The following is a 112,553-nucleotide window of genomic DNA, read 5'->3' as shown; positions in this document are numbered from 1 at the left end:
CGCAGAGCTGCAGCCGGTGGAATTTGTGGCCGCCGGCAGCATGGACGATGCCGATGGTCAGCAGCGCGGCCGGCGTGTCGGTTTCGCCGCCGTCGATCGCCTGCAGCTCGCGGAAGCCGAGCGACAGGCGCCGGCGCATGCCGGTGTCATGCACCAGGTTGCCGTGCAATTCGATAAGCAGGCTGGAATTCTCTTTCTCCAGCCATTTGAATTCCTGCAGCGTGTGTGACTCGGTCTCGCCGCTGCCGAGCACGAAGCCACATTCGGCGATCGTCCTATTGGCCGCATCGATGCTGGTGGGGTCGACGAGGATGTCGATGTCGGTGAACGGCCGGTCGGCAAGCTGGCGGTAGAGCCTGCGCGCGAACACCGGTCCCTTGACGATCCGGGCCGGAATGCCTTTCGCCGCCAGCGCCTTCATGATGCGGTCGCCGTGATATTGCAGCAGCATCGACTGCCCGGTTGCCGTCGTCATCTGGTCGCGCAGCTCGGTCAGCTTCTGCAGCAGCCTCGCGTCTTTCGGCAGATTGGCGTCGCCTCGTTCCCTGAACTTGCGCAGCATGATCGGCAGCACCCCGTGGAACTCGGCATTGGCCAGCAGCGCCAACAGGTCGCCTGCGGAAACATCCTTATCCCAATCGGCTGGCGCCTCGGGGTCCGCAAGGTTGATCAGCAGTTTTTCCTGGGCAGGCGAAAGCTCGGGCAGCATCGTTCAGGCGGCAGCAAGGTTTCGCGCATGCTTGCCAGAAAAGCACCGGGGAAGCCAGCGACGCCTACATCCCCCAGCGAAGCGCAGCCGTGTGCACCGGAGCATCCCATAGGGCCGTCATGTCGTCGTCGAGTATGGTCAGCGTGATCGAGCATCCGGCCATGTCGAGCGAGGTCACGTACGAACCGACGAGCGAGCGGATCACCGTCACGCCCTGTCTCTCGAATATCCTGCGGGCGCTGTTGTACATCAGATAGAGCTCCATCGACGGCGTGCCGCCGAAGCCGTTGACGAACAGCAGCGCCGGCCCCTTGCCGCGGTCGCCGAGATCGCCGGCGATCGCCGCGCAGACCTCCTCGGCGATGGCATCGGCGCTCTTCAGCGCATCGCGCCGCCGGCCGGGCTCGCCATGGATCCCGACGCCGAACTCCATCTCGCCGTCGCCGATCTCGAAGGTCGGCTTGCCGGCGGCGGGCACCGTGCCGCTGGTCAGCGCCACGCCCATCGAGCGCGTCGCGGCGTTGACGCGATCGCCCAGCGCCTTGAGCGCGGGCAGGGCCATGCCCTTCTCGGCCGCGGCGCCGACGATCTTTTCCACCACCAGGGTGCCGGCCACGCCGCGCCGCCCGGTCGTGTAGGACGAGTTCTCGACCGCGACGTCGTCATTGGTCACCACCTTGAGCACGCCGTCCGCCATCTCGGCCGCCATGTCGAAATTCATCACATCGCCTTCGTAATTCTTGACGATGAACAGGCAGCCGGCGCCGGTGTCGACGGCTGCAACGGCCGCGAGCATCTGGTCGGGCGTCGGCGAGGTGAAGATCTGGCCGGGGCAGGCGGCGTCCAGCATGCCGTGGCCGACCAGCCCGCCATGCAGCGGCTCATGGCCGGAGCCGCCGCCCGAGATCAGCGCCACCTTGCCGGGCTTCAGCTCCTTGCGGCGGATGAATTTGTGGTCGTCGCCAAGCACGAGGATATCGGCATGAGCCGCCGCAAAGCCGTCGAGGCTTTCGGTCAGCACCGTCTCCACCGAATTGATGAATTTCTTCATGGCAGTCCTCCCATGCTCCCCGCTCTAGCCGCTGCCCTTGCCGGCGATGCTGGTTATTTTCTGGATGAAGTCGTTGATCGCCCGGTCGAGCGCCGCGTTCTGCTTGTCGTCGCCGAAATCCGGCACGATCAGCGAGACATGGCGTGTCCTGCGCGGCCCGGACGCCGCGGTCGCCTTGCCGGGATGCGCCTGGTGATAGGCGGCCATGAACTGGTCGCGCTCGGCCTGGCTGAAATGGCAGACGGTAAAGATGGAGGGCAGATGCTTTGACGGGATCGGGATCGAATAGGCCGGGCTCGATATCTGCGTGACGAAGCTGCGGTGCTTGCCGAGCGCGTCGGCCAGCCGCTGGCGCATGCCGGACGGGCGCTGGTCGATGACATGCGACAGGATCGTCTTATAGGCGCGGATCGCCTCTTCCGATCCCGGCTCCGGTGTCTTGGCGAGCTCGGCCATGCGCCTATACCGCCGCGTCCGCGATGGCAGCCTTCGCCATCGCCAGTTGAGCAGGCGCGACCGAGAGGTCGCGCAAGCCGGCTTCAAGCAGCGCCGGGATGGTTGCAGGGTCGCCGCCGGCATCGCCGCAGAGGCTGACCGGAATTCCCTTCTCTCGTCCGAAGGCGGCAACCGCCGCGATCAGCCGCAGCACCGCCGGCTGGCGAACGGAATTGAGATGCGCCACGGCCGCGTTGTCGCGCGCGGCCGCCATCACATATTGCGTCAGGTCGTTTGAGCCGATCGAGAAGAAGGCGACATCGGCGAAACCCTCCGGCGCCAGCACCACGGAAGGCACCTCGACCATGATGCCAAGCGGCGGCAGCTTGTGCGCCACGCCCTGCGCGACAAGCGCGGCCCGTTCTTCCGCAAACAGCGCTGCGGCTTGGGCATATTCGTCAGGCGTGGCGATCATCGGGAACATCACCCTCAGATTGCCGTGGATGGCGGCGCGCAGCAATGCCCGGATCTGCACGCGGAAGATATCGAGCCGCGCTAGTGACAGCCTGATGCCGCGCAGGCCGAGAAACGGATTGGTCTCTTCGACGGTGAACCCCGGCACCGGCTTGTCGCCGCCGGCATCGACGGTGCGGATGGTCACCGGCTTGCCGCCAGCCCATTCCAGCACCTTGCGGTAGGCGTGGTATTGCGTCTCCTCGTCCGGCAGCGTCTTGCCGAACAGGAATTCCGTCCGCATCAGGCCGACGCCGTCGCAAGTTTCGATTTGGATGCCTTCGACATCGGAAGGATAGGCGATGTTGACTTGCACGCGCACCGCTGTGCCGGCCTTGGTCACGGCGGGCGCCGTCAGGAATGTCTTCGCCGCGCCCAGTCGGTCGGCGAAGGAGGAGGCCGATTGCCGGAAGGCTTCGGTCTCGGCCGGCGACGGTGAGAAAATGATCGCGCCATGTTCGGCATCGAGGAGCGCGTCGCCCGTGATCGGTGCGGCAGGAGCGTCGAGACCGACAACCATCGGCACGCCGCGCGAGCGCGCCAGCATGGCGACATGGCTGGCGGTGCTGCCAGACTTGAGGGCGATGCCGCCGCCTTCGCTCCAATCGGTCTCGAGGAAACGTGTCGGCGCGATATCCTCGCCATAGAGGATCGCGCCCGGTGGCGCCGTGATCTCGCCTTCCTCACTCAGCGCCCGCAGCACCTGGTCGCGGATGTCGCGCAGATCGGCGGCGCGGGCGCGGAAATAGTCCTGGTCCGACGCTTCGTAGCCGGCGATCTCGCCGTCCAGCGCCGCACACCATGCGGCGTCCGCCGGCTGCCCGGAGCCGATCGCCGCCAGGGCCGGACCGCTCAAGGCATCGTCCTCCAGCATGGCGATGTGGAATTCGAGGATGCCGGCGGCTTCGCCGTCGGCGGTTTCGACCAGCGCCGCCAGCCGGCCGACGGCCTTGCCGATTGCGCTCACCAGTGCGGCTTGTTCTTCCTCGGCGCTCGCCTTGGCCTTGTAGCTGGCCGTAGACTGGTCGAGGTCGAACAGCGGGCCTTCGGCATAACCGGGAGAGGCGGGGATACCCTCAACCCGCATGGCCCGCGTTCCTTGCCGGCCTGGTGACATTCAGATCGGTCTCAAGCGGACCGGGCATGATCCGCATCCTCGTCGAAGTCACGCTGCACCAGATCGACCAGCGCTTTCACCGCCTGGGTCGCGCCGTCACCCTTGGCGCGGATGTGCAGCATGGTCCCTTTCGGCGCCTTGGCCGCCATCACCTTGACGATGCTCTTGGCGTCGAACCAGGGGCCATTGGCGGCCACCGCGACCTCCACCTCGGCCGCGAACGTCTTGGCAAGCTTGGTGAACTTCACCGAAGGGCGCGCATGCAGACCCACCGCGTGGGTGATCAGGACCGTTGCTTCGGCGGATGCGGACATTCAGTCGGTTCCTGTTCGTTCACGACGGCGACAATTCATGCGCCGTCGCCACCACTTCCTTGAGCGAGGCGCCGCCGGAGGATTCGGTCGCGGCCATCACCGCGCCCTCGACGATCGGCGCGTTGCAGACGATGATCTTGTGCGAGCGCGGCTCGCCGATCATCTCGACCGCCATCTCCGAATTGGTCTCGGCGCCGCCGAGATCGACCAGGATGGCGACGCCCGCTTCAGACCAGGCCTTGTCGATCGCGCCCATGATCGCCTCGACGCTGGTGCCGAGCCCGCCATGGCCGTTTCCGCCGCACCATGCAAGCGGCACTTCGTCGCCCACCATCTGGCGCACCATGTCGGCCGTGCCCTCGGCAACCAAGGGCGAATGCGACACGATGACGATACCGACATTGCTCATCAATTGCCCTCTATCGCTTCCGCCACCGCGCGCACCAGAAGCGCGGTCGAGCGCGCTCCGGCGTCCATATGCCCGATCGAGCGCTCTCCCAGGAAGGAAGCGCGCCCGCGCAGGGCCTTCATCGGCACCGTGGCCTCGGCCGCCTTGTCCGCCGCCTTGGCTATTTCGCCGGCGGTCTTGCCTTGCGCCAGCGCCTCATACACCGGCTGCAGCACGTCGAGCATGGTTTTTTGGCCAACCTGCGATTTACCCCGCGCGGCCACCGCCTCGATCGCCTTGGCCAATGCCGCCGTCAGTCCATCTCGATCGGGTGCCGCCGGCAGGTCCTTGCCGAGCGCCATGAACAACGTGCCGAACAGCGGCCCGGAGGCGCCGCCCACGGTCATCACCAGCTTGGTGCCGACCGCTTTCAGCGCCTCGGGCAGCGGCTTCGCCGCGAAGGCGTCCGCTTCGGCCCGAACGGCCTCGAAGCCGCGCTTCATGTTCAGCCCGTGGTCGCCGTCGCCGATCGCCTGGTCGAGCGCGGTCAGTTCCTCGGCATGCGCCGCGATCGTATCGGCCGCCGCCGCGATCAGTCTGGAGAAATCGGCCGCGGCCATTGTCCGTCCTTCACGCCGGGGCGAACAGCGCCGCCACGGCAGCGAAAACTTCGGCGACCGCGAAGGCGCCGGGATCCGCGACGTCGAGCTGCCTGCCGATATAGGCGGAACGGCCGGCCTTTGCCTTCTGCATCGCGACGGTCGCCTCGGCGCCTTGCCGCGCCGCCCTGGCGGCCGCTTCCAGCCCGCTCGCGTCGAGGGCTTTCAGCGCCGGCTCCAGCGCATCGACCATGGTGCGGTCGCCGATCCTTGCGCCGCCATAGAAGGTCATCCGGTCGAGCCCGGCGAGCAGGGCCTTGCCGAGCGACGCGCCGCTGCCGAGCGACTGCGACGCGGCGGTGAAGAAGATCGACAAAAGCACGCCGCTGGAACCGCCCATCGAGGTGCCGAGCGTATCGCCGATCGCGGCGGCGGTTGCGGCCTTGTCGGCAAGCGGCAGCGTGTCGATGCGCTCGAGGATGCTGCGCGCCCCGGTCGCCACTGTCGAGCCGGTATCGCCGTCGCCGGCCTTGGCGTCGAGGGCGTTGAGCGGCTCTTCGAGCGCGATCAGCCTCTGGCAGACGGCTCTGATCAACCGCTCCGCGGCCGCATCGCGGCTGGCGGGCTTTGTGGCTGTGCCGATGGCGGGCTTTGACATCGCCACCACGACGGGCTGGCGAACCGGCTTTGCCGGCAGCCAGGCATGCGGCCCGACGGGTGCCAGCAGCGCTTTCTCGCGTTCCGCATCCAGCTTGATCAGCGACAGCGAGAAGCCGTTCATGTTGAGCGCTGTCATCAGGTGCCCGGGTCCGATCGTCAGCGTCACGGCCTTGGCGAGCGGCGATGACAAGACGGCATTCGCGATCAGCGCCATTTCGAGCGGTGGCACCGAGCCGAGATTGTTGATCAGCAGGGCGTAGCGGCTGTGCGGATCGAGCCGCGCCGCGAGGCGCTCCGCCATGATGGCGACCAGCTTGCTGGCGGCCTCCAGGGCGATGCGCTCGACGCCGGGCTCGCCATGAATGCCGAGTCCGAGCTCGCCATCGTCAGCGCCGAAGCGCTCCTCATGCGCTTGCCCCGGGATCGAGCAGGAGGAGAGCGAGATGCCGAGCGAAACGATATCCTTCGCCGCCGCGCGGGCCGCCGCGGCAACCGAGGCCAAGTCATGGCCGGATTCCGACAGGTGCCCTGCGATCTTGTGCACGAACAGCGTGCCGGCGACGCCGCGCGGCTGCGCGATGTCCGGCAGGGCAATGTCGTCGGCTACGATCACCATCTCGACCGCGAGCCCTTCGGCGCGCGCCTTCTCCGCCGCCAGTCCGAAATTGAGCCGGTCGCCGGTGTAGTTCTTGACGACCAGCAGGCAGCCGGCGGGGCCGGTCGTGGCGCGTATCGCCGCCAGCACCGCCTCGACGCTCGGCGAAGCAAAAATCTCGCCGGAGACGGCCGCGGTGAGCATGCCGGCGCCGACGAAGCCCGCATGCGAGGGTTCATGCCCGGCGCCGCCGCCCGAAACCACGGCCACCTTGGTCTTGTCCCAGTCGGCGCGCAGCACGACCTTGATTTCGGGATAGCCGTCGAGGCGCGCCAGCGTTCCCGAGCCTAACGTGGCCAAGAAGCCGTCGAGCGCTTCGGTGACGATCGTGTCCTTGCGGTTGAAAAAGTGCTTCATGGATTTCGTCCAGTCCGTATCTGCGGTCGTGCGAATATAAGCGTGAGGCGGCTACATCAGTCCCAGCTACATCAATCTCTGCCCGTCCGAGCCGAAATAGAGCGGCGCGATGTAGCGGATCGTCACCTTGTCCCCCTTTGCGAGCGGCGTGTCGGGATCGGTCAGCGTCACCAGCTTCTTCGCTCCCACCGTCACGTGCAGGTGGTTCTGGTCGCCGAGATGCTCGACCCAGTCGACGACGCCGTCGGCATGGCCGTTCGCCGTCTTCTCGATCGCCAGATGCTCGGTGCGGGCGCCGATCGTCGCCGTGCCTGTCGGCGCACCGCCATCGGGCAGCAATCCGGCCGGCAGGAGGTTGATCGCCGGCTGACCGAGGCGGGCCGCGACATGAAGGTTTGCCGGCTCGGAATAGATCGCGCGCGGCGTGCCGATCTGCACCAGCACGCCGTCGGCGAGGATGCCGATGCGGTCGGCCATGGTCATCGCCTCGATCTGGTCGTGCGTGACATAGAGCATGGTGGCGCCGAGCTCGGACTGGATGCGCTTCAGCTCGAGCCGAAGATCGGCGCGCAGCTTGGCGTCGAGCGAGGAGAGCGGCTCGTCCATCAGGTAGATCGCCGGCTTGCGCACCAGCGCGCGACCGATGGCGACGCGCTGCATCTCGCCGCCCGACAGTTTTGTCGAACGGTTGTCGAGCTTGTGATCGATGCGCACCATGCGCGCGACCTCCTCGACACGGCGGCGCACGGCCTCCTCCGGAAACCGCCGCGCCGGCGAGCGCAGCGGGAAGGCGAGATTGTCGAACACCGAAAGATGCGGATAGAGCGAATATTGCTGGAAGACGAAAGCGGTGTCGCGTTCGGCCGGCGACAGCGCCGTCGCGTCATGACCGCCGATATGGATCGTGCCGCTGTCCGGCCGCTCCAGCCCGGCGATCAGCCTGAGCGTCGTCGTCTTGCCGGCGCCGGTCGGCCCGAGCAGCACGACGAATTCGCCGTCCTTGATCGCGAGGTCGAGATCGTCGATGGCGACGGTGTCGCCAAAACTCTTGGTCACGCCCTGGATACGGACATCAGCCATGGCGCGCCTCCGCTGCCTGATCATGCATGGCGGTCCTGACCGCGCGTCCGGAACCCTTTTCGAACAGCGACAGCCGCGCGCTGCTCAGCGTCAGCCCGACCTGCTCGCCGGGGCTGAGATGGATGCCTGCCGGCACCCGCGCCTTGATGATGCCGTCGGCCGTCTCGACGGCGACGATCTGCGTGGTGCCGAGATATTCGGTGCCGTAGATCGCGCCGCGCAGCTTCGACTCGTCGTCGAAGCGGATATGCTCGGGCCGGATGCCCAGCGCCATGTCGGCGGGCGCGATGTCCTCGCGCACTTCCGGCACCGCAACCTTGGCGCCCTGAACGACGATCTCCTTCGCGCCCTTGGCGAGGCCGCCACCGAATTTCAGGAAATTCATCGGCGGCGAGCCGATGAAATCGGCGACAAACATGGTCGCCGGGCGGTCGTAGATCTCGCGCGGTGTGCCGAACTGCTCGATGACGCCGTGGTTCATCACCGCTATCTTGTCGGCCATCGACATCGCTTCCATCTGGTCATGCGTGACATAGACGGTCGTTGCGTGGATGCGGTTGTGCAGCTCGCGCAGTTCGTGGACCATGAGGTCGCGGAATTCGGTATCGAGCGTGCCGAGCGGCTCGTCCATCAGGAAGCATTTGGGCCGCCGCACGATGGCGCGGCCGAGCGCGACGCGCTGGCGGTCGCCACCGGCAAGGCCGGAGACGGATTTGTCGAGCAGATGGTCGATGCGCAAAAGCTTCGCCGTCTCCTCAACGCGGCTGCGGATCTCGGCTGAAGGCATGCCCTGCGCCAGCAGCGGGAAGCCGATATTCTTGCGCACATTCATATGCGGGTAGAGCGCGAAGAGCTGGAAGACAAAGGCGATGTCGCGCTCGCGCGCCCGGCGCATGGTGACGTCCTCGCCGCCGAGCAGGATCTTGCCGCCGGTCGGCAGTTCGAGGCCGGCGATCATGCGCAGCGTCGTCGTCTTGCCGCAGCCCGACGGCCCCAGCATGACGAAGAACTCGCCATCCTCGACGACGAAATTGGAATCCTGCACGGCGACGAAGGCGCCGAAGGCTTTCCTCAGGTTCTGAACACGGATCTCGGCCATCGTTATTCCGGGAATTTCGAGACGATGATGAACATGACCGTGCCGGCAAGCATGGTGATGAAGGAATAGGTGTAGAGCGACAGCGCGAAGGGCTGGAACAGCATCAGGAAGCCGATCGCGATGATCGTCGTCGCGATGTTCTCCAATAGCCCGCGCCTTGCCCAGACGGGCCAGCGCGATTTGCGTTTTGCGGTCTGGATCGTGCTCATTTGCGCACCGCGCCGAAGGTGATGCCGCGCAAGAGCTGCTTGCGGAGCAGGATGGTGAAGACGAGGATCGGCACCAGGAAGATGGTCGTGCCAGCCGCCACAGCCGGCCAGTCCTGACCGCCTTCGCCGATGATGGTCGGGATGAAGGGCGGCGCGGTCTGCGCAGTGCCGGAGGTCAGCAGAGCGGCGAACGCATATTCGTTCCAGGCAAAGATCAGGCAGAAGATCGCGGTCGCCGCGATGCCGGTCGTGGCCTGCGGCAGCACGGTGCGCCAGAAGGCCTGAAGCCGCGTGTAGCCGTCGATCATCGCCGCCTCTTCATATTCGCGCGGGATCTCGTCGATGAAGCCCTTGAGCAACCACACCGCCAGCGAGACGTTGACCGCTGTGTAGAGCAGGATCATGCCGAGCGCGGTGTCGGAAAGGCCGAGCTCGCGGTACATCAGGTAGATCGGGATCGCCACCGCGATCGGCGGCATGAAGCGCGTCGACAGGATGAAGAACAGAAGGTCGTCGGCCAGCGGCACCTTGAAGCGCGAGAAGCCATAGGCCGAGAGCGTGCCGAGAAACACGGCGCAGAAGGTCGAGCCGAAGGCGATGATCAGCGAGTTGACGAAGCGCGGCAGGAAATTCGACGGCCCGGCGATCACCATGTTGCGCTTGCGCACGGTCTCGTCGCAGAAGCCGGTCGCCGGTCCGAGCGAGTTGATGTATTCCGGCGTCTGCCGGGTGCGGGTGGTGAACAGGTTGCAATAGCCCTCGATGCTCGGCTGGAAGACGATCTTCGGCGGATAGGCGATCGAGTCCGGCGGCGTCTTGAAGCTGGTGGCGAAGATCCACAACAGCGGCACGATCGAGATCAGCGCATAGGCTATGATGATCGTGCCAGCGATCAGCTTCGCGTTCGACGAGGGTGCTACGACGGAATGGGCGGTGGTCAGGCTCATCTCTGCTTCACCTTGTTGAGCGCCTTGACGTAGATGTTGGCGAGACCGAACACCGCGACGAACAGGATGATGGCGAAGGCCGAGGAATAGCCGGTGCGCCAGCTTTCGAAGGCCTGCCGCTTCAGCGTGATCGAGGCGACCTCGGTGGTCGAGCCGGGTCCGCCGCCGGTGAGCAGGTTGACCATGTCGAACATCTTGAAGTTCTCGATGCCGCGGAACAGCACGGCGAGCATGATGAAGGGCAGCGCCATAGGCAGCGTGATCGACCAGAACTGCCGCCAGTTGGAGGCGCGGTCGACCTCGGCCGCTTCATAGATGTATTCGGGGATCGAGCGCAGGCCGGCGAGGCAGATCAGCATCACGTAAGGCGTCCACATCCACGTGTCGACGATGATGATCGCCCATGGTGCCAATTCGACATTGGACAGCATCTGCACATTCGTCGGCGGAATGCCGGTGACGAAGGAGATGACATAGGAAAACAGCCCGATCTGCGGCTCGTAGAGGAAACGCCAGAAATTGCCGACCACCGCCGGCGACAGCATCATCGGCACCAGGATGATGGTCGTCCAGAAGGCGTGGCCGCGGAACTTGCGGTCGATCAGCCAGGCCAGCGTGAAGCCGATGACCGTCTGCAGGAGGATCGTCCAGAACACGAAATGCGCTGTGGTCTGCATAGCGATCCAGACATCGTGGTCGCCGAGGATGCGCTGGTAGTTGGCAAGGCCCAGGTTCTTCACCACCTCGTTGGGGCGGTTGGCGCGGTAATTGGTGAACGACAGATAGATCGCCCAGAACAGCGGGAAGATATTGATGGCAAGCAACAGAAGGATCGTCGGCGAGATGAACAGCCAGGCGAGGCCCTTGTCGCTGATGCCCCGGATCTTCTTGGCCAACGGCTCCGGTGTGGCCCGGGCAACGTTGTCCGCAGTCCGATTGAGCATGGTTAGTCCTGCTTCGGTCACGTCAAGTCTCGACAATGGAATTTATCTGAACTGCGTCCCGTGCCAAGGGCGGCACGGGACGCTTCGATCAAGCTCGGGAGGAGCCTTACATCTTGCCCCGACTACATCTTGCCATCGTCCTGGAAGACCTGCGTCCAGTCCTTGACCAGACCGTCCAGCGCGTCCTTGGCCGAGCCCTGGCCGGCCACGACATAATCATGGAAGCGCTTCTGCGAGGCCTGCAGCAGCGGTGCGTAGCTGGGTTCGGCCCAGAAGTCCTTCACGATGGCCATCGAGTCGAGGAAGGCCTGCGCATAGGGCTGGCTGGACGGGAACTTCGGGTCCTTGACGACGGAGTTCAGGCAGGAATAGCCGCCGAGCGACCACCACTTGGCCTGCACGTCCTTGTTGGCGAACCATTTGATGTATTTCAGCGCCGATTCCTGCTTGTCGGAGTAGGACACCACCGAAATGCCCTGGCCGCCGAGCTGCGCGAACTGATCGCCGTCGGGTCCCTTCGGATTGACGAAGTAGCCGATCTTGTCGCCGCCGACATTCTCGTCCTTCTGCAGGCCGGGCCAGGTGAAGGCGAAGTTCATATGCATCGCCACCTGTCCGGATTTGAAGGCGTCGACACCTTCGCCCATGTAGGCATTGGAGGAACCAGGAGGCGTGCAGCAGTCATAGAGCGCCTTGTAGAATTCCAGCCCCTTCACCGATTTCTCGGAATTGACGAAGCCTTCCATCTCATAGGGCTTCTTCGGGTTCTCATACTGGAAGCCAAAGCTGTAGAGCACGTCCATGGCGCCCATGGTGATGCCTTCAGAGCCGCGCTCGGTGTAGATCGAGGCGCCATAGACGGTCTTGCCGTCGATCTGCCGCTTCTGGAAGAATTCGGCGATCTGCTTCAGCTGGTCGAAGGTGGTCGGCGCGGCGAGGTCCCAGCCATATTTCTCCTTGAACTCCTTCTGCAGCTCGGGCCGCGAGAACCAGTCCTTGCGATAGGTCCAGCCGACGACGTCGCCCATGGCCGGCAGCGCCCAGTAGTTCGGCGTGTTCTTCGGCCATTCCGAATAGCCGACCACGGTCGCCGGCACGAAGTCGTCCATGCTGATCTTCTCCTTGTCGAAGAAGTCGTTCAGCTTGACGTAATGGCCGTTCTCCGCGGCGCCGCCGATCCACTGGCTGTCGCCGATGATCAGGTCGCAGAGCTTGCCATGCGAGTTGAGCTCGTTGAGGAAGCGGTCGGCGTAGTTCGTCCACGGCACGAACTCGAACTTCATGCCGATGCCGGTTTCCTTGGTGAAGTCCTTCGAGAGTTCCACGAGCGCGTTGGCCGGATCCCAGGCCGCCCAGCACAGCGTCAGGTCTTCCGCATGCGCGACATTCGAGACGGCTGTCGACGCAAAGATCGCCGAGGCCAGTCCCAACGCCAGTTTCAAGGTCGATTTCATGCCTTACCTCCCATTTGCGAAACGCGTCCGGATGACGGTTTCAAGAGCCCTCAACCCTCGCTCCTCCGAGGGCCTAAACAAGGCGCGCGCTGTACGTCGCCATGGCGAGCGATGCGCTGCTGATGTTTAGTAATTTGTTTAGTGATGCGCTTTTTACTAAACAACGCAAGCGAATTCGTTGCTGCGTCGCAGCATGGCGAAACGCTTCATTGAAATCGTTGGGAAATGATCGCCGGACCTCTGTGTCCGCCGCAGTCAGCTGGCCCCGGCGGCGGTGCTTGGGCTTGCCGTCACCGGCCGGATCGCCGGCGCCGGCGGCAACAGCGCGCGTATGTCGGCGAAAGGGAAAATCGGCTCGAAGCGGAAAGCTTCGGCCAACGCGCCGGAGGCGCCGTTGCACTGGCCGGCGCGAAACTCGTTCTGCAGGCGCGCCCGGTGCACATAATGCTCCGGGCCTTGCGACTGGTGCGCCCGGATCGCTTCAGCCTTGATCTCCCAATGCTGCGAAATCTCGACATAATGCGTCGGCGAAAAACCGGTGCCGCCGAGCGTGTCGGCGTGCAGCACCGGCACAGCGAAGGACGCCGCGATGCGCATGCCGTCGGACAGCGCGCGGTGGTCGCCGTGATAGTCATAAGGCGCATGGGTGATCGCGAGGTCGGGCTTCACCTCGCCGATCAGCGCCTTCAGCGCCGAAATAATCGCGGCGTCGGCGACGAGCTCGCCGTCCGGAAAGTCGAGGAAGCGCGGCTCGACGCCGAGCAGCCCTGCCGCCTTGGCCGCTTCCTTGCGCCGCAAGCGGGCAAGCGCCTTGGGGTCGCCCGTGCCGCCTTTGGCACCATCGGTGGCTATGGCAAATGTCAGTTCTGCGCCTAGCGCGGCATAGGCGGCCAGCGTACCGAACATGAATATCTCGATGTCGTCGGGATGTGCCCCCAGCGCCAGTATCTTCACGTCTTCTCTCCCGGAAATGACATGTCGAACGGAATCCTGCTCGCCCTGATCGCCTATGCAAGCTATTCATTCAGCGACGCCGTCATCAAGAGCCTGGGCGGGCAGTTCACCGTCTTCGAGATCGGCTTCTTCTCGACCTTGTTTGCCGGCTGCTTCCTGTTCTTCACCAAGTCCGGGGACGAACGCTGGCGCGATTTCTGGCGCACCAAAAGGCCCTGGGCGGTGCAGGCGCGCGCCTTGGCCGGCATCGCTTCCGGCGTGCTCAGCGTCTTTGCCTTCACCACCATTCCGCTGGCGGAAGTCTATGCGCTGATCTTCCTGGCGCCGTTGCTGGTCACCATCCTGTCCACGGTCATCCTGAAGGAGAGGGTCGGTCCCTGGCGGTGGCTGGCCGTCGTCGCCGGCTTTGCCGGCGTCATGCTGGTGGTGCAGCCGGGCTTTCGCGAATTGCATCTCGGCCATCTCGCGGCCTTCGCCAACGCCTTCCTCGCCGCCATCAGCGTCATCCTGATGCGCTCGCTCGCCCAGCAGGAAAGGCGCACGACGATCCTGGGCGCGCTGGTTGGCTATGGCCTTGTCTTCAACGGCGTCGGCGCGGCCGCCACGTCGTTCGCGCTCCCCAATCTCGGGCAACTGGTCTGGCTTATGATGGCGGGCCTCTTCACCGCCGGCGGGCAGCTGCTGCAGTTGCTCGCGGTCAAATACGCGCCTGCAAACCGCATCGCGCCGACGCATTATTCGCAGATCGTCTGGGCGGTCATCCTCGGCGCGCTGTTCTTCCAGGAATATCCCGACTGGCTTTCACTGGTCGGCCTGGCGGTGGTCGGCGCATCCGGCCTGCTGACGATGGTGCGCGAAGAGGTCAGGCTCGGCACCGTGCGCTGGAACCCGTTTTCGCGCACCAGGCTTTGAGCGCATACGTTGCATGGCGACCGCGACCGCTGATATGCGGGCGACATGACGACGAAATCCTTGCCGGAGCTCCCGGTCACAGCCGTGCTGCCGGCACTCGGCGAAGCGCTCGCGCGGCGTAACGGCGCCGTGCTGGTGGCCCCGCCCGGTGCCGGCAAGACGACGCTGGTGCCGTTGGCGCTGCTCGACGCGCCATGGCTGGGGCAGGGCCGGATCGTGCTGCTCGAGCCGCGCCGGCTTGCCGCCCGCGCCGCCGCCCGCCGCATGGCTGAACTGCTCGGCGAAGAACCCGGCGGCACGGTGGGCTACGCCATGCGCATGGAGAACCGGACCTCGGCGCGCACCAGAATCCTGGTCGTCACCGAAGGCGTGCTCTCGCGCATGATCCTCGACGATCCGGAGCTGCCGGGCGTCTCGGCGGTGATCTTCGATGAATTCCACGAGCGCTCGCTTGACGGCGATTTCGGGCTGGCGCTGGCGCTCGACGTGCAGGGCGCGCTGCGTCCCGACCTGCGCCTGCTGGTGATGTCGGCGACGCTCGACGGCGCGCGCGTGGCGAAGCTTTTGGCGGAGGCGCCGGTCATCGAAAGCGAGGGCCGCGCTTTTCCGGTCGAGATTCGCTATGACGAACGGCCGGCCGGCACGGCGATCGAGGACGCCATGGCCAAAGCCGTGCGCACGGCCTTGGCCAGCGAGCAGGGCAGCGTGCTCGCCTTCCTGCCCGGACAGCGCGAGATCGAGCGCACCGCCGAGCGGCTCGTTGGCAATGTCGCGGCCGATACCGACATCGTTCCGCTCTACGGCCAACTCGACAACCGGGCGCAAGATCAGGCAATCAGGCCGGCGCCGGCGGGCCGCCGCAAGGTGGTGCTGGCGACGTCGATCGCCGAGACATCGATCACCATCGACGGCGTGCGCGTCGTCATCGATTCCGGCCTGTCGCGGCTGCCGCGCTACGAGCCGGCGAGCGGCCTGACCAGGCTCGAGACGGTGCGTGTCAGCAGGGCCTCGGCCGACCAGCGCGCCGGCCGCGCCGGGCGCACGCAAGCCGGCGTGGCGGTGCGCCTGTGGCGGGCCGAGCAGACCGCGTCGCTTCCCGCCTTCACGCCGCCGGAAATCCTCGAGGCCGATCTGTCCGGCCTGCTGCTCGACTGCGCCGCCTTTGGCGTCGCCGATCCGTCGAGCCTTTCCTTCCTCGATCCGCCGCCGGCGCCGGCGCTCAACGAGGCAAGGGTTCTGCTCAAGGCGCTGCACGCCATCGATGAGGCAGGGCGGCTGACCGAAGCGGGCGCCGCCATGCGCAAGCTGGCGCTGCCGGTGCGGCTCGCGCATATGGTGGCCGAGGCGGCGAAGACCGGCCACGCGCTCGAAGCGGCGACGCTTGCCGTGCTTTTGACCGAGCGTGGGTTGGGCGGCGACAGCGCCGACCTGGAGCGGCGCCTGCTCCGGTTTCGCGGTGAGAAATCCCCTCGCGCCAATGCCGCCAGGCAGCTCGCCGAGCGTTTGGCCAGGCAGGCGGGTGGCGCGCAGGGCGGCGAGGCGGCCTCTGCCGGCACGCTCCTCATCCATGCCTGGCCGGACCGGGTCGCCAGGGCGCGCGGCGAGCGCGGCCGCTTCGTGCTCGCCAACGGCTCGGGCGCCATGGTCGATTCCGCCGATCCGCTCGCCAATGAAACCTGGCTCGTCGTCGCTGACCTGCAGGGCAAGGCGCAGAACGCCCGCATCACCGCCGCCGCCCCGGTCGGCGAGGCGGATATCCGCGCCGCTCTTTCCGATCGCATCGAGACGAAGCGCGAGACAAGCTTCGACCGCGAGCGCCGCGCCGTGCGCGTGCGCGAGACCGCCAGACTCGGCGCCATCACCCTGTCCGAACGCATGCTGCCCGCGCCGTCCGGCGCCGATGCCGACCGCGCCATTCTCGACGCCCTGAGAGAGCACGGCCTGTCGCTGCTCGATTGGGGCAAGGAGGCCGAAACCCTACGGCAGCGACTTGGCTGGCTCCATCGCGGCCTTGGCGCGCCCTGGCCGGATGTTTCGGATGAAGCGCTTGTCGAGCGCCTCGACGACTGGCTCCTGCCGTTTCTCTCCGGCGCCGCCTCTTTCGCGGCCATCAAGCCGGCGACTTTGTCGTCGGCGCTCATGGCGCTGGTTCCGCATGACCTGCAGCGCAAAGTCGACGCGCTGGCGCCGACCCATTTCGAGGCGCCGTCCGGCAGCCATGTTCCGATCCGATATGACGGCGAATGGCCGGTGCTGGCGGTCCGGGTGCAGGAGCTGTTCGGCCTCGATCGGCATCCTTCCATCGCCAACGGCGCCGTGCCGCTGACGCTTGAGCTTCTGTCGCCGGCGCACCGGCCGATCCAGACGACGCGCGACCTTCCCGGCTTCTGGCGCGGCTCCTGGGCGGATGTGCGCACCGACATGCGCGGCCGCTACCCAAAGCATGTCTGGCCGGAAAACCCGCTGCTGGCCGCCGCCACCAGCCGTGCCAAGCCGCGGGGAACGTGACGATGCTCTATCGTTTCCTCTCCTGCGGCTGTAATCCTTGGCCATGATCAACATCCTGCGCGCGCCCGATTCCCAGCCTAGCCAGCGGTTGCGGCTCAACACGCTGGTCCGCCTGCGCTGGCTGGCCATCGTCGGCCAGAGCCTGACCGTGCTGGTCGTTGCCTATGGGCTGAAATTCCCGCTGCCGGTCTCGATGTGCTTCGCGCTCATAGCCTTGTCGGCCTGGATGAATCTGTGGCTTACCTTTCGCTATCCGGCCGCGCATCGGCTCACCCCGCTCTCGGCCTTCGTTATCCTCACCTTCGACGGCCTGCAGCTCAGCGGGCTGCTTTACATGACCGGAGGCCTGACCAACCCGTTCTCGGTGCTGCTTTCCGTGCCTGTTGTCATTTCGGCGGCGTCCTTGCCGTTGCGGATGACCGCCGTTCTCGGCGCGCTGGTCATGTTGGCGGCAACTCTTCTGGTGTTCTTTCACCTGCCGCTGCCCTGGTACGAAGACGCGCCGCTGCCGATGCCCTTCATCTATGTCGCCGGCATGTGGATGGCTGTGTTCGCCTCGATCGCCTTCACCGCCATCTATGCTTTCCGCGTAGCGGCGGAAGCGCGCCTGCTCGCCAACGCGCTGGCCGCCACCGAGCTGGTGCTGCAGCGCGAGCAGCATCTCTCGGCGCTGGACGGGCTGGCTGCCGCCGCCGCGCATGAGCTCGGCACGCCGCTGGCCACCATCACTGTCGTCGCCAAGGAGATGGAAAAGGCGCTCGGCAAGGACCCGAAATATGGCGAGGACGTCAAGCTCCTGCGCTCGCAAAGCGAGCGGTGCCGCGAGATCCTGAAGCGCCTGACCAGCCTTTCCTCGGAAGGCGAAGCGCATCTGTCGCGCATGCCGCTCACCTCGCTGATCGAGGAGGTGACCGCGCCGCATCGCGATTTCGGCATCTCGATCCGGCTGCGGCCCGGCGAGCGCATCGGCCCCGAGCCGGTCGGCCAGCGCAACCCAGGCGTCATCTACGGGCTCGGCAATCTGGTCGAGAATGCCGTCGATTTCGCCCGCAAATCGGTCACCGTCAGCTGGAGCTGGGACAACGAGACGGTCGCCTTCTCCATCATCGATGACGGGCCGGGGTTCCCGGCCGAGATCATCGACCGCATCGGCGAACCCTATATGTCGACGCGCCAAGGCACCGAGGCCGGCGGCGGCCTGGGGCTCGGGCTGTTCATCGCCAAGACCTTGCTGGAGCGTTCCGGCGCCACCATCGATTTCCGCAATTCGAGCGGGCTCGGCGAAGGCGCGGTGGTGCAGGTATCCTGGCCGCGTGGCGTCTTTCTCAACCAGGATCAGGCCTCGGCCACCATGTTCGACAATGCGTAACCTTGGTTGGATGGTGCGTAAACCTTGCAATTACCGCATGGCAGCTCTGTTGCCGGCTCTAAAAATTGGACATTGCTCTTGCGGGACTGTATCTGCGTAAAAGTGAAGCATGTCGCCCAAAATTAAGTCTGGAAAAGCGGCATGCCCGAAAAACATGGACTTCGAGCGCCTTCGCCGGAATTCGTTTCGACGGGTAGCGCTTTTGGTCAATAGGGTGCCGAGAAGATGAGCGGAGACGAAACGGCTGGCGCAATGGTCGAGGGCGAGGACACCTCGCTGCTCATCGTCGAGGACGATAAGCCCTTCCTCACCCGGCTTGCCCGGGCCATGGAGACAAGGGGCTTCGTGGTCGAGACGGCGGAAAGCGTGGAAGAGGCGGTCGCCAAGGCGCGCGCCCACCCGCCGGCCTATGCTGTGGTCGACATGCGTCTCGGCGACGGCAACGGCCTCGATGTCGTCGCAGCGATCCGCGAAAAGCGCGGCGACGCCCGCGCCATCATCCTCACCGGCTACGGCAACATCGCCACCGCGGTGACGGCGGTGAAGCTCGGCGCCATCGACTATCTCTCCAAGCCCGCCGATGCCGACGACGTCTTCGCCGCGCTCACCCGCACCTCCGGCGAACGCGCCGCGCCGCCGGAAAACCCGATGTCGGCCGACCGTGTGCGCTGGGAGCACATCCAGCGCGTCTACGAAATGTGCGACCGAAACGTGTCCGAAACGGCGCGCCGGCTGAACATGCATCGCCGGACCTTGCAGCGGATTCTCGCCAAGCGGGCGCCGCGCTGAGGGTCGCTGGACGTACTGCATAACGCGCTTCGGCCGACCTCGGGTTCGATTGGTGGTGAAGATGCCAACCACCAAAGCCGGCGCTGCCCCTCATCGCCCTGCCGGCACTTCTCCCCGTATAGTGACGGGGAGAAGGGGCTGGCCGCAATGCTGGCACCCTTACGCGCCGTCGGAGATTAGCGAAGTCCTGCCTGAGAGCGCTCTTCTCCCCGTTTTACGGGGAGAAGATGCCGGCAGGCAGATGAGGGGAGGCGCCGGCGCTCGGGAAAATGACAGATACGCCGCGACGATTGCCTTCGATGCTTGCCCCGGCAGTTGAAGTTTGAGCATCATCGCTTCGGCGGAATGCGAGGAGGACAAATGCAGGCTTTGGACCAGCGGCCGAAATCGATCCTGCGCGAATTCCTCGACGGCGAGGCCGCCGGCGGCGTCATCCTGATGGTAGCCGCGGCCCTGGCGCTGATCGTTGCCAACTCGCCTTTGGCAGAAACCTATTTCGCCGTTCTCCACGCCTATCTCGGGCCGCTCAGTGTCTCGCACTGGATCAATGACGGGCTGATGGCGGTGTTCTTCCTGTTGGTCGGGCTGGAGATCAAGCGCGAGATGCTGGACGGGCAGCTCTCGACCTGGCCGCGCCGGGTGCTGCCGGGCATCGCCGCCGCCGGCGGCATGGTGGTGCCGGCGCTGGTCTATGTCGCCATCAACCGCGACAATCAGGCGGCACTCTCCGGCTGGGCGATCCCCACCGCCACCGACATCGCCTTCGCGCTCGGCGTTCTCTCGCTGCTCGGCAGTCGCGTGCCGGCCTCGCTGAAAATCTTCCTCACCGCTTTGGCCATCATCGACGATCTGGGCGCCGTCATCATCATCGCGCTGTTCTACACCAGCGGCCTGTCGCTTACCTATCTGGCCGCCGCCTTCGCCGTCATCGCCCTGCTCGTCGTGCTCAACCGCCTGCGGGCCATGAAGCTCTGGCCGTATCTTCTGCTCGGCGCGCTGCTGTGGGTGCTGGTGCTGAAGTCGGGCGTGCATGCCACGCTGGCCGGCGTCGCGCTGGCGCTCACCATCCCGCTCGAGCGCTCTCCCGGCATCGGCCACGATACTGAACATTCGCCGCTGCACCGGCTGGAGCACGGCCTGCACAAGCTGGTGCCCTTCCTCGTCATCCCGATCTTCGGCTTCGCCAATGCCGGCGTCTCGCTCGGCGGCCTGAGCTTTGCAGCTCTTGTCGAGCCGCTGACGCTGGGCGTCGCCGCCGGCCTTGTTCTCGGCAAGCTGGTCGGCGTTTTCGGCTCCTCGGCGCTGGCCATCCGCTTCGGCCTTGCCGACCTGCCGGTCAATGCCGGCTGGCTGCATATGCTGGGCATCTCGCTGCTCTGCGGCATCGGCTTCACCATGAGCCTGTTCATCGGCCTGCTCGCTTTCGCCAGCGACCCGGCGCTGCAGGACGCCGTGAAGGTCGGCATCCTTGCGGGCTCGCTGGTTGCCGCGCTGCTGGGCGCCGCCGTGCTGCTGACGGCGCCGGCGGCCGGCGCGGCGGAAGAAGAAGTGGACTAAGCCCTCAAGGCAAGTGGTTCCTGCGGCAGGCCAAAGGCCTCAAACAGGCTGGGACCGAGCGGCGGGACATAGATCGTCAGCGAGGCGATCTTGCCGTCGGCGGCTTCGATGACATGCAGAGAATGCGGCCGCCACACGGAATCCTGGCGGCCGAGCGCGTAAACGCCCACTGCCGGCTGGGCGTTGGCGCCTATGGCCACCGCGCAATAGCCGGCAAAATTTCCCCAGACGCTTCCCAAAAAAGCGCCGATCGCCTGATGTCCATGGTACCATTCCCGCCAGGGCGGCATGTGGTAGACGGCGTCCTCGCGCAGCAGCTCGACGAGCCCATCCAGATTGTCGGCCTGCCAGGCCTGCATATAGCGTTCGAGCAGCACGCCTTCGTCTGCGCTGGGCCGCGACCGCTGCGGCGGGCGCACTTGGCGGTTGCCCAGCGTCGTGCGGGCCCGCTGCAGGGCGCTGTTGATCGAGGCCGTGCTTCCGCCGAGCAATTGCGCGGTCTCGATGGCGGACCATCCGAGCACATCGCAAAGGAGCAAGGCCGCGCGCTGCCGGGGCGGCAACAGCTGGATCGCCGCCACGAAGGCGAGCCGTACCGCCTCGCGAGCCTCGTAGCGCGCTTCCGGACCTGGCCTGTCGTCGGCAATGTCCGGCAGCTCCGCATCCGGATATGGATCCAGCCAGGCGAGCTCCGCGGTCGGTCCGCCGGTTGCCGCACCTACGGAGGCCGGCCGTTCGGGCTGCTCGAGAATGCGCCGCGCCGACGACCGAGCCTTGATCGCGTTGAGGCAGCTCTTGGTGGCGATCGCGTAGAGCCAGCCGCGCGCCGAGCCGCGCCCGTCGAATTGCGCCCGCGCGCGCCAGGCCTTGAGGAACGTCTCCTGGACGAGATCGTCCGCCTCGTTGAGCGAGCCCATCATCCGGTAGCAATGCAGCTTGAGCGCGCGGCGGTGGGCGACGCTCAACCGCTCGAAGGCAAGTCGGTCGAGGACCGGCTGGCCTGGCCGGCCCAAGGGCTCGATAGGGCCGGAGGCGTCAGTCATGGGAAGCCCGGGGCGCTGAATTGCGGCATCCTGCGCGTCTCATGCCGCCGCTGCAAGGCCGCTGCCGCTTACTGTGAAGGAACTGCCCTGCGGCTTGCCCGTCGCGAGCTGCACCACCGCGCGTCCGACATCGGCCGGCGTCTGCATGTCGCTCAAGCTGGCAAGGAAGTCGGCCGGTCGGATGCCCATATAGGCGGCGATGCTGTCGATGCCGCGATCGCCGACCCCGGTGCCCGGCATGATGCGGGCCGGCGATAGCGCCATGAAGCGCAGGCCGAGGCCGAGCCGGTCCGATTCCTTCTGGCAATGGCCGGCCAGAAATATCTGCATGCGCTTGGCGCCGGCATAGCCGCCTGAATTCGGCGGTCCGCCGGTGATGGCGGCGCCGCTGGCGATCAGCACCACCCGGCTGCCCGGCTTGAGCCGACCCTTGAGGGCTTCGCGGCAGAACAGGAACGACGCCTTGACGTCCATCTCCCAATTCGCCGAGAAGACTTCCCAGCTCTGATCCTGGATCGGCGCGGCAGCGGCGAGGGCCCCCGCGCAGACCACCAGCACGTCGGGCGCCAGCGCATCGAAAACCGCTTGCGGCGCCGTCTCCACCGTCGCGTCTGCGCTAAGCGTCTTCACGCCCGGCCGTTCCCAGGCAAGCTGCTTCAGGTCGGCGCCGCCGCGGGCGACGGCAAGCACGGTCGCTCCAGCGCCAAGCGCGGCTTCCACGATCGCGCGGCCGACGCCCCGGCTGCCTCCGACGACGACGACATTCTGATTTTGCAACGGTTTCATGTGATCACCTCTTGTCCTGGCCGCCGGCCATCCGGACGCGCCTGTAGGTGAAGACAATCGGGATCGGCGAAAATCATCGGTGCGAGACGCAGATTTTTGCCAGCCGCAGATGAGGGGCGGTTTGAGCCCCGGCTCGACACCGGACGTCAGCGGCAAGACGCCGGCGCTCAATCCTTGCGCGGAGGCTCTATTCGCTCTCGCCATCCAGCGCCGGCACCGCGACGCCGGCAAGCTCGGCTGCCAAGAGCCGCGCGGCGCCGGCGCGCGCGATCCGCAGCATCAGCGCCTTGCGCGTGGCAGCCGCCATGCGGTGCTCCGGCGCCTCGCGCAGGATCTCCGCGCCATAGCCGTCGGAAAGGATGAAGCCGCATTCCTCGGGAAAGATGTCCTGCGGAACGCCGGGATGGGTGGCGAAGAAGAAGCGGTCCGAATGCAGCCGGTAGTCCGGCCATTTGCGGTCGACGCGGAAATCCTCGATCGAGGATTTGATCTCGATGATCCAAATGTCGCCCTGCCTGGTCAGCGCGACGAGATCGGCGCGCCGGCCGGTGGCCAAAGACAGCTCCGGCAGCACATGCGCGTCCATTTCGCGGAGCAGCCGCTGCACGCCGCGCCGCACCAGCATGGCGCGCTCCGACTGGCGGCCGTCGAACAGCGGGTTGAGGGGAATCGGGGAAACGATGGGCATGGCAGGCACCATGCCAGATTTTGTTCACGGTTTGAACCCCTGTGAGGAGGGCGATTATGTATTTGACAGACCCGGAGGCTGAAACACGGCTCCCCTCCACAAGGTGAGTCTCTCGCGTTTCAAGCGGCTATGTTAGCGTTGCCGTTTCTTCGCTCGTCTCTCTTGGCTTGAAAGAATTTGCGCTGGGCACGTGCCATTCTAGCATTAAACATCCCCAAAATGTAACCACCGGGCAATACGCAAAGTATCCCTGTCACTACGTTTTGCGGGAGCAAGAGATATCCAGCCACCATACCTATACAAGTAATAAAAAAAATACCAATGACCGTGGCAAAACAATCTTGCCACATGCGATCTACAGGTAGGAATTGCTCCATCCATGGCATTACCAATGGGTTCTTATCCCAAAACTGGGAAATTCGAATGGAGTCGTCCTGTGGCATGGCTCTAGATGATCCCGGGCCCCGATTGACCTCAGGCCACCATGCGCACGATGATAACATAGGACCAAATCACAAGCGCGGCACTAGCGCGATCCAGCCCCAAACCAGCGGAATCCGCCACCCTGCGGTAACTTGCCAGCGCATTCTCGCGGAGCCTTCGGATTGACTAAAACGGTGATAATCGATCCCGCCTTCGCAGCGCCGAGGGGAAATAGCCATGGGCTCGTTTCGATGCGATAAACCTCTCCGTCAAACGAGTATTGCAGCAGATAAGTGTCTGACCCGTCACCCCCATCAATAAATTTCAAGACCTCTGCGGTTGTCGGAACCCAGTGCCTTGTGTGGTCCCGCAACCAGTTTTGATGAATGATTGCGACTGCAACTACTGCTGCCCCGCAAAGTATGAAGGCCAGAAGGAACGCCATTAAAGCCGCTCAGCTTGAGTCTTTGCCGCCCTTTTTGGTATCCGCCTTCGGCGGCGGCGACTTTGCCAACTTCCGATTGCTGCGTTCAACGGCTCTTCGGAATCGACGGTTTCGATCTCCCGCGCCAGTTCGCGGAACTTCTCGATTTGCGCCGTCTTTGGTTTTTGGCCTGTCTGGGCCTTTTTCCCGGTCAAGATCGATTCCCTTTACCGCTGTTGAATGAAAGCGCGGGGGCCATCATAGTGCCAACACTAAAAAGCGTGGAGTGCAAGCCAAGTCGGATGGTCGAACCATGATCCAATTGGCGTTAGTTGTTGCTAATTCCACCCCTCGGCCGCAATCTCGCCGTGATAGGATTTCCCATGACCCGTGATCAGATGCTCGCCCACCTCCGCTCCGCCGATGCTGTCGCGCGCGACGCGGCGGCACATGGGCATCATCCGTTTGGCTGTGTGCTGGTCGGGCCGGGCGATCAGGTGCTGATGCGGCAGGGCAATCTCGACACGGTGCGCCATGCCGAGACCGAGCTCGCCCGCCGCGCCGCGGCCGCCTATGAGGCGGAGTTCCTGTGGCAATGCACGCTGGTGACGACCGGCGAGCCCTGCGCGATGTGCGCCGGAACGATGTATTGGGCGAATATCGGCCGCCTGGTCTACGGCTTCGAGGAAACCGATCTCCTGGCGCTCACCGGCGATCACGAGGAGAATCCGACGATGAACCTCGCCTCGCGCACCGTATTCGCCTCCGGCCAGAAGAAGATCGAGGTCTTTGGTCCGTTCCCCGAAATCGCGGATGAGCTGCTTGCCCCGCACCGCGATTTCTGGAAGCGCTGACAGACCTTCGACCTCAGGCTGCGCCCGCCATGTCGTCCAGGATCGGGCAGTCCGGCCGGTCGTCGCCGTGGCAGGCGTGGATCAGCTTCTGCAGCGTCGAGCGCATCGACTGCAATTCGCGCACCTTCTCCTCGATCGCCCTGACATGGGCGGCGGCGATCTCGCGCACGTCGTGGCTGGCGCGGTCGCGGTCCTGATAGAGCGCCATCAGCTGCCTGCAATCGTCGATTGAGAAGCCGAGATTGCGCGCGCGGCGCAGAAAGGCGAGCCGGTGGACGTCGTCGCCCGAGTAATCGCGATAGCCGTTCCCGGCCCGCGCCGGACGGATCAGGCCGATCTCCTCGTAATAGCGAATGGTCTTGGCCGGCAGGCCGGAACGCTCGGCGGCATCACCGACATTCATGGCGTTCTCCCAGGTTACCGGCAGCCTTCGGGCTGCCCCATTGATTTTGCTTCACAATCCTGTGAGGCCTGTTGCGGAAATGCCGCAGTTCGGCATCTACCCGCACGTAAGGCCTTGCATATAGGCAGTGCACGCTTGGCAAGCAAAAGAAATGCCAGCATGAATGATGGCGAGAAAGCGGCCGACTCGTGCCGCTGATACAGAGACAGGGCGTCGGACCTTTTCATGCGCTTGAAGTCGTTTGCAATCCTCGCCGCTCTTGCGTTGTCGACCGCGGTCAGCGGCTGCAGCACCATCGGTGGGCAGTTGTTCACCAACAACTATGGCGCGATGACCGATGCCGGCTATCAGCTGCCGCGCGTCCCGATCGAGAAGGTTCCCGCGAGGTTCCACCGCCAGGAAGTGCGGTATGATTCCCCGGAGAAGCCAGGCACCATCATCGTCGATACCCAGAACAAGTTCCTGTACTTCATCGAGGGCGACGGCATGGCGATGCGTTACGGCATCGGCGTCGGCCGCGAGGGATTCGAGTGGCACGGCACCGCCCATATCGCGCTGAAGCGCGAGTGGCCGACCTGGACGCCGCCCTCGCAGATGATCAAGCGCCAGCCCGAGCTCGCCAAGTTCGCCGGCGGCATGGAGCCGGGCCTGAAGAACCCGCTCGGCGCGCGTGCCATGTACCTCTTCAACAAGGGCGGCGACATGGGCTACCGCCTGCATGGCAGCCCGGAATGGTTCTCGATCGGCAAGGCGATGTCGTCGGGCTGCATCCGGCTGATGAACCAGGACATTATCGACCTCTACGACCGCACATCGGTCGGCGCCAAAGTCATCGTGATGTAAGGACCATGATCCCGAAAAGTGGAAGCCGGTTTTCGGAAAAGATCATGGTCAACTAAAAAGTTTCGCAGGCGGACCGTCTAGGCAACAACAAGACGTCCAAGAACAGAAAACCGGGCTGTTGGGGCCCGGTTTTTTGTTTTTGGAATTGGGAAGAATTCGCTCCGCCGAGTGGCCGGCGGTGTGGAATTGTCAGGCGACCTGCTCGACCTGCTGGACCTCCGGAACGAAGTGCCGGAGCAGGTTCTGGATGCCGTGCTTCAAAGTAGCCGTCGACGACGGGCAGCCGGCGCAGGCGCCCTTCATGTGCAGGAACACGGTGCCGTTCTCAAAGCCGCGGAACGTGATGTCGCCGCCGTCCTGGGCAACGGCCGGGCGCACGCGCGTGTCGAGCAGTTCCTTGATGGTCAGCACCAGTTCTTCGTCGGCCTTGTCGTAGAACTCGCCGGTCTCGCCGGCTTCGCGCGCCGGGGCGGTCAAGGCCATGACCGGGGCGCCGGACATGAAGTGTTCCATGATGGCGCCGAGGATGGCGGGCTTCAGATGCTGCCAGTCCGGGCCGTCCTTGGTCACGGTGACGAAATCATAGCCGAAGAAGACGCCGGTGACGCCCGGGATCTCGAACAACCGGCCGGCCAGCGGCGAAGCCTCCGCGGCAGCTTCGGCGTTGCGGAAATCGGCGGTACCTTCGCGCAGCACTTCCTTACCGGGAAGAAACTTCAACGTCGCCGGGTTCGGCGTCGATTCGGTCTGGATGAACATGGGTATCTCCAGGCCCTTCTCGGGCCGATAGTTTGGAATAATTCTAAATAGGCTCTATCGGCTGGACATTCAAGCGACAACGCGTCGCTAGGAACGGCTGGCTGGCGGAATGTTTTTACAGCTTCTATCGCAGACGTCGAGGTGTATCGAGATTCCGGTCAGGCCGAGTCGGAGTCGAAGACGGGCGCGAAGCGACCAAACTGGCTGGATTCCGAGAACGTGAGCACCGGAAGCGCAGGAAGCCGTCATTTGCAGACCGGCCTCACCGGAATATCGATACACCTCAGGCTAGGCTGTCGATCTCCTCATCCGACAGGTTCTGCGGCACCACCGTGACAGGAATTGGGAAAGCCGCGGCCCGGCCGGCAACCGCGCTGACCAGCGGCCCCGGGCCTTCCTTGCCGGCGCCGGCTGCCAGCACCAGGATGGCGATGTCCTGGTCTTCCTCGATCAACTTGTGGATCTCGTCGGTTGGCTTGCCTTCGCGCACCACCAGCTCCGGTTCGATGCCGACGCTCTGGCGCACCTTGTTGGCATAGCCGTCGAGCGCCGCGCGTGCCGTCGCGTTTGCTTCCTCGCGCATGATCTTTTCCACGCCCAGCCAATGCTGGAAGTCGTCCGGCTCGATGACATAGAGCAGCACCAGCACGCCGCTGGTGTGCTGCGCCCGCTTCGAGGCGTAGGCGACGGCGCGCTCGCACTCGGGCGTGTCGTCAATGATCGCCAGGAACTTGCGGCGATGGCCGGCTTCGCGGCTGAGGCGTTTGGAGACCATGTCTATCTGCTCGGTATCAATTCGGCCGCAATCTGCCACCGCCACAGACCGGCGGCAAGCCGCCGGCCGGCGTGGCAATGGTCCTAGAGCAATCCCAGGAAAAGTGTGTAGCGGTTTTCCGTCCGGAATTGCGTAGAAACAACTACTTGTCGATCAGTCCTGCAGCAGGCCGATGATGTCGCGCACCGTCTTCATCGTGCCTTCGGCGATTGCGCGCGCCCGGTCGCCGCCGTCCTTGAGCACGGCGTCGACATAGGCGCGATCGCCCTCGATGCGGCGCATCTCGGCAGCGATCGGCGCCAGCTTCTCCACGGCAAGATCGGCCAGCGCCGGCTTGAACACGGAAAACTGCTGCCCGCCATATTCTCTCAGCACGTCTTCCTTCGAGATTTCGGCAAGGCCGGCATAGATGCCGACCAGATTCTCCGCCTCGGGCCGGCTTTCCAGCCCGTCGACTTCGCTCGGCAAGGCCTCCGGATCGGTCTTGGCCTTGCGGATCTTCTTCGAGATGGTGTCGGCATCGTCGGTCAGGTTGATGCGCGACAGGTCCGACGGGTCCGACTTCGACATCTTCTTGGAACCGTCGCGCAGGCTCATGATGCGCGCCGCCGGGCCGCCGATGACCGGTTCGGTGATCGGGAAATAGCCGTTCACCGTCTCCTCGCCGACCTGCATCTTCACGCCGACGCCGAGCGCGGCGATCTTCTCGGAGAAGTCGTTGTTGAATTTCTGCGCGATGTCTCTGGTGAGCTCCAGGTGCTGCTTCTGGTCCTCGCCCACCGGCACATGGGTGGCGCGGTAGAGCAGGATGTCGGCGGCCATCAGGCTCGGATAGGCGAGCAGGCCGAGCGAGGCATTCTCGCGGTCCTTGCCGGCTTTGTCCTTGAACTGCGTCATCTTGTTCATCCAGCCGATGCGCGCCACGCAGTTGAAGATCCAGGCAAGCTCGGCATGCTGCATGACCCGCGACTGGTTGAAGACGATGTGCTTCTTCGGGTCGATGCCGGAGGCCAGGAACGCCGCGGTGATCGAGCGCGTCTCGTCGCCGAGGTTCTTGTGAACCAGCTGCGCCGTCAGCGAATGCAGGTCGACGACGCAATAGATGCAGTCGGACTGCTCCTGGAGGGCGACGAATTTCTTAATGGCGCCGAGATAGTTGCCGAGATGTAGATTGCCGGTCGGCTGGACGCCCGAAAAGACGAGTGACTTGAAGGCGGACATGAGTTCCTCATGGCTTGTGGAGGGCCGTTTCGCGCGCGGCGAAAGTCTTTCGACGACGCGCTTATGGACGAACGGCGCGACGTGATCAAGACCGGTGTTGCTGCAAGCCTGCTTGGGTTATTCGTCCAGGCCGGTATTCGATTCCCGCGGCGCAGATTTCGCCGATCCCCGTTTCACATTCCTGCGGATCATGCCGAAATCGGCGCCGCCGGTGCCGAAGGCGGCGATGAAGTAGAGCGCCGCACCCCCGCCGACCAGCGCGAACAGCGTCGTCGCCTTCACCACCAGCGGCGAACCGGGACCAAGCCGCGCAGCGAAGTAGTGCTCGGCGAAATAAAGCGCGGTCGCCATGATCACCGCCGACAGCACCAGCCTTGGAATGCGCTTCAAGAGCGGGATGTCGCGGCCCCAATGTCCCCGCCGGATCAGCATGCCGAGCAGCATCAGCGCGTTGATCCAGCCGGCAACAGCCGAAGCCACCGCGATGCCCGGCGCGCCCATCGACGGGAACAGGCTGAGCGCCGTGGCGACGTTCACGCCGACCGAGATGGCGGCAAAGATCATCGGCGTGCGCGTGTCCTCGCGCGCGAAATAGCCGGGCGTGAAGGCCTTGATCAGCACGAAGGCCGGCAGGCCGAGGCCGAAGATCGCGAGGATCGAGGCGACGATCGGCGTCGAGTGGTTGGCGGCAAACGCCCCGCGCTCATAGACCAGCCGCACGATCGGCTCCGACATCACCCAGAGCGCGGCGGCAGCCGGCAGCGTCATGAACAGCGTGAACTCGACCGAGCGGTTCTGCAGGTTTGCGGCCTCGACCAGGTTGCCCGATTTCAGCGCCCGCGACAGTTCCGGCAGAAGCACGATCGCCACCGCCACGCCGACGACGCCGAGCGGCAACTGGTAGATGCGATCGGCATAGGCGAGCGACGACACGGCGCTGTTCTGCGCCGAGGCGATCGCCGTACCGATCAGCTGGTTGATCTGGGTGATGCCGCCGGTGATCGCCGCCGGCAGCGCCAGGATCAGCAGCCGCTTGACGTTCGGCGTCATTTTCGGACGGCGAAAGCCGATCGAGATACCGGCATGGCGCACCGCGATCCAGACGATCGCGAGCTGCACGATCCCCGCCGCCAGCACGCCCCAGGACAGGCCGAAGCCGACATCATGCGCATCGAGCCCGTGATACCAGGCATAGGCCAGCACGGCTATCAGGATGATGTTGAGGAAGGCGGGCGCGATCGCCGCAGCGAAATAGCGGCGCAGCGAGTTGAGCATGCCGGCCATCATGGCGCCGAGCGACATGCAGATCAGGTAGGGGAACATGATCGTCGCAAGCGTGACGGTCGTCTCGAACTTGCCCGGAATGTCGGCGAAGCCCGGCGCCACCAGGTAGCGCACGATCAGCGGCATCGCCAGCTCCATCGCGATAGTCAGCGCCAGCAGCGCCGAGAACAGCACGCCGAACACTTCCTCCGAGAAGCGCTTGGCGCCTTCATTGCCATGCTGCTCGATCTCCTTGGCGAAGAGCGGCACGAAAGCGGCGTTGAAGGCGCCTTCGGCGAACAGGCGGCGGAAGGTGTTGGGAAACTGGAAGGCGGCGTTGAAGGCGTCGGCGACCGGCCCGGTGCCGAGCGCGGCCGCCATCAGCATCTCGCGGCCGAAACCCAAGGCGCGGCTCATCAGCGTGCCGGAAGCGACGGTGGCGAATTTCTTGACGAGGCTCATGCCGGGGATGACTGCCAGGGAAATTGCGTCAAATGGATGGTCACTCGGCCGCCGCCTTGGCCTTGCCGTTGCGTTCGGACGAAGTGCCTTCCAGCGTATCGATCAGCCGCTTGTGAATGGTGGCGGTGCGCGTCGGGCTGTCGATCTTCTGTCCGGTCAGGTCGGTGACGTAGAACGTGTCGATGACCTTTTCGCCGAAGGTCGTGATATGCGCCGATGCGATGTCGAGCGACAGGTCGGAGAGCGTCCCCGTGATCTCGGACAGCAGGCCCGGCCGGTCCAGCCCCTCGACCTCGATCACCGAAAAACGGTTCGACAGCGTGTTGCGGATTTCGGCGCGCGGCGGAATCCTGAATACCTTCGCGCCGCGCTTCGGCTTGGTGCGCTTCTCGATCATCTCGGGCAGCCAGCTCTTGCCGGACAGCACGTCCTCGATCAGCCGGCCGACGCGCTCGGCGCGGCGGCGCTCATCCTCGTCGAGATCGAACTCCCGGGAGATCAGGATGGTGTCCAGCGCCCGTCCGTCCGAGGTGGTGAAGATCTGCGCATCGACGATGTTGCCGCCGGCCGCAGCACATGCCCCGGCGATGATCGAAAGCAGGCGCGGATGGTCCGGCGCCAGCACGGTGATCTCCGTCACCGCCTCGAATTCATGCGTCTTGACCATGGTCGCGAGCTTCTTGCCCGCCGCATCCGCCTCACGGATGAATCCGGCGTGGCGCAGCTGGTCTTTGAGGTCGACCGTCAGCAGATAGTTCTCATAGTGCTGCGCGACATAGCGCTTGCGCTCCTTGGCCGGCCAGGCCGAGAGCGCCTCGGCCAGCCGCTCGCGCGCGGCGGCGGTGCGTTGCGCACGCGACACTTCCGAAAAGCCGCCTGTCAGCAGCAGCTCGGTCTCGTAATAGAGCGTGCGCAGCAACTGGCCCTTCCAACCGTTCCACACACCCGGCCCGACGCCGCGTATGTCGCAGACAGTGAGGACCAAAAGCAGCTTCAGCCGCTCGACCGACTGCACGATCGACGCGAAATCCTCGATCGTCTTGCGGTCGTTGAGGTCGCGCGTCTGCGCCGTCATCGACATCACGAGATGGTTCTCGACCAGCCAGGCGACAGTTTCGGTATCGGCCGCCGACAGCCCCATATGCGGGCAGATGCGTCGGGCAATGCGGGCGCCGGCTTCCGAATGGTCATCCGGCCGGCCCTTGGCGATGTCGTGCAGAAGCACAGCGACGTAGAGCGCCTCGCGGCTTTTCTTGAGCCCCGGCATCAGCGAATGCGCCAGCGGATGAATCTTCTCGCCATCGCCGCGTTCGATCTCGGCCAGCACACCGATGCAGCGAATGAGATGCTCGTCCACCGTATAGTGGTGGTACATCGAGAACTGCATCATGGCGACGATCTTGCCGAAGTCGGGGATCAGCCTGCCGAGCAGCCCGGCCTCGTTCATGCGCCTGAGATTGAGCTCGGCGTTGCGGTCCGAGGTCAATATGTCGAGGAACAGCCGATTGGCCTCCTCGTCGCGCCGGAGCGACTTGTTGACCAGGCCGAGCGAGCGGGTGAGCAGCTTCAGCGCGTCGGGATGAAACTCCAGCCCATGCTTGTCGGCGAACCAGAACAGCCTCAGCAGGTTGACCGGGTCGCGTTCGAACACGCCGTCGTCGGCGATGTTGATGCGGTGGTTGTCGACAATGAAATCGGACGTGCCGGCAAGTTTGCGCTTGCGCCGCTGGAAGGTGAGGAAGATGCGGTTGAAGCCCGGCACATGCTTGGCCTGCTCTTCCTCGAGCGCCGCGCAGAAGATGCGGGTGAGGTCGCCGACATCCTTGGCGACGAGGAAATAGTGCTTCATGAAACGCTCGACCGCCGACAGGCCGGGATGCGTCGTGTAGCCCAGACGTTCGGCGATCTCGCGCTGGATGTCGAAATGCAGCCGCTCCTCCGCCTTGCCGGTGAGGAAATGCATGTGGCAGCGCACCGCCCACAGAAAATCCTCAGCCTTCTGGAACTCGCGGTATTCGGCCTCGGTGAAGACGCCCTTCTCGACCAGTTCCTCGCCGGTGCGCACGCGGTAGAAATATTTGCCGATCCAGAACAGCGTCTGCAGGTCGCGCAAGCCGCCCTTGCCGTCCTTGACATTGGGCTCGACCAGATAGCGGCTTTCGCCGGCCTTGGCGTGGCGCTCGTCGCGCTCGGCGAGCTTGGCCTGCACATATTCCGGCCCGGTCGTGCGCACCACCTCATGGTCGAAACGGGTGAGTAGTTCTTCGTAGAGCTTCTGTTCGCCCCACAGGAAACGCGCCTCGAGGATCGAGGTGCGGATGGTGATGTCGCTGCGCGACAGCCTGAGGCAGTCCTCGATGTTGCGGGTGGCGTGGCCGACCTTCAGTCCCATGTCCCAGAGCATGTAGAGCATGTACTCCACGATCTGCTCGCCCCATGGCGTCTGCTTGTAGGGCAGCAGGAACAGGAGATCGATGTCCGAGCCCGGCGCCAGCGTGCCGCGGCCGTAGCCGCCGACCGCCACGACCGCCATGCGTTCGGCCACGGACCTGTTCTTGACGCGGTAGACATGGGTGGCGGCGAAATCATAGAGCGCCCGGATAAGCTCATCCATCAGATACGAGAGTCGCTCGGCGCAGGCATTGCCGCCGCCATCCTGCTTGAGCATGGCCTCGGCGATCTTGCGCCCCTCCGCCAGCCTGGCTTTGAGCAATTGGAGGACAGCAGTGCGAACCGCCGGTCCCGAACCGTCGCCAGCGCTTGCCGACGTCAGCGCGGTCAAGTCGCGGCGCAAGGTGTCGCCATCGATGATTTCGTTGAGTTTCAAGGAGATCTTTGCCATTCGGCGGCGTCTATAGCGCGTTTTCGCGGCGCTGTGTATGGGGCCGGCGGATGCGCTTTCCGCCATGGGCGAACGGCACGATCATCCACCGCCGCAACCGGCATAAATCCGCAATTTGCAGCGATAGCCGTCGAATCTCGCGGCGGACCTTGTCGTACACGGATGCCTTTGGCTTTTGGCGGACCTCCCTAAGGGCATGCTGCTCCTGGCGATCCTGCTTGAGCAGGCTTGGGAATCTGACCCTTTCCCGCCCGAGGAATTGCTCCTGCGCGCAAAGCGCCGGCCATAGCTGGTATACCACCTTGCCGGACGACGTCTCGAGCTCAGGGTTGAACAGCACATGGTCGACGGGGAAGCGAATTTCCCGCGTCGCCTCCAGAAGGATGCCGGCGGCCTTCTTCGACACGATATAGCCGGCGCTGCCGATATGAACGTCGTACAGCTTTCTTGCCGAGAAGCCATGGCCGGCAGCAATCTTGTTCAGTCCGACGACAGTTCTGTGGAAGAACGTCTCGAGCTTGACGATATCGGCATCTGCCGGAATCCATCTCCGGTCCGCCAGCAGCGGACCGGTTTTCTCCGAAAGCACCACGTCGTCCTCGAAGATCGCGACATAAGCATCGTCGCCGGCCGCGATGGCGGACCAGCAGATCCTATGGCTTAGCAGGCACGCGATCTCGCCATCCGTCAGCTGTGTCCGCGAGACTGGCCTCTTGCCCACCGGCATCGAAGCCAAGTCCGGCCGGGCCAGCGCGTCCACCGCGGCGATACGCTCGAAAGTCATGCCGGCTCGCTCGAATTCGGCTGTCACATGCGCCAGCCTGTCGGTGGAGCGGTCGAGATTTATGACGAGGCATTTCATCGGGTGCGGTTCGCTGAGCTCAAAATGGCGGCGTGCATAGCATGGCGGCCGTGTTTGACGCGCGTAAATTCCGGGGAGGATGCTTCCAGTCTGCCGTGGCGCGGCGCAACAGGCAAAAAATCGCAGCGTCGCCCCTTGACCTTCCAGTTGCTGGAAGGACTACCTCCGCCGCAATTCGAGAATTCCGAGGCATTGCCGATGACCCATTCCGACCACAACCATCATCACCCGCATGGCGCATCCTGCTGCTCCGCGAAAACTGCGGCGACAGCCGCCGAAGCAGTGATTCGCGACCCTGTCTGCGGCATGACGGTCGATCCGGCGGCCGGCAAGCCGACAGCCGAGCATGGCGGACGAACCTTTCATTTCTGCAGCGAGCGTTGCCGCACGAAATTCGAGGCCGAGCCGGAGAGCTACCTGACGGCCACCGATCCCGTCTGCGGCATGAGCGTCGACCGCGCCAGCGCCAGGCACTTTGTGCGCCATGATGGCCAGGGCTTCTATTTCTGCTCCGCCGGCTGCCAGGGCAAGTTCGAGGCGGAGCCGGCAAAATACCTTGCTGGCCGGCCCGAGCCGCAGCCGATGCCGAAGGGAACGCAGTACACCTGCCCGATGCACCCCGAAATCATCCGCGACAAGCCTGGCTCCTGCCCGATCTGCGGCATGGCGCTGGAGCCGATGGGTGTGCCGACCGGCGACGAGGGCCCGAATCCCGAGCTGGTCGATTTCACGCGCCGGTTCTGGGTCAGCGCGGCGCTTTCCGTGCCCCTCCTGATCTTCGCGATGGCGCCGATGCTTGGCCTCAGCTTCGAAAGTCTCATCGACGGCCGGACCAAAACGTGGGTAGAGCTGGCGCTGGCGAGCCCGGTGGTGCTTTGGGCGGCGTTTCCGTTTTTCCATCGCGGCTGGGAGTCGGTTGTCAACCGCAGCCCCAATATGTGGACGCTGATCTCGCTGGGCGTCGGCGCGGCCTATCTCTACAGCGTGGTTGCCGCCCTGTTCCCGGACATCTTCCCGCATCAGTTCCGCGGTCATGACGGCGCCGTTCCGGTCTATTTCGAGGCTGCTGCCGTCATCGTCGCGCTCGTCTTCCTCGGCCAGGTGCTGGAACTCAGGGCCCGCGAGCGCACCGGCTCGGCCATTCGCGCGCTCCTCGACCTTGCCCCGAAGACCGCGCGTCTGATCGGCGCCGACGGTTCCGAGAAGGATGTGCCGCTCGACAGCGTCCAGACCGGCGACCGGCTGCGCATCCGTCCGGGCGATGCCGTTCCCGTCGACGGCATCGTGCTGGAAGGTCGCTCGGCGATCGACGAATCGATGATCACGGGCGAGCCGCTGCCGGTCGAGAAGACGGAAGGCTCCGCGCTTACCGGCGGCACGCTGAACAAGAACGGCTCGCTCGTCATGCGCGCCGAAAAGGTCGGCGCCGAGACCACGCTGTCGCGCATCGTCGAGATGGTCGCCAAGGCGCAGCGGTCGCGCGCGCCGATCCAGGGGCTGGCCGACCGCGTGTCCTTCTATTTCGTTCCGGCCGTGGTGCTGGTCGCCATCATCGCCTTCATCGCCTGGGCGCTCTTCGGTCCCCAGCCGAGCCTGATCTTCGCCATCGTCTCGGCTGTGTCGGTGCTGATCATTGCCTGTCCCTGCGCGCTTGGTCTGGCGACGCCGATGTCGATCATGACGGCGACCGGACGCGGCGCGCATGCCGGCGTGCTGATCAAGGAAGCGGCGGCGCTGGAGCGTTTCGCGTCGGTCGACACGCTGATCGTCGACAAGACCGGCACGCTGACCGAAGGCAAGCCGCGGCTCACCGATGTCGTCGCGGCCGAGGGCATCCTGGAGAACGAGCTGCTGGGCCTTGCCGCCGCGCTTGAAAAGGGCTCGGAACATCCCTTGGCCGAGGCGATCGTCGAGGGCGCCGTCGCGCGCGGCCTGAAGCTGGCCGATGCCGTCGATTTCGAAGCCCTCACCGGCAAGGGCGTTTCGGGAACGGTGTCGGGCAGGAAGGTCGCGCTCGGCAATGCGGCGATGATGGCGGACCTCGGCGTCGAAACGGCCAATGCCGAGGAGCTGCAAGCCGATGGCAAGACGGCGATGTTCGTGGCCGTCGACGGCGCATTCGCCGGCATCGTTGCCGTGGCCGATCCCGTCAAGGCAACGACGGCCGAGGCGATCAAGGCCCTGCACGAGAGGGGTCTCAGGATCATCATGGCAACCGGCGACAACGAGCGCACGGCCAAAGCGATCGCCGGGAAGCTTGGCATCGACGAAGTCCGCGCCGGCCTGCTGCCGGATGAGAAGGGCGCGCTGGTGGAGCAGCTGCGCGCGAGCGGCGCTGGCGTGGCCATGGCCGGCGACGGCGTCAACGATGCGCCGGCGCTGGCTGGCGCCGATGTCGGCATCGCCATGGGCACCGGCGCCGACGTCGCGGTCGAAAGCGCCGGCATCACGCTGGTCAAGGGCGACTTGAACGGCATTGTCAGGGCGCGCACGCTGGCCCAGGCAACGATCCGCAACATCCGCCAGAACCTGTTCTTTGCCTTCCTCTACAACGTGCTCGGCGTGCCGGTCGCGGCCGGCGTGCTCTATCCGCTCACCGGCACGCTTCTGTCGCCGATGATAGCGGCGGCGGCGATGAGCCTGTCGTCGGTGTCGGTCATTACCAATGCTTTGCGGCTGAGGACGTTGAAACTCTGAACGAAGCCCCCAGATACGAACCTCAACCACAAGGAGACCCTGAATGACCCTGGCCAAGAAGATCGTGCTGCTTTTGATGGCGGCGGGAATGCTGCTTGCCGTCTTCCTCGAAAGCGTTCCGGCCTCGTCGGAGGAGATGAAGCACGACATGTCCAAAATGGCGATGGGCGCCCAGAGCCCGGCCACGGCGGGCTATGAGGCGGCGATGAAGAAGATGCACAAGGACATGATGATCAAATACACCGGCAATGCCGATGTCGATTTCGTCCGCGGCATGATCCCGCATCATCAGGGCGCCATCGACATGGCCAAGGTGGTGATCGCCAACGGCAAGGATCCGGAAATCCGCAAGCTCGCCGAAGGCGTCGTCGCGGCGCAGGAAGCCGAGATCAAGCAGATGCAGGACTGGCTCGCCAAGCATCCGGCGAAGTAGCCGCTCCCGGGAAATCCAGGCGGCCAGGCGCCTTCGCTCTGGATTTCCGACTTTGGCTGTGCTGCGATCCGGGCCCACGCGGAGAAAGCCATGCCGTCACCAGTCAGAACCCTCAAGCTGCCGTCCGGCGAGGCCGTTGCGGTGCTGGGCCAGGGCACCTGGAAGATGGGCGAGGACCGGCGCCGCCGCACCGACGAGGTGGCGGCGCTGAAGCTCGGGCTCGATCTCGGCATCACGCTGATCGACACCGCCGAAATGTATGCCAGCGGCGGTGCCGAGGAGGTGGTGGCGGAGGCGATCGCCGGACGCCGCGACGAGACCTTCCTGGTCTCCAAGGTGCTGCCGTCGAACGCCTCGCGCGCCGGCGTGAAGCGCGCCTGCGAGGCCAGTCTGAAGCGGCTTTCCACCGACCGGATCGATCTCTATCTGCTGCATTGGCCGGGCAGCGTGCCGCTGTCCGAAACCGTCGAGGCCTTCGAGGCGTTGAAGGCCGAAGGCAAGATCCGCCACTGGGGCGTCAGCAATTTCGACACCGACGAAATGGCGGAGCTGGTCAGCTTGGCCGCTGGCGGCAACGTCCAGACCAATCAGGTGCTCTACAACCTGTCGCGGCGCGGCCCCGAATTCGATCTGGCCCCATGGTGCGCGGAGCGAGGCATCCCGCTGATGGCCTATTCGCCGGTGGAGCAGGGCGCGCTGGCGCGCAATGCGCGGCTGGAGGCCATTGCTGCCCGGCACAACGCCACCGCGGCGCAGATCGCGCTCGCCTGGGTGATGGCGCAGCCGGGCGTCATCGCCATTCCGAAGGCCACCCGGCAGGAGCATGTCCGCCAGAATGCGGCCGCGCTCGACATCAAGCTGACGCCTGAGGATTTCGCCGATCTCGACCGCGCCTTCCCGCCGCCGACGCGCAAGCGCGGGTTGGAGATGATCTAGCCGAAAACCCGATCCGGATTTGCGACTGAACTGAGAGCAGGCATTGGAACGAATTTCAGCCGGACGTCATCACACGACTTATAAAATCGGCGACTTGACCGTCACCTCGCTGCGCGACGGTTATGTCGACATGCCGGTCCGGCGGCTGCATAAGCCGGGAGGCGAGCCCTTCGGCGACGATCTCCCTCCGCAGGTGCCGCTCTTCGATGGCGCGCTCAGATTGTCGGTCAATGCCTTTGCCATCGACGACGGCCGTGAAATCACGCTGATCGATACGGGGTCCTCGAATGCCTGGCATCCGACAATGGGGTTCCTGCCGCAGGCGCTGAGCGAGGCGACGATCGCCATCGATCGGATACGCACGGTTGCGTTCACCCACACCCATCTCGACCACATCCACGGGCTCGTCCGTCCGGATGGGAAGGACGGCTTTCCGCAACTCTCTCGCCTGCTTGTCCCTCGAGCCGAGCTCGACATGTTCCGGTCGGTAGCGAGGTTGAGCCGCTTCCATGACCGAGCGCAGCCTTTGGATCCCGGGCAGCGTCTGAGCGCGAATATCGAGGCCGTCGCCGCTCCCGGCCACGAAGTCGGCCATACCGGCTTTCGTGTCACGAGCGGCGGCGAGACTTTGCTGGTCTGGGGCGACATCGTGCATGCGCCGTCGCTTCAGTTCGAGCGGCCGGAGGTTGCATGGGAGTTCGACGCCGACCAGGACCAGGCGCGGACAACCCGGTTGCGCATTTTGGCGCTTGCCGCCGACAATGCCTGGTGCGTTGCCGGAGCGCATCTCGATTCACCAGGCGTCGGCCGGGTTTCCCGAACCGGGATAGGCTTCCGCTTCGAGCCTCTGTAGGAACGTTACGTCTTGACCGGCAGCCCAAGCCGCACCCGCAGTCGCCGCAAGGCCCTTGAAAACACATCGAGGTCATTGGCGGCGCGCGCAAGCGTGAGGGCGCCCTGGATGGCAGCGACAGCCTCCTCGGCCAGCTCGTTGGCCTCGTCCGGTCGGTGTCCGGATCGCGCCAGCGCATCGGCGAGATGCGTGACCCAGCGGCCGAAATAGTCCCTTATCTGGCCGGCGAAGAGATCGCGCGATTCGTCCAGCGCGAAGGCGCCGATCAGGCAAACGCGCCGTCCTGATCGGAAATAACTGTCCGTCGCCTCGAGCATCTGCTCGATCCCGGCCAACGGATCGGCGCTGTCGCGCAACGGCGCAAAGACATTCTCCTCGAACCAGCCGTCGATATGGGCAACGACGGCTCTCGCCATCTCTTCCTTGCCGCCGGGAAAAAAGTGGTAGAGGCTTCCTTTGCCCAGCCCCGTAGCTTCGCCGATCAGGGCCAGGCTGGCGCCCTCGTAGCCATGCTCGCGAAAAACCTCGGCAACGATCGCCAGCAACTGGTCGCGATCTGGCGCGATGCGCCGCATCCAATCTCCCCTAGAGCCCGAGTTCGGAAAGGCCGGGATGGTCATCCGGCCGGCGGCCGAGCGGCCAGTGATATTTCCGCTCGCGCTCGGCGATCGGCAGGTCGTTGATGCTGGCAACGCGGCGGCGCATCAGCCCGGCTTCGTCGAACTCCCAGTTCTCGTTGCCGTAGGAGCGGAACCAGTGGCCGCTGTCGTCGCGCCATTCATAGGCGAAGCGCACCGCGATGCGGTTGTCGTTCCAGGTCCAGACCTCCTTGATCAGGCGGTAGTCCAGCTCGCGCGCCCATTTGCGCTTGAGGAAGCCGACGATCTCGCCGCGGCCAGAGATGAATTCGGCCCGGTTCCGCCAGACGCTGTCCTCGGTATAGGCGAGCGAAACCCGTTCCGGGTCGCGGCTGTTCCAGGCATCCTCCGCAAGGCGCGCCTTTTGCGCCGCCGTTTCGGCCGTGAAGGGCGGCAATGGCGGACGGCTCATGGGATCTCCTGTCGGTTCGATTGTCGATCACCCACATTGTACCGATCGGTACAATGTGTCAACACGGCTTTTGTTCTTTGCGACGCCTCGAGCGACTTGACTTATCGAATCTCGGTTTTCAGCCTTTCAAAGGCATCCTGGACATATCCTTCCAGCGGATGCCTGGCATGTTGCTGCTGCCATGTCTCCACGGCCAGACGCAACGCGACGACCGTCACCAGGGCGACCAGTCGCAGACTGTCGCGGGCCTGGTCCGGCTGCAACTCGCACAACCCGTCGAAAATGGCTTGCTCAAACTGCAGGTAGCCCGTGTGCCTGCGCGAGCGCAGCGTCTTGCTCTCCCGCATGATCTTGGCCGTCGCCATCATTGCTGCCCCTTGGAAGCTGCCGATGATTTTGAGCAACGCATCGCGGGCAATGTCGATCGCCGTTCCCGTGGGTGGCTCGGCAAGGATCGATGCTTTGACCGCGCTCGCGTGGTTGCCCAGCGATGCAAACAGCACCTCGTCCTTGGTCTTGAAATAGTGGAAGAACGTCCGGCGCGAGATGCCGGCGGCGGCGGCTATCTCGTCAAGCGTGGTCGCGTCATAGCCATTGGCCAGGAAAGCTTTCAGGCCGGCGTCGGCGATGCGGCGGGACCTTTCCCGCCGCTTCCGCTCGCGCAGGCCTTCGGGTTTTGGCGCGTCGTTCATGGAGCGCTCCTGCCATGACCGTTCCTCGGATGCGACAAGAATTTTGGCGCACATTCAAGCCCCGTCATTGCGCCTCGCCATAATGACGCCATCAATTTATTGCACTGAGTGCAATTATTGACACTCCCCAACACGCCCGCCGGGCACACCCATGCAGAGGCATCCATGGCAGCTTGCTTGCGTTCCCGTCGCGGGGCTCACATCGGTCGCGGCCTGGCCGATCGGCACGCTTGCCGCGCCGACCACCGTATAATATGGCCATTTGTGCTGGTCTTGAGCGTGCTCGCGGTCGGCTGCGCGTCCGCGCCGCTGGATCAGGTTGGCTCGCTGCAATCCTATGACGAGCTGAAACCGTCGGACGGTTGGCTGGCCCGCTCGCTGATGCGGGTGAGCAAGGACGACGTGCTCGCGGCAAAAACCGTCCGGATCATTCCGACGGGCTTTTCGCAGCCCGCCGCCGGAAAATCGACATTGACGCCGGCGCAGCGCAGCCTTGTCATCAACGCCGTCGACAGAACACTCTGCTCCGGCCTGAGCCAGCGCTTTCAAGTGGTCGCCCTGACCGAGCCGGCCGACCTGACGGTCCACGCGATGGTAACGCATGCGACGCCGACGAATGCGCTGGCGGTAGGCGTTTCGAAAGTCGCGTCCACGGCGGTTTCCGTCGCGCTGCCTGAAATGCATGTTCCGGTACCGCGCCTGCCGATCGGATTGGGCAGCCTTTCGCTTGAAGCCGAAGCGGTTGGCGACAACGGCAAGCAGGCGGCGGCCATGATCTGGGGGCGTGGCGCGAACGCCCTGCTGGATTCGGGCCGGGTCGCCCGCGAGGGCGATGCCTACGACCTGGCGGCGAAGTTCGGCCACGATTTCAGCAAGCTCCTGGTCACCGGCAAGACGCCCTTCGGCACGCTGCCGTCGCTCCCGACCAGGGACGAAATGCGCGCCATGGTCGGCAGGGAGCCGAAATACCCTGCCTGCAAGGCATTCGGCAAATCACCCGGACTGGTCGGCTTCGTCGGTGATCGGATGGGATTGCCGCCGGCCTGGACCGACAGGGGAGCCGCGGTGCGCACCGACTGAGGCGACGAGGCAAATGCAGAAGAAGTCCCCGATGCCGCTTTCCGCGACGGTTTTTCAACAGGGCAGAAGGATCCGTTTCCTTTGGCTGGCTGCTCCCGTCGTCCTGGCGCCGGCCCTGCTTGCCGAAAGTGCGTGGCCACAGGGCAGCCCGTTTCGCGAAATGCTTGAATTTGCGGGTACCGTGCTGATCCTCATCTGCATCGGCGGCCGCTGCTGGGCATCGCTCTATGTTGGCGGACGCAAGAACCGTGAGCTCGTCACGACCGGCCCCTATGCCTATACGCGCAACCCGCTCTATTTCTTCTCGGCGCTTGGACTGGCAGGCGTCGGGCTGACATTCGGGTCGCTGATCCTTTCGGCGGTTCTCTTTGTCTTCACCTGCCTGGTCTTTACCTATGTCGCGACGCGCGAAGCGACCGCGCTGGACGCGATCTTCGGCGAGGCCTATCGGCGCTATCGTCGCAGCGTGCCGGCCTTCTTTCCCCGTCTGCGGCGCGATGACGACGACGTCCTGGGCCCGTCTCCCGTCACGTTCGACGCAGTGGCGCTGAAGCGGACCGCCATTGACGGCTCCTACTTCCTTGCGGCGATACTCGCGGTCGAATTGCTCGGCTGGCTCCGGTCGGCAGGGCTGGTGACGCCGATGTTCCGATTGTTTTGATTACCGGCTCGCCAGCCCCTTCAGCCGGTAGAGCGCCTCCAGAGCCTCGCGCGGCGTCATCTCGTCGGGATTGATCGCGCCGAGCGCTTCGCCCAGCGCATCGCTTTTCGCCGGTTTCGGCGCTTCGCGTTTCACCGCCACTGAAAACAGCGGCAGGTCGTCGACCAGCCGGTTGGTCTTGCCCGAAACCTCGCCCTCTTCCAGCTGATGCAGCACCTCCTTGGCACGGGCGACGACCGCTTCCGGAAGGCCGGCCAGCCGCGCCACCTGCACGCCGTAGGAGCGGTCGGCCGCACCCTTGCCGACCTCGTGCAGGAAGACGACGTCGCCTTCCCACTCCTTGACCCGCATGGTGACGTTATGAAGCCGGGGCAGCTTGCCGGCGAGCGCCGTCATCTCGTGGAAATGCGTGGCGAAAATCGCCCGGCACCGGTTCTTTTCGTGCAGGTATTCGACCGCCGCCCAGGCGATCGACAACCCGTCGAACGTCGCCGTGCCGCGGCCGATCTCGTCGAGGATCACCAGCGCCCGCTCGCCGGCCTGGTTGAGGATCGCCGCCGTTTCGACCATCTCGACCATGAAGGTCGAGCGGCCGCGCGCCAGGTCGTCCGAGGCGCCGACGCGCGAGAACAGGCGATCGACGACGCCGATATGGGCGCTTTTCGCCGGCACGAAGGAGCCGGTCTGGGCAAGGATGGCAATCAGCGCGTTCTGCCTGAGGAATGTCGATTTACCGCCCATATTGGGGCCGGTGAGCAGCCAGATGGCGCCGGCCTTGGCGCCGCCCTCGGGCGAGAGGTCGCAATCATTGGCGACGAACGGGCCTTCGCCGGAACGCCTGAGCGCCTGTTCGACCACCGGGTGGCGTCCGCCAACAATCTCGAAGGCGAGGCCGGAATCCACCAGCGGCCGGCACCATCCCTCGCTTTCGGACAAGAGCGCCAACGCCGCCGACACGTCCAGAGCCGCAAGCGCTTCCGCCCCGGCGCGGATCCGCTCGGCCTCGGCCACCACTTCCGCCGTCAGCCGATCGAAGGCGGCGAGCTCGATGCTCAGCGCCCGGTCGGCGGCGTTGGCGATCTTCGATTCGAGCTCCGCCAGCTCCGTCGTGGTGAAGCGCATGGCGTTGGCCATGGTCTGGCGATGGATGAAGCGTGCCTTGGCGGCGTCGCTGCCGGTCATGACCGCGTGGTGGTTGGCGGTGACCTCGATGTAATAGCCGAGCACATTGTTGTGCCGGATCTTCAGCGAGCGGATGCCGGTTTCCTCGATCAGCGAGCGTTCCAGACCGGCGATCACTTTTCGCGATTCGTCGCGCAGCGCCCGCATCTCGTCGAGCTCGGCATTGTAGCTCGACCGCACGAACCCGCCGTCGCGCTTGATCAGTGGCAGCTCGTCGTCGAGCGCTTCGCTGAGATGGCGGGCGAGCGCCTCGGGCAAGGCCTTGATCGCGGCCAGCGCCGAAGCGAGCTCGGCGGGCAGGGAGGCCGCCGCGAACAATTCGGCGATCGCGCCCGCCGCTTCGAAGCCGGCGCGCAGCGCGCCCAGGTCGCGCGGTCCGCCGCGGTTGAGCGCCAGCCTGGACAGCGCCCTCGGCATATCGGCGACGCTTTTCAGGCTCGCCCGCAAGCCTTGGCAAAGCCGTGTCTCGGAGCGGAAGAACGACACCGAATCCAGCCGGGCGGCAATCGCTGCCGGGTCGGTCAGCGGCGCCATCAGCCGGTCGGCGAGCAAGCGCGCCCCGCCGCCGGTCACCGTACGGTCGATCGCCTTGAACAGCGAGCCGTCGCGGCTGCCGGACAGCGTGCGCAGCAGTTCCAGGTTAGCGCGCGTCGCCGGGTCGATGAACAGCGTCGAGCCCTGCTCCTCGCGCTCGGGCCACGACAGCGGCGGGCGTTCGGCTTTTTGCGTCTTTTCGACATAGGCGATGGCGCCCGAAATCGCCGACAATTCGGCGCGCGAGAAGGTGCCGAAACTGTCGGGCGTCGCGACCTCGAAGAAGCGCGCGATGCGGCTTGTGGCGGAAGCTGAATCGAACAGCGAAGGCGGCTGCGGGTTGGCGACCCGGCCGAGCACATCGAAGACCGGCCTGAGCTCCGGATCGTGGAACACCGGCTCGGCAACGATCAATTCGCGCGGGTCGACGCGAAAGATGTCGGCAAGCAGCCGCTCGCCGCTCGTCTCGGCAACGCGGAACGCGCCGGTCGAAATATCGATCCAGGCCAGGGCGAAGCTCGCCTGGCTGGCAGCGGCGCCGCCAGCCTTGACGCGGCCGAGCGCCATCAGGAAACTCGATTCCGAGGGCGCGAGCAGCTTGTCCTCGGTGATGGTGCCCGGCGTGACCAGCCGCACCACGTCGCGGCGCACCACCGATTTTGAACCGCGTTTCTTGGCTTCTGCCGGATCCTCGATCTGCTCGCAGACGGCGACGCGAAAACCCTGCGCGATCAGCTTTCGCAGATAGTCGTCCGCCGCATGCACCGGTACGCCGCACATCGGAATGTCGTGGCCCTGGTGCTTGCCGCGCTTGGTCAAAACGATGCCAAGGGCCTGGCTCGCCTTCTCCGCGTCGTCGAAGAACAGCTCGTAGAAATCGCCCATGCGGTAGAACAAAAGCGAGTCAGGGTTTGCCGCCTTGATCTCGATATATTGCTCCATCATCGGCGTGACGCCGCCGGTGGCGGGCGCAGGCGTCGTCGTCTCCTGGGCGTCGTTGTCTGTCGGCATGTGCATGTTCATGCCGGGACGCTAGCAGAAGTGGCAGCCCGGTTTAATGCCGGCGGCGCGAAAAGCAGGGGAAGACTGGGCGGTTGCGCCATCAGCAGGACAGGGTGCGCAAGGCATGTTGCCTCATGAGGTCGGCCGACATATGGATCGTCCGGGCCCATGAGAACATGGTGGGGCGATGAAGAAGGACGGGCACGAGACGTTCGAGGAAATGGTCGGTCCCGCCGGCTCGCCGTTCGGCCGTATTCGGCTTCTTGCCTCCAACCGGGCCAACCGAACCAGAACCAAGATCAAGGCGTGGACACGGATACGGCTGCCCTTCATCCTTCCGGCACGCGGGCCGATCTCGGGCCTCGATGGCAGCATCGACATGCCTCTCCACATCTTCAGCCGCGATCCGTTGATCCTCTATGTACCTGTCGGCGGCAGGCGCCCTCTCTACGCGCTCGCCGCCTTCTGCCGACGCCTTGCGCCACGGCGCGCTACCTTCCTTCTGATGCCGAACTGGACGCTGGAACGGCCGGCCGTCGTCGAGCAGATACGCAAGGATCTCGCCTGGTTCGCCAAGGTTTGCCCCAAGCACGAGCTGATCTTTCTCTGCAACACAGAGGAAGAGCGACGCCTGATTGCAGGCGTTGGCGGCAATGCGATCTTCTCCAATCACAATCTGATGATCTCGGAAGACGTCTTCCGGCCGCTGCCGGACGTGCCGATCGAGTACGATGCCGTCTGCAACGGCCGCATCTCGCACACCAAGCGGCACTATCTCGCCTTCGAGATCGAAAGACTGGTTCATGTGACGTCCTCGATCGGCGAATTGCCGCCGGCCGGCGACCGCGCCTTCCTTCGCCGCCTGCAGGCGCAATCGCCGCTTCACAGCATCGCCAATCCGCTCATTGATGGCCTGCCCGGCCGGCTGACCTCCGGCGAGGTCAACCGCGTCTACAACCAGGCCGCGGTCGGGCTCTGCCTGTCGGCGGTGGAAGGGGCAATGTATTCCAGCATGGAGTATCTGCTGGCCGGGCTGCCGATCGTCTCGACACCGAGCATCGGCGGCCGCGACGTCTATTTCGATCCGGACTACTGCATCATCGCGGAGCCGGAGCCGCCCGCGATCCGCCGCGCGGTCGAGCGGCTTCGCGACCGGGCCATACCGCGGGAGGAGATTCGCGGCCGCACGCTAGAAAGGGTAAAGGCGGAACGGTTGGAACTGATGGTCTATCTCTCGGCGCTCAAGCAACGCATGGGAAGCGATGATCCTCCCTTATCCGAGTGGCCGTTCGCCGGCACTTCTGGGCTGACGCGCTGGGCCCAGGTGCGCGAGCACCTGCGCGAGATCGAGGCGATACAATCGGGCAAGATTTGACTGTCGACGGCAGCGCGGAGGAACGCTGTCACTAGTTCGCTTGGCGGTTTACAGCGGCCGAGTATGGCCTTAAGCGGTAGTTCAAAAGAATGCGCTCGCCTAAAGAGCGCGAATTGGTGAGGAAAACGTCAGGTATCATGGCCAGGAAAACCGAAAGCAGCGGCCCCTCCGTCAGTCCCGAGGAGGCGCTGGAATTCCATGCCATGGGGCGGCCCGGCAAGCTGGAGATCGTCGCCACCAAGCCGATGGCGACGCAACGCGATCTGAGCCTCGCCTATTCGCCGGGCGTTGCCGTCCCCGTGCGCGCCATCGCCGAGGATCCGAGCCGCGCCTTCGATTACACGACGCGCGGCAACATGGTCGCCGTCATCTCCAACGGCACCGCCATCCTCGGCCTCGGCAACCTCGGCGCGCTGGCCTCCAAGCCGGTGATGGAAGGCAAGTCCGTGCTGTTCAAGCGCTTCGCCGATGTCGATTCGGTCGACCTTGAAGTCGATACCGAGGATGCCGACGAGTTCGTGAACTGCGTGCGCTTCCTCGGGCCTTCCTTCGGCGGCATCAATCTCGAGGACATCAAGGCGCCGGAGTGCTTCATCATCGAGCAGCGGCTGCGCGAATTGATGGACATCCCGGTTTTCCACGACGACCAGCACGGCACGGCAATCATCTCGGCCGCCGGGCTGATCAACGCGCTGGAGATCACCGGCCGCGACATGAAGACCACCAGGATGGTCTGCAACGGCGCGGGCGCGGCCGGCATCGCCTGTATCGAACTGATGAAGGCGATGGGCTTTGCGCCGGAAAACATCATCCTGTGCGACACCAAGGGCGTCGTCTATCAGGGCCGCACCGAGGGCATGAACCAGTGGAAGTCGGCGCATGCGGTCAAGACCGAGGCGCGCAGCCTTGCCGAGGCGCTGGACGGCGCCGACGTCTTCCTCGGCCTGTCCGCAAAAGGCACGTTGACCCCCGCCATGGTGCAGTCGATGGCGAAGAACCCGATCATCTTCGCCATGGCCAACCCCGATCCGGAAATCACGCCGGAGGAAGTCGGCGAGATCCGAACCGACGCCATCATGGCGACCGGCCGCTCGGACTACCCGAACCAAGTCAACAATGTGCTGGGCTTCCCCTATATCTTCCGGGGCGCGCTGGATGTGCGCGCCACCACCATCAATGACGCGATGAAGATCGCGGCGGCCAGGGCGCTGGCCGAGCTGGCGCGCCAGGACGTGCCGGACGATGTCGCCGCCGCCTATCAGGGCAACCGGCCGAAATTCGGCCCCAACTACATCATCCCCGTGCCGTTCGACCCACGCCTGATCTCGGCGATTCCGCTGGCCGTGGCCAAGGCGGCGATGGAATCCGGCGTCGCGCGCAAGCCGATCCTCGATCTCGACCGCTATGCGCAGGAACTGTCCGCCCGCCGCGACCCGATCGCTTCGACCTTGCAGCGCATCTACGACCGCGTGCGCCGCCAGCCCAAGCGCATCGTCTTCGCCGAGGGCGAGGAGGAGCAGGTGATGCGCGCCGCGGTCTCCTATGTGAACCAGAAACTCGGCACGGCGATCCTGCTCGGCCGCGACGACATCATCAAGGACAACGCCCGCAATGCCGGCATCGATCTCAACAAGCAGGGCATCGAGATCATCAACGCCAGGCTGTCGCGCCGCAACGGCATCTACACCGACTATCTCTACGAGCGCATGCAGCGGAAAGGCTTCCTGTTCCGCGACTGCCAGCGCCTGATCAACAACGACCGCAACCATTTCGCCGCCTGCATGGTGGCGCTGGGCGACGCCGACGGCATCGTCACCGGCGTCACCCGCAACTATTCCACCGCGCTGGACGACGTGCGCCGCATCATCGACGCCAAGCCCGGCCACCGCGTGATCGGCGTGTCGATCGTGCTCGCGCGCGGCAGGACCGTGCTCGTCGCCGACACCGCCGTGCACGACATGCCGAACGCCGAGCAGATCGCCGACATCGCCGAGGAGGCCGCGGGCTTTGCCCGCCGCATGGGCTACGAGCCGAGAATTGCCATGCTCGCCTATTCCACCTTCGGCCATCCGCAGGGCGAGCGTTCCGAGCGCGTGCAGGAGGCGGTGCGCATCCTCGACAAGCGCCGCGTCGATTTCGAGTATGACGGCGAGATGGCCGCCGACGTGGCGCTGAACCCGCGCTCAATGGCGCAATATCCGTTCATCAGGCTCACCGGCCCGGCCAATGTGCTGATCATGCCGGCATTCCATTCCGCCTCGATCTCGACCAAGATGCTGCAAGAACTCGGCGGCTCGACCGTCATCGGCCCGCTGCTGGTCGGCTTGAACAAGCCGGTCCAGATCGTCTCGCTCAATGCCAAGGATAGCGACATCGTCAACATGGCGGCGATCGCGGCCTATACGGCGGGGAATTGACCAGCAGCCGGCGCGTCAAAGGCCCTGCTTAGGATCAAACAAAAAGGCCCGCGGCATCTGCCGCGGGCCCTTTCCGTATGAGGTGGTGGGTTCGATCAGAACGAGCGCTGGAAGCGGACGATGCCGCCGACGCTGTTTTTCTTGTCGGCCTTGGTCCAGTTGAAATCGTCGGCGTCGCCGAACTTGCCGTCATGGACATAGTCAACTTCGGTAGTGATCGTGAAGCCGGGAACGATCGTATAGGCTATGTTTGCCGCGACGGCGGCGTTCTTGGCATCATCGGCCGAGACCTGGAGGTTGAACGAGGTCTTCTCGTTGAACTTGTAGGTGCCGCCGCCCCAGACAGCCCAGTTGCCGCCCCACGGCTTGTAGAAGCCGCGGCCTCGACCTGGGATCGCATAGGCCGGATCGTTGAGATTGTCGTCGGTACCATAGCCGCCCATGATGAACAGCGACAGCTCTTTGCTGACATTGACATCCAGGCGGACCTTGCCCGCTACTTCCTCGTAATTGCTGTCATAGGCGACGACGCCGGTGATCGCACCCCAGTCGCCCTTGTACTTCAAGCCGCCGACCACATGGGGAACATAGCTGTCGATCGTGCCGGAAATGCCCGTCGAGCCCGTAGTGTCCGAGCCTTCTTCGAGCGAAATCACGCCCGTGATGCCGCTGCCGGCGTCGAAATAGTAGCTGACAACGTTGGTATCTTTCTGGCCGTAATGGATCAGCGTGTCCTGAATGACGTTGCCGGCGTAGCCGATAAACGCGTCATACGGCGATTCATCCTTACCGACTCGCAGTCCGCCGAGCTGGATCCAGGCGAAGCTCAGCGAAACACTCGTGGCGCCGCCGTTCGGAAAATTGAATTTGGTCTCGGTGTAGGTCTTCAAAGTGCCAAGCTCGGTTTCCTGGCCGGTCCAGGTCTTCAGGTTGAAGCGGGCGTTCTTCTTCCATGTGTCCTGGGCATCGCCGTCCTCATGGTCGGTGGCCGTGCGGCCGTCGAACGAGCCGACATCGCCCACGCCGGCGTCGTAGCGGACATAGCCGCCGACGCGCAGGCAGGTCTCGGTGCCGGGGATGTAAAAGTAGCCGGCGCCATAGACGTCGCAGATCTTCACGTATTCGGCCGGTTCTGGCTCGGCGACGGTCACCGCGTCGGCGGCGCGGGCGCCCGAAACTGCGATCAGGGCCGCAGCGGAGCCGAGAAGAAGGCTCTTGATGTTCATTTTCTTGAATCTCCAGTCAAAGGTTCAAGACAGGCCTGACATGCCGTTCGGCTTCTGCCACCCCCGTCCCCATCGTTGAAAAAGTACGCGCACCGGCGCCGCTTCTTCGCTCTGGACATGACTTAATCGGTCGTCACGTACAACAGAGATTGTGTCGGAAAAGCGTCTTTTTGAATCTTATAAAGGTCTTGTTGCCCAAAATATCACGTCATATATTTGTAAAATTGGGACAGATTGCACAATTTATACAATCGAAACGCCAAGAAATTCCGAGAATGTGCCAAATGTGCCAATTATTACAGTTATATCACACTTAATTATCCGGCTAAACTCTGTCGCGCGGTTGCGCAGAAAAGGTATCGCCGGAACCGCTCAGGACACGGTGCGCGCGGCGCGGACCACGTCCGCGACCATGTCTTCCCTCAACATCTCGATAGGGACGCGGCCGCTAAGCTCGGGCGCGGGGCGGGTCAGCCAGAACCAGGCGAGCCTCGGATTGGCGATCGCCGACAGCACGTCGCTGATTCCCAGGACCGGCCTGCCGTCGACGAACTGGGCCAGTGGGAAGACATGTTTGCGGCCGCCCTTGCGCAACGCGACGACCTCGCCGCGCCTTTGCCAGCGATGCAGTGTCGAGCGCGGGATGCGCAGCTTCTCTTCCAGATAGGTCGAGCCGGCGACCTCGCCGGCCCAATCCTCAAGCAGCATCGATTGAAGATCGGCCGCGCGTTCCGCGATATTTTGAAGCCTTCCCGCCTCCGGCACGCGCCCGGAGGCCTGATCGGACACCGTCGGACCTCCGCTTGCTATTCTCTCCGGCATCATGCGGAAGAACTCGGAGATGAGCGCGGTCCAATCACCCTTGAAGGGTTCGATTGCATGGCGCTGCGCCGGCGGCAGAAAGGGGAGGGCGGCCGCCACGCTGCCAGCGAGCGCGCTGGCTGAGACCAGGGCCTGCGCATCCAGCAGGACACCTTGCTGCATCAATGCCTGCCGCACGGCTTCGGCCACTAGGCCTGCCAAGGTCTCTTGCGAAATCCCCTCGGGCGGGGTCTGAAGTCTGGTCATGCGTTCGTCTTGTGGCCCGCGCTCCTCCCCAGGCGCCGGCGGTTGCCGAAATTCTATCGCGGAAAGCACAGATTGCGGCGGCAACGGACGCCGCGGCCCGGCAGGTTGCTGGCTTGCATCTTCACACCCCTGGTTTGGCGTGCCGAAATGTCAGTCGCGGAACGCCTCAGCTTGCGTGTAGGGGCGCTCTGTGACAGGGGCGCGACAGAAAGGCCGAGTTGGAGCCTGCTCGCGATGACGCTGAACGCAACCTGGCTTCGCTGGACTGCTTAGAGCAATCCCGCTTGCTCGGCCTCTCGACGCAGGTTCTGGCGCGGGCGCGGGCCGATCTGCTGGATCACCAAACCGGCCGCCAGCGAGCCGAGGTCGCCGCACTCCTTGAGGCTGCGTCCGGTCGTGTAGCCGTAAAGGAAGCCGGCGGCATAGAGGTCGCCGGCGCCGGTCGTATCGACCAGCTCCTTGATCTTTGTCGCCTGGATGGCGACGGTCTCGTCGCCGCGCACGATGACCGAGCCTTTCTCGGAACGGGTGACGGCGGCTATTCTGCAATCCTTGCGGATGGCGGCGAGCGCCTCCTCGAAGGAAGCGGTCTGGTAGAGCGACTTGATCTCATGGCTGTTGGCAAAGACGATGTCGACGGTGCCGGAGCGCATCAGCTCGAGGAACTCGTCGCGGTAGCGGTCGACGCAGAAGGAATCCGACAGCGTCATCGACACCTCGCGGCCGGCCGCATGTGCCAGCCTTGCAGTCTGGCGGATAGCCTCCTTGGCGCGTGGCGGATCCCACAGATAACCCTCGAAATAGGTCACCCTGGCGCCGGACGCCTTGTCTGCCTCGACATCCTCCGGGCCAAGCTCGACGCAGGCGCCGAGATAGGTGTTCATCGAACGCTCGCCGTCTGGCGTGACGAAGATCATCGAGCGCGCCGTCGGCGGCTGGCCTGTAAGCGGCCTGGTGTCGAAGGCCACGCCCTGGGCCTGGATGTCGTGCGTATAGATCTCGCCCAACGAATCGTTGGAAACCTTGCCGAAGAAGGCGGCCCGTCCGCCGAGGCTGGCGACGCCGGCCGCCGTGTTGCCGGCGCTGCCGCCGGAAGCCTCGATCGCCGGCCCCATGCGGCTGTAGAGCAGTTCGGCGCGCCTGGCGTCGATAAGGTTCATCGCGCCCTTGATGATGCCGTTGGTCTCGAGAAAAGCCTCGTCGCATTGCGCGATGATGTCGACAATGGCATTGCCGATGCAAAGCACGTCATATTCCGGCATCAAAATCTCCGCCAAGAACCCACCCGGCTATCTGGCATGCCGGCCGGGCGCGGGTCTAGCGAGTCGCCGCTGCTTTGCCTACCCCGAAAATCGCCATCGGCTTCCGCGGTGCCGGCCTCGGCGCCGATTGTTCGCCGGCTGCGGCAGCGTTCGCGTCGAACTGGCCCACAACAGTCGCGATCCTGACGGCTAAGGTTTCATCTTGGTGGAAACATTTCCGCGGCAGCGCGGGCTAGAAGGCGACCGACGGCAACAGGCTGAAGGGTGCGAACCACGAATGTCCGAAAAGACCGAAATGTCCGCCGACCTTGCGCTGCTCGGCGTCCTGGCGGTGCTGTGGGGTGCTTCCTACACCTTCATCAAGATCGGCGTCGAGACGATCCCGCCTGTCACCTTCATCGCCGCCCGGGCCGTGATCGCCGGGGCCATTCTGTTCACCATCATTCGCTGGCGCGGCCTTGCCATGCCTGCCGACGCGGTAACGTGGCGCCGGTTCGCTTTCCAGGCCTGCCTTAACAGCGTCGTGCCCTTCACCCTGATCGCCGCCGCCGAGCGCTCGGTCGATGCCGGCCTTGCCACCATCCTCAACTCGACGTCGCCGATCTTCACCTTCCTGCTGACGGCGTTGATCACGCGCCATGAGCCCGTCACGGCGCGCAAGCTCGTCGGTGTCGGGGCCGGCATCGTCGGCATCTGCCTCATCATCGGCACGGAGGCGCTTGGCGGGCTTGGCCGTCAAATGTGGGCGCAGCTTGCGATCGTCATCGCGACGGTCTCCTATGCCGGCGCGGCGATCTTCGGCCGCGGCTTCAAGGGCCTCGATCCGATGATCCCCGCCGCGGGTTCGATGCTTTGCGGCGCGGCGATGCTCGTGCCGCTCAGCCTGATCGTCGACCGGCCATGGACGCTTGCGCCGTCGGCGGCATCGATCCTGGCCCTGCTTGGGCTGTCGGTCTTTTCGACGGCGCTGGCCTTCGTCATCTATTTTCGCTTGATCCACACGCTGGGCTCGGTCGGCACCACCTCGCAGGCCTATCTGCGCGTGCCGATCGGCGTCGGCATCGGCGCCGTCTTCCTGGGCGAAAGCCTTGGACCGACGGCCTGGGTCGGCATGGGTTTCGTCGTCGCCGGCGTTGCCGCGATGACGATCCCCGCCCGACGCGCCGGAGCGATCCCCGGAAAAGCGTGAACCGTCGGCGACGATCTCGCCTTGCAGTTGCGCCGCTCTCTCTCGCCGCCTATCTCGGGGGCGTCGTTTCTCGATGAGGGGTTCTATCCGCCGTGATCCTGGACGCTGCCCGCGCCGCCGCCAGCCGGCTGTTCTCGCCCGAATTCCGTTCCGTCTTCCTCAAGACGCTGGGGCTGACGCTACTCGCTTTGCTGGCGCTGTGGGTTGGCCTGGAAAGCCTGCTCGAATGGCTGGCCTGGCCGTGGCTGCAGACGTTGCTGCCGGGCCTGCCATCCTGGGCCGGATGGCTCAGCGCCATCATTGCCGGCATCGTGCTGGCGGTGGGGATGGCTTTGCTCATCGCCCCGGTCACGGCGATCGTCGCCGGTCTGTTCCTCGACGATGTCGCTGAAGTGGTCGAGCGTACCGACTATCCCAACGATCCGCCCGGCCGCGCCGTGCCGGCGCTGCATTCGCTTGTGCTGGCCATCAAGTTCTTCGGCGTGGTGGTCCTCGGCAACATCGTCGCGTTGCTCTTGCTTCTGGTGCCTGGCATCAACATTGCCGCCTTCTTCGTCGTTAACGGCTACCTGCTTGGCCGGGAATTCTTCGAATTCGCCGCCATGCGGTTTCGCCCCGAGGCCGAGGCCAAGGCGCTGCGCCGCAAACATGCCGGCACGGTGTTCCTGGCCGGATTGGTCATCGCGGTGTTCCTCGCCGTGCCGCTGCTCAACCTTCTGACGCCGCTTTTCGCGGCCGCCATGATGGTGCATCTGCACAAGGCTGTTTCGGCGCGAAAGCCGATCTAGTCCTGCTCGGCCGCGCCGCCGCGAAACAACGCCTGCAACTTGCCGAACGGCATCGCCGCGCTGGTGAAGCCGAACGTGCCGTCCTGCTGGATTTCGCGCGCCGCTGTTTCCAGCATGCCATAGGCGAAATTGGTCAGCCACGGGCCGAGCGAGATGCGCTTGACGCCGGCCATGGCGAGGTCGGCGATGGTGAAGCCCGGCCGGGCCATCACATTGACTGGACGGCTCACCGACGAGCAGATCGTGCGCACCATTTCGACGTCGCTGATGCCGGGCGCATAAAGCACGTCGGCGCCGGCCTTCTCGAAGGCCTGCAGCCGCTTGATGGTGTCGTCGAGGTCCGTCTTGCCCCACAGGAAATTCTCGGCCCGCGCAGTGAAGACGAAATCGTGCTTGAGCGCCCGGGCCGCCTCGACGGCGGCCGCGACGCGTTCGGTCGCCAGCGAGAAATCGTAGATCGGGTTGGCGCGGTCGCCCGTGTGGTCCTCGATCGAGCAGCCGGCAAGGCCTGCGGCCTCCGCCGCGAAGATGGTTTCGGCTGCCTGCTCGGGGCTGTCTCCCTTGCCGCGCTCCAGATCGGCCGAAACCGGCAGGTCGGTTGCCGCGGTCACGTCGCGGCAATGGTGGATCATGGCCTCGAAGGTCACGGCGCCGTCCGGCAGGCCGCGCGAGAAGGCGAAGCCGGCGCTGGTCGTGGCCAGCGCCTTGAAGCCGAATGAAGCGAGAAGCTTTGTCGTGCCGACGTCCCAGGGGTTGGGCATGACGAAGGTGGAGGCATGCAGATCGCGAAAAATCTTGCCCTTGTCCATGGCGGGTCCTCAATCATGAGCGGGGTCGTGCGAGGAATTTATCGCGTGGGCCGGGGCCGGGCAAATAAATGCGTTTCCTTCAGAAGCGTTTCTCGTTCTCTGCTGACAATTTCTCGAAGGCATCGGAATTCCGGACATAGCGCGACTTGGCCTTGTCCCAACGATAGGTGACGGAAATGTCGTGAGAGCTGGCCTTTGGCGATACCTCGTCGCAGCTTTCGCCGCTCGGCACCGTCGCGTCCGTCACCGTGGCCTTGATGGGCGCATAAGACTTGTGGCCACTGAGACTCCGGAAAGTCGGGTTCTGCGTGCGCCTATAGGCGCAGTAATTCTCGTCGAACGTATAGATCGCGTCGATCAGCGAGAAGCGGTCGTTGTGGACCATGATCAGCATGGTGCCGGCATAGCCCTGGTTCGAGTTGAAATGCGTGCTCGTGGTCACGATGGCATCGTCGCCGGCGGCGATCGAAACTTTGGCAGGTTCGCGAAAAGAGGTGAGCCTGTCGACTGCGACATTCACAGCATCGAGCAGCTTTGGCTTGCCCGCCAGGTCGTAGAGCGCCAGCACCGCGAAACCTTCGGCGCTGTCCTGCGACTGGCCGAGGTCGAGAAGCATCGCCAATCGGTCCTTGCCGCCGGCCTTGACGGCGAGCACCGCAGCGTTCGGCAGGTTGACGGTCTCGGGCGGCGAGCCGCCCTCTTCGCCGCCGAGGATGTCCCGCACATCGATTGGGGCGCTGCCGTCGTAGAAGCCGTTGGCGCCTGCCTTCAGGTCGGGGACGACCATCTTGGCAAGATCGAGATAGGTGACGTCCTGACGACCTCCGACAGCGCTGCTCAGTTCCGGAAAGCTGACGTCCTGGGCCAGCGCGGCCGCCCACAGGCACGGCAGCAGCAGGCAGGCGAGCATGAAACGGCATAGTATGGAAATCACGGACCGCACCCCCTCGGATGCGCTCACGCTAGCACGGCGTTTTGCGGTGCGCAGCCGGGTATGATCAGCGGATCGGCACCAGCTTGGCCAGGTCGCGCATGTCGTCGAACAAGATACCGCCGGCTGCTGCCAAGCCATCGCGGTCGGTGAGCGGATCGGCGTGGTAGGAGAACACACGCATGCCGGCGGCAATGCCCGCTTGCGTTCCCGCGACGCTGTCCTCGATGACGATGCAATCGGCGGGCGCGAAGCCCATGGTCTTGGCCGCATGCAGGAAGAGATCCGGGAACGGCTTGCCGCGCCCGACCATGGTGGAGGAGAACATGGCGTGCTCGAACAGCGGCAAAAGCCCGGTTTGGCCGAGCGTGATGTGCATCTTCGAAACCCGCGCCGAGGAAGCGACGCAATAGGCGATGCCGGCGGCGCGGACGGCCTCGACGAACTCGCGCACATAGGGAATTGCCTCGACGCCGTGCGAAAAGAGATCGGGCAGGCCAGCATTCCAGCGCTCGACGAAGTCGGCGCCGAGCCGGACCGCTGTCGTCTCCTCGATCTCTTTCTGCACCGAGGCCATGCTGCGGCCGGAAAAGTTCTTGCGACAATATTCGAAGTTCGTCGTAAACCCGGCGGCGCTCAGCCATTCAGCGAGGCGCCGATTGGCAAGGTTTTCCGTATCGACCAAAGCCCCGTCGCAGTCGAAGATGACCAGTTTTGGAACTTGCATTAGACGGTGCCGGTGGACCCGAAACCGCCTGCGCCGCGCGTCGTGCCGCCGGCCAGCGCGCGCTCCTCGACCTTAACCTGTGTCACGGCGGCAAAGACGATCTGGGCGATGCGCATGCCGCGCGTCACCGCGAAATCCTCGTCGCCGAGATTGACCAGCAGCACTTTCACCTCGCCGCGATAGTCGCTGTCGACGGTGCCGGGCGAGTTGAGGACGGTGAGGCCATGCTTGAAGGCAAGGCCCGAGCGCGGCCGCACCTGGCCTTCCATGCCTTCGGGGATTTCCAGGACCAGCCCAGTCGGCACCAGCGCGCGTTTCCCCGGCAGGATCAGCAGCGGCCGGTCTTCCGGCACGGCGGCCCGCAAATCCATGCCTGCCGCGCCGGCGCTCTCATAGGCCGGCAGAGGCAGGCCCTCGCCATGCGGGAGCCTGACGAAACCGACGGCGGGGCCGATGACGGAGGTAGGATAGAGAGCGGTGCGCATGAGCCCATTCCTATCGGCGCGAATGCCGATTCGGTCAACTCGGGATCGGGACCTATCAACGGCTTTCTTTCGCTTCGGGTTCCGCTGCCCGTCAGCGCAGTTCCACCGGCACCACGGTCGTCTCCTTGATCTCCTCCATGACGAAGGAGGCCGAAACATCCGACAGCGCCACCTTGGCGATCAGCCGCTGGTAGAGGCGGTCATAGGCCTTCACGTCGGCGACGCGAGCCCTCAGCACATAGTCGAGGTCGCCCGACATGCGGTAGACGCCGGTGATCTCGGCGAAGCCGGTGACTGCCGCGCGAAACTTCTGCAGCCAGTCCGGGTCGTGGTTGGAGGTGCGGATCAGGATGAAGACCGAGAGGCCGAGCCCCAGCTTGTCGGCATCGACGAGGGCGACGCGGCCGGTGATCACGCCATCCTCCTCCAGCCGCTTGACGCGCCGCCAGCAGGCATTGCGCGAAAGCGCTACCCGCTCCGAAAGCTGGTCGACCGAAAGCGTGCCGTCGCGCTGCAGCTCGGCCAGCAATCTTCGATCAATCTCATCGATATCAGCCGACATATTGGGATAAATGTCCCACCAAACAGCCAAAAGCAAGGACAAATTGGGACCGATGAACCAAAGCCGCGTGGCAAGATACTCACCATCGGGGCTCATCCCGGCAGGAGGGATCACCATGGCGACTCGGTTCACGGCACTGTTCACGGCTCACCCGGAAAAGGTCGGCGAGACCTATTTCGGCCATATGGCCTTTGCCGCCTGGTTCTGCTCGCGCCTGTCGATGGCGGCGGGCGCCGCGCTCGTTCACGCTTTCTTGCCGTTTCTGTTCGAAACTACGGCGAGCCGAATCGTTCGTGAGCTCTATGAGCGCACGCACAACCGAGGCTCGCACGCGGTCAAGGAGCCGGCGGCTCTGATGGATCGCGCCTGATAGATGGTGGAATGCGATGTGCCGGTGGGCGGCCTATCTCGGTGAAGCGGTCTTCCTCGAAGACATCATCACCGCGCCCTGCCATTCGCTGATTGCACAAAGCCACTGCGCCCAGGAAGCCAAGTCGCCGACCAATGGCGACGGCTTTGGTCTCGCCTGGTATGGCGAACGGCCCGAGCCCGGCCTCTATCGCGACATCCTGCCGGCCTGGTCCGATCCCAATCTGAAGAGCCTGTGCCGCCAGATCAAATCCGGCCTGTTCCTCGCTCATGTCCGCGCCTCGACGGGCGGCGCCACCAGCCGCATGAACTGCCATCCCTTCGTCTCCGGCCGCTGGTCGTTCATGCATAATGGCCAGATCGGCGGGTTCGAGAAGATCCGTCGCGCGCTGGAGAATTCGCTCTGCGACCACGTCTTCGACCAGCGCGAAGGCACCACCGATTCCGAACTCTTCTTTCTCCTGATGATCGACCAGGGGCTGGCGATGGACCCGCAAGGTGCGGTGTCGCGGGCAACCGGCCGCGTCGTCGAAGCCTCGCGCCGGGCCGGCATCGAGCCGGCCCTGAAACTGACCGCCGCCTTTTCCGATGGTGAGGCGCTCTACGCCGTGCGCTATGCCACCGACGACCATGCGCCGACGCTCTACACCGGCGCCTTCGCCAGGCGCGCCGGCCATTGCATCGTCTCCGAGCCCTTCGACCGCGACGGCGGCGAATGGCAGGCGATCCCGCCCTCGAGCTTCGTCACCATGACGAGGGGTGGCACCAGCATTCAGCCATTTGGGCCGGCCGTGGCCCCGCTGGCGCTGGTGGGCTGAACCAAGGATCAGCAAAACATAAGCGCAGCGTAAGGACGTTAAACCGTTGCCCTGTCATCTGTGGCGCCCGACGAGCGGCGAATGGAAATCATTCGCGCGCCTGAAAACGCACGAACAGAGGGATGACAGGACAATGTGCAGGTGGGCTGCCTATCTCGGCGACGCGATCTTCCTCGAAGACGTCATCGCCGCGCCTTCCCATTCGCTGATTGCGCAGAGCAGTCACGCGCGGGAGGCGAGAACTCCAACCAATGCCGACGGCTTCGGCGTGGCCTGGTATGGCGATCGGCCGGAGCCGGGCCTCTACCGCGACATCCTGCCGGCCTGGTCCGACCCCAATCTGAAAAGCCTTGGCCGGCAGATCAAGTCGGGGCTGTTCCTTGCCCACGTCCGCGCCTCGACCGGCGGCGCCACCAGCCGCATGAACTGCCACCCGTTCATCTCGGGCCAGTGGTCGTTCATGCACAACGGTCAGATCGGCGGTTTTGAAAAGATCCGCCGCCGGCTGGAGAACACGCTTTCCGATGCGCTGTTCGATCAGCTTGAAGGGACGACCGATTCCGAACTCCTCTTCCGCCTGATGCTCGGCGCTGGACTCTCGATCGATCCATATGGCGCCGTGTCACGTGTCACAAGTCATGTCATCGAGGCTTCGCGCCGTGCCGGCATCGAGCCGTCGCTAAAGCTCACGGCTGCCTTCAGCGATGGGAAGGCGCTTCACGCCGTTCGCTACGCCACTGACGATCACGCGCCGACCCTCTATACCGCGGCCTTCGCCAAACGCGCGGGACGCTGCATCGTCTCCGAACCTTTCGAGCGCGATGGCCGCGCATGGCATGAGATTCCGCAGTCGAGCTTCGTGACCATGACCCGGGACAGCACCAGCGTCCGGCCTTTTGCCCCAGCAACGGCCCGGTGGGCGCTCTACGGCTAACCGGAGAGCGCTACCTCTCTACAGACGTCGCCCGGCAACGAGTTCGACTACGCAAAACGCTCCAGTCCGTAAGGCTTGAGCAGCGGATCGCGCTCGCCTTCGAGGATTTCGCGCGCGGCAAACAAACCGACGGCCGGCGCCAGCGTGATGCCCGAATGCATGACTGCGATGTAGAGGCCGTCGACGCTCTGGGCGCGCCCGATGATCGGAAAACCATCGGTCGGATTAGGCCGGTAGCCGACCGTGTGGAATTCGAATTCCAGCCCGTCCGCGCCATGCAGTGCAGCCTTCATGACCGCGAACAAGTCGCGCGCCGTAGCTTCCGGATTTTCTCCCGGATCGCCGCCGGCGAAATCCGAGCCGGCGATGATGCGGCCCTCGGCCGTCTGGCGCATATGCAATCTCTCGGCATGCACCAAACCGTTGAGCAGCTTCTTGTAAGGGCGCGAATGCACGATCAAGCCGGGCGGCGTCTCGATTGGCAATCTGATGCCAGCCGTTGCGGCGACCGCCGGCGCGCCGGTGCCGGCCGCGATGACGATGTTGTCCGCGCTGATTGCTTCACCGGAAACCACCACGCCGGTGACCCGGCCTGCAGTCAATGCCAGCCTCTCTACGGTGCCGGCGATCACGCGCGCGCCAAGCCGTTCGGCGTCCGCCAGAAGCGCCCTGGCAGTTGCGGCCGGCTCGGCCACGCCTTCCTCCGCGACGTAGACGGCGAAGTCAGGTGGCTCGACGAGGTTGGGCTCGATTTGCCCCGCCCGCTTGGCGTCGACCCGCTCGATGCCATAACCCCATGACGAGTGTTCGGCCGCATAGGCTTCGAGCCTGTCCGGCGGCAGGTCGAAGCAAAGGCCGCCGCACCAGGCGAGCGGCAGCCCGGGCAACTCGCCCGCCAAACGCTTCCATTCGGCCATGGCGCGGGTGCGCAGCCGGAAATAGGTCTCGGGATTGCCCCAACTGGCATTGATCCAGGCGAAGGAATTGGGCGTCGCGACACCGCCGGCGCCGCTTTCGGAAACGACAGTCACGCGCGCTCCCGCCTTCGCCAGATGCCAGGCGATCGAAGCGCCGATGATACCGGCGCCGATGACGATGATTTGTTTTGCGCTGCTCATGCTGGACCTTGGGGGATTTCCCCCGTCATGCCACCACCCTGGCCGGACCTCAAGCGGCAGCATGACTTATGCGCCGGCAGCTGCCGTCATCTGAACACCGGAAAGCAGACCCTTGAGCGCCTCGTGCCGCCGCATGAGTCGGGGCGAATCCACTTTCTTCGCGACCGCCAGAACGGTGCCGAGCTCCAGCTCCGCGCCGGTTCGGTCGCCGAGTTGGATGAGAAGCGCCGCGAGCGAAAGCCTGGCCTCCGCGCAGTTGGTAGGCGAGCCGATCTCGGCCCAATGCGAGCATGCGATCTGCAGCTCCCGCACCGCTTCGGTGAGGCGATTTTCCCGCATAAACAGTTCCGCCTTGGCCTCGGCGGCCAGCGCTCGGATCGAGGCCATCGGCCAACGCTGCGGCTCGCTTTCCAGTTCGGCGATCACCTCGTTGGCGCGCTCCGGCCGGTCGGTCCGCGCCGCTACCTTGGCAAGCGTGGCGAGAACCATGCCCCGCCGCTGCAGGGTTGGCCAGCGGTTCCCAACCAGGGACCGCTCGAGCGCGCTGAAAGCGGCCTCTGCCTGCCCCTGCTCGAGCTGCAGCAGCGCAAGGCCGGGCTGCGGGTCCCAGCCCGCGGCGTGGGAGGCGCGATAGGCTGCTTCCGCCTGGGCGAAATCGCCGGCGGCAAGATGAATGTCACCCAGGACGCGCAGCGCATCGCCCGTTGCCCAAGGCGCGTCGAGCGCAAGCTGATCGAGCGCGGCGCGGACCAGCGCTTCCGCCTCTTTCAGCGTGCCATGAACGCCGAGCACTTCGGCCCGGTGCAGCCGGCACGAGCCCGTGAGTTCCTCCAGCCCGTGCCCTCTGCACCAGCCCTCGTAGCTGAGGGTCCATTGATTGGCCCTCGCCCAGTCGCCGAAATTCCGGCAGGCCCACAAAATATTGCAATAGAGGATGCCGCCGACGATCGGGTCGACGTCGCTGGAGAGACCGAGTGCCGCGGCAAAATCCTGGTCCTCCTGCCCGGATTTTGTTTCCCCAAGGCAGAGCTTGAAAAAGCCGCGATAGATGAGACCGAGCGATTCCACGACTGGATCTTCGAGATTTTTGCCGACCTCGAAGGCTTGCTCGGCAAGAGCAAGCGCATGCTCCGGCTCGGCCTCCGCACCCTTGATGCGCGCGCCCATCCAGCACCAGAGCCCATGTTCCCTGCTCTCCGTTGCTTTGTCGATCAGCTGCGCGGCACGCTTGTGCCATCCGTTGGCCGCGGCGAGCTCTCCTCTCTCGAGATGAATCATGGCGAGGGTGATTGCCGGGGAAGCCGCTCGCAGGCGTTCGCCGGCCACGCCGTATTCCGTTGCCGCGCGCGTCAGGAGCGGGATCGCTTCTGACGGCCGCCCCACGCATTCCAGCGCCAGTGCCCATTCTTCGAGGTCGGCCGTCAGCAACTCGTCGGCGGCATCCGCCTCGGCAAAAGCGGCCGCGGCCTCGTGCCATTTTCGCGCCGCGGCGGCGGCGCGCGCGGCCAGGATCGGCGAGCCTGGGCTTGACGGCTTGCTGCCCGCATCGGCCCGAGCTGCCGTTTCCGCCGCGGCCAGCTTGTCGAGGCAGATCCGGTAGCCGAAGCGGGGCAGGTTGCGCAGCGCCGTCTCCATGCCGCCCTGGCGAAGAATGCTGCGGGCAAGGCTCGCCACGCGCTGCAGTGAAGCCTCGGTTACCGTCACGTCGGGCCACAGCATTTCGAGCAGCTCGTCCTTGCTCATTGCTCGGTCCTGATGCCGCAGCAGAATGGCGAGGAAATCGAACACCAAGGGCTGCGTCTCGATCTCGCTTCCGGCGAGACGAAGGGCGCGTGTATCCTCGTTAAGCTCGAAGTCGCCGAAGCTATAAATTCCCATCGGCAGCAACCCCCATAACGACAATGGGCAAAGGATCAGAAGAAGATAAGGCCGGCGTAAGGACTGTCGGCCGCCTGTCCCGTAATTCTCCGTCTGCCTGGCGGGCCAAGCGAGAGTTTACCTCAGCCGCCCCAGGGATGCCACCGGCACCGATCTGATCGAGTGCCCGGCGGCATTTGAACCTCAGATCAAGGAGATTGCAAAATGCAGAAGTACATCATCGAGCGCGATATTCCCAAGGTCGGCACCTTCGAGCGCGCGCAGCTTCGCGACGCCTCCAAGGCCTCGAATGCCGTTCTGGCCGAACTCGGTCCGGACATTCAGTGGGTGGAATCCTTTGTGACGGACGACAAGACGTTCTGCGTCTACCTCGCCAAGGACGAGGCGATCATCCAGCGCCACGCCAAGATGAGCGGCTTCCCGGCGACCAAGGTCACCGAGGTGAAGCGCCTGTTCGATCCGACGACGGCTTACGCCGCCGCCTGACCGCGCGGACCGTGAAGCTTTGCGGCATCTGAGCTGCAAGCGCGACCGGTCCTGATCTCTTCAAGAAGCCTTCGGGAGGGCCATCGGTGCCCTCCCGAATTCATCGCTCAAACAAGGAGACACGACCATGACCATCTTTGGGCAGGAACTCGTCGCCGACCGGTCCGCGCTCAGCCGCTTCTTCGCGGCCGTCGTTGCGATATCTCGTGCCACGGGACATGCCCTCGCGCGCATCGTGCGTATTCGCAGGGACCGGGCCAGACTGGACGAATTGCCTGACTACCTGCTGCACGACATCGGCGTCGGGCGCTCTGAAATACGTTGGATCACCAAGTACGGCCGCAGGGAACATGGCGAGGCCTGACTATGAGCAGGCCCCGCCATGGCGGCGAACACGCCTCCCGGCGAGCCGATCTGCCTGAAACTGTCGACATGCTGGGTAAGCGCTGCTAGAAGCCCGCGCCACAGACAGGATTCCATCAAATTGGCAGAAGACATCGAACAGGCGGTATCGCGCCGCCGCACCTTCGCGATCATCGCGCACCCGGACGCCGGCAAGACCACGCTCACCGAAAAGCTGCTGCTGTTCGGCGGCGCCATCCAGCTTGCCGGCGAGGTCAAGGCCAAGAAGGACCGCATCCAGACGCGGTCGGATTGGATGAAGATCGAGCGCGAGCGCGGCATCTCGGTCGTCACCTCGGTGATGACCTTCGAATATGACGACAATGTCTTCAATCTGCTCGACACGCCCGGCCACGAGGATTTCGCCGACGATACCTACCGCACGCTGTCTGCGGTCGACTCCGCCGTCATGGTCATCGACGCCGCCAAGGGCATCGAGCCGCGCACGCTGAAACTGTTCGAGGTCTGCCGTCTCCGCGACATCCCGATCATCACCTTCGTCAACAAGATGGACCGCGAGAGCCGCGATCCGTTCGAGATCCTCGACGAGATCGAGCAGAAACTGGCGCTGGACACCGCTCCAGTCACCTGGCCGATCGGCCGCGGCAAGACGTTTTCGGGCACCTACCACCTGGCGCAGAACGCAGTGCGCCGCAGCGACGACGAGAAGGAGCGCACGCCGGTCAACGGCCCGGATTCCAACCGGGTTGCGGGCTTGCTGCCCGAAAACGAGCGCAACGACTTCATCGAGGAACTGGAACTCGCGCGGGAGGCCTGCCGTCCGCTCGACGTTGATGCCTTCCGCGAGGGCCATCTGACGCCCGTCTATTTCGGCTCGGCGCTGCGCAACTACGGTGTTCGCGACCTGATCGAGGCGCTCGGCGCCTATGGACCGCCGCCGCGCGCCCAGGAAGCCGACGAACGTCTGGTCGAGGCGACGGAGGAGAAGATGACCTCCTTCGTCTTCAAGATCCAGGCCAACATGGACCCCAACCATCGCGACCGCATCGCTTTCGTCCGCGTCTGCTCCGGCAAGCTGGAGCGCGGCATGAAGGCCAAGCTGGTGCGCACCGGCAAGCCGATGAGCCTGTCTGCGCCGCAATTCTTCTTCGCCCGCACCCGCGTCACCGCCGACGAGGCTTTTGCCGGCGACGTCGTCGGCATCCCCAACCACGGCACGCTGCGCATCGGCGACACGCTGACCGAGGGCGAGGAGATCCTGTTCCGCGGCGTGCCGAACTTCGCCCCCGAAATTCTGCGTCGCGTGCGCCTCGGCGATGCCATGAAGGCCAAGAAGCTGAAGGAAGCTCTGCACCAGATGGCCGAGGAGGGCGTGGTGCAGCTCTTCTCGCCGGAGGACGGTTCGCCGGCCATCGTCGGCGTCGTCGGCGCGCTGCAGCTCGACGTCCTGAAGGAACGGCTCAACATCGAATACACACTTCCGGTGGATTTCGAGATGTCGCGCTTCTCGGTCTGCCGCTGGATTTCTGCCGACGACAAGGCAGAGGTGCAGCGTTTCATCGAATCGCATCGCGGCGACATCGCCCGCGACCTCGACAACGATCCGGTGTTTCTGGCCCAGCACGCCTTCTCGCTGAACTACGAGGCCGAGCGCTGGAAAGCGATCCGCTTCACCGCGGTGAAAGACTATCAGGTCCGCGACAAGGCGGCGTGATTCTGGTGAATGGAGTAGTAAATAGTGAATAGTGAATAGTATTCAGGAAAGAGCGATTGCTAACGCTTTACCACTCACCACTCACTACTTCTCACCCCTTCGCCGCCGCTTCCAACTTGTCGATCTCGATCCTGCCCATCTTCATCATGGCGTCCATGACGCGTCCGGCCTTGCCCCGGTCGGGATCTTGAAGCAACCGCGGCAGCTGCTCTGGCACCACTTGCCAGGAAACGCCGAACTTGTCCTTCAGCCACCCGCAAGGCCCCGGCTCGCCGCCGCCTTCCGTAAGCCTGGCCCAGAAATGATCGACCTCAGCTTGCGTCTTGCAGTCGATCGACAGCGAGATCGCTTCGGTGAACTTGTACTGCGGCCCGCCGTTGAGTGCCAGGAACTGAACGCCGTCGAGTTCGAACGAGGCGACCAGCACCTGGCCTTGCTGCGGATGGCCTTCAGGCCAGCGCGTCACGCTCAGCACCTTCGAATTCTTGAAGATGGAGATGTAGTGGTTCATGGCGTCTTCGGCCTGAGTGTCGAACCACAGGAAGGTGGTGATCTTCTGCATGTCCTGCTCCTCGGTTGCTTCCTGCTGTTACATTGGAACGGCTGACCCCGAGAATGGTGCCATCTCTTGCCGTCTGCCCAAGGACGGCCCGCATGCGCCCGATCCGACAGCGGTTTCAAATTTTCCTGAAGACTCCTGGCGCAGTGCAAAATTGTGGCAAGGCCGGATCATGGCCGCTATAACCGCTGCCGACTAAAATTCGAGCCGCCCGCCGCGCATCGGCGCGGCCAGCCAGCAAGGACAATTCGATGCCCGCCTATCGTTCCCGCACCACTACCCATGGCCGCAACATGGCCGGCGCCCGCGGCCTGTGGCGCGCCACCGGCATGAAGGATAGTGATTTCGGCAAACCGATCATCGCCGTGGTCAATTCCTTCACCCAGTTCGTGCCCGGACATGTGCACCTCAAGGATCTCGGTCAGCTCGTCGCGCGCGAGATCGAGAAGGCCGGCGGCGTCGCCAAGGAGTTCAACACCATCGCCGTCGACGACGGCATCGCCATGGGCCACGACGGCATGCTCTATTCGCTGCCGTCGCGCGAGCTGATCGCCGACTCGGTCGAATACATGGTCAACGCGCATTGCGCCGACGCCATGGTCTGCATCTCCAATTGCGACAAGATCACCCCCGGCATGCTGATGGCCTCGCTTCGCCTCAACATCCCGACCGTCTTCGTCTCGGGCGGCCCGATGGAGGCCGGCAAGGTGGTGCTGGCCGGCAAGGCGCAGGCGCTCGATCTCGTCGATGCCATGGTCGCTGCCGCCGACGACAAGATCTCCGACGAGGACGTCAAGGTCATCGAGCGCTCGGCCTGCCCGACCTGCGGCTCGTGCTCCGGCATGTTCACCGCCAATTCGATGAACTGCCTCACCGAGGCGCTCGGCCTTTCGCTGCCCGGCAACGGCTCGACCCTGGCCACCCATGCCGACCGCAAGCGCCTGTTCGTCGAGGCCGGCCATCTCGTCGTCGATCTCGCCCAGCGCTACTACGAGCAGGACGACGAAAGCGCCTTGCCGCGCAGCATCGCTTCCAAGATGGCTTTCGAGAATGCCATGGCGCTCGACATCGCCATGGGCGGCTCGACCAACACGGTGCTGCACATCCTTGCCGCCGCCCATGAGGGCGAGGTCGACTTCACAATGGAGGATATCGACCGGCTGTCGCGCAAGGTGCCGGTGCTCTGCAAGGTGGCGCCGGCCAAGTCCGACGTCCACATGGAGGACGTCCACCGCGCCGGCGGCATCATGGCGATCCTCGGCCAGCTCGACCAGGCCGGCCTGATCAACCGCGACCTGCCGACGGTGCATACCGCCACTCTTGGCGAGGCGCTCGACCATTGGGACATCGCCCGCAGCTCGGCCGAGAATGTCCGCGACTTCTTCCGCGCCGCTCCCGGCGGGGTGCCGACCCAGGTTGCCTTCAGCCAGGACCGCCGCTGGGACGAGCTCGACACGAACCGCGAAACGGGCGTGATCCGCTCGGCCAAGACGCCGTTCTCGAAGGATGGCGGCCTTGCCGTGCTCAAGGGCAATCTGGCGCTCGACGGCTGTATCGTGAAGACCGCCGGCGTCGACGAGTCGATCCTGAAATTCACCGGCCCGGCCCGCGTCTTCGAAAGCCAGGACGCTTCCGTCAAGGCGATCCTCGGCAACGAGATCAAGGCCGGCGACATCGTCGTCATCCGCTATGAGGGGCCGCGCGGCGGCCCTGGCATGCAGGAGATGCTCTATCCGACCAGCTATCTGAAGTCGAAAGGGCTCGGCAAAGCCTGCGCGCTGATCACCGACGGCCGCTTCTCCGGCGGCACGTCCGGCCTGTCGATCGGCCATGTCTCGCCGGAAGCCGCCGAAGGGGGCGCGATCGGCCTGGTCCAGGAAGGCGACACGATCGAGATCGACATCCCCAACCGCACGATCCGGCTTGCCATCAGCGATGCCGAGCTCGACGCGCGCCGCGCGGCGATGAAGGCCAAGGGCGCCGACGCCTGGAAGCCGGCCGAGAAGCGCAAGCGGAAAGTGACGACGGCGCTGCGCGCCTACGCCGCCTTCGCCACCAGCGCCGACAAGGGCGCGGTGCGGAAAGTGCCGGAGTAGGGCAAGCTGCGACCCCTACCTCCCCCTTGTGGGAAGGTCGGACCGAAGGTCCGGGGGGGGCGGCGCCGCCTCCTCCCCGCTGCTTTGCAGCGACCCTCCCCACAAGGGGGAGGGTAAAGGCCTACGGCATCAGCTGATACTCATAAAGCTTCTGATAGAGCCCCCCCTGCTTGAGCAGGGCCTTGTGCGGGCCGCTCTCCTGCACCTTGCCCTTTTCCAAAACCACGATGGTGTCGGCCTGATGCACGGTCGACAGCCGGTGCGCGATCACGATCGTCGTGCGTCCGACCGTCAGTTGCTGCAGCGCGTCGCGGAACAGCGCTTCCGATTCGGCGTCGAGCGCGCTGGTCGCTTCGTCGAGCAGCAGGATCTCGGCATTGCGCAGCATGGCGCGCGCGATCGAGATGCGCTGGCGCTGGCCGCCGGATAAGAGCGAGCCGTTCTCGCCGACTTCCGTCTCGTAGCCCTTGGCCATGGCGCTGATGAAGTCATGCGCGTTGGCGGCCTTGGCGGCGGCGATCACCTCTTCATCGGTCGCGTCCTCACGGCCGAGGCGGATATTGTGCATGACCGTGCCGGCAAACAGGAATGTGTCCTGGCTGACATAGGCGATCTTCTTCCTGAGCGAATCGAGCGTCGCGAAGGAGATGTCCTGGCCGTCGAACATCACTCTGCCGGTCTGCGGGTCGTACATGCGCATGATCAGGTTGAGGATCGTCGACTTGCCGCTGCCGGACGGCCCGACCAGCGCCGTCATCTTGCCGGCCTCGAGCGTCAGGTCGAAGTCCTCGAACACCGGCGGGCTTTCCGGATAGGCGAAGCTGACATTGTCGAAGCGGATTTCGCCCGGCCCCGCTCGCAGCGGCCTCGCGCCAGGTTTTTCCGCGAGCGTCAGCGGCCGGTCGGCGAGCTGGAACATCATGCGCACGCCGACGATGCCGGTCTCGAGCGAGATGCGAACGCGTGCCAGGCGCTTAGCCGGCTCATAGGCGAGCAGCAGCGATGCGATGAAGGCCATGATGTTGCCCGGCATCTGCCCGCCCTGCAACACCAGGAACCCGCTGATAAAGACCGCGCCGGCGATTGCCAGGCCGGCAATGGTTTCCATCACCGGGCTGGTGGCCGCTTCGAGCGTGGCGATGTTGTTGGCGCGGTTCTCGACGTCGGAGACGGCCTGGTACATGCGTTTGCGCATCGCGCCTTCAAGGTTGAAGGATTTGACGACGCGTACGCCGATCGCCGTCTCCTGCATGACATGAACGATCTGCCCAAGCGAGCGGAACTCCATGGCGGCGATGTTGCGGACGCGCTTTAGGATGCGGTTGACGCCGTAGATCGCCACCGGCCCGACGACGAAGCAGATCAGCGACAGCGCCGGCTGTTGCCAGACCATGACCCCGACCAGGACGATCAGCGTCACCAGGTCGCGCACATAGGACGTCACGACAAGGTCGAGCACGCTGCGTGCCGCCTGCGCGTTGTTGGTCATGCGGGCGATCAGATCGGCCGACGAGGTCGAATGGTAGAACTCGATGCCTTGCGCCAGGATGCGATCGTAGATCTTGCGCTGCCGGTCGGCGATGATGGCATTGCCAACGCGGCTCATGAAATAGGCCTGGACGAAGGTGGCGAGGCCCTTGAGCAGGAAGATCGCCGCGACCCCGGCCGCGATCAGGTTGACGCGGTCTAGCCTCTTGAAGACGACGAATTCGTTGGTGATCTCGCGCAGGATCCAGGCGCTGGCGCCGGTCATGGCGGCCACCACCAGCATCGACACTATGGCGGCCGCATAGCCGAATTTATGCTCGTGGAAGGATTCCCTCACCAGCCTCGCGATGAGGCGCTGGTTCTCCGTCGAGCGAAAGAAGCGAAACAACGGCCGATCCTGTGTCTGACTTGCAAAGAATTTCGGATTCGCCACGAGGGCGCGAGGCGGCTTATAGAGCGAGTTGCGGCACGATGGAACCTTTCGGCTGCCGGGCAAAGAAAAGGCTGCGCGAGGCTGTCTCTTCGGCCACGATGATCGCCAGGTCTTGAGAGGGGTGACGACAGATGGATTTCGACCTCATCGTGCGCGGCGGCATGCTGCCGGACGGCAGGGTTGCCGATATCGGCATTGCCGGCGAAACCATCCGCGCGATCGAGCAGAAGCTGACAGGGTCGGCGCCGACAGAGATCGACGCGCGCGGCAACCTTGTTTCGCCGCCCTTCGTCGATCCGCATTTCCACATGGACGCCACCCTGTCCTACGGCATTCCGCGCATCAACGCGTCTGGCACGCTGCTCGAGGGCATCGCGCTTTGGGGCGAGCTGAAGCCGCTGCTGACGCATGAGGCCGTGCGCGAGCGCGCGCTCGCCTATTGCGACTGGGCCGTGTCGATGGGCCTGCTCGCCATCCGCAGCCATGTCGATGTCTGCGACGACCGACTGCTCGCGGTGGAAGCCCTGCTCGACGTCAAGAAAACCGTCGCGCCCTATATCGACCTGCAACTGGTGGCGTTTCCGCAAGACGGCCTCTATCGCTCGCCGACGGCGCTCAAGAACACCGTCCGGGCGCTCGATATGGGCGTCGACATCGTCGGCGGCATTCCGCATTTCGAGCGCACCATGGCCGACGGCACCCGCTCGGTGACGGAGCTTTGCGAGATCGCCGCCAAGCGCGGCCTGATGGTCGACATGCACTGCGACGAGACCGACGATCCGCTGTCGCGCCATATCGAGCAACTCGCTTATGAAACGCAGCGTCTCGGCCTGCAGGGCAGGGTGGCCGGCTCCCACCTCACCTCCATGCATTCGATGGACAATTACTACGTCTCGAAGCTGTTGCCGCTCATCGCCGAGGCCGGAGTCTCGGCCATCCCCAACCCGCTGATCAACATCATGCTGCAGGGGCGCCATGACACTTTCCCGAAGCGGCGCGGCCTGACCCGGGTGAAGGAGATGCTGGCGCTCGGCATCCGCGTCGGCTGGGGCCAGGATTGCGTGCTCGACCCCTGGTATTCGCTGGGCACGGCCGACATGCTCGACGTCGCCTTCATGGGCCTGCATGTCGCGCAGATGTCGAGCCCGGCCGATATGGCGCGCTGCTTCGACATGGTCACCAACGTCAACGCCGCCATCATGGGTCTCGATCATCTCGGCCTCGCCGTCGGCAAGCGCGCCAGCCTTGTCGTGCTCGACGCCGGCAATGCGATCGAGGCGGTGCGCCTTCGCCCCGAACGCCTCTGCGTCATCGCCAGGGGCAAGGTCGTCGCCGAGCGGACCAGGCAGGAGACGCGGCTGTCGATTGCGGGGCGACCGGCGCAGGTGAACCGGCGGCACCAGACGGCATAGTTTGTCGGGCGTGGAGCGGGTTACGAAGTGACGCGTAAAGCCGCGACATGGTCGAAGATGCGGCGCGACAGTGCGGATCGCAGCGTTCCTTCGCGCCCCCTCTGTCCTGCCGGACATCTCCCCCACAAGGGGGGAGATTGGCAGCTTTGGCGCCCCGCTCAATCCTGCGACGTTGGCGATTGGCGAAAGTCGGCGTGACGGCTGATCTCCCCCCAAGTGGGGGAGATGTCCGGCAGGACAGAGGGGGGCGCTGTCCCGCCTGCCTCTCAAAGTTTCCGCTTCGTCTCAACGCCTTTGTGCAGTGCCACTAGAGCCAGTCGATTCCCGGTGCTGGTCTCACCGATCGGCTGAATTTCCCTCGTCAAACCGGCCGCTTGCGGCTAGGGAGCGGCATGGCTTCGCTCGCCCGCAATTTCACGGTCAAAAACATGCTTCTTGCCGGCATCCTGTTGATGCTGGCCGGCGACTTCATGTTCGCGCTGAACGATGCGATGGGCAAATGGCTGGTCGCTTCCTTCTCGGTCGGACAGGTGGTGCTGATCCGCTCGATCGGCGCCTTCATCGTGCTCGGCCCGATGATCGCCAACCAGGGCACGGGGAAGCTCTTCCACATTGACCGGCCGCTCTTGCAGGTCCTGCGCGTCGTGGCCACCACCACCGACACCGGGCTTTTCTACGCCGCGGTCGTCTACCTTCCGCTCGCCGACGTGATGAGCTTCTACATGGCCGGGCCGATCTATGTTGCGGCGTTGTCGCACCTTTTGCTTGGCGAAAAGGTCGGCTGGCGGCGCTGGCTGGCGATCCTGGTCGGCTTCTGCGGCGTGCTCATCATCCTGAAACCGTCCTCCGCGGCTTTCTCCATGTCCTCCGGCTTTGCGCTGGTCGGCAGCATCGCCTTCGGCTTCGCCATCATCCTTGGCCGTCTCCTGCGCGGCACCAGCGACACGTCTTTGGTCACCTGGCAGACCATCGGCACGCTGATTGTCGGCGGCCTGCTCACCATCGGCGCCTGGAGCGCGCCGTCGGCGCTCGATTTCGGCGCCATGCTCCTGCTCGGCGTCGTCTCCTGCGCCGCGCATCTGATGATCACCAGGGCGCTGAAGCTGGCGCCGGCCTCGACGCTGGCGCCGCTCCATTACAGCCTGCTTCTGTGGGCCATCGTCTTTGGCCTGGTTTTCTTCGGCGATGTGCCGAGCCCGCGCATTCTGTTCGGCTCGGCGATCGTCGTGCTTGCCGGCATCTTCATCTTCCATCGCCAGAAGGTGGTGGAAACCGTGGTGCCGCCCGAGAACGTGCCGAAGGGCGTGAACTAGGCCGTGAACCCATAGATCAGACGGGCCTTCGACCGCTCCGCTTGGCGTCAAATGCCGCTGGATTGCCGCATCGCTGCGAAATGACGCGTCGGGGTGACCAGAATGTCGTGGTGCGGGAGCGCTAACCACGCGGTCGCTACCGGAGAGATGGCCGCACCCTTCACTTGGCCGATTTGTCCGCGATGATACCCAATTTATGGATTTCCGGTGTCTTGGCGAACAGATCGCCTGCGTTGATCTTCTCCATCAACGCCGCAGCGACCTTGCCGTTAAGATGCGCATCGCGTCCCGCTTCGTCGTCGAATGTGTCGAATATTGCGAAAGAGGAAGGTCCTTCCTGGATCGCATACCATGAGATCGTTCCGGGTTCGGCGTTCACCAAAGGAACCGCCGACTGCAGGAAGTCCGCAACCTCCTTCTCCTTGCCGGGCTTTGCTTCCAGCGGAACGTACAGCGCGAACTTTGTCATTCTGCTCTCCTGCTTTGATCTTCGGAAATGTCTGTCGCCACCAATCGGCTTCGTGTCATGACCCCTCAGCCAAATAATTCCTGGCGCCAGAGATTGATCCTTGGCGAGCTTTTTTATTTCTTTCGTGTTGCGCCAACTTGACGGATACACCGCTCGAGGCGCGTTATCATTCGTCCGGAATCCGCAAAAAAACAAAGAGATAGGACGTTTCGTCGTTTTCGCTGAAACGGTCAAACGCACCAACGCGATTCACGAAAGTATTTTACGGTGCAAATCGCCTGCCGGGTGCAATCTGCGATTGATTTCGGCGAGACCGGCAGGATATCTATGGCCCGGAAAATTGCGCTATTGGGGGGAAATCATGGGCAGTTTCTCGATATGGCATTGGCTGATAGTTCTGATCATTATCGGCTTGCCGTTGTTGTTTGTCTTGAGGGCGCCGCCAGCCGGCGTCAATCGTTTCGGTGACACCCCGCCGTCGATGAATTTTGGTGAAGCGATTGCAAGCTTTTTCCGAAATTATGTGAACTTTTCCGGCAGGGCCAGTCGCTCGGAGTTCTGGTATTCCTACCTCTTCATAATCATCGTCGCCGTTCTTATGGGTATAGTCGATATCTTTGTCGGAAACGAAGCCGTCTCGTCGCTTTGGAATCTTGCCGTCCTTCTGCCGACACTTGCCATGACCACGCGCCGGCTGCATGACATCAACAGAAGCGGCTGGCATCAGCTGCTTGCGGGATTCATCCCCATCGGCACAATCGCGCTGTTCATCTGGTATTGCAAAAAGTCCGACGAAACAGGATCGCTGAACGAGATACAGAGGGTTTTCAGGTAGAGCGCCAGCTCTAGCCCTGGCGTACTGCCGCCAGATGCCGCGAAAACTCCGCCGTCTCCATGAGCGCCTTGCAGCGGGCGAAGCGGCCGTCGGCATAGGCGCGGAAATCGTCGGCCGGATTGTCGTTGGCAAGCTGGATCAGGCCCCAAAGCGTCCAGAGCAGGTCGCACATCGCCTTGTAGATGACGACGCGGCCACGCTCGGCCGGCCGCGCCTCGCCGCCGAAATAAGCGCGCAGCAATTCCTCGTCCTGGCCCGCATCGAACTTGCCCTCGACCGAGAGGTCGCCGAGATCCCACAGCGGATCGTTCATGCCGGAATATTCCCAGTCGACGATCCACATCCGCTCGCCCGTATCGAGAAAATTCTCGCACAGCGGATCGCAATGGCAGGCGGTGAGCTCGATCGGGTGCGCATCAAGGGCGGCGCGCACCGCGCCTGCCTCGCGCACCACGTCATGGTAGCCTGCGGGCAGCGCCACATCCTTGGTCGAAAGGACCTTGAGATAGTCGTCGATCATCGCGAACAATTCGAAGCGGAAGGGAAACACCGCGCCGGAGGTGTGCAGCTTACGAAAGGCCTCGCCCGCTCGCGTCGGGCTGCCCGGCCTCGCCTTGAATTTCTCTGGTGACATCGTCTCGGCGCCGGCGATGAAGCGCGTCGCCATCCGGCCGGTTGCCGGATCGGCGTAGAGCACTTCGGGGCTGACGCCGGCCTTGGCTGCCTCGCACGCCGCCACCGCCTCATTGGCGCGGTTGATATATTCCTCCGTGCCTTTGCCGGGGATGCGCAGGCACACGTCGCCGGCCCTGTAGACCCTGTTGGTGAGGCCGCCGAGTCGCTCCAGCGGCCCATCGTAGTCGGTTAGCGCCGGTATGGCCGCCAGGGTAGCGCGCAATTCGTCGGTCATGTCGTGTCCCCCGCTTCACGCCATTTGCTATGGCTCTGACGGTTCCACAATTTTGGCGGCTTGACTATGATCCTTTGCACATGAATCGGCTTCGAGGGGCGACGATGACGGACGGCAAGCACAGCGGCTCACTAAGCGCGGCCTATGCCGCGACCCGGCCGGACGAAGTTGCCGCGATCTATGACCGCTGGTCCGAGACTTACGATGCCGACATGTCGGCCGCCGGCTATCGCCATCCCACGATCTGCCTGGCCCTGCTTGCCCGCCACCTGCCGCGCGGCGCTGGGCCCTTGCTCGATGCCGGCGCCGGCACAGGCCTGATCGGCGAATGGCTGGCCATCACCGGCTATCCGCGCGTCGAGGCGCTCGACATCTCGCAAGGCATGCTGGACAAGGCAGGCGCCAAGGGCGTCTACACGGCGCTGCATCGCCTGGCGATGGGCGACACGCTGCCCTTCGCCGATGGCGTCTATGCCGGCATTATTTCGGCCGGCGTTTTCACCTCGGGCCATGTCGGGGTCGAGGGCCTGGACGAGCTGATCCGCATCTGCCGTCCAGGCGGCGTCATCGTGCTGACCGTCAAGAACACGCTGTGGGATGCCGGCTTTGCGGAGCGCATCGCCGGGCTGGAAGCGCGTGGTGCAATAAGCCGCCTCGAAGAAACACTGCCCTATGCTTCGATGCCAGGCGAAAGCGACACGGTGCCGAGCAGGGGGCTGGTGCTGCGCGTCAACTGACCGGCCCGGCGGTCAAGCCCTTCACCTTCGCGCCGGCCGGATCGTACATCGCCTCAATATGGATCTTTGCCGGCGTGCGTTCCATCGCCACCACCAGCTCGTAGTCGCCGGAGACGAGGAACTCGTCGCTGACGCCGTCGGCATTGCGCACATAGCCGTAGCCGATGTTCTTCTCCACCGTGTAGCCATAGCCGCCGCTGGTGAGGTAGCCCACCGGCTCGCCATTGCGCAGGATCGTCTCGCGCCCGACCAGCACGATCTCGGGGTCGTCCACGGTGAAGCCGGCAAAGCGTTTCGGCGGCGGCTTGCCGGCCGCCTTCTCCAGCGCCTTGCGTCCGACGAAGTCAGTGTTCTTGCGGAACTTCACCGCCCAGCCGAGCCCCGCTTCCAGTGGCGTGTCGTTCGGCGTGATGTCGGAACCCCAGGCGCGATAACCCTTCTCCAGTCTCAGCGATTCCAGCGCCCGGTAGCCGACCGGGCGGATATCATGCGCCTTGCCGGCCGCCATCAGCGCATCGAAAACCTCGCCGGTAGCGGCGATCGGCACATGCAGCTCCCAGCCGAGCTCGCCGACATAGGTGATGCGCAGCGCCTTCACGCTATGACCGGCAATTTCGATTTCTCGCGCATGGCCGAAAGGGAAGGGCGCGTTCGAAACGTCGGCATCCGTCACCGCCGACAGCACGTCGCGGGCGCGCGGCCCCATGAGCGACAGCGTGCCGTACTCCTCCGTGACGTCCTTCAGCCTTGCGTCGAAGCCGGCGCCGATATGGTCGCTTATCCAGGACAGGTCATGCGTGCGAAAGCCGGTGCCGGTGACGATATAGAACCTGTCCTCGCCGAGCCGCGACACGGTGAGGTCCGCCTCGATGCCGCCGCGCGTGTTGAGAAGCTGCGTGTAGGTCAACCGCCCGACCGGCTTGTTGATGTCGTTGGCGCAGATCCAGTCGAGCGCCTTCAGCGCGTCCGCGCCCGTCAGTTCATATTTGGCGAAGGAGGATTGGTCGAAAATGCCGACCTTCTCGCGCACATGCCGGTGCTCGTCGCCGACCGGGCCGAACCAGTTCTGACGGCCCATCGAATAGACGTCCTCGGCGGCTGCGCCATCTGGCGCGAACCAGTTCGGCCGCTCCCAACCAAGCTTGGAGCCGAACACGGCGCGATGTTTCTTTAGCCGCTCATAGAGCGGCGAGACGATGCGCGGCCGTCCCGATAGATATTCTTCATGCGGGAAGCCGATCGTGTAGTGCTTGCCATAGGCCTCCAGCGTGCGGTCGCGCACCCAGTCGCGGTCGCGGTGCAGGCCGGAAAAACGCCTGATGTCGACCACCCAGAGGTCGAGCGGCGCCTCGCCGTCGACCACCCATTGTGCCAGTACCCAGCCGGCGCCGCCGCCGGATGCGATGCCAAAGGCGTTGAAGCCTGCGCCGACGAACATGTTGGCGCATTCCGGCGCCACGCCGAGGATGAAATTGCCGTCCGGCGTGAAACTTTCCGGCCCGTTGATCATCTGCTTGACGCCGACATGGGCGAGAGCCGGAACGCGCGCGATCGCCTGGGTCATATGCTGTTCGAAATGATCGTAGTCGTCGTCGAACAGGCGGAATTCCCAGTCGTTGGGCACGTCGCCGCCGGAAAGCCCGGTTGCCCAGGCCTGCGGGTTGGGCTCATAGCCGCCCATCACCAGTCCGCCGACCTCCTCCTTGAAATAGGTGCGGCGGTCGGGGTCGCGGATCGTCGGCGCGTCATTGGCCAGCCCTTCGATCCTCTCGGTGATGATATACTGGTGCTTGACCGGCTGCAGCGGCACGTTGATGCCGGCCATCGCGCCGACCTGCCTTGCCCACTGCCCGCCGCAGTTCACCACCTTGTCGCAGGCGATGTCGCCCTTTGAGGTCTTCACCGCCGTGATGCGGCCGTCCTTCATCGCAAAGCCGGTGACGCGCACGTCCTCGAACAGCTTCGCGCCATGCATGCGCGCGCCCTTGGCGAGCGACTGGGCGATGTCGGAGGGGCTTGCCTGCCCGTCGGTCGGCAGCCAAGAGGCGCCGACGAGGTCGCCCGTCTCCATCAGCGGCCACATGCGCTTCACGTCCGCTGGCGACAGAAGCTGCATGTCCATGCCGAAGCTTTTGGCCGTGGTCGCCAGCCGCTTGAACTCGGTCCAGCGGTCGGCGTTGGTTGCCAGCCGCAGGCATCCGGTCATTTTCCAGCCGGTCGCCAGGCCGGTCTCGGCCTCAAGGCCCTTGTAGAGCTCGACCGAATATTTGAGCACGCGCGTGATCGAGGCCGACGAGCGCAACTGCCCGACCAGCCCGGCGGCGTGCCAGGTCGAGCCCGAAGTCAGCCTGCCCTGCTCGAGCAGCACCACATCGGCCTTGTGATCGCGCGCCAGATGATAGGCGGTGGAACAGCCGATGATGCCGCCGCCGATGACGACGATCCCGGCATGACTGGGCAAGGTCATGACTTTGGTCCGTATTTCGTCCGGTAGTTATCGAGCGCCGCATCGAGCCGCACGAGGTTCTCCTCGGTATAGGCGACGTAGTCGATACCGGGCGCGTCCAGATAGAGTTCGGAGACCATGCTCCACATCGCCTCGCGCAGCAGCGAGGCGCATTGCATGGCGGCATGCGAGCGGCGGATTTCGGTGTCCGGTTCCTTCATGAAATAGGCGGTCATGAAGGCAAAGGATTCGTCGTCGCTCATGCCGGCATTCGAGGCGACGCCGGCAAGGTCGAACATCGCCGTGTTGAAGCCGGCATATTCGAAATCGATCAGCCACAGCCGCTTGCCGTCGTCGAGGATATTGGCCGGCAAAAGATCGTTGTGGCCGAAGACGATCGGCAGCAGTTTTTGCGCCCGCTCGAGCTCGTCGGCCAGCGAAAGATAGCGCGGCAACTGATCCTTCTTGCGGCTGCCGCCTTCGTCCAGCGTGCGCGCATAGTCGCGGATGACATGGAACACCCAGAACATGAAGCCGGCGCCGGACACGTGGTTCGGCATCTCGCGATGGAAGCCGCGCAGCAGCGCCGCCACGCGGCCGAGATTGGCCCGCACATCCTCGCCGAGAAAGGTCTTCGCCCCGAGAAACGCCGTCACCAGAATGCCGGGCTCGGAATAGTGGACGGCCGGCGCGAATCCAGCCGCATGCGCGGCCCGCGCTGTCATCACCTCGCGCTCACGAAAGACATGGTGGAACGGGAAGTCCTGGCCCAAGCGCACGACATGGTGCCCGGCGGCGTCGGTGACGATATAGTTGGCATTGCTGAGGCCGCCCGGCAGCGGCACGATCTCGATGCTGCCGTTCCAGCATGGCAAGGCGCGAATACGGTCTTCGGCGCTCACGGCTTCGCTCCGGCCTCAACCGGTCCCACGGAAAACGACGATGGGACAAAATTAAAAAGCCTCGTCGGTGCGAGACGCCAGGATCGGTATCCCGCACCGCACCGACGAGCCCCTTGGCCAGGTTTAGGATCCCGGCATCCGCCCCCGCGGATTCGATAAAAGCTCGCGCCTGGCTCACTCCAGACGATCTGGTCGCTAGGTTGCGGCTCTGCCATTACCCTCCCTTAGCAGTTCCGAGCCCTTGTGACTTGCAGCCACTCTCATGCCGTGGTGGCAGAGCTGTCAATCAAAAGCTGTGACCTTTTTTGGGTGTTTTGCCCGAAAATATAAGCAACTCCTTTCAAAGCGTTGTCAAAGCCTTAAATTCGGTCAAAATCCCGGACATCCACATGATCCATTCGAAACGGCATGGCGAAATCCTCCGGCTCCTCGGCGAGGAGGGCACGATCACCATAGCCAGCCTTGCCGAACGTCTCGGCGTCTCGCTGGAAACGGTGCGGCGCGACGTCAAGCCGCTTGCCGATGACGGGTCGGTGCTGAAGATGCACGGCGCCGTCGGCCTTGCCTCGATGATGGGCGAGGCGCCGTTCGAGCGCCGCATGCGCGAGAATGCCGAAGCCAAGCGCCTGATCGCCAGGATGGTCGCGGCCACCATCCGCGATGGCGAGGCGGTGATGCTCGATACCGGCACGACCACATCCTTCCTCGCGCGCGAGCTGCTCGGCCATCGCCGGCTGACGGTGGTCACCAATTCCTCCGACATCGCCCGCACGCTGGCGACGGTGAACGGCAACAAGGTCTATATGGCGGGAGGCGAGCTGCGCAGCGATTCGGGCGCTGCTTTCGGCATTTCGGCGATCGAATTCGTCAGCCGTTTTTCGGTCGATCATGCGGTGATCTCGATCGGCGCGGTCGACGCCGACGCCGGCCTGACCGACTACGAGCTGGAGGAAGCGGAGTTCGCCCGCATGGTGCTGTCGCGCGGCCAGCGCTCGCTGGTCGTCACCGACCATACCAAGTTCGGTCGCCAGGGGCTGGTCAGGGTTTGCGGCTTCGACGGGTTTTCCGAGCTCGCCACCGACCAGCCGCCGCCGCCCGACATCGCCGCCGCGCTGAGCCGGGCCGGCGCGCGCCTGACCATCGCGACGGCCTAGCCGCCGCGGACGCCGCGCCGCTTTCTTTCCCGCGCGCGCCGGTGTTTAGTCCGGCCATGGCCTTCACCATCCGCCAATTGCAGTTCTTCGTCGCCGTTGCCGAGCAGGGCACGGTCTCGGGCGCCGCGCAGAACCTGTCGATTTCGCAATCCTCGGTCACCGAGGCGATCAAGGAACTGGAGAGCGATCTCGGCGTCGAGCTCTTCGAGCGCCATCCGCGCGGGTTGAACATCACCCACAAAGGCCACCAGTTCCTGCGCCACGCGACCAAGATCCTGGCCGATGTCTCGGATGCGCGCCGTTCTTTCTCCAGCGAGCAGGCTGTCGCCGGCGGCCGCCTGCAGCTTGGCGTCACCTCGCTGGTCGCCGGCTATGTTCTGTCGGATCTGCTCGCCCGCTACCGTCGCGCCTATCCCGGCGTCGAGGTCTCCGCCATCGAGGACAATGGCGACTATCTCGAGCATCTTCTGGTCGGCGGCAAGCTCGATATCGCCGTCATGGTCACGTCCAATTTGCGCGACCGCACCGCGCTGCAGTCGGAAATCCTGGAAGTCTCGGCCTATCGGCTGTGGATCCCGCTCAGCCACAGGCTCGCCAGCGCCGACATCATCTCGATCGGCGATATCGCCTCCGAGCCGTTGATCATGCTCACCGTCGACGAGATCGAGGAGAACACCGGCAAGCTGCTGTCGGCGATCGGCGCGAGACCCCATGTCGCCTTTCGCACGCGTTCGGTGGAAGCGGTGCGCAGCCTGGTCGCCACCGGCGCCGGCGTGGCGCTGCTGCCCGACCTCGTCTACCGGCCCTGGTCATTGGAAGGCGACCGCATCGAATCGCGCGATATTTCCGGCTCGCTGCCGGTCGTCCAGGTCGGCACCGTCTGGCGCCGCGGCTCCGGCCTGCCGCAGGCCGCGCGCGACTTCATCGGTCTTGCGCAGTCGCAGCGCATGGTGCGCCGCTGAGGCAATTCCAGGAAAAGCGTGAAACGGCCGGCTTGAACTCGTAGAGTGCCGGCAGCGATCGATGAGGGCAACTGAGAGCGAGGTCCGCCATGCCGCAATCCGCGCAGCCGAACACACAGCAAGCCGCTCTCTGGAACGACGCCAGCGGAAAGGCTTGGGTCGAGATGCAGCCGATCCTCGACGGCGTGCTGGCGCCGCTGGCGAGCCTGGTGGTGGATGCCGGCTATCCCGGGCAAGGAGGCAGCGTCCTGGACATCGGCTGCGGCGCCGGCGCCACGACCCTGGCGATGGCGCGCCGCGTCGGCAATGACGGCCGATGTGTCGGCCTCGACATCTCGCGGCCGCTTGTCGCCCTGGCCACGGAGCGCGCGCGGGCGGAAGAGGTGGCGAACGCAAGTTTTGAAGTCGGCGATGCCCAGGCATATGCGTTCGAATACGGCCGCTTCGATGCTGTGGTCTCGCGCTTTGGCGTCATGTTCTTCGATGATCCCGTGGCGGCGTTCACCAACATACGACAGGCCGCAAGGCGCGGCGGCAAGCTCGCCTTTGTCGCGTGGCGCGGGCCGCGCGAGAATGATTTCATGACGACCGCCGCGCGAGCGGCCGCGCCCTTCCTGCCGCCCGCACCAGTGCCGGATCCCGACGCGCCGGGACAGTTTGCCTTCGCCGACGGCGCCAGGGTGAGGCGGATACTTGAAGCGAGCGGCTGGTCGTCGATCGAAGTCGAACGGGCGGACGTCCCGTGTCAGGTCGCCGAAAGCCATCTGATGACATATGCCACCCGGCTGGGGCCGGTCGGCGCTGCGTTGCGCGAGGTTGACCAGGCAACGGCCGAGAAAATCACCGCAGCCTTGCCTGCTGCATTTGCGCCCTTCGTAGCGGACGGCAAGGCTCATTTCATCGCCGCCTGCTGGCTGGTCACGGCGTTGGCCTGAAGCATTTTTGATATCGGAAAAACCCATATCGGCTTTCTGATAAATGAATTTGCGAAACCGGATTTTTCACAGCACTTTTTGCCCAGGGAACAAAGCCGCGCCCTGACAGCGCTGGCTGACAGAGCAATATGCCCTGTCGTTTTTGAGTCTGCGCATGATCCTTTCCGAAACCGGACCGGTTTCGGGATCATGCGCCAAAATGGGAGATCGACGATGAATGCATTCCTGAAGTCGTGCACGGCGCTGACTGTCGCGCTGACTTTTTCCGGCCAGGCCATGGCCCAGGTCAAGGAAATCGGCAAGGGCGAGGGCGAGGTCAACATCGTCGCTTGGCCGGGCTATATCGAGCGCGGCGAGACCGACAAGGGTTATGACTGGGTGACGGCTTTCGAGAAGGAAAGCGGCTGCAAGGTCAACGTCAAGACCGCCAACACGTCGGACGAGATGGTCTCGCTGATGAACGAGGGCGGCTTCGATCTGGTCACCGCTTCGGGCGATGCATCGCTGCGCCTCGTCGCCGGCAAGCGCGTGCAGCCGATCAACACCGATCTCATCAAGAGCTGGAAGACTGTCGACGACCGCCTTAAGGACGCGCCCTGGTTCACCGTCGACAAGGTGCATTACGGCGTTCCCTACCAATGGGGCCCGAACATCCTGATGTACAACACCGACGTCTTCAAGGAAGCGCCCAAGAGCTGGAACGTCGTCTTCGAGGAAATGAAGCTGCCCGACGGCAAGTCGAACAAGGGCCGCGTCCAGGCCTATGACGGCCCGATCCACATCGCCGATGCCGCCAACTATCTGATGTTCCACAAGCCGGAACTTGGCATCAAGGACCCATACGAGCTGAACGAAGACCAGTACAAGGCGGCGCTCGATCTGCTGCGCACGCAGCGCACGCTGGTCGGCCGCTACTGGCACGATGCCGCGATCCAGGTCGACGACTTCCAGAACGAAGGCGTGGTCGCTTCCGGCTCATGGCCCTATCAGGTGAACACGCTGGTCGCCGCCAAGAAGCCGGTCGCCTCAACCGTGCCGGAAGAGGGCGTCACCGGCTGGGCCGACACCACAATGATGGAGGCCGACGCCGCGCATCCGAACTGCGCCTATATGTGGCTTGAGCATTCGCTCTCGCCGAAGGTCCAGGGCGACGTCTCGGCCTGGTTCGGCTCGCTGCCGGTCGTGCCCGCCGCCTGCAAGGGCAATGAACTGCTTGGCGACGAAGGCTGCAAGACCAACGGCTACGACAATTTCGACAAGATCAAGTTCTGGAAGACGCCAGTGTCGAAATGCGCCAGCCAGAACGACCAGTGCGTGCCCTATTACCGCTGGGTGTCGGACTATATCGGCGTCATCGGCGGGCGGTAACGCTCTTTACCCTCCCCCTTTGTGGGGAGGGTCGACGCGTAGCGTCGGGGTGGGGGCTGTCTGATCGGTTCGCGCCAGTCACCCCCACCCGCGGCTTCGCCGCGACCTCCCCCATCGAGAGGGAGGTAGGGCGTCGCGCATCCTCTCTAAACCGGCAACGAAACGAACAGGCCCATGACCTCTGCCGTTTCCTTCAAACAAGTCTCGCGCCATTTCGGCAGCGTGCGCGCCGTCGATGCGGTCGATCTGGAGATCGCCGCGGGCGAGTTCTTCGCCATGCTCGGGCCGTCCGGATCCGGCAAGACGACGTGTCTCAGGCTGATCGCCGGCTTCGAGCAGCCGACGGCAGGCTCCATCTCCATCTTCGGTGAGCGTGCCGAAGGCGTTCCGCCCTACCGCCGCAACGTCAACACCGTCTTCCAGGACTATGCGCTGTTCCCGCATCTCAACGTCTTGGACAACGTCGCTTACGGCCTGATGGTCAGGGGTGTCGGCAAGGCCGAGCGGCTGAAGGCGGCGGAAGAGGCGCTGTCGCTGGTGCGTCTGCCGGGCTACGGCGCGCGCCGCCCCGGCCAGCTCTCCGGCGGCCAGCGCCAGCGCGTCGCGCTCGCCCGTGCGCTCGTCAACCAGCCCAAGGTGCTGCTGCTCGACGAGCCGCTCGGCGCGCTCGACCTCAAGCTGCGCGAGAACATGCAGGAGGAATTGAAGTCGCTGCAGAAGGCGCTCGGCATCACCTTCGTCTTCGTCACCCATGACCAGGGCGAGGCGCTCTCCATGGCCGACCGCGTCGCCGTCTTCAACGACGGCAGGATCATGCAGGTCGGCACGCCGGAAGATATCTACCAGCGGCCGAACACGCGCTTCGTCGCCGATTTTGTCGGCTCGTCCAACGTGCTGCCGCCGGATTTCGTCCAGCGCTATTCCGGCCAGCATCGCTGGGGGAGCCTGCGCCCGGAGTCGATCCGCGTCTCCAGCGCGACCAGCGGCAACGGCGTCGCCGCCCGCCTGGTCGGCACCAATTATCTCGGCGCCACCACAAGGCTGGCGCTGGATGCCGATGGGCTGAGACTGCATGCGGTGGTGCCGGCGGGCACCGCGCTGCCGGCGGAAGGCGAAGCGGTGATGCTGACCTTCAATCGCGACAGCCTGCATCTGATGGATGAGCCGGCATGAAGAAGGTTTGCGCGAGGGCGAAGGATCGCGGCTTCCGCCTGTACACGGTGGCGCCATGACCATCGCCGCCGTTCAATCCAACCCCACCCCTGCCATCCTGCCCGGCAACGGTGGCCTGCGCGGCGCGCTCTCAGACCTGTTCTGGCGCCGGCCGAAATTCCTGCTCACACTGATGCTCGCCCCGCCGCTGCTTTGGCTCGGCATCGTCTATATCGGCTCGCTCTTTGCCTTGCTGGCGCAGAGCTTCTTCTCCATCGACGAGTTCTCCGGCCTCATCAACCGCGAGTTCACGCTGAAGACCTATGGCGACCTGTTCCAGGCCGCCAATCTCGACATCATTCTGCGCACGGTGACGATGGCGGCGCTGGTCACGCTCGCCTCGGCGATTATTGCCTTCCCCATCGCCTATTACGCGGCGCGCTATGCGCGCGGCCGCTGGAAGGCGCTGTTCTATCTCGGCGTCATGCTGCCGCTGTGGTCGAGCTATCTGGTCAAGATCTATGCCTGGAAGCTGATCCTCGCCAAGGAAGGCATCCTCACCTGGCTGCTGGCCAAGCTGAACCTGCTCTGGCTGCTCGATGCCTGGCTGTCGCTGCCGGTCGTCGGCGGCAACTCGCTGTCGGTCTCCTTTACCGGCACCTTCATCGTCTTCGTCTATGTCTGGCTGCCCTTCATGATCCTCCCCGTTCAGGCCGCGCTCGAGCGGGTGCCCGGCAATCTGGTCGAGGCCTCGTCCGATCTCGGCGCCTCGCCTGGCCAGACCTTCCGCAACGTGCTCTTCCCGCTGGCGCTGCCCGGGATCGTCGCCGGCTCGATCTTTACCTTCTCGCTGACCTTGGGCGACTACATCATCCCGCAGATTATCGGCACCTCGCGGCTCTTCATCGGCCAGGCCGTCTATTCGCAGCAGGGCACGGCCGGCAACATTCCTTTGGCCGCCGCCTTCACCGTGGTGCCCATCGTCATCATGGGCTTCTACCTCTGGGGCGCCAAGCGCATGGGGGCTTTCGATGCGCTCTGACCGTGGTCAACGTGCTCCGCTCGGCCTGAAGATCGCCGCCGCCTGCGGCCTGCTCTTCCTGCATCTGCCGATCCTGTTGATCTTCGTCTACGCCTTCACGACGGAGGAGAAGAGCTTCGTCTGGCCGCCGCCCGGGCTGACCACCCAATGGTTCGCCGTCACCTGGAACCGGCCGGACGTCTGGGATGCGCTGTCGCTGTCGGTCCGCGTCGCCGCCATCTCGACGGCGATCGCCCTGGTGCTGGGCACGCTCTGCGCGGCGGCCGTCTCGCAGACCCGCTTCTTCGGCCGCGAGGCCATCTCGCTTTTGGTCATCCTGCCGATCGCGCTGCCCGGCATCATCACCGGCATCGCGTTGCGCTCGGCCTTCTCGCTCGCCGACATCCCGTTCTCGTTCTGGACGATCGTGCTCGGCCACGCCACGTTCTGCGTGGTCGTCGTCTACAACAACGCTGTCGCCCGTTTCCGCCGCACGTCAGGCTCGATGATCGAGGCCTCGATGGATCTCGGCGCCGACGGCTTCCAGACTTTCCGGCATGTCGTGCTGCCGAACATCGCGACCGCGTTGCTGGCCGGCGGCATGCTCGCCTTCGCGCTGTCCTTCGACGAGGTCATCGTCACCACCTTCACCGCCGGCCAGCAGCAGACCGTGCCGATCTGGATGCTGGAGGAACTGATCCGCCCCCGCCAGCGTCCGGTCACCAATGTCGTGGCCATGGTCGTCGTGCTGGTGACGCTGCTGCCGATCCTCTTTGCCTATTACCTGACCCGCGACGGCGACCAGATCGCGGGGAGCGGAAAATGAAAACAGCGAGTAGCGAATAGCGAGTAGCGAACAGGGTTCGGCTGTCGATCTCCCTATTCGCTATTCGCTACTCCCTATTCGCTCCTAATCAGGGAGAAACCCAATGGACACCCAGATGCTCATCGGCTCGAAATTCGAGAAGGGCACCGAAACCGAGGAGCCGATCCTCAATCCAAAGACCGGGGCAACGATCCTCAACCTGCCGGAGGCGAGTCCGGCGCAGATCGAAGCGGCAGTCGCTGCGGCCGAACAAGCCTTCGTCAGTTGGTCGCGCACCACGCCGGCGCAGCGCTCCGGCTACCTGCTCAAGATCGCCGACCGCATCGAGGCGGAAGCCAAGGAGTTCGCCGCGCTCGAGGCGCTGAATTGCGGCAAGCCGATCAATGCCGTGCTCAATGACGAGATTCCGGCGATCGTCGACTGCTACCGCTTCTTTGCCGGCGCGGTGCGCTCGATGCCCGGCCAGGTAGCCGGCGAATATATTGCCGGCCACACCTCGATGGTGCGGCGCGACCCGATCGGCATCGTCGCCTCGATCGCGCCCTGGAACTATCCGCTGATGATGATGGCCTGGAAGCTGGCGCCGGCGATCGGCGGCGGCAACACGGTCGTCTTCAAGCCGTCCGAGCAGACGCCGCTGACGTCGCTGAAGCTGGCGAAGATCCTTGCGGAGGTGCTGCCCGAGGGCGTCGTCAACGTCGTGCTCGGCCGCGGCGACAGCGTTGGCAACACGCTGATCAACCATCCGAAGGTCAAGATGATCTCGATCACCGGCGACGTCGCCACCGGCAAGAAGGTGCTGCAGGCGGCCGCCAAGTCGGTCAAGCGCACGCATCTGGAGCTCGGCGGCAAGGCGCCCGTCATCGTCTTTGACGACGCCGACCTCGGCGCCGTGGTCAGCGGGTTGCGCGCCTTCGGCTACTACAATGCCGGCCAGGACTGCACCGCCGCCTGCCGCATCTATGCCGGCAAGAAGATCTACGACAAGCTCGTCGCCGATCTCTCTTCCGCCGTCTCGACCATCAAATACAACCAGCCGGACGACACCGAGAACGAGATCGGCCCGCTGATCTCGCGCCGCCAGCGCGACCGCGTCTCGAGCTTCGTCGAGCGCGCCTCGGAACTGAAGCACATCGAGATCACCACCGGCGGCAAGCCGGGCGAGGGCTCCGGCTTCTACTACCAGCCGACGGTCGTGGCCGGTGCGCTGCAGGAAGACGAGATCGTGCGCCGCGAGGTGTTCGGCCCCGTCGTCTCCATCACCCGCTTCTCGGATGTCGACGAAGCGGTGAACTGGGCGAACGACAGCGACTACGGCCTTGCCTCGTCGGTGTGGACCAAGGATGTCGCGCGCGCCATGGCGACCGCCGCCCGCCTGCAATATGGCTGCACCTGGATCAACACCCACTTCATGCTGACCAACGAGATGCCGCATGGCGGCCTGAAACAGTCCGGCTACGGCAAGGACATGTCGCTTTACGCGCTGGAAGACTACACCGCCGTCCGTCACGTGATGGTGGCGCACGGCTAGCGCTCTACCTCTCCCCTTGTGGGAGAGGTCGGATTGCCCCGATTTGCTCTTCGCAAATCGGTTTGGCAATCCGGGTGAGGGGTAAGCTTGGCACCAAGCTGGAACACCCCTCATCCGACCGAGCTTCGCTCGGCCACCTTCTCCCACAAGGGGAGAAGGAGACGGAGGCAAGCATTCAACCGAGGGAGGAAAACAATGCAACGCCGCCAATTTCTGACATCAGCAGCCGTCGCCGCCACGCTTCTTGCCGTGGCGCCGTCCTTCGCCGCCGACACCGCGCAGTCGGTGATCGAAGCCTATGTCGCGGCCTGGAATGCGCATGACTCGACCAAGGCCGCCGGCTACTTCGCCGAAGACGTCACCTATTACGACGCGTCCGTCGGCAAGCCGGTCACCGGCAGGGACGCCGCCAAGACAGGGGTCATCGACAACTTCCTGAAAGCCGTTCCCGACGCCGTTTGGACGATGAAGGGCAAGCCGTTGGTCGACGGCGAGCGCGTCTCCTTCGAATGGGAGTTCTCCGGCACCAACACCGGCGCCTGGGGAGACGGCACCACAGCGACCGGCAAGAAATTCTCCATCACCGGCGCGTCGATGTTTTCCATCAAGGACGGCAAGATCGCGACCCAGAGCGACTATTACGACGCGCTCGGCTTCTACAAGCAGCTTGGCCTGATGTAGGGCGCCTTCCCTTTGCCCCGTTCACGGGGAGAAGGTGGCCCGAAAGGCCGGATGAGGGGCAGCGCCAACTTTGCGGAAGCTGGCTCCGCCCCTCATCTGCCTGCCGGCATCTTCTCCCCAGAAGAACGCAGACTACTACTCAACGATGCGGTAGATATTCCACAGGCTGGTGCCCGACACGACATAGGGCTCCAGCTCCTTGCCCCATTTGGCGTGCGCGTCGATCTTGGCGATCTTGGCGAAGAACGCCTCCAACTGGGCCAGGCTTTCGACCTGATGATGGGCCTCGATCGTCGCTTCGCGCGCGCCGACAGAACCGGTCATGAGCTGGAACTTCAGGTCGGCGAGCCCGACCTGCGAGCCGATCTCGCGCTCCCATTTCCGCATCAGCTCGAGCGCGGTCTGCTTGTGACCGAACCTGGCGTCGATCTGCCATCTGGCGCTGAACATCTTGGTTCCTCTCTGTTTCGCAGAAAACGTCCAATCTTGACCTACTCGTCCCAGGCCTGCACGACCGTCTGCCGTGAGATGCGGCCGTTCTTCAGCTCCAGCATCGCCGCGCAGAACACCTTCGTGCCGTCCGGATAGGCGCAGGCCTGGGTGAAGGCGAGGCTGTCGCCCTCGGCGATGGTGGTATCGACCTTGTGGATCATCGCCCGGCTGCAGATGTCGTCCCAGAAGGTGCTGATGGCCGCACGCCCGCGGATCTCGCGCGGCTTGCTCGGCGGATTGTTGCGGTCGATCACCCGCACGACCGCATCATCGTTGTAGAAGCTCGACAGCATCTTGCCGTCGCGACCTTCGATCGCTCTCTTGATCGCGGCGCCGTCCACTGTTTGTGTCTTGGTCAGCATTTCATCCTCCATGTGCCCGTTCTTCAGGCGATATATGGGCGAAGCCCTGCCCAGCGAACATCGCCGGGCAGGGAACTCCTCACTGCGACTTGGCCTTGACGGCGGCGAACAGGTCGTCGGTCTGCTTCTTGAAGGTGGCGAGATCGACCTGGCTGCCGTTGAGCATCGTCGACCAGTGTCGCACGATCGCCGCCATCGCGATGGCCTCCTTGATCTCCTCGTCGCTCGCGCCGTTGGCCTTGGCGGCCAGCGTGTGGAAATAGATGCAGTATTGGCAGGGGATCTGCGATGCTACCGCGAGGCCCAGCAGTTCCTTGGTCTTGCCGTTAAGCGCGGTGTTGGGATTGAGCTGCACGCCCTTGATTTCGGCCCAGGCGCCGGCCACCGCGACATCCGGCAGCGTCTTGAACATGTCGGGCACCGTGCCGAGCGTGGCCTGGATGTCCTTGTAGGCGGCGGTGGCCGTAGCGTCTTCGGCCCGCGCCGGGGTGATGGTCAGCAATGCGCCTGCCGCAAATGCCAGCAATCCGATCTTGCGATTGAGTTTCAGCATTTCATCCTCCATTCGCAGCGCCTTCCTGGCTGCCTGCATGGGGAGAACTGATACCTCTTACGGCGTCCCGACCGCTTCGCCCGAAAGCGCCATAGCTCTCATGGCCCGTCCGAGCCAGCATGTCTGGCCGAGAATGCCGCCGCAGCCGCCCGCGACGGCAGGTCGAGCTTGAGCAATATGTTGGCGACGTGCCGCTTGACCGTATGCTCGCTGAGGTCGAGTTCGGCGGCGATCGCGGCGTTGCTCTTGCCGTCGGCGATCAGGCTCACCACCTCGCTCTCGCGAGCCGTCAGCGTTGCCGGTTCGGCCGGCTTGGGCTTGGGGCGGCAGGCCGGCTCCAGATGCTGTTCGGCCGTCACCTGCACCAGCGGCAGCGGCTCGTCCAGTTCGTCGAGGCTGATACGCCCGGCATCGATGAAATGCAGCCCGGAGCCCGCTGCCAGCTCGGCCACCAGCCTTGAGCAGAGGATGTTACCGCGCTCGGCATGGGCGGCAAGCTGCATGGCCACACGCGCCGTCAGCCCCGTAGGTGGCCCGCGCATCTCGACCTCGCCGACATGCACCCCTTGCGCGCTCGCCACGCCGATCTCCTGCGCCGCCTCACGCAGCAGCGCCGCGCAGCGTACGGCGCGGGCGGGGCCGTCGAAACGCGCGATCATCAGCTCGCCATGCGTTCCGGCGATGCGGCCGCCATGACGTCCCACCAGCATGCGCCAGTTCTCCTGGAAGCGCAGGCTGCGTTCGCTCCACAAGCGGTCGCCAAGCCGCGCGGTATCGTAGATGCGCGTCACCAGCAGCGCGGCAAGCACGCGCTCTACATCGGCCACCGCTGGCTCTCCGGTCAGGAATTCCTCGATCAGGTCGGCCACGCGGTCGACGTCTCCGGTCCAGATCGGGTGGTCGCGCCCCGAAATCTCGACCAGGCGGGCGCCGGGGATCTTCCTGGCCAGGAAACGGCTGGCGTCGGGGTCGACACGGGCGTCGTTGCGGCGATGGATCAGGTATGTCGGCACGCTGATCGTCCCGAGCATGTCGCGCACGTCTATGCCGGCATTCATCCGGGCAAGGGCGGTCGCGGCCGTCGGGCTGGCCGACAGCCGCTCGAACCGGGCCCACCACTGGGTGAAGTGGGTATCGTCGACCCGGCCCGGCGCGAAATTGGGCAATGTGGCGCCGGTGCCCCAGGACGTTTCCGCGGTTTCGATGAATGCTTCCAGCCGTTCCGGCGGCATCACCCATTTGTGGAAATGCGCATAGCCGCCGTAGAGCACCAGCGCCCGAGTCCGCTCGGGATAGGTGGCGGCGAACAGCATCGCCATCGGCGCGCCTTCCGAGGCGCCGAGGATCGCCGCACGGCCGCTGCCGGTGGCGTCCATCACGGCACGCACGTCGTCCATGCGCGTCTCGAGGCTGGGCAGGTCGCGGGTGTCGACGCGGTCGGAAAGGCCGGTGCCGCGCTTGTCGAACAGGATCAGCCGCGAGAAGGCGGAAAGCCGCTTCAAGAGACGGCTGTAACCTTCGTCTTCCCATTGCAGGTCGAGATTGGAGATGAAGCCCGGCACGAAGACCAGATCGAACGAACCTTGGCCGATCACCTGATAGGCGATCCGCACATCCCCGCTACGGGCGTATCTGGTCTCGATAGGCCTCACGCAACTATCCCGCCCGGCCAGACGATCTCCTGCCGTCGGACCTTAGCAGAAGCAGCCCGCTTCCGGCATACAAACTTTAGAGAGTTAAAATGTAAGACCTCGTTGCCGGGTTATTCGGCTGTCGGCGCGACCCTCCCGGTTTATGCCTGCCTTGCGTAACCGATGCTCTTGTCGGCCTGCTCCGCCGTCGGCGGTCGCTTGATCTTGGCCGAGGCTGCGATCACGAGGTCGTCGAAATGCTCCGTGCCGGCGTCCAGCATCTCGAACAACTGCCGCCGCATCCTGGGCTCCCAGAACTTATTGATGTGCTCGGCCAGCCCGGCAATGCCTTCCTCGCGCGGCTTCGAATGGAAGAAGGTGGCGATCTGGTTGGCCATGCGCACCAGCTTTTCCCTGGTGCTCGCGATGTGGTCTTCGTCATGCGACATGCTTGGCAACTCCGGAAACCACCCGTTCCGGGTGGGTGAAAATATCGAAATCATCGCCGCGCACCAGCGCCACCAGCGTCATGCCGGCGGCATCCGCCGTGCGGATGGCAAGCGCGGTCGGCGCCGAAACCGCCATGACGATCGCGGCGCCGATGGCGGCCGTCTTCTGCACCATCTCGACCGACACGCGCGAGGTCACCACGACCGCACCGCTCGAACCGTCGATGCCGGCCTTGGCCAGCGCGCCGGCAAGCTTGTCCAGCGCGTTGTGGCGGCCGACATCCTCGCGCGCCATCACGATGCCCTTGCCGGGCAGGTAGAAACCCGCGGCATGCACCGCGCCGGTCTCGGCGTGCAGCGGCTGAACCTTCGACAGCAACCGGACGGCGCTGGTGATGTCTTCTGCTTGAAGCGTAAGTCGCGACGCACCAACCGCGTCGACCGAGCGCATCGCCTCCTCGATGGATTCGATGCCGCACAAGCCACAGCCGACAGGTCCGGCCAGCCGGCGCCGCCGCGCCTGGAAGCGCGTGTTGGCCTGGTCCTTCAGCCTGATCTGGATATCGATGCCGGCGCCGAGATCCTCGACCCCGATCGCCTCGATCTCGTTAGGGTCGGCGATGATGCCTTCCGTCAGCGAGAAGCCGAGCGCGAAATCCTCGAAGTCGGCGGGGCTCGCCATCATCACGGCATGCGTTGTGCCGGCAAAGGAGAACGCCACCGGCGTCTCTTCCGGCACCATGCGGTTCGCGGCAGCGGTGCCGCCGGCGCGATGCGCCAGCCGCGAGATTTGCGTCGTGGCTTTGCGCCGCGCGGTCAAGACTACTCCGCCGCCGCCAGCGGAGCGATGCGGCGGCTCTGGCGCGCCTGCTCGTTATAGTCCTTCTGCCAGTCGGTCGGGCCGTTGGACGGCGCCACCTGCACGGCGGTGACCTTGTATTCCGGACAGTTGGTCGCCCAATCCGAGAAGTCGGTCGTGATCACATTGGCCTGCGTGTCCGGGTGGTGGAAGGTCGTGTAGACAACACCGGGCGAGACGCGGTCGGTGATCAGCGCGCGCAGCGTGGTTTCGCCGGAGCGGCTCGCCAGCCGCACCCAGTCGCCTTCGCGCACGCCGCGGACTTCCGCGTCATGCGGATGGATCTCCAGCCGGTCCTCGGCATGCCACGTGACGTTTTCGGTGCGCCTGGTCTGCGCGCCGACATTGTATTGCGACAGGATGCGACCAGTGGTGAGCAGCAGCGGATAGCGCGGGCCTGTCCGTTCGTCCGTCGCCACATACTCGGTGCGGATGAACTTGCCCTTACCGCGCGCGAAGCCGTCGACATGCATGATCGGCGTGCCAAGCGGGGCCTTCTCGTTGCAGGGCCACTGCACCGAGCCGACGCGGTCGAGCAGCTCGAACGAGACGCCGGCGAAGCTCGGCGTCGTCTTGGCGATCTCGTCCATGATTTCGGACGGATGCGTGTAGTTCCAGTCGAGCCCGATGGCGCGGGCAAGCTCCTGCGTCGCCTCCCAGTCGGCGTAGCGCGCCTTTGGTTCGATGACTTTGCGCACCATGTTGATGCGGCGCTCGGCATTGGTGAAGGTGCCGTCCTTCTCGAGGAAGGTCGAGCCCGGCAGGAAGACATGCGCGTAGTTGGCCGTCTCGTTGAGGAAGAGGTCGTGCACGACCACGCATTCCATCGCGGCAAGGCCGCCGGCGACATGCTTGGTGTCGGGATCGGACTGCAGGATGTCCTCGCCCTGGATGTAGATGCCCTTGAACGAGCCGTCGACGGCGGCGTCCAGCATGTTGGGGATGCGCAGGCCGGGCTCGTCGTCGAGCTTCACGCCCCACAGGCTCTCATAGATGTCGCGCACGGCTTCGCCCGAGATGTGGCGGTAGCCCGGCAGCTCATGCGGGAACGAGCCCATGTCGCACGAGCCCTGCACGTTGTTCTGGCCGCGCAGCGGATTCACGCCGACGCCCGGACGGCCGATATTGCCGGTCGCCATGGCAAGGTTCGCGATCGCCATCACCGTGGTCGAACCCTGGCTGTGTTCGGTGACGCCGAGGCCGTAATAGATCGCGCCATTGCCGCCCTTGGCGTAAAGGCGCGCAGCACCCCGGATCGCTTCCGGGTCGAGGCCGGAGAGCTTGCCGACCGTCTCCGGGCTGTTTTCCGGGAGCGCGACGAAGGACGCCCAGTCCTGGAACTCGGCCCAGTCGCAGCGCTCGCGGATGAAGGCTTCGTCGAAAAGGCCCTCGGTGACGATGACATGCGCCAGGGCCGTCAGCACCGCCACGTTGGTGCCGGGCTTCAGCGGCAGGTGATAGTCGGCCTCGACATGCGCCGACCTGACCATCTCGGTGCGGCGCGGATCGAGCACGATCAGCTTGGCACCCTGGCGCAGCCGCTTCTTCAGCCGCGAGGCGAAGACCGGATGGGCGGAAGCCGGATTGGCGCCGATGATCATGGCGACATCGGTGAATTCCACCGAATCGAAATCCTGCGTGCCGGCCGACGTGCCGTAGGTCTGGCCGAGCCCGTAGCCGGTCGGCGAATGGCAGACGCGGGCGCAGGTATCGACATTGTTGTTGCGGAAGCCCTGCCGCACCAGCTTCTGGACGAGGTAGGTCTCCTCATTCGTGCAGCGCGAGGAGGTGATGCCGCCGATCGCGGTGCGTCCATACTGATACTGGATGCGGCGGAATTCCTTCGCCGTATGGGCGATCGCCTCTTCCCAGCTCACCTCGCGCCACGGATCGGAGATCTTCTCGCGGATCATCGGCGACAGGATGCGGTCCTTGTGAGTGGCATAGCCGTAGGCGAAACGGCCCTTGACGCAGCTATGGCCGTGGTTCGCCTTGCCGTCCTTGTAGGGCATCATGCGGATGACCTCGTCATCCTTCACTTCGGCCTTGAACGAGCAGCCGACGCCGCAATAGGCGCAGGTGGTGACGGCCGAGCGCTCCGGCATGCCTTTTTCCAGCACCGTCTTCTCGCGCAGCGCGTCGGTCGGGCAGGCCTGCACGCAGGCGCCGCAGGACACGCATTCCGAAGCGATGAAATCCTCATGCATGCCGGCGACCATGCGCGATTCGAAGCCGCGGCCCTCGATGGTCAGCGCGAAGGTGCCCTGCACCTCTTCGCAGGCGCGGACGCAGCGCGAGCAGACGATGCACTGCGCCGGGTCGTAGGTGAAATAGGGGTTGGATTCGTCGCGGGCGATGTAGTCGACCGCCAGCGAGCCATGGCCGGGCGCGACGCCGCCCTTATCCTTGACGTGGTTGCGGCCTTCGGTGCCGTAGCGGTTTTCGGTCAGCCCGACCGACTTCGCCAGCGCGTCGAACTCACTGGCGCCGGTGCCGGCCTTCTCGTTCCAGCCGCTCGGATGGTCGGAGACGTAGAGTTCCATGACGCCGCGGCGGATCGCGTCGAGCCTGTCCGACTGCGTGCGCACCACCATGCCTTCGCCGACCGGCGTCGTGCAGGAGGCAGGCGTGCCGCCGCGCCCTTCGATCTCGACCAGGCAGACGCGGCAGGAGCCGAAGGAGTCCAGCATGTCGGTGGCGCAGAGCTTCGGGATCTCAACCCCGCCTTCCATCGCCGCGCGCATGATCGAGGTGCCTTCCGGCACCGTGATGCTCTGCCCGTCGACGGTCAGCGTGACCTGCTTGGTCGCTTTCGACTCCGGCGTTCCGTAGTCGATCTCTTCGATGAGTGTCGGGAAGTCGGCCTTGATGTTCATCTGCCAGCTCCTATTCAGCCGCCACGCGCGCCGGCGCGGGCTTGAAATCCTCGGGGAAATGCGTAATCGAGCTCATCACCGGATAGGGCGTGAAGCCGCCCAGCGCGCAGAGCGATCCGAACTTCATCGTGTTGCAGAGGTCGGCGACCAGGGCGAGGTTCTTCTCCGCCTCGATGCCCGCGGCGACCTTGTCCAAAACCTCGACGCCGCGCGTCGAGCCGATGCGGCAGGGCGTGCACTTGCCGCAGCTTTCGATGGCGCAGAACTCCATGGCAAAGCGCGCCTGCTTCAGCATGTCGGCCGTGTCATCGAACACGGTGATGCCGGCATGGCCGATCAGTCCGTCGCGCTTGGCGAATTCCTCATAGTCGAAGGGCGTGTCGAACAAAGCGCGCGGGAAATAGGCGCCGAGCGGCCCGCCGACCTGCACCGCCTTCACCGGACGGCCCGAAGCCGTGCCGCCGCCGATCTCGTCGACGATCTCGCCGAGCGTCAGGCCGAAGGCCGTCTCGAACAGCCCGCCCTGCTTGACGTTGCCGGCGATCTGGATCGGGATCGTGCCGCGCGAGCGGCCCATGCCGAAATCCTTGTAGTAGGCGGCGCCCTTGTCCATGATGATCGGCACCGAGGCCAGGCTGATCACATTGTTGATCACCGTCGGCTTGCCGAACAGGCCCTGGATCGCCGGCAGCGGCGGCTTGGCGCGCACCACGCCGCGCTTGCCCTCGAGGCTGTTCAAGAGCGAGGTTTCCTCGCCGCAGACATAGGCGCCGGCGCCGACGCGGATTTCCATGTCGAAGGCGTTGGGCGAGCCCAGCACATTGAGCCCGAGCACGCCCGCCTTGCGGGCGATCGCGACGGCCTTGTTCATCGTCGCCACCGCATGCGGATATTCCGAGCGGATATAGACGAAACCCTTGGTCGCGCCGGTGGCGATGCCGGCGATCGCCATGCCTTCGATCAGCACGAAGGGATCGCCTTCCATGATCATGCGGTCGGCGAAAGTGGCGCTGTCGCCTTCGTCGGCATTGCAGACGATGTATTTCTGGTCGCCCGCCGTATCCAGCACCGTCTTCCACTTGATGCCGGTCGGGAAGCCGGCGCCGCCGCGACCGCGCAGGCCGGACTCGGTCACTTGGCTGACGACATCGGCCGGCGCCATGGCGACCGCGTTCTGCAGGCCGCGCAGGCCGCCAAGCGACTTGTAGGCATCGAGCGACAGCGGGTCATTGATGCCGCAGCGCGCGAAGGTCAGCCGCGTCTGCTTGGCGAAGAAAGGGATCTTGTCGGGCGCGCCCAGCCAGCGCTTGTGATGGCCGCCGGTAAGAAAACCGCTATCGAACAGGCTTTTGACGTCGGACGGCTTCACGGGTCCGTAGGCGACGCGGCCCTTGTCGGTTGCCACCTCGACCATCGGCTCCAGGAAATAGGCCCCGCGCGAGCCGTTGCGCACGATCTTGGCCTCGACGCCGCGCTCCTTGAGCTCCTTCTCGATCGCCCTGGCGACCTTCTCGGCGCCGAGCGCCAGCGCGCCGGAATCTGCGGGGACATAGATGCGCGGGATCATGAACGCACCTCCGCGACGATCTCTTCGATCTTCTCGTCATCGAGCCGGCCGATGACTTCGCCGTCGAGCATCGCCGACGGCGAGCAGGCGCAAAGCCCGAGGCAGTAGACCGGCTCCAGTGTAACCGATCCGTCGCGCGTGGTCTCGTGGAAATCGATGCCGAGCAGTTGCTTGACCTTGGCCGCGACGGCGTCCGAGCCCATCGACTGGCAGGCTTCCGCCTGGCAGAGCTTCAGCACATGCCGCCCGGCCGGCTTGGCGCGGAAATCGTGATAGAAGCTGACCACGCCGTGCACTTCGGCCCGGGAGAGGTTCAGCCCGTCGGCGATGACCGGCAGCGCGTCCTTCGGAACGTATCCGAACTCTTCCTGTATGCTGTGCAGGATCGGCAGCAGCGGACCCTCGAGGCCCTTCATCTCGTCAATGATCGCCGCCGTGCGCGACGCGATCTCGGTACTTGCGGCCTGCATGGTCACGCAGCGCCCTCCCTGGTCGTAGCGGCCAATGTATGTCACCCCAGGATATAGAGCGGTTTCGGGGCAACGACATGCATAGGACGCAATATCGCTAAGTCCTTACGAAATCAGAGGAAACCTCCGAAATCAATAAAGCGCTCCCGTCGATCGATAGAAATTTTCTATCAAAAAGCGGCGGCTCGCATTCTCTAGCCTAGCGATGACGACGGAAATCGTCTGCCAGCGCCATCGCCTCGTCCAGCAGCGCCTGCACCAGCGGCGTGTGCGGCTCGCGCGGCGCCGCCACCAGGCCGACCGTGTGGCTGGCGTCCGGCTCGACGATCGGAATGGCCCGGATCGGCTCGGAAAAACCGAACGTTTCCGCGAGGTTGAGCGGCATGATCGACGACCATTTGCCTGTACGGATATGCGAGAACAGCACGATCATCGAGTTGGATTCCAGCGTCGGCCGCACCTGCACGCCGGCTTCCGCCAGATGCTGGTCGATGATGCGCCGGTTCTGCATATCCGGCGTCAAAAGGCAGAGCGGCAGCTGGCTGATCTCGGCCCATGTCACTTTGTCGCGATCGGAATAGGGGTTCCCGACCGCCGTGATCAACTGGTAGCGCTCGTCATAGAGGGGCACGCTGATGACGCGCCCAAGCGGCTCGTTGTCCAGATAGGTGATGCCGGCATCGACGTCGAAATTGCCGAGCAGCGACAGCACCTCGATCGAGGTTCGCGACAGGATGGAGAAGGTGACGCCCGGATGCTTTTCGCGGAACGGCGTCGTCAGCCGCGCCACCATCGCAAGGGCGGTTGGGACGGCGGCGATGCGGATGCGGCCGGAGAGGCCGCGGCGCGCCGCCCGCATCTCCTCGCGCATCGTCCTTGTGTCGCCGACGATGCGGCGCGCCCAGCCCAGCACCTGCGTTCCTTCCGGCGTCAGCCCCTGGAAGCGCGAGCCGCGCAGCACCAGCATGACGCCGAGCTGCTCCTCGAGCTGCTTGATGCCGGCCGACAGCGTCGGCTGGGTGACGCCGCACACCTCCGCCGCCCGGCCGAAATGCTCTTCCTTGGCCAAAGCGATGAAGAATTCCAGCTTGTCGATCATGCCATCCGATCCACCACGGTTTAACCCAGGGTCGGAGAAATCGCTTTGCCGCGCAAGACGCCCGCGCAATCGGACCTCGTCCACATTTTTGAGCCGGCTATCTGTTTTCCCGCGCCGCGCATGGCGCTATGTGGGATAGGCGAAGGCAAGGAGGACGAGATGCTGGGCTGGTTTCGCAAGCTGTTGCCGCGCGAGGATCGCTTCTTCGATCTGTTCGAGCGGCATTCGCGCACCGTGGTCGGCGGCGCCGAAGCCCTTCAGCAGCTTCTCGGCGGCAATGACATCGACCGCTGGTGCCAGAAGATCGTCGATCTCGAGAACGAGGCTGACGGCATCACCGCCGAGGTGCTGCTCGCCGTCAGGCGTTCCTTCATCACCCCTTTCGATCGCGGCGACATCAAGGATTTGATCCAGTCGATGGATGACGCCATCGACATGATGCACAAGACCGTCAAGACGGTGAAATTGTTCGAGGTGAAGGCGTTCGACCCGCTGATGCGGGAAATGGGCGGCGTCATCGTCCAGGCTGCCCGGCTGGTCGCCGAGGCGATTCCGCTGCTCGGCAAGGTCGGCACCAACGCAGCGCGCCTGAACGCCATCGCAGAGGAAGTCATGCGCGTCGAAGGCCGCGCCGACGACCTGCACGAACAGGGCCTCAAGGATCTGTTCAGGCATCACGGCCGCAACGACCCGATGGCTTACCTGATCGGCTCGGAGATCTACGGCCAGTTGGAAAAGGTGGTCGACCGCTTCGAGGACGTCGCCAACGAGATCAGCGGCATCGTGATCGAGAACGTTTAGGCGATGGACGCCACGATCGCTTTTCCGCTGCTGATCGGCCTCGTTGCCGTGGCCCTGTTCTTCGATTTCCTCAACGGCCTGCACGACGCCGCCAATTCGATCGCGACCATCGTCTCCACCCGTGTGCTCAGGCCGCATTATGCGGTGTTCTGGGCGGCTTTCTTCAATTTCATCGCCTTCCTGTTCTTCGGCCTGCATGTAGCCGAGACGGTGGGGAAAGGCATTGTCGACGCCAGCATCGTCACGCCGGCGGTGATCTTCTCGGCACTTGTCGGCGCCATTGTCTGGAACATCGTCACCTGGGTCGCCGGCATTCCGTCGAGCAGCTCGCACGCGCTGATCGGCGGGCTGGTCGGCGCCGGCGTCGCCAAGGCCGGAACCGGCGCCATTGTCTGGTCGGGACTCGGCAAGACGGTCGCGGCCATCGTGCTCTCGCCGGCGACCGGATTTGTGCTCGCGCTGGTCCTGGTTCTCATCGTCTCCTGGCTGTTCGTGCGCCAGACGCCGTTCGCCGTCGACAACACGTTTCGCGTGCTGCAGTTCTTTTCCGCCTCGCTCTATTCGCTGGGACATGGCGGCAACGACGCGCAGAAGACCATGGGCATAATCGCCGTGCTGCTCTATTCGCAAGGCATGCTCGGCCAGAGCTTCTACGTGCCGCTATGGGTGGTCCTCGCCTGCCAGTCGGCGCTGGCTCTGGGCACGCTGCTCGGCGGCTGGCGCATCGTCCACACAATGGGATCGAAGATCACGCGGCTGAACCCGATGCAGGGTTTTTGCGCCGAGACCGGCGGGGCCATCACGCTTTTCGCCGCCACCTGGCTCGGTGTTCCGGTCTCGACCACCCACACCATCACCGGCGCCATTATCGGTGTGGGCGCCGCCCGCCGCGTCTCCGCCGTGCGCTGGGGCATTGCCGGCAACATCGTCGTCGCCTGGGTGATCACCCTGCCGGCGACGGCGGCGATTTCAGCGCTCACCTATGTCGCCACCAGGCTGGCCGCTTAGCCTCGCGGCGAGGCTATTTGTCGACCAGATTCAGGATGTTGCCGTCGGGATCCTTGAACCAGGCGACCTTCATGCCATAGCCGACATGGATGTCGCCCTCGAGCGTCAGGCCGGGCATCTCATAATGCTCGAAGGTGACGCCTTTCGACTTCAGCGATTTGACGATGGGTTCGATCTCGTCGCCGACCGTCCAGGTCAGCGCCGTCGCCTTGTTCGTGCCGGCGAATTGCGAATGATAGACATTGATGAGCGTGTCGCCGCTCTTGTAGACGATCAGTTCGCCGCCCATCTCGTCCACCTGGCGGAGACCCAGCGTTCCCTCATAGAAAGCCTTGGCTTTCTCCAGATCCTTCACCGCGAGATTGGCTGTCGCATTGCTGTTTTCGAGCATGACGATCTCCTTCACAGCTTGTCGTGATGGCAAGGCAGATAGCGCGGGCGGCCCGTTTGGCCATGACAAGGCTCGAATGCCGATCGGGAGATCCGACACCGTCCGTCGCTTTCCGGGGCACGCCGGGTAAGCCGTTGCGCCATGGCTTGGTTCTGGCGGGAAACTGCACTATCTGGAACGCCAAATACCGAGGAAAGATTCATGATCGTTACCAAGGAATCCGTCATCGAGCGCCTGAAGACGGTCAACGGGCCGGACTTCACCGGCAACATCGTCGATCTCGGCATGGTCTCGGAGATCTTCATCGCCGATTCCAAGGTCTTCTTCTCCATCACCGTTCCCGCCGCCCGTGCCCAGGAGCTGGAGCCGCTGCGCGCCGCGGCCGAGCGCGCGGTGAAGGCCATTCCCGGCGTCGCCAGCGCCGTCGTCGCGCTCACGGCCGAGAAGAAGGGCGGCGGCATGGAAGCGCCTGTGCCGCCGCGTCCGGCAGCACCGAGACCCGCGACCCCGCAGCCGGCGCAGCGTCCCGCGCCGCAGGCGCCGGCCTCGCACGGCCATGGCCGGCGCGGCGTGCCCGGCATCGACGCCATCATCGCGGTCGCCTCGGGCAAGGGCGGCGTCGGCAAGTCGACCACCGCGGTCAACCTCGCGCTCGGCCTCGCCGCCAACGGCTTGAAGGTCGGTGTGCTTGACGCCGACATCTACGGGCCGTCGATGCCCAGATTGCTCAACATCCATGGCCGGCCGCAGACCGTCGACGGCAAGATCCTGAAGCCGATGCAGAATTATGGACTGAAGGTCATGTCCATGGGCTTCCTCGTCGATGAAGAGACGCCGATGATCTGGCGCGGCCCGATGGTGATGTCGGCGTTGACGCAGATGCTGCGTGAGGTCGAATGGGGCGCGCTCGACGTTCTGGTGGTCGACATGCCGCCCGGCACCGGCGACGCCCAACTCACCATGGCGCAGCAGGTGCCGCTCGCGGGTGCCGTCATCGTCTCGACGCCGCAGGACCTGGCGCTGATCGATGCCCGCAAGGGTCTCAACATGTTCAAGAAGGTCGACGTGCCGCTGCTCGGCATCGTCGAGAACATGAGCTACTTCCTCGCGCCCGACACCGGCAAGCGCTACGACATTTTCGGCCATGGCGGCGCGCGCCGCGAGGCCGAACGCCTTGGCGTCACCTTCCTCGGCGAGGTGCCGCTGGAAATGGGCATTCGCGAAAGCTCGGACGCCGGCGCGCCGGTCGTCGCCTCCAAGCCGGAGGGCGCCGAGGCGAAGATCTATCGCGACATCGCCTTGAAGGTCTGGGATCGGGTCCGGGAAGAACGCGGCGCGGCCGAAGCCGCGGTGCCCAGCATCGTGTTCGAATAACCCCTTTTCCCTAAGGGGTCAGGCGCCGACCTTCTCCCCGAATGTCGAGAAGAACTGCCCCGCCAATTTCTTCGATGTCGACTGGATCAGCCGGCTGCCGAGCTGCGCGATCTTGCCGCCGACCTCGGCCTTGGCGGCGTATTTGAGCACCGTCGCATCCGGCCCGTCCTCGGTCAGCGTCACATCGGCGCCGCCCTTGGCGAAACCGGCTATGCCGCCCTTGCCTTCGCCCTGGATGGTGTAGGAATGCGGCGGCTTGAGGTTCTTGAGCGTCACTTCGCCGTTGAAGGTCGCCTTGATCGGCCCGATCTTCAGCACCACGGTCGCCGCCATCTCGGTGTCTGAGCTCTTTTCCAGGCTCTGGCAGCCCGGAATGGCTTCCTTCAGGATCTCCGGGTCATTGAGGGCTTCCCATACTTTCTTGACGGGTGCGGCGATACGCTCCTCGCCTTCGATCACCAAAGCCATCAAGACCTCCCGGATTTGCTGATGCCGATTGGTCGTAGCGCGCGGGCCGCGACAAGTCTATCGCACCAAAGTCCGGGTCCCGGCAGCACCTGCCTCTTGCTTGCGCTCGCGCGTTGTCCTATCGATTTGTCATACAAATACGGAGACCACCATGGCAGGCGCCCCCACCAAGAAAAAGAAATTTCGCTCGCAGGAGTGGTTCGACAACCCCGACAATCCGGGCATGACGGCGCTCTATCTCGAGCGCTACCTCAATTACGGCCTGACGCGCGCCGAGCTGATGTCGGGCAAGCCGCTGATCGGCATCGCGCAGACCGGTTCCGATCTTTCGCCCTGCAACCGCCACCACCTCGAGCTCGCCAAGCGCGTGCGCGAGGGCATTGTCTCGATGGGCGGCATCCCCTTCGAGTTCCCGTGCCATCCGATCCAGGAGACCGGCAAGCGCCCCACGGCCGCGCTCGACCGCAACCTTGCCTATCTGAGCCTCGTCGAGGTGCTTTACGGCTATCCGCTCGACGGCGTCGTGCTCACCATCGGCTGCGACAAGACCACGCCGGCGCTGCTGATGGCGGCGGCCACCGTCAACATTCCGGCCATCGCATTGTCGGTCGGCCCGATGCTCAATGGCTGGCACAAGGGCAAGCGCACCGGCTCCGGCACCATCGTTTGGGAATCGCGCCAGCGCCTGTCGGCCGGTGAGATCGACTATGACGAGTTCATGGATATCGTCGCCTCCTCGGCGCCGTCGACCGGTTATTGCAACACCATGGGCACCGCCACCACGATGAACTCGCTGGCCGAGGCGCTCGGCATGCAGCTGCCTGGCTCGGCCGCCATTCCGGCGCCCTACCGCGAGCGCGGCCAGATCGCCTACGAGACGGGCAAGCGCATCGTCGACATGGTGCATGAGGACCTGAAGCCGTCCGACATCATGACGCGCCAGGCCTTCGAGAACGCCATCGTCGTCAATTCGGCGATCGGCGGCTCCACCAATGCGCCGATCCACCTGAACGCGATTGCCCGCCATCTCGGCGTGCCGCTCGACAATGACGACTGGCAGAAGATCGGCCTCAACGTGCCGCTGCTCGTCAACCTGCAGCCGACCGGCGAATATCTCGGCGAAGACTATCACCACGCCGGCGGCGTGCCGGCGGTCGTCGCCGAACTGATGAAGGGCGGCCTGCTGCCCCATCCCGACGCCATCACCGTCAACGGCAAGTCGATGGGCGATAATTGCCGGGATGCCCTCAACGAGAACCACGAGGTCATCCGCAGCGCCGACAAGCCGCTCAAGGCCAATGCCGGCTTCATCAATCTCAAGGGCAATCTGTTCGATTCCGCCATCATGAAGACCAGCGGCATCTCGCCCGAGTTCCGTGAGCGTTATCTGTCCAATCCGAACGATCCAGAGGCTTTCGAGGGCAATGCCATGGTCTTCGACGGGCCGGAGGACTACCACGCCCGCATCGACGATCCGGCGCAGGGCATCGACGAGCACACCATCCTGTTCATGCGCGGTGCCGGTCCGGTCGGCTATCCGGGCGGCGCCGAGGTGGTCAACATGCAGCCGCCGGCCTACCTCATCAAGAAAGGCATCCATTCGCTGGCCTGCATCGGCGACGGCCGCCAGTCCGGCACGTCCGGCTCGCCGTCGATCCTCAACGCCTCGCCGGAAGCCGCCATCGGCGGCGGCCTCGCGCTGCTCAAGACCGGCGACCGCGTCCGCATCGACCTGAAGAAGGGCACGGCCAACATTCTCGTCAGCGACGAGGAGATCGCCAAGCGGCGCGCCGCGCTGCAAGGCAATGGCGGCTATCACTATCCCAAGCACCAGACGCCGTGGCAGGAGATTCAGCGCGGCATGGTCGACCAGTTCTCGGCCGGCATGGTGCTGAAGCCGGCGGTGAAGTACCAGGACGTCGCGCATACCAGCGGCGTGCCGCGCGACAACCACTGAAATTTTAGTCGACTAAATCTTGAGGGCGGCTCGCCATCGGCGGGCCGTCCTTTTTCGTGCCCTTGTCTCGGCCACGCTCAGCCCACAGATAAGGTCGAGCTCGGCAGGCTGCGAAGGGGAGAGATCATCGTGGCGAAACGGCGTTCTTCCCTTGGCTTTCTCGGCATGTTCGGCCGCTCCGGCGACCTGCGGCAGTTGGATGACGCCTTGCGCGCGGCGGACCTGCATCCTGCCCTGGTGCCCGAAGGCGTAAAGCTCACCATCGTCAATCTGATGAACGACCGCTGGCCGGACGAGCCGCCGGCTGACGCGTATCAATCGGTGGCGCAGCTTTGCGGCTATTGCGTCGCCGGGCCGGACGTGTTCGAGCAGGCCAATGGCCGTGAGCCGACCTTGGCGGTCGAGCGCCGCGTCGAGGCGGCGCTCGAAGCGGGCGACAGTTTCGATGCGCAGATCGTGCTGATGGCGCTGCACGCCAAGCTGATCAACCCAGAAGTGGTTGAGCGATACGGGTTGAGGGCCGATTGACTGGCAGGCAGGAGACGTTGAGATTCAGGTCAGGCCGAGTCGGAGTCGAAGACGGGCGCGAAGCGACCAAACAAGGTGGTTTCCGAGAACCGGAGCGGAGCGTACTTAAGTACGTGAGCACCGGAAGCGCAGGAAACCGCCATTTGCAGGCCGGCCTCACCTGAATATCAACGCCTCCTACCCGCCCATGCCGCTGCGCGGCAGCTTAATCATCTCGCCGAAGCGGGCGCGCAGCTTATCGTCGAGAATGCGCGAGACATGGCGCGGGAACCGCTCCGCAAGCACGCGCTTCTTCTCCGCGATCGCCCGCGACAGGATGTCGGGGCGGCCCTTTTCGTTCCATTCCTTGGGCGAGAAACGGTCGCCGACGGCGGGATAGAAGTACTCGGTCTGCATCAGCTTCAATGTCTGATCGTTGCCGAGATAGTGGCCGGGGCCCTTGAGGCAGACCTCGGCGATGGTGTCGATCGACAGTGCGTCGTCAGTCACCTCGATGCCGCGCACGCAGCGCAGGCAGTGGCCAAGCATGTCGTTGTCGATGATCAGGCTTTCCAGGCAGAAGCCGAGCAGTGAGGCATGCATGCCGGCCGATTCATAGACCAGGTTCAAGCCGGACAGTCCCGCCATGACATTGGTGATGCCTTTCTCGTAGCCCGCCTGGATGTCGGGCAGCTTGGAGTCCGACATGCCGGCGGCCGAGCCGCCGGGCAGGTCGTAATATTGCGCCATCTGCGCGCAGGCCGCGGTCAGCACCGCCTGCTCGGCCGAGCCGCCGGACATGGCGCCGGTCCTGAGGTCGGAGACGAAGGGCCAGGTGCCGAAGATCGCCGGATGTCCGGGCTTGATTGCGTTGACATAGACCAGGCCCATCAGCACTTCCGCCACCGCCTGCACGACCGCGCCGGCAATCGCCGCGGGTGCCGTGGCGCCGGCCTGGCCGGCGGAGAGCAGCAGGATCGGAATGCCGCCTTCGACGCAGGCTTCGAGCACGCCGCAGGCGTCCTCGGCGAACTTCATCGGCGGCACGACGAAGCAGTTCGAGTTTGAGACGAACGGCCGCGCCCGGAAATTCTCCTCGCCGCCGGCGATCGCATAGAGCATCTCCAGCGCCGGCTTGACGTTCTCACGCACGGTGAACGAGGTGCCGACATGCTTCGACGTCCCCATCACACAGGCGTAGAGCGTGTTGAAATCCATATCGAGCGGGTCGGGAATGTCGCGCGGCACCATGGTGCGCTGGAAGAAATGGATGTTGTCCAGCCCGTCGACGAGACGGGCGGCGTCATAGAGATCCTGCAGCAGCGATTCGCGGTATTCGCGCTTCTCGACATCGACCAGATGCACCGCCGCGCCCGCCGTGCCGTAATGCACGCGTTTGCCCTGGATCACCATGTCGTGCTTGGGATCCTGGCCGTAGAGGGTGAAGTTGCGCGCCGCCCTTTTGATCGTGTCCAGCACCAGCGCGCGCGGCAGCCGGATGCGACCGTCGTCGCCATAGATGCCGCCGACCCGGGTCAGCGCTTCGATGCAGGACGGGATGGCGTTGGCGAAGCCGACCGTCTCCAGGAGCGTCAGTACCGCTTCGTGGATGCGTTCCTGGTCGTTCTGGCTCAATGGCCCGTAGCTGCCGCCTTCAAGCCCCGCCCGCACCGGGCGGATGTCGTCGGCCAAAGGTGCTGCCCGCATCGCGCGGCGCGCTTCGCGCCCGCCGGAACGCCGCGAACGCTGGTCCGACGACGTTTCCTGCTTCTCGAGAGCCACTGACATGGAAGCACTCCACTTTATCTTTATCCGCGAGGCGGGACACGGGTGGTTGGTCCACCATTGGCCTGCCTCGTCCCCTTATGGCCCGACTATGCCGCCGGCATTGGTGCAGCCTATGGGCCAGCGAATCCCGTCGAATATGCCAGACTGCTAAAGCAACGGATGTGTGCCAAAACAAAAAGAGCCGGCGCGGTGCCGGCTCTTTTTTTAAAGTCCATGGCAATCAGGCGGCCGCGGGCCTGCGGCCGGCGGCGGTGGCAAGCTCGCGGATGCCCGGCTCGATATGCTGCAGCGAGATCGAGGAGATGCCCAAGCGCATGAAACGCGAAGGCTTTTCGCTGCGGTCGAAGAACCGGTCGCCAGGTTCTATGATGACGCTGCGCGAAGCCGCGGCTTCGGCCAGGCCGCGGGAATCGGTGCCGCGCGGCCCTTCCAGCCAGAGCGATGTGCCGCCCGCCGAGTCGGTCGAGCGCCATTCTGGCAGGAAAGCGGAAATCGCATGGACCAGCCGCTTGCGCCGCTCGTCGAAGGCGGCGGAAAGCCTGCGCACCAGCGCCTCGTGATGGCCGAGGGACAGGAACAGCGCGACGGCGCGCTGGTTGTTCGCCGGCGGGTGCCTGAGCATGAAGCGGCGCAGCGCGCGAAGCTCGGCGATCAGCCCCGCCGAGGCGACGATGTAGCCGAGCCTCAGCCCCGGAGCCAGCGTCTTCGACATCGAGCCGACATAGATGACGCGGCCAGAGCGGTCGAGGCTCTTCAGCGCCTGCTGCGGCGCCTCGTCGAGCAGCTGGCTGTCATAGCCGTCCTCGATGATGATCTGGTTGTTGCGGTTGGCGCGCGCCAGAAGGTCCTGCCGGCGTTCCGCCGACAGCGGCACCATGGTCGGGCAATGGTGGCTCGGCGTGACGAAGACGAAGCCCGAATCGCTGGGGATCGACGAGGTGACGATGCCTTGCTGGTCGACCGGAACCGGCTGGATATCGGCGCCGGCCAGCCGGAAGATCGAGCGTGCATCCGGATAACCTGGATCCTCCATCGCCACTTTCGAGCCCTTGGTCATCAAGAGCGAGGCGAGCATATAGAGCGCGTTCTGCGCCCCCAGCGTCACGATGATCTCGTCCGGATTGGCGAAGATGCCGCGGCGCGGCAGGAGCCTGGCCTGGATCTGCTCGATCAGCAGCGGGTCGTCGCGATCCACCATGTCGGACGCCCAGTTGCGGATCTCGAGCACCGCCAGCGCCATGCGGTTGCATTCGCGCCATTCGGCGGTCGGGAACAGCGCCGGATCGAACTGGCCGTAGACGAACGGGTAGGAGGACTTGATCCAGTTGTCGTGCTTGGCCGGCGGCGGCATGTCGCTGGCGGCGATCTGGCGGCGCGCCTTCCAGTCGATCTCGTTCTGCTGGTCCGGCGCCTTCTGGTGCGGCTTGGCCGGTGTGGCCAGCACATCCGGATTGACGAAATGGCCGCGCCGTTCGCGCGCCACCAGAAAGCCCTGGTCGACCAGCTGCTGGAAGGCGAGCACCACGGTACCGCGGGCAACTCCAAGTTTTTCCGCGAGAATTCGGCACGACGGCAGCGGCATCGAAGCGGCGATTTGTCGGTCGAGAATGGCCGCGACGATCGCCTGGCGGATCTGCGCCTGGAGGGTTTGGCCGGATTCAGCCGAAATCCGGAAGAGGCCGGACCATATGGCCGTGTCATTGCGCTGTGGCATGGGGAATCTTCCTCGGATGGCCAGCTGTTTTCACTTGGCTGGACCATTGGAGTGTATGGGTGGCACAAGGGGTTGCGCCAATCAATTTTTCTGATCGCTGGGATTTATGCCAGTGATCTATCAGCCGCGTAGGCGGTCCATCTGTCGGTCGATAAAACAATGCTGCAATGCATCATAAAAGCGTGATGCGCTGCGGCAATGCCACGCTTGAATGAAATGAAAATCGGCTCAATAGAATGATGCGAAAATGACGCGACGACACGCGCCGGAAACATCCGGCCTGTTAAGATAAATCTAAAAACCCGCCAGGAGCCCGCCAGTGGACCAGTCATCTTTCAACAAGCAACTTGCCGCCCTGCGTGATCAGCGCGCGGCGGCCAAGGGTGCGATGCGCGAGGCCTTCGCCGCCGATCCCAAGCGCTTCGAGACATTCTCCGCCACCGACGGCGACCTCCTCCTCGACTGGTCGAAATGCGCGGTGGACGCAAATACCATGACGATGCTGGAGAAGCTCGCCGGCGCCGCCGATCTCGCAGGACGCCGCGCCGCGATGTTCGAAGGCAAGAAGATCAACATCACCGAGAACCGCGCCGTTCTGCACACCGCGCTGCGCAACCTGACGGGAAAAAGCGTGATCGTCGACGGCCAGGACACCAAGGCCGATGTGATCGCCGTGCTCGACGCCATGGGCGCTTTCGCCGACGCCATCCGCTCCGGCAAGGCCGCGGGCGCCACCGGCAAGAAGATCACCGACATCGTCAACATCGGCATCGGCGGTTCGGACCTCGGCCCGGCGATGGTGACGCTGGCGCTGGCGCCCTACCATGACGGGCCGCGCGCGCATTACGTCTCCAATGTCGACGGCGCCCATATCCATGACACGCTGAAGGGCCTTTCCGCCGAGACGACCCTGTTCATCGTCGCCTCCAAGACCTTCACCACCGTCGAGACGATGACGAATGCTGAGACTGCGCGCCAATGGGTGGAGAAGGCGCTGGGCAAGCAAGCGATCGGCAAGCATTTCGCCGCCGTCTCGACCGCGCTCGACCTGGTGGCGAAGTTCGGCATCGAACAGGACCGTGTCTTCGGCTTCTGGGACTGGGTCGGCGGCCGCTACTCGGTCTGGAGCGCCATCGGCCTGCCGGTGATGATCGCCGTCGGCCCGCGCAACTTCCGCGCCTTCCTCGACGGCGCGCATGAGATGGACGAGCATTTCCGTACCGCGCCGATGCAAAAGAACCTGCCGGTGCTGCTGGGGCTGATCGGCTGGTGGCACCGGGTCGTCTGCAAATATCCGGCCCGCGCCGTCATCCCCTACGACCAGCGCCTGTCGCGCCTGCCGGCCTATCTGCAGCAGCTCGACATGGAATCGAACGGCAAGAGCGTCACGCTGGACGGCACCGCGGTCGCCACGCCGACCGGCCCGCTGGTCTGGGGCGAACCCGGCACCAACGGCCAGCACGCCTTCTTCCAGCTGCTGCATCAGGGCACCGACTTCATACCGGTCGAATTCCTCGCCGCTGCCGTCGGCCACGAGCCCGAACTGAAGCACCAGCACGACCTTCTGCTAGCCAATGTCTTGGCGCAGTCGGAGGCCTTGATGAAGGGTCGCACGCTGGAAGAGGCGCGCGCGCAGATGCTGGCCAAGGGCATGAAGCCGGCCGATGTCGACCGCATCGCGCCGCACCGCGTCTTCTCGGGCAACCGCCCCTCTCTGACCATTCTTTACAGGAAACTCGATCCGCGCACGCTGGGGCGGCTTATCGCACTTTATGAACATCGCGTCTTCGTCGAGGGCACGCTGTTCAACATCAATTCCTTCGACCAATGGGGGGTCGAGCTCGGCAAGGAACTGGCGACGGGCCTGCTGCCTGTCGTTGAGGGCAAGGAGACTGCCGCAAACCGCGACGCCTCGACTGCCGGTCTGGTGGGACACATCCACCAATTGCGCGGTGCGGAGTAACAGGATTGGCAGACATCAAGGGAATTCTCTTCGACAAGGACGGCACGCTTGTCGATTTCAACGCAACCTGGCTCGGCATCGCCGACTTCATGGCCATGGACGCTGCCGAGGGCGACCGCTGGAAGGCCGACAGGCTGCTCGCCGCCGCCGGCTTCGACTTCGCCACCAAGCGCTTCAAGCCCGATTCGATCTTTGCGTCCGGCTCGAACATGGATGTCGTCGAGCTCTGGTTCCCGCGCCTGTCTAACGAGGATCAGCTGCTCGCCGTTTCCCGCTTCAACGAGATCACCTCGGTGCAGGGCTCCTCGATGGCGGTGGCGCTTCCCGGCGTTATCGATTCGCTGCGGGCGCTGCACAACCGATCCTACCGCATGGGCGTCGCCACCAATGACTCCACCAGCGGCGCCGAGAAGACGCTCGCCACGCTCGGTGTCGCGCAGCTCTTCGACGCCGCCTTCGGCTATGATGCGGTGGCCAACCCGAAGCCAGCGCCGGACACCGTCATTGCCTTCTGCGATCTGACCGGGCTGAGACCCGGCGAGATCGCCATGGTCGGCGACAACCGCCACGACCTCGAAATGGCGCGCGCCGGCGGCTGCGGCCTGGCGGTGGGCGTCCTTTCCGGCACCGGCACGCGCGACTCGCTGGCGCCGATGGCCGATGTCATCCTGGACTCGGTCGCCGACTTGCCGGATTTTCTTGCCGCGCGGGTGAACGTGCCGGCCGGCTAACCGGGTTCGGCCACAAGCGCGAACACCGCGCTCGGCTTCGGCTCGCCGCCGCCGTTTCCGCCGACGTCTGGCACCTGGTATTCGCCGAGCAGGCAGAGCCGCGACCTCGGCAGCCATGCGCGGCCGGGATCGCCGACCAGCACATCGATGCCGGCGGCCAGGCAGCGGTCGAGGAAAGGCATCATCCGCTGTCCCACATCCTGCGCGTAAAAGACATCGCCCGCGAGCACCAGCTCGACCGCTGGCGGCGGACCGTCTGTGACATCCCCCTCGAATATCTGGATGGCGACGCCATTGGCTTGCGCGTTGAGGCCCAGCGCCACGATCCCGTTGCGGTCGACCTCCGCCGCGATCAC

The 112,553-nt window shown here is 64.6% G+C and carries 106 protein-coding genes (2 of these 106 cut by a window edge); 44 read left to right on the top strand and 62 right to left on the bottom strand.

What is annotated here, in order from left to right; all coding sequences use genetic code 11:
- The 15 genes from EN862_RS26745 to EN862_RS26675 all read right to left on the bottom strand — a co-directional run.
- A protein-coding gene (locus tag EN862_RS26745) for a nucleotidyltransferase family protein (protein WP_127866493.1) crosses the window boundary here: on the bottom strand, positions 1-709 show its 5' portion. Its footprint begins 317 nt before the window's first position; the window shows 709 of its 1,026 coding nt (coding positions 1-709); it begins with the start codon at positions 707-709; its stop codon lies off the left edge, out of view.
- Between the two features lie 64 nt (positions 710-773).
- Positions 774-1,760, bottom strand: coding sequence for a dihydroxyacetone kinase subunit DhaK (gene dhaK, locus EN862_RS26740; RefSeq protein WP_127866492.1), 987 nt, complete (start codon positions 1,758-1,760; stop codon positions 774-776).
- Positions 1,761-1,784: 24 nt separating this feature from the next.
- Positions 1,785-2,216, bottom strand: a complete 432-nt coding sequence (locus EN862_RS26735; RefSeq protein ID WP_127866491.1) for a hypothetical protein — start codon at positions 2,214-2,216, stop codon at positions 1,785-1,787.
- A 4-nt stretch (positions 2,217-2,220) separates the two neighbouring features.
- Positions 2,221-3,795 carry a phosphoenolpyruvate--protein phosphotransferase gene (ptsP, locus tag EN862_RS26730; RefSeq protein WP_127866490.1) on the bottom strand — a complete coding sequence of 525 codons (1,575 nt, stop codon included), beginning with the start codon at positions 3,793-3,795 and terminating at the stop codon, positions 2,221-2,223.
- Between the two features lie 41 nt (positions 3,796-3,836).
- Positions 3,837-4,139, bottom strand: a complete 303-nt coding sequence (locus EN862_RS26725) for an HPr family phosphocarrier protein (RefSeq protein WP_127249377.1) — start codon at positions 4,137-4,139, stop codon at positions 3,837-3,839.
- Positions 4,140-4,158: 19 nt separating this feature from the next.
- The gene (dhaM, locus tag EN862_RS26720; RefSeq protein WP_095817697.1) at positions 4,159-4,548 is read right to left on the bottom strand and encodes a dihydroxyacetone kinase phosphoryl donor subunit DhaM; all 390 of its coding nucleotides are present in this window, start codon (positions 4,546-4,548) and stop codon (positions 4,159-4,161) included.
- Positions 4,548-5,147 carry a dihydroxyacetone kinase subunit DhaL gene (dhaL, locus tag EN862_RS26715; protein ID WP_127866489.1) on the bottom strand — a complete coding sequence of 200 codons (600 nt, stop codon included), beginning with the start codon at positions 5,145-5,147 and terminating at the stop codon, positions 4,548-4,550. The genes dhaM and dhaL overlap by 1 nt, the downstream gene beginning before the upstream one ends.
- A gap of 10 nt (positions 5,148-5,157) precedes the next feature.
- Complete coding sequence (locus EN862_RS26710; protein WP_127866488.1) at positions 5,158-6,798, bottom strand: dihydroxyacetone kinase subunit DhaK; 1,641 nt, start codon at positions 6,796-6,798, stop codon at positions 5,158-5,160.
- A 66-nt stretch (positions 6,799-6,864) separates the two neighbouring features.
- Positions 6,865-7,878, bottom strand: coding sequence for an ABC transporter ATP-binding protein (locus tag EN862_RS26705; protein ID WP_127866487.1), 1,014 nt, complete (start codon positions 7,876-7,878; stop codon positions 6,865-6,867).
- Positions 7,871-8,977: an ABC transporter ATP-binding protein gene (locus EN862_RS26700; RefSeq protein WP_127866486.1), complete on the bottom strand. Its 1,107-nt coding sequence runs from the start codon at positions 8,975-8,977 to the stop codon at positions 7,871-7,873. Before EN862_RS26700 ends, EN862_RS26705 begins: the two co-directional genes overlap by 8 nt.
- 2 nt (positions 8,978-8,979) lie before the next feature.
- Complete coding sequence (locus EN862_RS26695) at positions 8,980-9,186, bottom strand: hypothetical protein (RefSeq protein WP_127866485.1); 207 nt, start codon at positions 9,184-9,186, stop codon at positions 8,980-8,982.
- Complete coding sequence (locus tag EN862_RS26690; protein ID WP_041001244.1) at positions 9,183-10,133, bottom strand: carbohydrate ABC transporter permease; 951 nt, start codon at positions 10,131-10,133, stop codon at positions 9,183-9,185. Before EN862_RS26690 ends, EN862_RS26695 begins: the two co-directional genes overlap by 4 nt.
- The gene (locus EN862_RS26685) at positions 10,130-11,077 is read right to left on the bottom strand and encodes a sugar ABC transporter permease (RefSeq protein ID WP_127866826.1); all 948 of its coding nucleotides are present in this window, start codon (positions 11,075-11,077) and stop codon (positions 10,130-10,132) included. Before EN862_RS26685 ends, EN862_RS26690 begins: the two co-directional genes overlap by 4 nt.
- Positions 11,078-11,199: 122 nt before the next feature.
- Complete coding sequence (locus tag EN862_RS26680) at positions 11,200-12,531, bottom strand: ABC transporter substrate-binding protein (RefSeq protein WP_127866484.1); 1,332 nt, start codon at positions 12,529-12,531, stop codon at positions 11,200-11,202.
- Between the two features lie 255 nt (positions 12,532-12,786).
- Complete coding sequence (locus tag EN862_RS26675; RefSeq protein ID WP_127866483.1) at positions 12,787-13,485, bottom strand: PIG-L deacetylase family protein; 699 nt, start codon at positions 13,483-13,485, stop codon at positions 12,787-12,789.
- Between the two features lie 21 nt (positions 13,486-13,506).
- On the opposite strand from EN862_RS26675, the gene EN862_RS26670 reads away from it, so the two are divergent.
- The 5 genes from EN862_RS26670 to nhaA all read left to right on the top strand — a co-directional run bounded on the left by EN862_RS26670 (position 13,507) and on the right by nhaA (position 20,620).
- Entirely contained in the window at positions 13,507-14,397 is an 891-nt protein-coding gene (locus EN862_RS26670; RefSeq protein ID WP_127866482.1) for a DMT family transporter, read from the top strand.
- Positions 14,398-14,442: 45 nt separating this feature from the next.
- Positions 14,443-16,905, top strand: a complete 2,463-nt coding sequence (gene hrpB / locus EN862_RS26665) for an ATP-dependent helicase HrpB (RefSeq protein ID WP_127866481.1) — start codon at positions 14,443-14,445, stop codon at positions 16,903-16,905.
- Positions 16,906-16,948: 43 nt separating this feature from the next.
- Positions 16,949-18,274: an ActS/PrrB/RegB family redox-sensitive histidine kinase gene (locus tag EN862_RS26660; protein ID WP_189546044.1), complete on the top strand. Its 1,326-nt coding sequence runs from the start codon at positions 16,949-16,951 to the stop codon at positions 18,272-18,274.
- Positions 18,275-18,499: 225 nt separating this feature from the next.
- The gene (locus EN862_RS26655) at positions 18,500-19,063 is read left to right on the top strand and encodes an ActR/PrrA/RegA family redox response regulator transcription factor (RefSeq protein ID WP_127866479.1); all 564 of its coding nucleotides are present in this window, start codon (positions 18,500-18,502) and stop codon (positions 19,061-19,063) included.
- Positions 19,064-19,423: 360 nt separating this feature from the next.
- Positions 19,424-20,620, top strand: a complete 1,197-nt coding sequence (gene nhaA / locus EN862_RS26650) for a Na+/H+ antiporter NhaA (protein WP_127866478.1) — start codon at positions 19,424-19,426, stop codon at positions 20,618-20,620.
- On the opposite strand, the gene EN862_RS26645 is transcribed toward nhaA, so the two are convergent.
- The 5 genes from EN862_RS26645 to EN862_RS26625 form a co-directional block, all read right to left on the bottom strand.
- Positions 20,617-21,663 carry an RNA polymerase subunit sigma-70 gene (locus tag EN862_RS26645; protein ID WP_127866477.1) on the bottom strand — a complete coding sequence of 349 codons (1,047 nt, stop codon included), beginning with the start codon at positions 21,661-21,663 and terminating at the stop codon, positions 20,617-20,619. The genes nhaA and EN862_RS26645 overlap by 4 nt on opposite strands.
- A 39-nt stretch (positions 21,664-21,702) precedes the next feature.
- The gene (locus EN862_RS26640; protein WP_127866476.1) at positions 21,703-22,449 is read right to left on the bottom strand and encodes an SDR family oxidoreductase; all 747 of its coding nucleotides are present in this window, start codon (positions 22,447-22,449) and stop codon (positions 21,703-21,705) included.
- Between the two features lie 187 nt (positions 22,450-22,636).
- Positions 22,637-23,137 (bottom strand): MmcB family DNA repair protein, encoded by a 501-nt coding sequence (locus EN862_RS26635; RefSeq protein WP_193771575.1) that lies wholly within the window; start codon positions 23,135-23,137, stop codon positions 22,637-22,639.
- Positions 23,138-23,256: 119 nt separating this feature from the next.
- The gene (locus EN862_RS26630; RefSeq protein ID WP_127866474.1) at positions 23,257-23,580 is read right to left on the bottom strand and encodes a hypothetical protein; all 324 of its coding nucleotides are present in this window, start codon (positions 23,578-23,580) and stop codon (positions 23,257-23,259) included.
- Between the two features lie 424 nt (positions 23,581-24,004).
- Positions 24,005-24,199, bottom strand: coding sequence for a hypothetical protein (locus tag EN862_RS26625; RefSeq protein ID WP_127866473.1), 195 nt, complete (start codon positions 24,197-24,199; stop codon positions 24,005-24,007).
- A 168-nt stretch (positions 24,200-24,367) separates the two neighbouring features.
- Between EN862_RS26625 and EN862_RS26620 the strand changes: the two genes are divergently transcribed.
- A complete protein-coding gene (locus EN862_RS26620) occupies positions 24,368-24,838 on the top strand; it encodes a nucleoside deaminase (RefSeq protein WP_127866472.1) in 471 nt (156 codons plus the stop codon).
- Positions 24,839-24,851: 13 nt separating this feature from the next.
- On the opposite strand, the gene cueR is transcribed toward EN862_RS26620, so the two are convergent.
- Positions 24,852-25,241, bottom strand: a complete 390-nt coding sequence (gene cueR / locus EN862_RS26615) for a Cu(I)-responsive transcriptional regulator (RefSeq protein WP_127866471.1) — start codon at positions 25,239-25,241, stop codon at positions 24,852-24,854.
- A gap of 225 nt (positions 25,242-25,466) precedes the next feature.
- Here cueR and EN862_RS26610 point away from each other — a divergent pair, with 225 nt between their 5' ends.
- Positions 25,467-26,084, top strand: coding sequence for a L,D-transpeptidase (locus EN862_RS26610; protein ID WP_127866470.1), 618 nt, complete (start codon positions 25,467-25,469; stop codon positions 26,082-26,084).
- Between the two features lie 189 nt (positions 26,085-26,273).
- Here the strand turns inward: EN862_RS26610 and EN862_RS26605 are convergent, their stop codons facing one another.
- The 6 genes from EN862_RS26605 to EN862_RS26580 all read right to left on the bottom strand — a co-directional run bounded on the left by EN862_RS26605 (position 26,274) and on the right by EN862_RS26580 (position 34,268).
- Positions 26,274-26,843: a NifU family protein gene (locus EN862_RS26605; RefSeq protein ID WP_127866469.1), complete on the bottom strand. Its 570-nt coding sequence runs from the start codon at positions 26,841-26,843 to the stop codon at positions 26,274-26,276.
- 283 nt (positions 26,844-27,126) lie between these two features.
- Positions 27,127-27,618: a universal stress protein gene (locus EN862_RS26600; protein WP_127866468.1), complete on the bottom strand. Its 492-nt coding sequence runs from the start codon at positions 27,616-27,618 to the stop codon at positions 27,127-27,129.
- Positions 27,619-27,771: 153 nt separating this feature from the next.
- Positions 27,772-28,839: a tryptophan--tRNA ligase gene (gene trpS, locus EN862_RS26595; protein ID WP_127866467.1), complete on the bottom strand. Its 1,068-nt coding sequence runs from the start codon at positions 28,837-28,839 to the stop codon at positions 27,772-27,774.
- Between the two features lie 117 nt (positions 28,840-28,956).
- Complete coding sequence (gene murJ, locus EN862_RS26590; RefSeq protein ID WP_127866466.1) at positions 28,957-30,564, bottom strand: murein biosynthesis integral membrane protein MurJ; 1,608 nt, start codon at positions 30,562-30,564, stop codon at positions 28,957-28,959.
- 40 nt (positions 30,565-30,604) lie between these two features.
- Positions 30,605-33,406: a [protein-PII] uridylyltransferase gene (locus EN862_RS26585; RefSeq protein WP_127866465.1), complete on the bottom strand. Its 2,802-nt coding sequence runs from the start codon at positions 33,404-33,406 to the stop codon at positions 30,605-30,607.
- Between the two features lie 10 nt (positions 33,407-33,416).
- A complete protein-coding gene (locus EN862_RS26580; RefSeq protein WP_127866464.1) occupies positions 33,417-34,268 on the bottom strand; it encodes a glycosyltransferase family 25 protein in 852 nt (283 codons plus the stop codon).
- A 198-nt stretch (positions 34,269-34,466) separates the two neighbouring features.
- Here EN862_RS26580 and EN862_RS26575 point away from each other — a divergent pair, with 198 nt between their 5' ends.
- The 4 genes from EN862_RS26575 to EN862_RS26560 all read left to right on the top strand — a co-directional run bounded on the left by EN862_RS26575 (position 34,467) and on the right by EN862_RS26560 (position 39,187).
- Positions 34,467-36,965, top strand: coding sequence for a heavy metal translocating P-type ATPase (locus tag EN862_RS26575; protein ID WP_127866463.1), 2,499 nt, complete (start codon positions 34,467-34,469; stop codon positions 36,963-36,965).
- A gap of 43 nt (positions 36,966-37,008) precedes the next feature.
- On the top strand, positions 37,009-37,398 hold the full coding sequence (locus EN862_RS26570; protein WP_127866462.1) for a DUF305 domain-containing protein: 390 nt from the start codon (positions 37,009-37,011) through the stop codon (positions 37,396-37,398).
- 90 nt (positions 37,399-37,488) lie between these two features.
- Positions 37,489-38,334 (top strand): aldo/keto reductase, encoded by an 846-nt coding sequence (locus tag EN862_RS26565; RefSeq protein WP_127866461.1) that lies wholly within the window; start codon positions 37,489-37,491, stop codon positions 38,332-38,334.
- Positions 38,335-38,428: 94 nt separating this feature from the next.
- A complete protein-coding gene (locus EN862_RS26560) occupies positions 38,429-39,187 on the top strand; it encodes an MBL fold metallo-hydrolase (protein WP_245519698.1) in 759 nt (252 codons plus the stop codon).
- A gap of 5 nt (positions 39,188-39,192) precedes the next feature.
- On the opposite strand, the gene EN862_RS26555 is transcribed toward EN862_RS26560, so the two are convergent.
- The 3 genes from EN862_RS26555 to EN862_RS26545 form a co-directional block, all read right to left on the bottom strand.
- A complete protein-coding gene (locus tag EN862_RS26555; protein ID WP_127866459.1) occupies positions 39,193-39,762 on the bottom strand; it encodes a TetR/AcrR family transcriptional regulator in 570 nt (189 codons plus the stop codon).
- 10 nt (positions 39,763-39,772) lie between these two features.
- Positions 39,773-40,237 (bottom strand): nuclear transport factor 2 family protein, encoded by a 465-nt coding sequence (locus EN862_RS26550; protein ID WP_127866458.1) that lies wholly within the window; start codon positions 40,235-40,237, stop codon positions 39,773-39,775.
- Positions 40,238-40,338: 101 nt separating this feature from the next.
- Positions 40,339-40,929 carry a helix-turn-helix domain-containing protein gene (locus tag EN862_RS26545; protein ID WP_127866457.1) on the bottom strand — a complete coding sequence of 197 codons (591 nt, stop codon included), beginning with the start codon at positions 40,927-40,929 and terminating at the stop codon, positions 40,339-40,341.
- 279 nt (positions 40,930-41,208) lie between these two features.
- Here EN862_RS26545 and EN862_RS26540 point away from each other — a divergent pair, with 279 nt between their 5' ends.
- Both EN862_RS26540 and EN862_RS26535 read left to right on the top strand, forming a co-directional pair.
- Entirely contained in the window at positions 41,209-42,009 is an 801-nt protein-coding gene (locus EN862_RS26540) for a DUF3313 domain-containing protein (RefSeq protein ID WP_245519697.1), read from the top strand.
- 13 nt (positions 42,010-42,022) lie between these two features.
- Positions 42,023-42,670 (top strand): isoprenylcysteine carboxylmethyltransferase family protein, encoded by a 648-nt coding sequence (locus EN862_RS26535; protein WP_127866456.1) that lies wholly within the window; start codon positions 42,023-42,025, stop codon positions 42,668-42,670.
- Here the strand turns inward: EN862_RS26535 and mutS are convergent, their stop codons facing one another.
- On the bottom strand, positions 42,671-45,409 hold the full coding sequence (mutS, locus tag EN862_RS26530) for a DNA mismatch repair protein MutS (protein ID WP_127866455.1): 2,739 nt from the start codon (positions 45,407-45,409) through the stop codon (positions 42,671-42,673).
- Between the two features lie 166 nt (positions 45,410-45,575).
- On the opposite strand from mutS, the gene EN862_RS26525 reads away from it, so the two are divergent.
- Together EN862_RS26525 and EN862_RS26520 are read left to right on the top strand one after the other, a co-directional pair.
- Positions 45,576-46,763: a glycosyltransferase gene (locus tag EN862_RS26525; RefSeq protein WP_127866454.1), complete on the top strand. Its 1,188-nt coding sequence runs from the start codon at positions 45,576-45,578 to the stop codon at positions 46,761-46,763.
- A gap of 137 nt (positions 46,764-46,900) precedes the next feature.
- Positions 46,901-49,180, top strand: a complete 2,280-nt coding sequence (locus tag EN862_RS26520; RefSeq protein ID WP_127866453.1) for an NADP-dependent malic enzyme — start codon at positions 46,901-46,903, stop codon at positions 49,178-49,180.
- A gap of 95 nt (positions 49,181-49,275) precedes the next feature.
- Here EN862_RS26520 and EN862_RS26515 read toward each other — a convergent pair whose 3' ends face one another.
- From EN862_RS26515 to EN862_RS26505, 3 genes are all read right to left on the bottom strand, one after another.
- On the bottom strand, positions 49,276-50,406 hold the full coding sequence (locus EN862_RS26515; RefSeq protein ID WP_127866452.1) for a porin: 1,131 nt from the start codon (positions 50,404-50,406) through the stop codon (positions 49,276-49,278).
- Between the two features lie 372 nt (positions 50,407-50,778).
- Positions 50,779-51,474 carry an antitoxin Xre/MbcA/ParS toxin-binding domain-containing protein gene (locus EN862_RS26510; RefSeq protein WP_127866451.1) on the bottom strand — a complete coding sequence of 232 codons (696 nt, stop codon included), beginning with the start codon at positions 51,472-51,474 and terminating at the stop codon, positions 50,779-50,781.
- A gap of 269 nt (positions 51,475-51,743) precedes the next feature.
- Complete coding sequence (locus tag EN862_RS26505; RefSeq protein ID WP_127866450.1) at positions 51,744-52,736, bottom strand: adenosine kinase; 993 nt, start codon at positions 52,734-52,736, stop codon at positions 51,744-51,746.
- Positions 52,737-53,013: 277 nt separating this feature from the next.
- Here EN862_RS26505 and EN862_RS26500 point away from each other — a divergent pair, with 277 nt between their 5' ends.
- Positions 53,014-53,925 carry an EamA family transporter gene (locus EN862_RS26500; RefSeq protein ID WP_127866449.1) on the top strand — a complete coding sequence of 304 codons (912 nt, stop codon included), beginning with the start codon at positions 53,014-53,016 and terminating at the stop codon, positions 53,923-53,925.
- Between the two features lie 92 nt (positions 53,926-54,017).
- Positions 54,018-54,713 carry a sulfate transporter family protein gene (locus EN862_RS26495; protein WP_127866448.1) on the top strand — a complete coding sequence of 232 codons (696 nt, stop codon included), beginning with the start codon at positions 54,018-54,020 and terminating at the stop codon, positions 54,711-54,713.
- Here the strand turns inward: EN862_RS26495 and EN862_RS26490 are convergent.
- The 5 genes from EN862_RS26490 to EN862_RS26470 all read right to left on the bottom strand — a co-directional run bounded on the left by EN862_RS26490 (position 54,710) and on the right by EN862_RS26470 (position 58,227).
- Positions 54,710-55,522: an oxaloacetate decarboxylase gene (locus EN862_RS26490; protein WP_127866447.1), complete on the bottom strand. Its 813-nt coding sequence runs from the start codon at positions 55,520-55,522 to the stop codon at positions 54,710-54,712. The two genes, EN862_RS26495 and EN862_RS26490, sit on opposite strands and share 4 nt — an antisense overlap.
- A 79-nt stretch (positions 55,523-55,601) precedes the next feature.
- Positions 55,602-56,456, bottom strand: a complete 855-nt coding sequence (locus EN862_RS26485) for a hypothetical protein (RefSeq protein ID WP_127866446.1) — start codon at positions 56,454-56,456, stop codon at positions 55,602-55,604.
- A gap of 64 nt (positions 56,457-56,520) precedes the next feature.
- The gene (locus EN862_RS26480) at positions 56,521-57,180 is read right to left on the bottom strand and encodes an HAD family phosphatase (protein WP_127866445.1); all 660 of its coding nucleotides are present in this window, start codon (positions 57,178-57,180) and stop codon (positions 56,521-56,523) included.
- Positions 57,180-57,665 carry a dUTP diphosphatase gene (gene dut, locus EN862_RS26475; RefSeq protein ID WP_127866444.1) on the bottom strand — a complete coding sequence of 162 codons (486 nt, stop codon included), beginning with the start codon at positions 57,663-57,665 and terminating at the stop codon, positions 57,180-57,182. Before dut ends, EN862_RS26480 begins: the two co-directional genes overlap by 1 nt.
- Before the next feature lie 91 nt (positions 57,666-57,756).
- A complete protein-coding gene (locus EN862_RS26470; RefSeq protein WP_127866443.1) occupies positions 57,757-58,227 on the bottom strand; it encodes an Lrp/AsnC family transcriptional regulator in 471 nt (156 codons plus the stop codon).
- Between the two features lie 115 nt (positions 58,228-58,342).
- On the opposite strand from EN862_RS26470, the gene EN862_RS26465 reads away from it, so the two are divergent.
- From EN862_RS26465 to EN862_RS26455, 3 genes are all read left to right on the top strand, one after another.
- A complete protein-coding gene (locus EN862_RS26465; RefSeq protein ID WP_127866442.1) occupies positions 58,343-58,597 on the top strand; it encodes a DUF6356 family protein in 255 nt (84 codons plus the stop codon).
- A gap of 16 nt (positions 58,598-58,613) precedes the next feature.
- Positions 58,614-59,414, top strand: coding sequence for a class II glutamine amidotransferase (locus EN862_RS26460; protein WP_127866441.1), 801 nt, complete (start codon positions 58,614-58,616; stop codon positions 59,412-59,414).
- A gap of 133 nt (positions 59,415-59,547) precedes the next feature.
- A complete protein-coding gene (locus tag EN862_RS26455) occupies positions 59,548-60,348 on the top strand; it encodes a class II glutamine amidotransferase (protein WP_127866440.1) in 801 nt (266 codons plus the stop codon).
- A gap of 47 nt (positions 60,349-60,395) precedes the next feature.
- Here the strand turns inward: EN862_RS26455 and EN862_RS26450 are convergent, their stop codons facing one another.
- On the bottom strand, positions 60,396-61,466 hold the full coding sequence (locus tag EN862_RS26450) for an FAD-binding oxidoreductase (protein WP_127866439.1): 1,071 nt from the start codon (positions 61,464-61,466) through the stop codon (positions 60,396-60,398).
- Between the two features lie 66 nt (positions 61,467-61,532).
- Positions 61,533-63,344: a winged helix-turn-helix domain-containing protein gene (locus tag EN862_RS26445; RefSeq protein ID WP_127866438.1), complete on the bottom strand. Its 1,812-nt coding sequence runs from the start codon at positions 63,342-63,344 to the stop codon at positions 61,533-61,535.
- A gap of 204 nt (positions 63,345-63,548) precedes the next feature.
- Here EN862_RS26445 and EN862_RS26440 point away from each other — a divergent pair, with 204 nt between their 5' ends.
- The 3 genes from EN862_RS26440 to EN862_RS26430 all read left to right on the top strand — a co-directional run bounded on the left by EN862_RS26440 (position 63,549) and on the right by EN862_RS26430 (position 65,907).
- Positions 63,549-63,830 (top strand): DUF4242 domain-containing protein, encoded by a 282-nt coding sequence (locus EN862_RS26440; RefSeq protein WP_127866437.1) that lies wholly within the window; start codon positions 63,549-63,551, stop codon positions 63,828-63,830.
- A gap of 127 nt (positions 63,831-63,957) precedes the next feature.
- Entirely contained in the window at positions 63,958-64,194 is a 237-nt protein-coding gene (locus tag EN862_RS26435) for a DUF1127 domain-containing protein (protein WP_127866436.1), read from the top strand.
- A 120-nt stretch (positions 64,195-64,314) separates the two neighbouring features.
- Positions 64,315-65,907: a peptide chain release factor 3 gene (locus EN862_RS26430; protein WP_127866435.1), complete on the top strand. Its 1,593-nt coding sequence runs from the start codon at positions 64,315-64,317 to the stop codon at positions 65,905-65,907.
- Positions 65,908-65,998: 91 nt separating this feature from the next.
- Here EN862_RS26430 and EN862_RS26425 read toward each other — a convergent pair whose 3' ends face one another.
- Complete coding sequence (locus EN862_RS26425; protein WP_127866434.1) at positions 65,999-66,469, bottom strand: VOC family protein; 471 nt, start codon at positions 66,467-66,469, stop codon at positions 65,999-66,001.
- Positions 66,470-66,717: 248 nt separating this feature from the next.
- On the opposite strand from EN862_RS26425, the gene ilvD reads away from it, so the two are divergent.
- The gene (gene ilvD / locus EN862_RS26420; protein ID WP_127866433.1) at positions 66,718-68,562 is read left to right on the top strand and encodes a dihydroxy-acid dehydratase; all 1,845 of its coding nucleotides are present in this window, start codon (positions 66,718-66,720) and stop codon (positions 68,560-68,562) included.
- Between the two features lie 121 nt (positions 68,563-68,683).
- Here ilvD and EN862_RS26415 read toward each other — a convergent pair whose 3' ends face one another.
- Complete coding sequence (locus tag EN862_RS26415; RefSeq protein WP_127866432.1) at positions 68,684-70,438, bottom strand: ABC transporter ATP-binding protein; 1,755 nt, start codon at positions 70,436-70,438, stop codon at positions 68,684-68,686.
- Between the two features lie 176 nt (positions 70,439-70,614).
- On the opposite strand from EN862_RS26415, the gene EN862_RS26410 reads away from it, so the two are divergent.
- On the top strand, positions 70,615-71,895 hold the full coding sequence (locus EN862_RS26410) for an amidohydrolase family protein (protein WP_127866431.1): 1,281 nt from the start codon (positions 70,615-70,617) through the stop codon (positions 71,893-71,895).
- 392 nt (positions 71,896-72,287) lie between these two features.
- The gene (locus EN862_RS26405) at positions 72,288-73,208 is read left to right on the top strand and encodes a DMT family transporter (protein ID WP_127866430.1); all 921 of its coding nucleotides are present in this window, start codon (positions 72,288-72,290) and stop codon (positions 73,206-73,208) included.
- A gap of 160 nt (positions 73,209-73,368) precedes the next feature.
- Here EN862_RS26405 and EN862_RS26400 read toward each other — a convergent pair whose 3' ends face one another.
- Entirely contained in the window at positions 73,369-73,677 is a 309-nt protein-coding gene (locus tag EN862_RS26400; RefSeq protein ID WP_127866429.1) for an antibiotic biosynthesis monooxygenase, read from the bottom strand.
- A gap of 361 nt (positions 73,678-74,038) precedes the next feature.
- Between EN862_RS26400 and EN862_RS26395 the strand changes: the two genes are divergently transcribed.
- Positions 74,039-74,512 carry a DUF805 domain-containing protein gene (locus tag EN862_RS26395; RefSeq protein ID WP_127866824.1) on the top strand — a complete coding sequence of 158 codons (474 nt, stop codon included), beginning with the start codon at positions 74,039-74,041 and terminating at the stop codon, positions 74,510-74,512.
- Positions 74,513-74,522: 10 nt separating this feature from the next.
- Here the strand turns inward: EN862_RS26395 and EN862_RS26390 are convergent, their stop codons facing one another.
- Positions 74,523-75,422, bottom strand: a complete 900-nt coding sequence (locus tag EN862_RS26390; protein ID WP_127866428.1) for a phosphotransferase family protein — start codon at positions 75,420-75,422, stop codon at positions 74,523-74,525.
- A 104-nt stretch (positions 75,423-75,526) separates the two neighbouring features.
- Here EN862_RS26390 and EN862_RS26385 point away from each other — a divergent pair, with 104 nt between their 5' ends.
- On the top strand, positions 75,527-76,159 hold the full coding sequence (locus tag EN862_RS26385) for a class I SAM-dependent methyltransferase (RefSeq protein WP_127866427.1): 633 nt from the start codon (positions 75,527-75,529) through the stop codon (positions 76,157-76,159).
- On the opposite strand, the gene EN862_RS26380 is transcribed toward EN862_RS26385, so the two are convergent.
- Together EN862_RS26380 and EN862_RS26375 are read right to left on the bottom strand one after the other, a co-directional pair.
- Positions 76,152-78,626 (bottom strand): FAD-dependent oxidoreductase, encoded by a 2,475-nt coding sequence (locus tag EN862_RS26380; RefSeq protein ID WP_127866426.1) that lies wholly within the window; start codon positions 78,624-78,626, stop codon positions 76,152-76,154. The two genes, EN862_RS26385 and EN862_RS26380, sit on opposite strands and share 8 nt — an antisense overlap.
- Positions 78,623-79,507 carry a phosphotransferase family protein gene (locus tag EN862_RS26375; protein WP_127866425.1) on the bottom strand — a complete coding sequence of 295 codons (885 nt, stop codon included), beginning with the start codon at positions 79,505-79,507 and terminating at the stop codon, positions 78,623-78,625. The genes EN862_RS26380 and EN862_RS26375 overlap by 4 nt, the downstream gene beginning before the upstream one ends.
- A 389-nt stretch (positions 79,508-79,896) precedes the next feature.
- Between EN862_RS26375 and EN862_RS26370 the strand changes: the two genes are divergently transcribed.
- The 9 genes from EN862_RS26370 (at position 79,897) to EN862_RS26330 (ending at position 89,137) form a co-directional block, all read left to right on the top strand.
- Complete coding sequence (locus EN862_RS26370) at positions 79,897-80,661, top strand: DeoR/GlpR family DNA-binding transcription regulator (protein WP_127866424.1); 765 nt, start codon at positions 79,897-79,899, stop codon at positions 80,659-80,661.
- 56 nt (positions 80,662-80,717) lie between these two features.
- Positions 80,718-81,623, top strand: coding sequence for a LysR substrate-binding domain-containing protein (locus tag EN862_RS26365; protein WP_042645783.1), 906 nt, complete (start codon positions 80,718-80,720; stop codon positions 81,621-81,623).
- 89 nt (positions 81,624-81,712) lie between these two features.
- Entirely contained in the window at positions 81,713-82,558 is an 846-nt protein-coding gene (locus EN862_RS26360; protein ID WP_127866423.1) for a class I SAM-dependent methyltransferase, read from the top strand.
- A gap of 213 nt (positions 82,559-82,771) precedes the next feature.
- On the top strand, positions 82,772-83,926 hold the full coding sequence (locus EN862_RS26355; protein ID WP_095817761.1) for an ABC transporter substrate-binding protein: 1,155 nt from the start codon (positions 82,772-82,774) through the stop codon (positions 83,924-83,926).
- A 174-nt stretch (positions 83,927-84,100) separates the two neighbouring features.
- Positions 84,101-85,099, top strand: coding sequence for an ABC transporter ATP-binding protein (locus EN862_RS26350; protein WP_127866422.1), 999 nt, complete (start codon positions 84,101-84,103; stop codon positions 85,097-85,099).
- A gap of 55 nt (positions 85,100-85,154) precedes the next feature.
- On the top strand, positions 85,155-86,120 hold the full coding sequence (locus EN862_RS26345) for an ABC transporter permease (protein ID WP_127866421.1): 966 nt from the start codon (positions 85,155-85,157) through the stop codon (positions 86,118-86,120).
- Entirely contained in the window at positions 86,110-86,925 is an 816-nt protein-coding gene (locus tag EN862_RS26340; RefSeq protein WP_126062953.1) for an ABC transporter permease, read from the top strand. Before EN862_RS26345 ends, EN862_RS26340 begins: the two co-directional genes overlap by 11 nt.
- A gap of 103 nt (positions 86,926-87,028) precedes the next feature.
- Positions 87,029-88,456: a gamma-aminobutyraldehyde dehydrogenase gene (locus tag EN862_RS26335; RefSeq protein WP_127866420.1), complete on the top strand. Its 1,428-nt coding sequence runs from the start codon at positions 87,029-87,031 to the stop codon at positions 88,454-88,456.
- Between the two features lie 195 nt (positions 88,457-88,651).
- Positions 88,652-89,137: an ester cyclase gene (locus tag EN862_RS26330; protein ID WP_127866419.1), complete on the top strand. Its 486-nt coding sequence runs from the start codon at positions 88,652-88,654 to the stop codon at positions 89,135-89,137.
- 135 nt (positions 89,138-89,272) lie between these two features.
- On the opposite strand, the gene EN862_RS26325 is transcribed toward EN862_RS26330, so the two are convergent.
- From EN862_RS26325 to EN862_RS26280, 10 genes are all read right to left on the bottom strand, one after another.
- Positions 89,273-89,587, bottom strand: coding sequence for a hypothetical protein (locus EN862_RS26325; protein ID WP_127857839.1), 315 nt, complete (start codon positions 89,585-89,587; stop codon positions 89,273-89,275).
- 41 nt (positions 89,588-89,628) lie between these two features.
- Positions 89,629-89,991, bottom strand: coding sequence for a nuclear transport factor 2 family protein (locus EN862_RS26320; protein WP_127866418.1), 363 nt, complete (start codon positions 89,989-89,991; stop codon positions 89,629-89,631).
- A 79-nt stretch (positions 89,992-90,070) separates the two neighbouring features.
- Positions 90,071-90,544 carry a carboxymuconolactone decarboxylase family protein gene (locus tag EN862_RS26315; RefSeq protein ID WP_127866417.1) on the bottom strand — a complete coding sequence of 158 codons (474 nt, stop codon included), beginning with the start codon at positions 90,542-90,544 and terminating at the stop codon, positions 90,071-90,073.
- 98 nt (positions 90,545-90,642) lie between these two features.
- Positions 90,643-92,196: an alpha/beta fold hydrolase gene (locus EN862_RS26310; RefSeq protein WP_127866416.1), complete on the bottom strand. Its 1,554-nt coding sequence runs from the start codon at positions 92,194-92,196 to the stop codon at positions 90,643-90,645.
- Between the two features lie 140 nt (positions 92,197-92,336).
- On the bottom strand, positions 92,337-92,624 hold the full coding sequence (locus tag EN862_RS26305; protein ID WP_127866415.1) for a formate dehydrogenase subunit delta: 288 nt from the start codon (positions 92,622-92,624) through the stop codon (positions 92,337-92,339).
- Positions 92,614-93,444: a formate dehydrogenase accessory sulfurtransferase FdhD gene (fdhD, locus tag EN862_RS26300; protein ID WP_127866414.1), complete on the bottom strand. Its 831-nt coding sequence runs from the start codon at positions 93,442-93,444 to the stop codon at positions 92,614-92,616. Before fdhD ends, EN862_RS26305 begins: the two co-directional genes overlap by 11 nt.
- 2 nt (positions 93,445-93,446) lie before the next feature.
- A complete protein-coding gene (gene fdhF, locus EN862_RS26295; protein WP_127866413.1) occupies positions 93,447-96,359 on the bottom strand; it encodes a formate dehydrogenase subunit alpha in 2,913 nt (970 codons plus the stop codon).
- A gap of 10 nt (positions 96,360-96,369) precedes the next feature.
- On the bottom strand, positions 96,370-97,926 hold the full coding sequence (locus EN862_RS26290) for an NADH-quinone oxidoreductase subunit NuoF (RefSeq protein WP_127866412.1): 1,557 nt from the start codon (positions 97,924-97,926) through the stop codon (positions 96,370-96,372).
- Positions 97,923-98,402, bottom strand: coding sequence for a formate dehydrogenase subunit gamma (locus EN862_RS26285; protein WP_126079698.1), 480 nt, complete (start codon positions 98,400-98,402; stop codon positions 97,923-97,925). The genes EN862_RS26290 and EN862_RS26285 overlap by 4 nt, the downstream gene beginning before the upstream one ends.
- Before the next feature lie 193 nt (positions 98,403-98,595).
- On the bottom strand, positions 98,596-99,495 hold the full coding sequence (locus EN862_RS26280) for a LysR family transcriptional regulator (protein WP_127866411.1): 900 nt from the start codon (positions 99,493-99,495) through the stop codon (positions 98,596-98,598).
- A gap of 159 nt (positions 99,496-99,654) precedes the next feature.
- Here EN862_RS26280 and EN862_RS26275 point away from each other — a divergent pair, with 159 nt between their 5' ends.
- Positions 99,655-100,296: a DUF47 domain-containing protein gene (locus tag EN862_RS26275; protein WP_127866410.1), complete on the top strand. Its 642-nt coding sequence runs from the start codon at positions 99,655-99,657 to the stop codon at positions 100,294-100,296.
- 3 nt (positions 100,297-100,299) lie between these two features.
- Positions 100,300-101,304, top strand: coding sequence for an inorganic phosphate transporter (locus tag EN862_RS26270; protein WP_127866409.1), 1,005 nt, complete (start codon positions 100,300-100,302; stop codon positions 101,302-101,304).
- 13 nt (positions 101,305-101,317) lie between these two features.
- Here the strand turns inward: EN862_RS26270 and EN862_RS26265 are convergent, their stop codons facing one another.
- A complete protein-coding gene (locus tag EN862_RS26265) occupies positions 101,318-101,695 on the bottom strand; it encodes a VOC family protein (protein ID WP_127866408.1) in 378 nt (125 codons plus the stop codon).
- 201 nt (positions 101,696-101,896) lie between these two features.
- On the opposite strand from EN862_RS26265, the gene EN862_RS26260 reads away from it, so the two are divergent.
- Complete coding sequence (locus EN862_RS26260) at positions 101,897-103,069, top strand: Mrp/NBP35 family ATP-binding protein (protein ID WP_127866407.1); 1,173 nt, start codon at positions 101,897-101,899, stop codon at positions 103,067-103,069.
- Positions 103,070-103,087: 18 nt separating this feature from the next.
- Here EN862_RS26260 and EN862_RS26255 read toward each other — a convergent pair whose 3' ends face one another.
- Positions 103,088-103,537, bottom strand: coding sequence for a carbon monoxide dehydrogenase subunit G (locus EN862_RS26255; protein ID WP_127866406.1), 450 nt, complete (start codon positions 103,535-103,537; stop codon positions 103,088-103,090).
- Between the two features lie 151 nt (positions 103,538-103,688).
- Here EN862_RS26255 and EN862_RS26250 point away from each other — a divergent pair, with 151 nt between their 5' ends.
- Both EN862_RS26250 and EN862_RS26245 read left to right on the top strand, forming a co-directional pair.
- Complete coding sequence (locus EN862_RS26250; protein WP_127866405.1) at positions 103,689-105,494, top strand: IlvD/Edd family dehydratase; 1,806 nt, start codon at positions 103,689-103,691, stop codon at positions 105,492-105,494.
- A gap of 129 nt (positions 105,495-105,623) precedes the next feature.
- Positions 105,624-106,022 carry a hypothetical protein gene (locus tag EN862_RS26245; RefSeq protein WP_127866404.1) on the top strand — a complete coding sequence of 133 codons (399 nt, stop codon included), beginning with the start codon at positions 105,624-105,626 and terminating at the stop codon, positions 106,020-106,022.
- 177 nt (positions 106,023-106,199) lie between these two features.
- Here EN862_RS26245 and EN862_RS26240 read toward each other — a convergent pair whose 3' ends face one another.
- The gene (locus EN862_RS26240) at positions 106,200-107,789 is read right to left on the bottom strand and encodes a trimethylamine methyltransferase family protein (protein ID WP_127866403.1); all 1,590 of its coding nucleotides are present in this window, start codon (positions 107,787-107,789) and stop codon (positions 106,200-106,202) included.
- A gap of 220 nt (positions 107,790-108,009) precedes the next feature.
- Positions 108,010-109,503, bottom strand: coding sequence for a PLP-dependent aminotransferase family protein (locus tag EN862_RS26235; protein WP_112128115.1), 1,494 nt, complete (start codon positions 109,501-109,503; stop codon positions 108,010-108,012).
- Positions 109,504-109,822: 319 nt separating this feature from the next.
- Between EN862_RS26235 and pgi the strand changes: the two genes are divergently transcribed.
- Together pgi and EN862_RS26225 are read left to right on the top strand one after the other, a co-directional pair.
- Positions 109,823-111,466, top strand: coding sequence for a glucose-6-phosphate isomerase (gene pgi / locus EN862_RS26230; protein ID WP_127866402.1), 1,644 nt, complete (start codon positions 109,823-109,825; stop codon positions 111,464-111,466).
- A 5-nt stretch (positions 111,467-111,471) separates the two neighbouring features.
- Complete coding sequence (locus tag EN862_RS26225) at positions 111,472-112,197, top strand: HAD family hydrolase (RefSeq protein ID WP_127866401.1); 726 nt, start codon at positions 111,472-111,474, stop codon at positions 112,195-112,197.
- On the opposite strand, the gene EN862_RS26220 is transcribed toward EN862_RS26225, so the two are convergent.
- On the bottom strand, positions 112,194-112,553 hold the 3' portion of the coding sequence (locus EN862_RS26220; RefSeq protein ID WP_127866823.1) for a 50S ribosomal protein L11 methyltransferase. 276 nt of this gene lie beyond the right edge of the window; 360 of the gene's 636 nt are visible here — the last part of the coding sequence; its start codon lies off the right edge, out of view — the gene reads right to left on this strand; it ends in the stop codon at positions 112,194-112,196. The genes EN862_RS26225 and EN862_RS26220 overlap by 4 nt on opposite strands.

Source organism: Mesorhizobium sp. M2E.F.Ca.ET.219.01.1.1 (genome assembly GCF_004016445.2).
Taxonomy (GTDB): domain Bacteria; phylum Pseudomonadota; class Alphaproteobacteria; order Rhizobiales; family Rhizobiaceae; genus Mesorhizobium.
Note: the sequence above shows the minus strand (reverse complement) of the source record. Positions and strands in the feature narration are given on the sequence as shown.

What these genes read in the sequence shown, in the direction of transcription:
- EN862_RS26345 (WP_127866421.1), top strand. Translation starts at nt 85,155, where the DNA reads ATGACCATCGCCGCCGTTCAATCCAACCCCACCCCTGCCATCCTGCCC.
- dhaK (WP_127866492.1), bottom strand. Translation starts at nt 1,760, where the DNA reads ATGAAGAAATTCATCAATTCGGTGGAGACGGTGCTGACCGAAAGCCTC.
- EN862_RS26610 (WP_127866470.1), top strand. Translation starts at nt 25,467, where the DNA reads ATGCGCTTGAAGTCGTTTGCAATCCTCGCCGCTCTTGCGTTGTCGACC.
- EN862_RS26600 (WP_127866468.1), bottom strand. Translation starts at nt 27,618, where the DNA reads ATGGTCTCCAAACGCCTCAGCCGCGAAGCCGGCCATCGCCGCAAGTTC.
- EN862_RS26365 (WP_042645783.1), top strand. Translation starts at nt 80,718, where the DNA reads ATGGCCTTCACCATCCGCCAATTGCAGTTCTTCGTCGCCGTTGCCGAG.
- EN862_RS26370 (WP_127866424.1), top strand. Translation starts at nt 79,897, where the DNA reads ATGATCCATTCGAAACGGCATGGCGAAATCCTCCGGCTCCTCGGCGAG.
- EN862_RS26680 (WP_127866484.1), bottom strand. Translation starts at nt 12,531, where the DNA reads ATGAAATCGACCTTGAAACTGGCGTTGGGACTGGCCTCGGCGATCTTT.
- EN862_RS26280 (WP_127866411.1), bottom strand. Translation starts at nt 99,495, where the DNA reads ATGATCGACAAGCTGGAATTCTTCATCGCTTTGGCCAAGGAAGAGCAT.
- cueR (WP_127866471.1), bottom strand. Translation starts at nt 25,241, where the DNA reads ATGAATGTCGGTGATGCCGCCGAGCGTTCCGGCCTGCCGGCCAAGACC.
- EN862_RS26690 (WP_041001244.1), bottom strand. Translation starts at nt 10,133, where the DNA reads ATGAGCCTGACCACCGCCCATTCCGTCGTAGCACCCTCGTCGAACGCG.
- EN862_RS26405 (WP_127866430.1), top strand. Translation starts at nt 72,288, where the DNA reads ATGGCTTCGCTCGCCCGCAATTTCACGGTCAAAAACATGCTTCTTGCC.
- EN862_RS26330 (WP_127866419.1), top strand. Translation starts at nt 88,652, where the DNA reads ATGCAACGCCGCCAATTTCTGACATCAGCAGCCGTCGCCGCCACGCTT.
- EN862_RS26455 (WP_127866440.1), top strand. Translation starts at nt 59,548, where the DNA reads ATGTGCAGGTGGGCTGCCTATCTCGGCGACGCGATCTTCCTCGAAGAC.
- EN862_RS26635 (WP_193771575.1), bottom strand. Translation starts at nt 23,137, where the DNA reads ATGCCCATCGTTTCCCCGATTCCCCTCAACCCGCTGTTCGACGGCCGC.
- EN862_RS26550 (WP_127866458.1), bottom strand. Translation starts at nt 40,237, where the DNA reads ATGAGCCGTCCGCCATTGCCGCCCTTCACGGCCGAAACGGCGGCGCAA.
- EN862_RS26385 (WP_127866427.1), top strand. Translation starts at nt 75,527, where the DNA reads ATGACGGACGGCAAGCACAGCGGCTCACTAAGCGCGGCCTATGCCGCG.
- EN862_RS26390 (WP_127866428.1), bottom strand. Translation starts at nt 75,422, where the DNA reads ATGACCGACGAATTGCGCGCTACCCTGGCGGCCATACCGGCGCTAACC.
- EN862_RS26520 (WP_127866453.1), top strand. Translation starts at nt 46,901, where the DNA reads ATGGCCAGGAAAACCGAAAGCAGCGGCCCCTCCGTCAGTCCCGAGGAG.
- EN862_RS26710 (WP_127866488.1), bottom strand. Translation starts at nt 6,798, where the DNA reads ATGAAGCACTTTTTCAACCGCAAGGACACGATCGTCACCGAAGCGCTC.
- murJ (WP_127866466.1), bottom strand. Translation starts at nt 30,564, where the DNA reads ATGAGCCTCGTCAAGAAATTCGCCACCGTCGCTTCCGGCACGCTGATG.
- EN862_RS26695 (WP_127866485.1), bottom strand. Translation starts at nt 9,186, where the DNA reads ATGAGCACGATCCAGACCGCAAAACGCAAATCGCGCTGGCCCGTCTGG.
- dhaL (WP_127866489.1), bottom strand. Translation starts at nt 5,147, where the DNA reads ATGGCCGCGGCCGATTTCTCCAGACTGATCGCGGCGGCGGCCGATACG.
- EN862_RS26320 (WP_127866418.1), bottom strand. Translation starts at nt 89,991, where the DNA reads ATGCTGACCAAGACACAAACAGTGGACGGCGCCGCGATCAAGAGAGCG.
- fdhF (WP_127866413.1), bottom strand. Translation starts at nt 96,359, where the DNA reads ATGAACATCAAGGCCGACTTCCCGACACTCATCGAAGAGATCGACTAC.
- EN862_RS26535 (WP_127866456.1), top strand. Translation starts at nt 42,023, where the DNA reads ATGCAGAAGAAGTCCCCGATGCCGCTTTCCGCGACGGTTTTTCAACAG.
- dhaM (WP_095817697.1), bottom strand. Translation starts at nt 4,548, where the DNA reads ATGAGCAATGTCGGTATCGTCATCGTGTCGCATTCGCCCTTGGTTGCC.
- EN862_RS26545 (WP_127866457.1), bottom strand. Translation starts at nt 40,929, where the DNA reads ATGAACGACGCGCCAAAACCCGAAGGCCTGCGCGAGCGGAAGCGGCGG.
- EN862_RS26515 (WP_127866452.1), bottom strand. Translation starts at nt 50,406, where the DNA reads ATGAACATCAAGAGCCTTCTTCTCGGCTCCGCTGCGGCCCTGATCGCA.
- EN862_RS26250 (WP_127866405.1), top strand. Translation starts at nt 103,689, where the DNA reads ATGGCAGGCGCCCCCACCAAGAAAAAGAAATTTCGCTCGCAGGAGTGG.
- EN862_RS26350 (WP_127866422.1), top strand. Translation starts at nt 84,101, where the DNA reads ATGACCTCTGCCGTTTCCTTCAAACAAGTCTCGCGCCATTTCGGCAGC.
- mutS (WP_127866455.1), bottom strand. Translation starts at nt 45,409, where the DNA reads ATGAACATGCACATGCCGACAGACAACGACGCCCAGGAGACGACGACG.
- EN862_RS26240 (WP_127866403.1), bottom strand. Translation starts at nt 107,789, where the DNA reads ATGTCAGTGGCTCTCGAGAAGCAGGAAACGTCGTCGGACCAGCGTTCG.
- trpS (WP_127866467.1), bottom strand. Translation starts at nt 28,839, where the DNA reads ATGTCCGCCTTCAAGTCACTCGTCTTTTCGGGCGTCCAGCCGACCGGC.
- EN862_RS26335 (WP_127866420.1), top strand. Translation starts at nt 87,029, where the DNA reads ATGGACACCCAGATGCTCATCGGCTCGAAATTCGAGAAGGGCACCGAA.
- EN862_RS26435 (WP_127866436.1), top strand. Translation starts at nt 63,958, where the DNA reads ATGACCATCTTTGGGCAGGAACTCGTCGCCGACCGGTCCGCGCTCAGC.
- EN862_RS26425 (WP_127866434.1), bottom strand. Translation starts at nt 66,469, where the DNA reads ATGCAGAAGATCACCACCTTCCTGTGGTTCGACACTCAGGCCGAAGAC.
- EN862_RS26395 (WP_127866824.1), top strand. Translation starts at nt 74,039, where the DNA reads ATGGGCAGTTTCTCGATATGGCATTGGCTGATAGTTCTGATCATTATC.
- EN862_RS26260 (WP_127866407.1), top strand. Translation starts at nt 101,897, where the DNA reads ATGATCGTTACCAAGGAATCCGTCATCGAGCGCCTGAAGACGGTCAAC.
- EN862_RS26565 (WP_127866461.1), top strand. Translation starts at nt 37,489, where the DNA reads ATGCCGTCACCAGTCAGAACCCTCAAGCTGCCGTCCGGCGAGGCCGTT.
- EN862_RS26290 (WP_127866412.1), bottom strand. Translation starts at nt 97,926, where the DNA reads ATGATCCCGCGCATCTATGTCCCCGCAGATTCCGGCGCGCTGGCGCTC.
- EN862_RS26685 (WP_127866826.1), bottom strand. Translation starts at nt 11,077, where the DNA reads ATGCTCAATCGGACTGCGGACAACGTTGCCCGGGCCACACCGGAGCCG.
- EN862_RS26440 (WP_127866437.1), top strand. Translation starts at nt 63,549, where the DNA reads ATGCAGAAGTACATCATCGAGCGCGATATTCCCAAGGTCGGCACCTTC.
- EN862_RS26460 (WP_127866441.1), top strand. Translation starts at nt 58,614, where the DNA reads ATGTGCCGGTGGGCGGCCTATCTCGGTGAAGCGGTCTTCCTCGAAGAC.
- EN862_RS26255 (WP_127866406.1), bottom strand. Translation starts at nt 103,537, where the DNA reads ATGGCTTTGGTGATCGAAGGCGAGGAGCGTATCGCCGCACCCGTCAAG.
- EN862_RS26585 (WP_127866465.1), bottom strand. Translation starts at nt 33,406, where the DNA reads ATGGCAAAGATCTCCTTGAAACTCAACGAAATCATCGATGGCGACACC.
- EN862_RS26275 (WP_127866410.1), top strand. Translation starts at nt 99,655, where the DNA reads ATGCTGGGCTGGTTTCGCAAGCTGTTGCCGCGCGAGGATCGCTTCTTC.
- EN862_RS26670 (WP_127866482.1), top strand. Translation starts at nt 13,507, where the DNA reads ATGTCGAACGGAATCCTGCTCGCCCTGATCGCCTATGCAAGCTATTCA.
- hrpB (WP_127866481.1), top strand. Translation starts at nt 14,443, where the DNA reads ATGACGACGAAATCCTTGCCGGAGCTCCCGGTCACAGCCGTGCTGCCG.
- nhaA (WP_127866478.1), top strand. Translation starts at nt 19,424, where the DNA reads ATGCAGGCTTTGGACCAGCGGCCGAAATCGATCCTGCGCGAATTCCTC.
- EN862_RS26655 (WP_127866479.1), top strand. Translation starts at nt 18,500, where the DNA reads ATGAGCGGAGACGAAACGGCTGGCGCAATGGTCGAGGGCGAGGACACC.
- EN862_RS26470 (WP_127866443.1), bottom strand. Translation starts at nt 58,227, where the DNA reads ATGTCGGCTGATATCGATGAGATTGATCGAAGATTGCTGGCCGAGCTG.
- EN862_RS26510 (WP_127866451.1), bottom strand. Translation starts at nt 51,474, where the DNA reads ATGACCAGACTTCAGACCCCGCCCGAGGGGATTTCGCAAGAGACCTTG.
- EN862_RS26305 (WP_127866415.1), bottom strand. Translation starts at nt 92,624, where the DNA reads ATGTCGCATGACGAAGACCACATCGCGAGCACCAGGGAAAAGCTGGTG.
- EN862_RS26660 (WP_189546044.1), top strand. Translation starts at nt 16,949, where the DNA reads ATGATCAACATCCTGCGCGCGCCCGATTCCCAGCCTAGCCAGCGGTTG.
- EN862_RS26410 (WP_127866431.1), top strand. Translation starts at nt 70,615, where the DNA reads ATGGATTTCGACCTCATCGTGCGCGGCGGCATGCTGCCGGACGGCAGG.
- EN862_RS26725 (WP_127249377.1), bottom strand. Translation starts at nt 4,139, where the DNA reads ATGTCCGCATCCGCCGAAGCAACGGTCCTGATCACCCACGCGGTGGGT.
- EN862_RS26605 (WP_127866469.1), bottom strand. Translation starts at nt 26,843, where the DNA reads ATGTTCATCCAGACCGAATCGACGCCGAACCCGGCGACGTTGAAGTTT.
- EN862_RS26360 (WP_127866423.1), top strand. Translation starts at nt 81,713, where the DNA reads ATGCCGCAATCCGCGCAGCCGAACACACAGCAAGCCGCTCTCTGGAAC.
- EN862_RS26490 (WP_127866447.1), bottom strand. Translation starts at nt 55,522, where the DNA reads ATGGACAAGGGCAAGATTTTTCGCGATCTGCATGCCTCCACCTTCGTC.
- EN862_RS26500 (WP_127866449.1), top strand. Translation starts at nt 53,014, where the DNA reads ATGTCCGAAAAGACCGAAATGTCCGCCGACCTTGCGCTGCTCGGCGTC.
- EN862_RS26630 (WP_127866474.1), bottom strand. Translation starts at nt 23,580, where the DNA reads ATGCCACAGGACGACTCCATTCGAATTTCCCAGTTTTGGGATAAGAAC.
- EN862_RS26445 (WP_127866438.1), bottom strand. Translation starts at nt 63,344, where the DNA reads ATGGGAATTTATAGCTTCGGCGACTTCGAGCTTAACGAGGATACACGC.
- EN862_RS26525 (WP_127866454.1), top strand. Translation starts at nt 45,576, where the DNA reads ATGAAGAAGGACGGGCACGAGACGTTCGAGGAAATGGTCGGTCCCGCC.
- EN862_RS26570 (WP_127866462.1), top strand. Translation starts at nt 37,009, where the DNA reads ATGACCCTGGCCAAGAAGATCGTGCTGCTTTTGATGGCGGCGGGAATG.
- EN862_RS26580 (WP_127866464.1), bottom strand. Translation starts at nt 34,268, where the DNA reads ATGAAATGCCTCGTCATAAATCTCGACCGCTCCACCGACAGGCTGGCG.
- EN862_RS26325 (WP_127857839.1), bottom strand. Translation starts at nt 89,587, where the DNA reads ATGTTCAGCGCCAGATGGCAGATCGACGCCAGGTTCGGTCACAAGCAG.
- ptsP (WP_127866490.1), bottom strand. Translation starts at nt 3,795, where the DNA reads ATGCGGGTTGAGGGTATCCCCGCCTCTCCCGGTTATGCCGAAGGCCCG.
- EN862_RS26640 (WP_127866476.1), bottom strand. Translation starts at nt 22,449, where the DNA reads ATGAAACCGTTGCAAAATCAGAATGTCGTCGTCGTCGGAGGCAGCCGG.
- EN862_RS26235 (WP_112128115.1), bottom strand. Translation starts at nt 109,503, where the DNA reads ATGCCACAGCGCAATGACACGGCCATATGGTCCGGCCTCTTCCGGATT.
- EN862_RS26355 (WP_095817761.1), top strand. Translation starts at nt 82,772, where the DNA reads ATGAATGCATTCCTGAAGTCGTGCACGGCGCTGACTGTCGCGCTGACT.
- EN862_RS26700 (WP_127866486.1), bottom strand. Translation starts at nt 8,977, where the DNA reads ATGGCCGAGATCCGTGTTCAGAACCTGAGGAAAGCCTTCGGCGCCTTC.
- EN862_RS26480 (WP_127866445.1), bottom strand. Translation starts at nt 57,180, where the DNA reads ATGCAAGTTCCAAAACTGGTCATCTTCGACTGCGACGGGGCTTTGGTC.
- EN862_RS26620 (WP_127866472.1), top strand. Translation starts at nt 24,368, where the DNA reads ATGACCCGTGATCAGATGCTCGCCCACCTCCGCTCCGCCGATGCTGTC.
- EN862_RS26505 (WP_127866450.1), bottom strand. Translation starts at nt 52,736, where the DNA reads ATGCCGGAATATGACGTGCTTTGCATCGGCAATGCCATTGTCGACATC.
- EN862_RS26555 (WP_127866459.1), bottom strand. Translation starts at nt 39,762, where the DNA reads ATGCGGCGCATCGCGCCAGATCGCGACCAGTTGCTGGCGATCGTTGCC.
- EN862_RS26265 (WP_127866408.1), bottom strand. Translation starts at nt 101,695, where the DNA reads ATGCTCGAAAACAGCAATGCGACAGCCAATCTCGCGGTGAAGGATCTG.
- EN862_RS26315 (WP_127866417.1), bottom strand. Translation starts at nt 90,544, where the DNA reads ATGCTGAAACTCAATCGCAAGATCGGATTGCTGGCATTTGCGGCAGGC.
- EN862_RS26340 (WP_126062953.1), top strand. Translation starts at nt 86,110, where the DNA reads ATGCGCTCTGACCGTGGTCAACGTGCTCCGCTCGGCCTGAAGATCGCC.
- EN862_RS26575 (WP_127866463.1), top strand. Translation starts at nt 34,467, where the DNA reads ATGACCCATTCCGACCACAACCATCATCACCCGCATGGCGCATCCTGC.
- EN862_RS26645 (WP_127866477.1), bottom strand. Translation starts at nt 21,663, where the DNA reads ATGACTGACGCCTCCGGCCCTATCGAGCCCTTGGGCCGGCCAGGCCAG.
- EN862_RS26705 (WP_127866487.1), bottom strand. Translation starts at nt 7,878, where the DNA reads ATGGCTGATGTCCGTATCCAGGGCGTGACCAAGAGTTTTGGCGACACC.
- EN862_RS26450 (WP_127866439.1), bottom strand. Translation starts at nt 61,466, where the DNA reads ATGAGCAGCGCAAAACAAATCATCGTCATCGGCGCCGGTATCATCGGC.
- dut (WP_127866444.1), bottom strand. Translation starts at nt 57,665, where the DNA reads ATGCGCACCGCTCTCTATCCTACCTCCGTCATCGGCCCCGCCGTCGGT.
- EN862_RS26270 (WP_127866409.1), top strand. Translation starts at nt 100,300, where the DNA reads ATGGACGCCACGATCGCTTTTCCGCTGCTGATCGGCCTCGTTGCCGTG.
- EN862_RS26465 (WP_127866442.1), top strand. Translation starts at nt 58,343, where the DNA reads ATGGCGACTCGGTTCACGGCACTGTTCACGGCTCACCCGGAAAAGGTC.
- ilvD (WP_127866433.1), top strand. Translation starts at nt 66,718, where the DNA reads ATGCCCGCCTATCGTTCCCGCACCACTACCCATGGCCGCAACATGGCC.
- EN862_RS26380 (WP_127866426.1), bottom strand. Translation starts at nt 78,626, where the DNA reads ATGACCTTGCCCAGTCATGCCGGGATCGTCGTCATCGGCGGCGGCATC.
- EN862_RS26400 (WP_127866429.1), bottom strand. Translation starts at nt 73,677, where the DNA reads ATGACAAAGTTCGCGCTGTACGTTCCGCTGGAAGCAAAGCCCGGCAAG.
- EN862_RS26735 (WP_127866491.1), bottom strand. Translation starts at nt 2,216, where the DNA reads ATGGCCGAGCTCGCCAAGACACCGGAGCCGGGATCGGAAGAGGCGATC.